The sequence below is a fragment of the Brevundimonas lutea genome (genome assembly GCF_003704105.1).
GTDB classification, from domain to species: Bacteria; Pseudomonadota; Alphaproteobacteria; order Caulobacterales; family Caulobacteraceae; genus Brevundimonas; species Brevundimonas lutea.
In genome coordinates this window covers 111608-222437 of record NZ_QUOQ01000004.1, presented here as the reverse complement: position 1 = coordinate 222437, position 110830 = coordinate 111608, and the positions used below count along the sequence as shown (strand labels likewise).

At 68.2% G+C, this 110830-nt stretch carries 106 protein-coding genes and 2 tRNA genes (2 of these 108 cut by a window edge); 52 read left to right on the top strand and 56 right to left on the bottom strand.

What is annotated here, in order from left to right; all coding sequences use genetic code 11:
- From EES48_RS08350 to EES48_RS08330, 5 genes are all read left to right on the top strand, one after another.
- On the top strand, positions 1-729 hold the 3' portion of the coding sequence (locus EES48_RS08350; protein ID WP_122465935.1) for a polysaccharide deacetylase family protein. 261 nt of this gene lie to the left of the window's left edge; only the last 729 of its 990 coding nucleotides appear in the window; its start codon lies off the left edge, out of view; the stop codon is at positions 727-729.
- 83 nt (positions 730-812) lie between these two features.
- Entirely contained in the window at positions 813-1016 is a 204-nt protein-coding gene (locus tag EES48_RS08345; RefSeq protein WP_162998089.1) for a hypothetical protein, read from the top strand.
- A 145-nt stretch (positions 1017-1161) separates the two neighbouring features.
- Complete coding sequence (locus EES48_RS08340) at positions 1162-2691, top strand: amidohydrolase (protein ID WP_122465933.1); 1530 nt, start codon at positions 1162-1164, stop codon at positions 2689-2691.
- Positions 2691-4028, top strand: coding sequence for an amidohydrolase family protein (locus EES48_RS08335; RefSeq protein WP_122465932.1), 1338 nt, complete (start codon positions 2691-2693; stop codon positions 4026-4028). Before EES48_RS08340 ends, EES48_RS08335 begins: the two co-directional genes overlap by 1 nt.
- A gap of 218 nt (positions 4029-4246) precedes the next feature.
- Complete coding sequence (locus tag EES48_RS08330) at positions 4247-5479, top strand: CaiB/BaiF CoA transferase family protein (protein WP_122465931.1); 1233 nt, start codon at positions 4247-4249, stop codon at positions 5477-5479.
- 61 nt (positions 5480-5540) lie between these two features.
- On the opposite strand, the gene EES48_RS08325 is transcribed toward EES48_RS08330, so the two are convergent.
- The 3 genes from EES48_RS08325 to EES48_RS08315 form a co-directional block, all read right to left on the bottom strand.
- On the bottom strand, positions 5541-7115 hold the full coding sequence (locus EES48_RS08325) for a sodium/sugar symporter (protein ID WP_122465930.1): 1575 nt from the start codon (positions 7113-7115) through the stop codon (positions 5541-5543).
- Positions 7116-7242: 127 nt separating this feature from the next.
- Entirely contained in the window at positions 7243-7779 is a 537-nt protein-coding gene (locus tag EES48_RS08320) for a hypothetical protein (protein ID WP_162998088.1), read from the bottom strand.
- 5 nt (positions 7780-7784) lie between these two features.
- Positions 7785-8480 (bottom strand): hypothetical protein, encoded by a 696-nt coding sequence (locus EES48_RS08315; protein WP_122465928.1) that lies wholly within the window; start codon positions 8478-8480, stop codon positions 7785-7787.
- A 216-nt stretch (positions 8481-8696) separates the two neighbouring features.
- On the opposite strand from EES48_RS08315, the gene EES48_RS08310 reads away from it, so the two are divergent.
- On the top strand, positions 8697-9155 hold the full coding sequence (locus EES48_RS08310) for an HNH endonuclease (protein WP_122465927.1): 459 nt from the start codon (positions 8697-8699) through the stop codon (positions 9153-9155).
- A 23-nt stretch (positions 9156-9178) separates the two neighbouring features.
- On the opposite strand, the gene EES48_RS08305 is transcribed toward EES48_RS08310, so the two are convergent.
- The gene (locus EES48_RS08305) at positions 9179-9982 is read right to left on the bottom strand and encodes a DpnI domain-containing protein (RefSeq protein WP_122465926.1); all 804 of its coding nucleotides are present in this window, start codon (positions 9980-9982) and stop codon (positions 9179-9181) included.
- A gap of 27 nt (positions 9983-10009) precedes the next feature.
- Positions 10010-10228 carry a hypothetical protein gene (locus EES48_RS08300; protein ID WP_122465925.1) on the bottom strand — a complete coding sequence of 73 codons (219 nt, stop codon included), beginning with the start codon at positions 10226-10228 and terminating at the stop codon, positions 10010-10012.
- A gap of 60 nt (positions 10229-10288) precedes the next feature.
- Here EES48_RS08300 and EES48_RS08295 point away from each other — a divergent pair, with 60 nt between their 5' ends.
- Positions 10289-11206 carry a HipA domain-containing protein gene (locus EES48_RS08295; RefSeq protein WP_162998087.1) on the top strand — a complete coding sequence of 306 codons (918 nt, stop codon included), beginning with the start codon at positions 10289-10291 and terminating at the stop codon, positions 11204-11206.
- A gap of 2 nt (positions 11207-11208) precedes the next feature.
- Positions 11209-11898, top strand: coding sequence for an HIRAN domain-containing protein (locus tag EES48_RS08290; RefSeq protein ID WP_162998086.1), 690 nt, complete (start codon positions 11209-11211; stop codon positions 11896-11898).
- Here the strand turns inward: EES48_RS08290 and uvrB are convergent.
- Both uvrB and EES48_RS08280 read right to left on the bottom strand, forming a co-directional pair.
- On the bottom strand, positions 11895-14222 hold the full coding sequence (uvrB, locus tag EES48_RS08285) for an excinuclease ABC subunit UvrB (RefSeq protein ID WP_122465922.1): 2328 nt from the start codon (positions 14220-14222) through the stop codon (positions 11895-11897). The two genes, EES48_RS08290 and uvrB, sit on opposite strands and share 4 nt — an antisense overlap.
- 38 nt (positions 14223-14260) lie before the next feature.
- Entirely contained in the window at positions 14261-15418 is a 1158-nt protein-coding gene (locus EES48_RS08280; protein ID WP_122465921.1) for a glycoside hydrolase family 53 protein, read from the bottom strand.
- A 153-nt stretch (positions 15419-15571) separates the two neighbouring features.
- On the opposite strand from EES48_RS08280, the gene EES48_RS08275 reads away from it, so the two are divergent.
- Entirely contained in the window at positions 15572-16324 is a 753-nt protein-coding gene (locus EES48_RS08275) for an extensin-like domain-containing protein (protein ID WP_122465920.1), read from the top strand.
- Between the two features lies 1 nt (position 16325).
- Here the strand turns inward: EES48_RS08275 and EES48_RS08270 are convergent, their stop codons facing one another.
- Positions 16326-17642, bottom strand: coding sequence for a cation:proton antiporter (locus EES48_RS08270; protein ID WP_122465919.1), 1317 nt, complete (start codon positions 17640-17642; stop codon positions 16326-16328).
- Positions 17639-18700, bottom strand: a complete 1062-nt coding sequence (locus tag EES48_RS08265; RefSeq protein WP_122465918.1) for a mechanosensitive ion channel family protein — start codon at positions 18698-18700, stop codon at positions 17639-17641. Before EES48_RS08265 ends, EES48_RS08270 begins: the two co-directional genes overlap by 4 nt.
- A gap of 98 nt (positions 18701-18798) precedes the next feature.
- On the opposite strand from EES48_RS08265, the gene EES48_RS08260 reads away from it, so the two are divergent.
- Both EES48_RS08260 and rpmG read left to right on the top strand, forming a co-directional pair.
- Positions 18799-21165, top strand: a complete 2367-nt coding sequence (locus EES48_RS08260) for a calcium-binding protein (protein ID WP_122465917.1) — start codon at positions 18799-18801, stop codon at positions 21163-21165.
- Between the two features lie 102 nt (positions 21166-21267).
- Entirely contained in the window at positions 21268-21435 is a 168-nt protein-coding gene (rpmG, locus tag EES48_RS08255; protein WP_029417689.1) for a 50S ribosomal protein L33, read from the top strand.
- Between the two features lie 61 nt (positions 21436-21496).
- Here rpmG and EES48_RS08250 read toward each other — a convergent pair whose 3' ends face one another.
- The gene (locus tag EES48_RS08250; RefSeq protein WP_122465916.1) at positions 21497-22735 is read right to left on the bottom strand and encodes an NAD(P)/FAD-dependent oxidoreductase; all 1239 of its coding nucleotides are present in this window, start codon (positions 22733-22735) and stop codon (positions 21497-21499) included.
- A gap of 158 nt (positions 22736-22893) precedes the next feature.
- On the opposite strand from EES48_RS08250, the gene EES48_RS08245 reads away from it, so the two are divergent.
- Positions 22894-23109 carry a hypothetical protein gene (locus EES48_RS08245; RefSeq protein ID WP_122465915.1) on the top strand — a complete coding sequence of 72 codons (216 nt, stop codon included), beginning with the start codon at positions 22894-22896 and terminating at the stop codon, positions 23107-23109.
- A 65-nt stretch (positions 23110-23174) separates the two neighbouring features.
- Positions 23175-23251, top strand: a tRNA-Lys gene (locus tag EES48_RS08240).
- 7 nt (positions 23252-23258) lie between these two features.
- On the opposite strand, the gene EES48_RS08235 is transcribed toward EES48_RS08240, so the two are convergent.
- From EES48_RS08235 to tgt, 3 genes are all read right to left on the bottom strand, one after another.
- Positions 23259-23480: a hypothetical protein gene (locus EES48_RS08235; protein ID WP_240623283.1), complete on the bottom strand. Its 222-nt coding sequence runs from the start codon at positions 23478-23480 to the stop codon at positions 23259-23261.
- Between the two features lie 110 nt (positions 23481-23590).
- Complete coding sequence (locus tag EES48_RS08230) at positions 23591-24037, bottom strand: DUF4126 domain-containing protein (RefSeq protein WP_122465914.1); 447 nt, start codon at positions 24035-24037, stop codon at positions 23591-23593.
- Between the two features lie 59 nt (positions 24038-24096).
- Complete coding sequence (tgt, locus tag EES48_RS08225) at positions 24097-25206, bottom strand: tRNA guanosine(34) transglycosylase Tgt (protein WP_122465913.1); 1110 nt, start codon at positions 25204-25206, stop codon at positions 24097-24099.
- Positions 25207-25501: 295 nt separating this feature from the next.
- On the opposite strand from tgt, the gene EES48_RS08220 reads away from it, so the two are divergent.
- Positions 25502-25921, top strand: coding sequence for a helix-turn-helix domain-containing protein (locus tag EES48_RS08220; RefSeq protein ID WP_162998085.1), 420 nt, complete (start codon positions 25502-25504; stop codon positions 25919-25921).
- A gap of 16 nt (positions 25922-25937) precedes the next feature.
- Here the strand turns inward: EES48_RS08220 and queA are convergent, their stop codons facing one another.
- From queA to EES48_RS08175, 9 genes are all read right to left on the bottom strand, one after another.
- Positions 25938-27026 carry a tRNA preQ1(34) S-adenosylmethionine ribosyltransferase-isomerase QueA gene (gene queA / locus EES48_RS08215; protein ID WP_122465911.1) on the bottom strand — a complete coding sequence of 363 codons (1089 nt, stop codon included), beginning with the start codon at positions 27024-27026 and terminating at the stop codon, positions 25938-25940.
- Between the two features lie 55 nt (positions 27027-27081).
- The gene (locus tag EES48_RS08210; protein WP_122465910.1) at positions 27082-29145 is read right to left on the bottom strand and encodes a S46 family peptidase; all 2064 of its coding nucleotides are present in this window, start codon (positions 29143-29145) and stop codon (positions 27082-27084) included.
- A gap of 165 nt (positions 29146-29310) precedes the next feature.
- Complete coding sequence (locus EES48_RS08205) at positions 29311-31401, bottom strand: S46 family peptidase (protein WP_122465909.1); 2091 nt, start codon at positions 31399-31401, stop codon at positions 29311-29313.
- A gap of 107 nt (positions 31402-31508) precedes the next feature.
- Positions 31509-32120: a CDP-diacylglycerol--glycerol-3-phosphate 3-phosphatidyltransferase gene (gene pgsA, locus EES48_RS08200; RefSeq protein WP_276309603.1), complete on the bottom strand. Its 612-nt coding sequence runs from the start codon at positions 32118-32120 to the stop codon at positions 31509-31511.
- A gap of 63 nt (positions 32121-32183) precedes the next feature.
- Positions 32184-32813, bottom strand: coding sequence for a carbonic anhydrase (locus tag EES48_RS08195; protein ID WP_122465908.1), 630 nt, complete (start codon positions 32811-32813; stop codon positions 32184-32186).
- Positions 32814-32855: 42 nt separating this feature from the next.
- Entirely contained in the window at positions 32856-33287 is a 432-nt protein-coding gene (locus tag EES48_RS08190; protein WP_122465907.1) for a DUF1178 family protein, read from the bottom strand.
- Positions 33284-34132, bottom strand: coding sequence for a carbon-nitrogen hydrolase family protein (locus EES48_RS08185; RefSeq protein ID WP_122465906.1), 849 nt, complete (start codon positions 34130-34132; stop codon positions 33284-33286). The genes EES48_RS08190 and EES48_RS08185 overlap by 4 nt, the downstream gene beginning before the upstream one ends.
- Before the next feature lie 6 nt (positions 34133-34138).
- Positions 34139-34396, bottom strand: coding sequence for a glutaredoxin 3 (grxC, locus tag EES48_RS08180; RefSeq protein ID WP_122465905.1), 258 nt, complete (start codon positions 34394-34396; stop codon positions 34139-34141).
- 57 nt (positions 34397-34453) lie between these two features.
- Complete coding sequence (locus tag EES48_RS08175) at positions 34454-35281, bottom strand: ComF family protein (RefSeq protein ID WP_122465904.1); 828 nt, start codon at positions 35279-35281, stop codon at positions 34454-34456.
- Between EES48_RS08175 and EES48_RS08170 the strand changes: the two genes are divergently transcribed.
- Positions 35280-36158 (top strand): methyltransferase domain-containing protein, encoded by an 879-nt coding sequence (locus tag EES48_RS08170; RefSeq protein ID WP_122465903.1) that lies wholly within the window; start codon positions 35280-35282, stop codon positions 36156-36158. The genes EES48_RS08175 and EES48_RS08170 overlap by 2 nt on opposite strands.
- Here the strand turns inward: EES48_RS08170 and EES48_RS08165 are convergent.
- The 4 genes from EES48_RS08165 to EES48_RS08150 are packed head-to-tail and all read right to left on the bottom strand — an operon-like array spanning position 36155 to position 39030.
- The gene (locus tag EES48_RS08165) at positions 36155-36316 is read right to left on the bottom strand and encodes a Flp family type IVb pilin (protein WP_374275360.1); all 162 of its coding nucleotides are present in this window, start codon (positions 36314-36316) and stop codon (positions 36155-36157) included. The two genes, EES48_RS08170 and EES48_RS08165, sit on opposite strands and share 4 nt — an antisense overlap.
- A 49-nt stretch (positions 36317-36365) precedes the next feature.
- Positions 36366-36770 carry a (deoxy)nucleoside triphosphate pyrophosphohydrolase gene (locus tag EES48_RS08160; RefSeq protein WP_122465901.1) on the bottom strand — a complete coding sequence of 135 codons (405 nt, stop codon included), beginning with the start codon at positions 36768-36770 and terminating at the stop codon, positions 36366-36368.
- A complete protein-coding gene (gene argJ / locus EES48_RS08155) occupies positions 36770-38128 on the bottom strand; it encodes a bifunctional glutamate N-acetyltransferase/amino-acid acetyltransferase ArgJ (RefSeq protein WP_122465900.1) in 1359 nt (452 codons plus the stop codon). Before argJ ends, EES48_RS08160 begins: the two co-directional genes overlap by 1 nt.
- Positions 38125-39030 carry a peptidylprolyl isomerase gene (locus tag EES48_RS08150; protein WP_122465899.1) on the bottom strand — a complete coding sequence of 302 codons (906 nt, stop codon included), beginning with the start codon at positions 39028-39030 and terminating at the stop codon, positions 38125-38127. Before EES48_RS08150 ends, argJ begins: the two co-directional genes overlap by 4 nt.
- Positions 39031-39310: 280 nt before the next feature.
- Here EES48_RS08150 and secA point away from each other — a divergent pair, with 280 nt between their 5' ends.
- Entirely contained in the window at positions 39311-42226 is a 2916-nt protein-coding gene (secA, locus tag EES48_RS08145) for a preprotein translocase subunit SecA (protein WP_122465898.1), read from the top strand.
- Positions 42227-42288: 62 nt separating this feature from the next.
- The gene (locus tag EES48_RS08140; protein WP_122465897.1) at positions 42289-43455 is read left to right on the top strand and encodes an aminotransferase class V-fold PLP-dependent enzyme; all 1167 of its coding nucleotides are present in this window, start codon (positions 42289-42291) and stop codon (positions 43453-43455) included.
- Between the two features lie 4 nt (positions 43456-43459).
- Here the strand turns inward: EES48_RS08140 and EES48_RS08135 are convergent, their stop codons facing one another.
- Positions 43460-44386, bottom strand: coding sequence for a hypothetical protein (locus EES48_RS08135; RefSeq protein WP_122465896.1), 927 nt, complete (start codon positions 44384-44386; stop codon positions 43460-43462).
- A 131-nt stretch (positions 44387-44517) separates the two neighbouring features.
- On the opposite strand from EES48_RS08135, the gene cuyA reads away from it, so the two are divergent.
- Genes cuyA through cuyB form a run of 3 tightly spaced genes read left to right on the top strand, consistent with a single transcriptional unit; the run spans position 44518 to position 46757 of the window.
- Positions 44518-45519: a D-cysteate sulfo-lyase gene (gene cuyA, locus EES48_RS08130; RefSeq protein ID WP_122465895.1), complete on the top strand. Its 1002-nt coding sequence runs from the start codon at positions 44518-44520 to the stop codon at positions 45517-45519.
- A gap of 60 nt (positions 45520-45579) precedes the next feature.
- On the top strand, positions 45580-46080 hold the full coding sequence (locus EES48_RS15145) for a hypothetical protein (protein ID WP_240623282.1): 501 nt from the start codon (positions 45580-45582) through the stop codon (positions 46078-46080).
- On the top strand, positions 46077-46757 hold the full coding sequence (cuyB, locus tag EES48_RS15140; protein WP_240623281.1) for a cysteate racemase: 681 nt from the start codon (positions 46077-46079) through the stop codon (positions 46755-46757). The genes EES48_RS15145 and cuyB overlap by 4 nt, the downstream gene beginning before the upstream one ends.
- Here cuyB and EES48_RS08120 read toward each other — a convergent pair.
- A complete protein-coding gene (locus EES48_RS08120) occupies positions 46754-48169 on the bottom strand; it encodes a protein adenylyltransferase SelO (protein ID WP_122465893.1) in 1416 nt (471 codons plus the stop codon). The two genes, cuyB and EES48_RS08120, sit on opposite strands and share 4 nt — an antisense overlap.
- 288 nt (positions 48170-48457) lie before the next feature.
- Between EES48_RS08120 and EES48_RS08115 the strand changes: the two genes are divergently transcribed.
- Positions 48458-51115: a TonB-dependent receptor gene (locus EES48_RS08115; protein WP_122465892.1), complete on the top strand. Its 2658-nt coding sequence runs from the start codon at positions 48458-48460 to the stop codon at positions 51113-51115.
- Positions 51116-51251: 136 nt separating this feature from the next.
- Here the strand turns inward: EES48_RS08115 and katG are convergent, their stop codons facing one another.
- Complete coding sequence (gene katG / locus EES48_RS08110) at positions 51252-53495, bottom strand: catalase/peroxidase HPI (protein ID WP_122465891.1); 2244 nt, start codon at positions 53493-53495, stop codon at positions 51252-51254.
- Positions 53496-53647: 152 nt separating this feature from the next.
- On the opposite strand from katG, the gene EES48_RS08105 reads away from it, so the two are divergent.
- The 9 genes from EES48_RS08105 to mnmH all read left to right on the top strand — a co-directional run bounded on the left by EES48_RS08105 (position 53648) and on the right by mnmH (position 61329).
- Positions 53648-55486, top strand: coding sequence for a family 43 glycosylhydrolase (locus EES48_RS08105; RefSeq protein WP_122465890.1), 1839 nt, complete (start codon positions 53648-53650; stop codon positions 55484-55486).
- A gap of 44 nt (positions 55487-55530) precedes the next feature.
- Positions 55531-55677 carry a hypothetical protein gene (locus tag EES48_RS14840; RefSeq protein WP_162998084.1) on the top strand — a complete coding sequence of 49 codons (147 nt, stop codon included), beginning with the start codon at positions 55531-55533 and terminating at the stop codon, positions 55675-55677.
- A 40-nt stretch (positions 55678-55717) separates the two neighbouring features.
- Positions 55718-56380, top strand: a complete 663-nt coding sequence (locus tag EES48_RS08100; RefSeq protein WP_122465889.1) for a glutathione S-transferase — start codon at positions 55718-55720, stop codon at positions 56378-56380.
- Between the two features lie 114 nt (positions 56381-56494).
- Complete coding sequence (locus EES48_RS08095; RefSeq protein ID WP_122465888.1) at positions 56495-57322, top strand: methyltransferase type 11; 828 nt, start codon at positions 56495-56497, stop codon at positions 57320-57322.
- Between the two features lie 155 nt (positions 57323-57477).
- Entirely contained in the window at positions 57478-58071 is a 594-nt protein-coding gene (locus EES48_RS08090) for a YfbR-like 5'-deoxynucleotidase (RefSeq protein ID WP_122465887.1), read from the top strand.
- Positions 58068-59018: an NUDIX hydrolase gene (locus EES48_RS08085; protein ID WP_122465886.1), complete on the top strand. Its 951-nt coding sequence runs from the start codon at positions 58068-58070 to the stop codon at positions 59016-59018. The genes EES48_RS08090 and EES48_RS08085 overlap by 4 nt, the downstream gene beginning before the upstream one ends.
- 67 nt (positions 59019-59085) lie before the next feature.
- Positions 59086-59175, top strand: a tRNA-Ser gene (locus EES48_RS08080).
- A 58-nt stretch (positions 59176-59233) separates the two neighbouring features.
- On the top strand, positions 59234-60274 hold the full coding sequence (gene selD, locus EES48_RS08075) for a selenide, water dikinase SelD (RefSeq protein ID WP_122466211.1): 1041 nt from the start codon (positions 59234-59236) through the stop codon (positions 60272-60274).
- Positions 60271-61329: a tRNA 2-selenouridine(34) synthase MnmH gene (gene mnmH / locus EES48_RS08070; protein WP_122465885.1), complete on the top strand. Its 1059-nt coding sequence runs from the start codon at positions 60271-60273 to the stop codon at positions 61327-61329. The genes selD and mnmH overlap by 4 nt, the downstream gene beginning before the upstream one ends.
- Here the strand turns inward: mnmH and carB are convergent.
- Together carB and EES48_RS08060 are read right to left on the bottom strand one after the other, a co-directional pair.
- Positions 61283-64597: a carbamoyl-phosphate synthase large subunit gene (carB, locus tag EES48_RS08065; RefSeq protein ID WP_122465884.1), complete on the bottom strand. Its 3315-nt coding sequence runs from the start codon at positions 64595-64597 to the stop codon at positions 61283-61285. The genes mnmH and carB overlap by 47 nt on opposite strands.
- A 10-nt stretch (positions 64598-64607) precedes the next feature.
- A complete protein-coding gene (locus EES48_RS08060) occupies positions 64608-64919 on the bottom strand; it encodes a hypothetical protein (RefSeq protein WP_240623280.1) in 312 nt (103 codons plus the stop codon).
- A 231-nt stretch (positions 64920-65150) separates the two neighbouring features.
- Here EES48_RS08060 and EES48_RS08055 point away from each other — a divergent pair, with 231 nt between their 5' ends.
- Positions 65151-65339: a hypothetical protein gene (locus tag EES48_RS08055; protein ID WP_162998082.1), complete on the top strand. Its 189-nt coding sequence runs from the start codon at positions 65151-65153 to the stop codon at positions 65337-65339.
- Between the two features lie 4 nt (positions 65340-65343).
- On the opposite strand, the gene dprA is transcribed toward EES48_RS08055, so the two are convergent.
- Positions 65344-66423, bottom strand: a complete 1080-nt coding sequence (gene dprA / locus EES48_RS08050; RefSeq protein WP_122465882.1) for a DNA-processing protein DprA — start codon at positions 66421-66423, stop codon at positions 65344-65346.
- Positions 66423-67061 (bottom strand): glycerol-3-phosphate 1-O-acyltransferase PlsY, encoded by a 639-nt coding sequence (plsY, locus tag EES48_RS08045; RefSeq protein WP_240623279.1) that lies wholly within the window; start codon positions 67059-67061, stop codon positions 66423-66425. The genes dprA and plsY overlap by 1 nt, the downstream gene beginning before the upstream one ends.
- A gap of 131 nt (positions 67062-67192) precedes the next feature.
- Here plsY and EES48_RS08040 point away from each other — a divergent pair, with 131 nt between their 5' ends.
- Positions 67193-68824: a M28 family peptidase gene (locus tag EES48_RS08040; RefSeq protein WP_240623278.1), complete on the top strand. Its 1632-nt coding sequence runs from the start codon at positions 67193-67195 to the stop codon at positions 68822-68824.
- A 13-nt stretch (positions 68825-68837) separates the two neighbouring features.
- Here EES48_RS08040 and EES48_RS08035 read toward each other — a convergent pair whose 3' ends face one another.
- The gene (locus tag EES48_RS08035; RefSeq protein ID WP_240623277.1) at positions 68838-69587 is read right to left on the bottom strand and encodes a polysaccharide biosynthesis/export family protein; all 750 of its coding nucleotides are present in this window, start codon (positions 69585-69587) and stop codon (positions 68838-68840) included.
- 131 nt (positions 69588-69718) lie between these two features.
- Between EES48_RS08035 and EES48_RS08030 the strand changes: the two genes are divergently transcribed.
- On the top strand, positions 69719-71161 hold the full coding sequence (locus EES48_RS08030) for a GumC family protein (RefSeq protein WP_122465880.1): 1443 nt from the start codon (positions 69719-69721) through the stop codon (positions 71159-71161).
- Positions 71162-71216: 55 nt separating this feature from the next.
- Positions 71217-71918 carry a P-loop NTPase family protein gene (locus EES48_RS08025; protein WP_122465879.1) on the top strand — a complete coding sequence of 234 codons (702 nt, stop codon included), beginning with the start codon at positions 71217-71219 and terminating at the stop codon, positions 71916-71918.
- Here EES48_RS08025 and EES48_RS08020 read toward each other — a convergent pair.
- The 8 genes from EES48_RS08020 to EES48_RS07985 form a co-directional block, all read right to left on the bottom strand.
- Positions 71915-72874 carry a glycosyltransferase family 2 protein gene (locus tag EES48_RS08020; protein ID WP_122465878.1) on the bottom strand — a complete coding sequence of 320 codons (960 nt, stop codon included), beginning with the start codon at positions 72872-72874 and terminating at the stop codon, positions 71915-71917. The two genes, EES48_RS08025 and EES48_RS08020, sit on opposite strands and share 4 nt — an antisense overlap.
- On the bottom strand, positions 72871-73797 hold the full coding sequence (locus EES48_RS08015) for a glycosyltransferase family 2 protein (RefSeq protein ID WP_122465877.1): 927 nt from the start codon (positions 73795-73797) through the stop codon (positions 72871-72873). The genes EES48_RS08020 and EES48_RS08015 overlap by 4 nt, the downstream gene beginning before the upstream one ends.
- Positions 73797-75245 carry an oligosaccharide flippase family protein gene (locus tag EES48_RS08010; RefSeq protein ID WP_122465876.1) on the bottom strand — a complete coding sequence of 483 codons (1449 nt, stop codon included), beginning with the start codon at positions 75243-75245 and terminating at the stop codon, positions 73797-73799. Before EES48_RS08010 ends, EES48_RS08015 begins: the two co-directional genes overlap by 1 nt.
- A complete protein-coding gene (locus tag EES48_RS08005; RefSeq protein ID WP_240623276.1) occupies positions 75245-76825 on the bottom strand; it encodes an exopolysaccharide biosynthesis polyprenyl glycosylphosphotransferase in 1581 nt (526 codons plus the stop codon). The genes EES48_RS08010 and EES48_RS08005 overlap by 1 nt, the downstream gene beginning before the upstream one ends.
- A gap of 91 nt (positions 76826-76916) precedes the next feature.
- The gene (gene pth / locus EES48_RS08000; protein WP_122465875.1) at positions 76917-77534 is read right to left on the bottom strand and encodes an aminoacyl-tRNA hydrolase; all 618 of its coding nucleotides are present in this window, start codon (positions 77532-77534) and stop codon (positions 76917-76919) included.
- A 119-nt stretch (positions 77535-77653) separates the two neighbouring features.
- Positions 77654-78364: a 50S ribosomal protein L25/general stress protein Ctc gene (locus EES48_RS07995; RefSeq protein ID WP_122465874.1), complete on the bottom strand. Its 711-nt coding sequence runs from the start codon at positions 78362-78364 to the stop codon at positions 77654-77656.
- 136 nt (positions 78365-78500) lie between these two features.
- Complete coding sequence (locus tag EES48_RS07990; protein WP_205679404.1) at positions 78501-79658, bottom strand: hypothetical protein; 1158 nt, start codon at positions 79656-79658, stop codon at positions 78501-78503.
- A 97-nt stretch (positions 79659-79755) separates the two neighbouring features.
- On the bottom strand, positions 79756-80691 hold the full coding sequence (locus EES48_RS07985; protein WP_122465873.1) for a ribose-phosphate pyrophosphokinase: 936 nt from the start codon (positions 80689-80691) through the stop codon (positions 79756-79758).
- A 212-nt stretch (positions 80692-80903) separates the two neighbouring features.
- On the opposite strand from EES48_RS07985, the gene EES48_RS07980 reads away from it, so the two are divergent.
- Positions 80904-81743 (top strand): outer membrane protein assembly factor BamD, encoded by an 840-nt coding sequence (locus EES48_RS07980; RefSeq protein WP_122466206.1) that lies wholly within the window; start codon positions 80904-80906, stop codon positions 81741-81743.
- Between the two features lie 109 nt (positions 81744-81852).
- Positions 81853-83547, top strand: a complete 1695-nt coding sequence (gene recN, locus EES48_RS07975) for a DNA repair protein RecN (protein ID WP_122465872.1) — start codon at positions 81853-81855, stop codon at positions 83545-83547.
- 3 nt (positions 83548-83550) lie between these two features.
- On the opposite strand, the gene EES48_RS07970 is transcribed toward recN, so the two are convergent.
- A complete protein-coding gene (locus EES48_RS07970; RefSeq protein ID WP_122465871.1) occupies positions 83551-83748 on the bottom strand; it encodes a DUF2093 domain-containing protein in 198 nt (65 codons plus the stop codon).
- A 26-nt stretch (positions 83749-83774) separates the two neighbouring features.
- A complete protein-coding gene (xseA, locus tag EES48_RS07965) occupies positions 83775-85385 on the bottom strand; it encodes an exodeoxyribonuclease VII large subunit (protein WP_122465870.1) in 1611 nt (536 codons plus the stop codon).
- Between the two features lie 34 nt (positions 85386-85419).
- On the opposite strand from xseA, the gene EES48_RS14835 reads away from it, so the two are divergent.
- Genes EES48_RS14835 through purD form a run of 3 tightly spaced genes read left to right on the top strand, consistent with a single transcriptional unit; the run spans position 85420 to position 87487 of the window.
- Positions 85420-85626 carry a hypothetical protein gene (locus tag EES48_RS14835; protein WP_162998077.1) on the top strand — a complete coding sequence of 69 codons (207 nt, stop codon included), beginning with the start codon at positions 85420-85422 and terminating at the stop codon, positions 85624-85626.
- A gap of 16 nt (positions 85627-85642) precedes the next feature.
- Positions 85643-86167 (top strand): hypothetical protein, encoded by a 525-nt coding sequence (locus EES48_RS07960; RefSeq protein WP_122465869.1) that lies wholly within the window; start codon positions 85643-85645, stop codon positions 86165-86167.
- 48 nt (positions 86168-86215) lie between these two features.
- Positions 86216-87487 carry a phosphoribosylamine--glycine ligase gene (gene purD / locus EES48_RS07955; RefSeq protein WP_122465868.1) on the top strand — a complete coding sequence of 424 codons (1272 nt, stop codon included), beginning with the start codon at positions 86216-86218 and terminating at the stop codon, positions 87485-87487.
- 13 nt (positions 87488-87500) lie between these two features.
- On the opposite strand, the gene EES48_RS07950 is transcribed toward purD, so the two are convergent.
- Complete coding sequence (locus tag EES48_RS07950; protein WP_122465867.1) at positions 87501-88358, bottom strand: glycosyltransferase; 858 nt, start codon at positions 88356-88358, stop codon at positions 87501-87503.
- A 136-nt stretch (positions 88359-88494) separates the two neighbouring features.
- Entirely contained in the window at positions 88495-89184 is a 690-nt protein-coding gene (locus EES48_RS07945) for a murein L,D-transpeptidase catalytic domain-containing protein (RefSeq protein ID WP_122465866.1), read from the bottom strand.
- 126 nt (positions 89185-89310) lie between these two features.
- Here EES48_RS07945 and EES48_RS07940 point away from each other — a divergent pair, with 126 nt between their 5' ends.
- Positions 89311-90627, top strand: coding sequence for a metal-dependent hydrolase family protein (locus EES48_RS07940; RefSeq protein ID WP_122465865.1), 1317 nt, complete (start codon positions 89311-89313; stop codon positions 90625-90627).
- Between the two features lie 9 nt (positions 90628-90636).
- Here EES48_RS07940 and EES48_RS07935 read toward each other — a convergent pair whose 3' ends face one another.
- Together EES48_RS07935 and EES48_RS07930 are read right to left on the bottom strand one after the other, a co-directional pair.
- Complete coding sequence (locus EES48_RS07935) at positions 90637-91557, bottom strand: L-threonylcarbamoyladenylate synthase (RefSeq protein ID WP_122465864.1); 921 nt, start codon at positions 91555-91557, stop codon at positions 90637-90639.
- Entirely contained in the window at positions 91554-92108 is a 555-nt protein-coding gene (locus tag EES48_RS07930) for a cytochrome b (RefSeq protein ID WP_122465863.1), read from the bottom strand. Before EES48_RS07930 ends, EES48_RS07935 begins: the two co-directional genes overlap by 4 nt.
- Before the next feature lie 139 nt (positions 92109-92247).
- Between EES48_RS07930 and EES48_RS07925 the strand changes: the two genes are divergently transcribed.
- Positions 92248-94026, top strand: a complete 1779-nt coding sequence (locus EES48_RS07925) for an acyl-CoA dehydrogenase family protein (RefSeq protein ID WP_122466205.1) — start codon at positions 92248-92250, stop codon at positions 94024-94026.
- Here the strand turns inward: EES48_RS07925 and EES48_RS07920 are convergent.
- A complete protein-coding gene (locus EES48_RS07920; RefSeq protein ID WP_122465862.1) occupies positions 94023-94484 on the bottom strand; it encodes a tRNA (cytidine(34)-2'-O)-methyltransferase in 462 nt (153 codons plus the stop codon). The two genes, EES48_RS07925 and EES48_RS07920, sit on opposite strands and share 4 nt — an antisense overlap.
- A 197-nt stretch (positions 94485-94681) precedes the next feature.
- On the opposite strand from EES48_RS07920, the gene petA reads away from it, so the two are divergent.
- The 5 genes from petA (at position 94682) to EES48_RS07895 (ending at position 100971) form a co-directional block, all read left to right on the top strand.
- Positions 94682-95227, top strand: a complete 546-nt coding sequence (gene petA / locus EES48_RS07915; protein WP_122465861.1) for a ubiquinol-cytochrome c reductase iron-sulfur subunit — start codon at positions 94682-94684, stop codon at positions 95225-95227.
- 17 nt (positions 95228-95244) lie between these two features.
- Positions 95245-96561, top strand: a complete 1317-nt coding sequence (locus EES48_RS07910) for a cytochrome b (RefSeq protein WP_122465860.1) — start codon at positions 95245-95247, stop codon at positions 96559-96561.
- Entirely contained in the window at positions 96561-97439 is an 879-nt protein-coding gene (locus EES48_RS07905; protein ID WP_240623274.1) for a cytochrome c1, read from the top strand. The genes EES48_RS07910 and EES48_RS07905 overlap by 1 nt, the downstream gene beginning before the upstream one ends.
- Before the next feature lie 129 nt (positions 97440-97568).
- Entirely contained in the window at positions 97569-99224 is a 1656-nt protein-coding gene (locus EES48_RS07900; protein WP_122465859.1) for a M28 family metallopeptidase, read from the top strand.
- A 58-nt stretch (positions 99225-99282) separates the two neighbouring features.
- Positions 99283-100971: a lysine--tRNA ligase gene (locus tag EES48_RS07895; RefSeq protein WP_122465858.1), complete on the top strand. Its 1689-nt coding sequence runs from the start codon at positions 99283-99285 to the stop codon at positions 100969-100971.
- Here the strand turns inward: EES48_RS07895 and EES48_RS07890 are convergent.
- A complete protein-coding gene (locus EES48_RS07890; RefSeq protein WP_122465857.1) occupies positions 100968-101600 on the bottom strand; it encodes a uracil-DNA glycosylase in 633 nt (210 codons plus the stop codon). The two genes, EES48_RS07895 and EES48_RS07890, sit on opposite strands and share 4 nt — an antisense overlap.
- Entirely contained in the window at positions 101600-102154 is a 555-nt protein-coding gene (locus EES48_RS07885) for a LabA-like NYN domain-containing protein (protein WP_122465856.1), read from the bottom strand. The genes EES48_RS07890 and EES48_RS07885 overlap by 1 nt, the downstream gene beginning before the upstream one ends.
- A gap of 43 nt (positions 102155-102197) precedes the next feature.
- On the opposite strand from EES48_RS07885, the gene folK reads away from it, so the two are divergent.
- The 4 genes from folK to EES48_RS07865 all read left to right on the top strand — a co-directional run bounded on the left by folK (position 102198) and on the right by EES48_RS07865 (position 104773).
- Positions 102198-102728 carry a 2-amino-4-hydroxy-6-hydroxymethyldihydropteridine diphosphokinase gene (gene folK / locus EES48_RS07880; protein WP_240623273.1) on the top strand — a complete coding sequence of 177 codons (531 nt, stop codon included), beginning with the start codon at positions 102198-102200 and terminating at the stop codon, positions 102726-102728.
- 47 nt (positions 102729-102775) lie between these two features.
- Positions 102776-103408: an SPOR domain-containing protein gene (locus EES48_RS07875; RefSeq protein ID WP_122465854.1), complete on the top strand. Its 633-nt coding sequence runs from the start codon at positions 102776-102778 to the stop codon at positions 103406-103408.
- Between the two features lie 86 nt (positions 103409-103494).
- Positions 103495-104325 carry a division plane positioning ATPase MipZ gene (locus EES48_RS07870; protein WP_122466203.1) on the top strand — a complete coding sequence of 277 codons (831 nt, stop codon included), beginning with the start codon at positions 103495-103497 and terminating at the stop codon, positions 104323-104325.
- Between the two features lie 19 nt (positions 104326-104344).
- Complete coding sequence (locus EES48_RS07865) at positions 104345-104773, top strand: J domain-containing protein (RefSeq protein WP_122465853.1); 429 nt, start codon at positions 104345-104347, stop codon at positions 104771-104773.
- Positions 104774-104824: 51 nt separating this feature from the next.
- Here the strand turns inward: EES48_RS07865 and EES48_RS15310 are convergent, their stop codons facing one another.
- Positions 104825-104890: a hypothetical protein gene (locus tag EES48_RS15310; RefSeq protein WP_374275492.1), complete on the bottom strand. Its 66-nt coding sequence runs from the start codon at positions 104888-104890 to the stop codon at positions 104825-104827.
- Between EES48_RS15310 and clpS the strand changes: the two genes are divergently transcribed.
- A complete protein-coding gene (clpS, locus tag EES48_RS07855) occupies positions 104871-105197 on the top strand; it encodes an ATP-dependent Clp protease adapter ClpS (protein WP_122465852.1) in 327 nt (108 codons plus the stop codon). The two genes, EES48_RS15310 and clpS, sit on opposite strands and share 20 nt — an antisense overlap.
- 5 nt (positions 105198-105202) lie before the next feature.
- On the top strand, positions 105203-107527 hold the full coding sequence (clpA, locus tag EES48_RS07850; protein WP_122466201.1) for an ATP-dependent Clp protease ATP-binding subunit ClpA: 2325 nt from the start codon (positions 105203-105205) through the stop codon (positions 107525-107527).
- Positions 107528-107606: 79 nt separating this feature from the next.
- Here clpA and EES48_RS07845 read toward each other — a convergent pair whose 3' ends face one another.
- The 4 genes from EES48_RS07845 to EES48_RS07830 all read right to left on the bottom strand — a co-directional run.
- Positions 107607-107915, bottom strand: coding sequence for a CsbD family protein (locus tag EES48_RS07845; RefSeq protein WP_122465851.1), 309 nt, complete (start codon positions 107913-107915; stop codon positions 107607-107609).
- 103 nt (positions 107916-108018) lie between these two features.
- The gene (gene rsmA, locus EES48_RS07840) at positions 108019-108825 is read right to left on the bottom strand and encodes a 16S rRNA (adenine(1518)-N(6)/adenine(1519)-N(6))-dimethyltransferase RsmA (RefSeq protein WP_122465850.1); all 807 of its coding nucleotides are present in this window, start codon (positions 108823-108825) and stop codon (positions 108019-108021) included.
- On the bottom strand, positions 108818-109858 hold the full coding sequence (gene pdxA / locus EES48_RS07835) for a 4-hydroxythreonine-4-phosphate dehydrogenase PdxA (RefSeq protein WP_122465849.1): 1041 nt from the start codon (positions 109856-109858) through the stop codon (positions 108818-108820). The genes rsmA and pdxA overlap by 8 nt, the downstream gene beginning before the upstream one ends.
- A protein-coding gene (locus EES48_RS07830; RefSeq protein ID WP_240623271.1) for a peptidylprolyl isomerase crosses the window boundary here: on the bottom strand, positions 109821-110830 show its 3' portion. Its footprint extends 358 nt past the window's final position; 1010 of the gene's 1368 nt are visible here — the last part of the coding sequence; its start codon lies off the right edge, out of view; it ends in the stop codon at positions 109821-109823. Before EES48_RS07830 ends, pdxA begins: the two co-directional genes overlap by 38 nt.

The following is a 110830-nucleotide window of genomic DNA, read 5'->3' as shown; positions in this document are numbered from 1 at the left end:
GAGGGACGGGTCTGCGACGCGGCCCGGCCCGCGCTGGTGGCCCAGGTCGTCACCCTGTGGCTCGACGCCGGCCTGCCGCTGGGCAACCACAGCTTCAGCCACCCCGATCTCGGCGCGATGACCGCCGACCAGTATCTCGCCGACGTCGATCGCGGCGCCGAGATCACCCGCCCCTTGGTCGAGGCGCGCGGCGACCGCCTGGTCTGGTTCCGCCACCCCTTCCTCAAGGCCGGCGAGACGCCCGAGAAGAAGGCGGCGGTCGAAGCGGGTCTGGCCGAGCGCGGCTATCGGGTCGCCACTGTCACCCTCGACAACAATGACTGGATGTACGCCGACCTCTACCGGCGGGCCGAGGCGGCGGGCGATGACGCCCTGATGCGCCGGCTGGGCGAGGCCTATGTCGCCCACATGGCCGAGGCGCTGGATCACTACGAACCCTACAGCGCCGAAATGAACGGCGGGGTCGAGCCGCCCCAGGTGCTGCTGCTGCACGCCAACGCTCTGAACCGCGACTGGTACCCGCGCATCCACGACCTGTTCCTCCGCCGCGGCTACGCCTTCGTCAGCCTGGACGAGGCCCAGGCCGACCCGCTCTACGACCGTCCCGACACCTACGCCGGACCCAACGGCATCTCCTGGCTGCACCGCTGGCGGCTGACGGCGGACGAGCGCCCGCGCTACGAGCCCCGGCCTCCTGCTTGGGTGGTGGAGATGTACGAAGCCCGCTGAATCGTCACCCGCGCTGGTTGGTCGCATTGTGCGAACGACTGATGGTTGAGCGTGATGGGCGCCTTCACAGAGGGAGGACCATCATGACCATCATCCGTCGCCACCGCGCAATCTTGGCCGCCGTGCTGCTCGCCGCCGGAGTCGGCGCCGGCTCCAGCGCCGCCCAGACCGGCCCGCGGGACTGCGCTCGTGAGTGCTTTGAGCTTTGCCAGCTCATCTACGCCCCCGACCGCGAGGCTGTTTTCGCCTGCGCCAACGCTTGTTTCGAAGAGAACTGCTCGGCGTGATGCTGCGCTACCCGCCCCGGCCATTCGGATCGCGGGCGGGTAGCGACGTTCTCGGATTTCGCCCTTTACCCGCGCGCCAAGCTCGGCTTGTCTGCGTCGCCCGTGTCCTCGGATGGAGCGGGTGACTAAGGGACAGGGGACGATCATGAGAACATCGAGGGGGCTGAAGCGCGCCCTGGCGTGCGGTCTGGCGATGGGCGCTCTGCTCAGCGGCTGCGCCACCACCGGCGAAACGGGCGGCGACAACGGCGCCTCGGCCGAGGGCGAAAAGGAACGGGTTCAGCTGACCCGCGGCCTCAACGCCTATGAGAACCCCGATCCCTTCCCCTCGACCTACCAGCCGCTGCCCTCGGCCAACACGGCCTTCGTCGGCGCGACCATTCTGACCGCGACGGGCCAGCGCATCGACAACGGCGTGGTGCTGGTCTCGAACGGCCGCATCCAGTCCGTCGGCCCGGCCGGTACCGCCGTCCCCGGCGGCTATCAGAGCGTCGACGCCTCGGGTCGCTACATCACCCCCGGCATCATCGACGTCCACTCGCACCTGGGCGTCTATCCCTCGCCCGGCGTCCAGGGCATGAGCGACGGCAACGAGGCCACCAGCCCCAACACCGCCCAGGTCTGGGCCGAGCACTCGGTCTGGCCCCAGGATCCCGGCTTCAACGCCGCGCGCGCCGGCGGCATCACCAGCCTGCTGATCCTGCCCGGCTCGGCCAATCTGTTCGGTGGCCGCGGCGTGACCCTGCGCAACGTGCCCTCGGTGACCATGCAGGGCATGAAGTTCCCCGAGGCCCCCCACGTCATCAAGATGGCCTGCGGCGAGAACCCCAGCCGCGTCTATGGCGGCCGCAATCAGAGCCCGGCCACCGGCATGGGCAATGTCGCCGGCTATCGCTCCGCCTTCATCGCCGCGCGTGACTACGCCCGCAAGTGGGACAAATGGCGCGAGGACGGCGAGGGCGAGCCGCCGACCCGCAACCTCCAGAACGAGACCCTGGCCGGCGTGCTCGACGGCGAGATCCTGGTCCACAACCACTGCTACCGCGCTGACGAAATGGCGGTGATGATCGATATCGCCAAGGAGTTCGGCTACGAGATCAGCACCTTCCATCACGCCATCGAGAGCTACAAGGTCGCGCCGCTGCTGCGCGAGGAGGACATTTGCTCGGCCATGTGGACCGGCTGGTGGGGCTTCAAGATGGAGGCCCTGGACGGCATCGAGGAGAACCCGGCCATCGTCCACGCCTCGGGCGCCTGCGCCATCGTCCACTCCGACGACGCCACCCTGATCCAGCGCCTGAACCAGGAGGCGGCCGCCGCGCTCTCGGCCGGACGTCGCGCCGGCCTGACCATCTCGGAAGAAGAAGCCATCGCCTGGATCACGGCCAACCCCGCCCGGGCCATGGGCATCGCCGATCAGACCGGCACTTTGGAGGCCGGCAAGCGCGCCGATCTGGTGATCTGGAGCGCCAATCCGTTCAGCGTCTACGCCCGCGCCGACCAGGTCTATGTCGACGGCGCCCTGACCTACGACCGCTTCGACCCCAGCCGCCAGCCCGCCTCGGACTTCGAACTGGGCCAGCCCGGCTACGGCATGCGGCCCGCCAGTGTTCAGGAGCAGCGCCGCTACGGCCCGATGGCCGCTAATTCCAGCACCAATGGGGGAGCTCGCTGATGCGCGCGATCATGATGGGCGCCTTGGCGGCGCTGGCCCTCGCTGTTCCGGCCCAGGCCCAAGAGACGGTGGCCATCACCGGCGGCCGAATCCTGACGGGGGAGGGGATCATCGAGAACGGCACGGTGGTCATCACCAACGGCCGCATCGCCTCGGTCGGCTCGGGCGCGGCGCCCGCCGGCGCGCGGGTCATCGACGCCTCGGGCAAGGTGGTGACGCCGGGAATCGTCGCGGTCGATTCCGGCCTGGCGGGGACCGAGGTCGGCTCGGTCAGCTCGACCAACGACCTGCGCAATCAGTCCAACACCCTGTCGGCGGCCTTCGACGTCTCCTATGGCCTCGACCCCTGGTCCTTCACCCTGCCGGTCGCCCGGCTGGGCGGTGTCACGCGGGCGGTGGTGGTGCCCAATCATCCCGGCGGCTCCGGCGGCCATGTGCATGAGCACGACGCGGCCGGGGCGGGCGAGGGCGGCTATCATGACCCCGGCCTGTTCGCGGGCCAGGCGGCGGTGATCCACCTGGGTCAGGGCATGGACATCCTGGTCCAGCCGCGCGTGGCCATGGTCGCCCCCTTCGGCGCGGCCGGGGCGGGCGTCGCCGGCGGCGCGCGCGGGGCCGAATACACCCTGTTCAAGGAGACGCTGGACGAGGTTCGCCTCTATCAGCAGAACCGCGCCGCCTATCAGCGCGCCGGCCTGCGTGACCTGATGCTGTCGCGCGCCGACCTCGAGGCCCTGATTCCGGTGGTCGAGGGCGACATGCCCCTGATCGTCACCGTCCACCGCGCAGCCGACATCCGTCAGGTGCTGCGTCTGGCGCGGGAAGAGAACATCCGCCTTATCCTGGACGGCGCTGAGGAGGGCTGGCTGGTCGCCGACGAGATCGCGGCGGCCAATGTGCCGGTGCTGCTCGACGCCCTGGCCAACCTGCCCGGAAACTTCGAGCGCCGGGCCTCGCGCATGGAGAACGCCGCGGCCCTCGACGCCGCCGGGGTGGTCATCGCCATCAAGGGCACCGAGGGCTCGACACACCGCGCCCGCGAGACGCGCTACAACGCCGGCAACGCCGTGGCCCACGGCCTGCCCTATGAGCGGGCGATCGCGGCCATCACCACCAACCCGGCGCGCATCTTCGGCATGCAGGACCGCTTCGGCGCCCTTCGCGCCGGCGCCGAGGGCGACGTGGTGGTGTGGTCCGGCGACCCGCTGGAGCCGCTCAGCCAGGCCGAGGCCGTCTTCGTGCGCGGCGTCGAACAACCCCTCGAGAGCCGCCCCCTCCAACTCCGCGACCGCTACATGCCGCAGCAGCGGACGATGCCGCCGGCCTATTCGCGCTAGGCGCAAACCTCACCTCCCCATGCGCGAAGGCGCGTGGGGAGGACAGGCCGACGCTTCCACTGTTCCGCCTCCCCGGCGAAGGCCGGGGCCCAGGAGGGCTTGCGTGAGCTGCTGATGATAGGCCTGCGTTCGCGGCTTTGGACCCCGGCCTGCGCTGGGGAGGCGGCCTGATCCTGACGACTGGCCCTTCGCTCGTTCAACGGGCTAAGACCATACCGATGACCAACATCCCACCGCCCGGCCCCCTCCACGGCGTCCGCGTCCTCGACCTCTCGCGCGTCCTCGCCGGACCGTGGGCGACGCAGCTGCTGGCCGACCTGGGCGCCGAGGTGATCAAGATCGAGCGGCCGGGCGTCGGCGACGACACCCGCCACTGGGGGCCGCCCTTCACCATCCGCGCAGACGGGACGCCCGGCGACGCCGCCTATTTCCTGTGCGCCAACCGCAACAAGAAGTCCGTCACCCTGGACATCGCGACGCCTGAGGGCGCCGCCATCGCGCGCGATCTGGCCGCGAAATCCGACGTTGTCGTCGAGAACTTCAAGACCGGCGGCCTGAAGAAGTACGGCCTCGATCACCCCAGCCTGTCGGCCATCAATCCGCGCCTGGTCTATTGCTCGATCACCGGCTTCGGCCACACCGGACCCCGCGCCGGTCAGGCGGGCTACGACTATATGATCCAGGCCATGGGCGGCCTGATGTCGATCACCGGCCAGCCCGACGGCGCCGAGGGGGCCGAGCCGATGAAGGTGGGCGTCGCCGTCGCCGACCTGTTCACCGGCCTCTACGCCTCCAACGCCATCCTGGCCGCCCTGCTGCATGCGCGCGCGACCGGCCAGGGGCAGCACATCGACATGGCCCTGTTCGACGTCCAGGCCGCCATGCTGGCCAATCAGGCGACCAATCTGTTCGTCTCGGGCGTGGCCCCGACCCGCATGGGCAACGCCCACCCCAACCTCGCCCCCTATCAGCCCTATCCCTGTTCCGACGGCATGGTGGTGATCGCCGTCGGCAACGACAGCCAGTTCCGGGCGCTGGCCCGCGCTCTCGACGCCGAGAGCCTCGGCGCCGACCCCCGCTTCCTGACCAACGCTATGCGGGTCCAGCATCGTGCCGAGCTGGCCGAGGCCCTGTCGTCCCGGACCCAGGCTCTGACCATCGATCAGCTGCTGGCGCGGCTGGAGGCGGCCGGCGTGCCCTGCGGCCCGGTCAACACCGTCGACCGCGTCTTCGAGGAACCCCAGGCCCGGGCGCGGGGCCTGGTCGTCGAGCAGGGCAGGGCGGACCTCGGCCATCCGGTCCGCACCGTCGCCTCGCCCATCCGCATGTCCGAGACGCCGGCCGCCTATCGCTCAGCCCCGCCCGCGCTCGGCCAGGACACCGACGCCGTGCTGGGCGACCTGTTGCCCGACCTCGACCTCGCCGACCTGCGCGCGCGCGGCGTCGTCTGAACGGAAAAAGGGCGGCGGATCGATCGACCCGCCGCCCTCGTTCAGGCCGCCAGGGCGCCGATCACCACCAGAGCGAATAGACCGCGACCAGGAAGGCGATCACGCCCACCGCCGCGATGTTGAACGCCAGCGAGGTCTTGTAGCTGATGCCGTCGAAGCGGATCGGCAGGGTCGTCTCCTTCTGCGGCGCGATGAAGGAGACGATCACCGCCGCCGCCAGGGCCGCCAGGAAGACCACGCCGACGCGGTTCATGAAGGGCATGACGAACAGCCCCTCGTTGTTCACCCACCACATCACGCCCGACAGAACCACGCCGCCGATGGCCGCGGCCAGGGCCCCGGCCTCCGACGCCCGCTTCCAGAACATGCCCAGCACGAAGATCACCACGATGGCCGGCGTGAAGAAGCCGGTGAAGTCCTGGATGAATTGGAAGGCCTGATCGAAATTGCCCAGCAGCGGCTGGGCCACCAGGGCGCCGACAGCCATGGCCACGACGGCGACGATGCGGCCGACGGTGACCAGATGGTGCTGGCTGACCTCGGGCCGAGCCTTGGCGTAGAGGTCCAGGGTGGCGATGGTCGAGATCGAGTTCACCAGCGATCCAAGCGTGGCGACGATGGCCGCCACCAGGGCCGCGAACACCAGCCCCAGCAGACCCGTCGGCAGCAGGGCCATCATGGTCGGATAGGCCTGATCGCCGCGCTCAAGCTCCGGCGCCAGCACCAGAGCCGCCAGACCCGGCAGCACCACGATCAGCGGCATCAGCAGCTTCAGATAGGCGGCGAAGGCGATGCCCTTCTGGGCCTCGTTGACGCTGGAGGCGGCCAGCGCCCGCTGGATGATGTACTGGTTGAAGCCCCAGTAGCTCAGATTCATGATCCACATCCCGCCGATCAGCACGGCGATGCCGGGCAGCGCCTGATAGTGCGGGCTGTCGGGCGACAGGATCATGTCGAACTTCTCGGGGAATTCGGTGGTCAGGCGGGTGAAGCCGCCGAGGATGCCGGCGTCGCCCCCGATCTGGCTCAGGGTGATGAAGGCGATCACCAGCCCGCCGAACACCAGCAGCGCCACCTGCACCGCGTCGGTCAGGGCCACGGCCTTCAGCCCGCCCCACAGCTGATAGACCAGGCCGAACACCGCCAGGCCGATCAGGGCCAGGGTCTGGTCCACCCCCGTCACCGTGGTGATGGCCAGCGCCCCCAGCCACAGGATCGAGGTGATGTTCACGAAGACGTAGAGCACCAGCCAGAACACGGCCATGACGGTGCGGATCCTGGCCCCGTACCGCTGCTCCAGAAACTGCGGCATGGTGACGATGTTGTTGCGCAGGAAGATCGGCAGAAAGAACTTGCCGACGATCAGCAGGGTCAGCGCCGCCATCCACTCATACGACGCGATGGCCAGGCCGATCACATAGCCCGAGCCGCTCATGCCGATGATCTGCTCGGCCGAGATGTTGGCGGCGATCAGCGAGGCGCCGATGGCCCACCACGGCAGGCTCTTGGACGCCAGGAAATAGTCGGTGGTGTTCTTGGTCTCGCCCGGCTTGTCGCGCGACACCCACTGGGCCAGGGCGAAGATGCCCACGGCATAGATCGCAAGGATCGCGAGATCGAGTGGCGCGAGCGACATGGACTTCCCCCAGCATCGGCCTCTTTGCGGGCCGGCCCGCGACGCTAGGACGCGGCCGGGGGCGGAGCAACGCCGAATGCGGCTGGATTGCGGCCCCTGTCACACGATGTGACCGGCCCCCCACCCCTCACGGCACATCGACCGCCGCCCCCTCCGGCAACCCCATGTCGGCGCGCCAGTCGTCCCGCCGCGCCGTCAGCACCACCCGGTCCAGCACCGACACGCGCCGCAACCGCCCGTCCTCGCCCCAGAAGGCGTCCATCCACGGATATTTCCGCGCCCACTCCCGGTCCGCCGCCGCCGTCTCGGGCCCCAGCCGCCCGGCCCGCCAGTCCAGGACGTAGCCGACGTCCCACAGCGGAACCCCGTCCATCGGCCCGCCCGCCATCGCCGCCATCAGCGTCTCGGCCAGCCGCCGCGCCTCCGCCCGCTCCTGTTCGAACGCCGCCAGCCGCGCCCGCGCCCAGCGTCCCCACCCCTCGGCGGGCTCGGGCACGGGGTCCGGCGCCCGCCCCCGGCCCCAGCCCTCGGCCGCCCGCCGCCGCCACAGGTTGGCCATGCCCACATCGAACCGCCGCGCGCACGACGCCGCCGTCTCCCCGCCCTCCCAGGCCCGCCGCACCGCCTCCCACGTCTCCGCGTCCCGCCGCTTGATCTCCCGCACCGCCGTCACCCCTCGAACCCGCCCGGCCGCAGATCCAGCTCATCCGCCGCCCGCCGCGCCTTCCACTTCACCAGGTCCACCGGACGCGGCCGCGATTCCAGCGCGATGATCTCCCGCGCCGCCCGCGCCAGCCTCAGCGCCTCCAGCCCGTCCCCGGCCCGCACCGCCAGGGTCGCCCCGTTCAGCGCCTGCAGGATCAGCCGCTGCGCCGCCAGATAACCGGGCGTCTCGGCCAGGGGATGCGGCGCCCCGTCCAGGCCCCCATCCGGCATTATGCGTTCGTCCTGCACCGTCACCTCCGGCTGGGCCGCCACCCGCTCCAGGTCCGGCCACCCCAGCGGCGCCTCCACGATCGCCCGCGCATCGTCCAGAGAGCCCGCGTCGAACCGCGGCCACGCCATCCCCCCGGCCTGCGCCTCGGCGAAGCTGAACAGAGCCTTCTCATACTGGTCGAACCAGCTCAGCGGCGCCCCGTCGATCGTCTCCTCCCCGGGCGCGCCCGCCCCCGGCGCCGCCGCCGCGACCGCCCCCGATGGGCGTGAGGCCTGCGCCTTCCTCGACCACCCCTCGCGCCGCGCCCGCGCATGCAGCGTCCCGGCCCGAACCCCGATCAGCCCCGCCGCCGTCTCCCCCGTCGCCCCGTTGAGGTAAGCCGTCCTGGCCAGCGCCCACTGCGCCGCCGTCGCCGCCGATGGCCGCATGATGTCTCTCCCTGATGTGCCGGCGCGCCAACCGCGCCCCCACGCATCATGCCGGACCCCAGCCCCCCGTCGGACATCCGGACGCTGCCCCGCCGCAAAGGCAGGCGGGGCGGGGGTTCAGGCTCGGAGGAAGGGGGAATAGCGGAGCTGGTCGTCGGTGACTGCGTCCGTTTCTGACGTACCGCCTCACCATTCTGAGCGTCGGGAGGTGGGTCGATGGTGTGTCGGTGGAGACTGGCGGAGGCGCAGAACTGGCGCTGCGCCTACTGCAGTGCCGTCATGACGTCGGAGCCCGGGGGCCCGACCGAGGCGACACGTGATCACGTCGTGCCGAGAAGCGTGGGCGGCGACGATAGCAGTCAGAACCTCGTGGCCGCCTGTTTCAGCTGCAATGTCGTCAAAGCCGACCTCGATGCTTGGGGCTTCGCCCGTGCCCGCATGCGAGCCGTGCGCGCTCGGCGCTGGCTCCCGGGACAGTGGCCGAGTTTGGAGACGTGTGTCCGCATCCGCAGTGACGTGCAGGAAGACGAGCTCGATTACCTGCTGAACGCCTGGCGCGCTCGCCGTGGTGTTCCTTCACCCACGAAGGGCGATCGCCGCGCCATGCGCGAACAGGCCGAACGCCTCGGGATCGTCTTCCATGAGCCGGCCGCGAGCGAAGGGGCGGAATGTTAGGCCCGCGGCGATAGGCGCAAGCCTCACGCCCGCCGATACACCCCACGCCGCGCGGTGAAGTCCAACCACCCGCGATCCCGCAGCACCTGCAGCTGCTGCCTGATCTTCTCCCGCACATGTCGGTTCCCCGGATACTGCGCCGCCAGCGCCGCCTCGTGGGCATAGACCTCGGCCAGAGTGAACTCGGCCCGCCCATTCCCCGCCGTCACCGCCTCCACCACCCGCATCACCGCGAGCAGCCAGCCCCGCGCCTCCAGCCCGGCCTCGGCCAGGAACAGGGTCGAGCGCCACCGATCCAGCACCTCGTCCTTGGGCACATGCGCGCCGCCCGCGATCAGCGGGATGCGCCCCGACAGCGGCACCTGACCGATCAGGATGTTGCACCCCTGCCAGCCCGCGCGCCGGGCCGTGGCCGACAACGGCTTGCGCGGTTCGATGATGTCCTGGGTGAAGAAATGCCGGGGCACCACGATCAGATCGGTGACCGCATGGGCCTCGCGATCATAGCTCATGGCGAACAGGCTGGGATTGTTGCGCTCGGCCAGCCGCCGCATCATCGCGCCATAGGCGCCGTTGACGATCTTGGGCTTCAGCGGCCCCTTGCCCGCCTTGACCTCGAACTCCTCGCCACAGCCGTCGCAGACGAAATCGGCCACTGGCGCATTGTTCAACAGTTGGCGCAGCCGCTCCGCGCCACAGGCCGGACAGAACATCCACGCCGCCACCCAGCCCTCGCTCAGCACCCGCGCCGTCTGGGTCGGCCCCTTAAACACCGCCGCATCCTCGGCGAACCCGAGCGGACTCCAGGACTGATCGCGTTCGGCCATCCCGCCAGAATGGCGACGCCGAGTTAGTTAGCCCTTACCGCGCGTATAGCCGTCGATATCCTCGCCTCGCTCGTCGATGGCCGACATCCGCACCGCGTCGAACTCGACAACGCCTTGCTTATCCCACGTGACCGGAACGTCGCCGCTGTAGGCGAGATCGACCGCCTCTTCGGCGGAGTCGGCTTCGACCTCGCAGGTGTAGTCGACGTAGGCGTCAACACGCGATAGCACTTGAAACTTGGGCATGGTGCTCGGAGATCGACCTCAGTGTTTGCACGAGTTTATCCCCGACAAGCGAGAGAGCAAGTGGTTTCGCTCGCCGACTGGCGTCAGCATGATGATTTCTATCCCTTCGCTCCGGGCACAAAGCCGAAGGGTTTGTTGTGGTGTCCGGAGCATATGAACGTAGAGTTTTTGCTTCCTGGCCACATCTACATGTTCAAAACCGGCGATGATTGGAGAGCGAGGCAGTTTTGGTCGGAAGTTATTGCGTACGAATTGTCCAAAGTTTGCGGAGTTTATGTCCCGCCCGCATTCGTAGCTACTGGTCCTGACGGGGCCACTACAGGGTGCATCCATGAACTGTTTCATGGATATCGAGATCAGGCAGGCGAAGCGCGGCTGATCCACGGTGCCGATTTGCTCCGGCGCATCACGCCCAACTTCGATGACAAAACTGGCCGGCCCCATACTTACACAGCGAACGTCCGAATCTGTCGTGCCTACGGCGTAGCGTACGTGATCGAAAATTGGGCGGCGCTTTTTGCGTTCGACGCCCTCATTGGGAACACCGATCGGCACCCCGAAAATTGGGGGCTACTTCGACAGTTGGAGGATGACACATCACGGCTAGTTTTCGCGCCGCTTTATGATAACGGCACCAGCTTGGGCTACAGCGTTCGTGAGGAGCATCTTGAGCGCGAATTGGCTCAAGATCGGATAGAGCGGTTCATAAATCGCGGCACCCACCATGCTCAGTTCGCCGCGGATGACGTCCGAGGAGCGCGGCACGTGGACCTTTGTCGTCAATTTTCGGCTGAGTATCCCGCCGCTCGCGACGTCATGGCTCGCGTCACTAATTTCGACCCGAAAGAGGTCGCTGACATTCTGGGCTGGTGCACGACCTTCGAGGTGGAGCCCCGGTTCACGAGACAACGGGCCGCCTACGTGGCCCAATTGATAGAATCACGGCGTCAGGCAATAATTGCGGCGCTCGAAGGATGAATATGAACGCCATCGAACATGTCTGCGAACCGTCACGGCTCGTGCTGACTTGGCAATCGCCCGACCTTAGTGGTCGAGATCGGAAGCGCTTCGGTGTTGCTGATCTGCTGAGGGAGGGTAACGATGCGATCCTGGTGTATCGAGCAGACGACGAGGTGTCTGCGGCCAAGGCTCTGGGCTATGTAGGCTATCCGGCGTTCCGACCAGATTCCCGAAGCCACGAGAACGCCTTGTCAGTGTTCAAGAGGCGGCTACCCCCACGGGAGCGGTCAGATTTCGCTCACTATCTACGGAATTTTCGTTTGCAGACTTGCGAGATCAGCGATTTTGCATTGCTAGGATACACGGAAGCCAAGCTTCCGAGCGACGGATTTGCTCTAGTTGACAGGCTGGAGGAAGCTTGTGTTCCTTGCGAGCGCATGCTGGAAATTGCTGGATTTCGGCACTATTCGGCACACACGGCCGGTTTGCTTGAAGGCGAAGAAATTCAGCTCATGCTTGAGCCGGATAATCCATACGATTCGTCCGCAATTGCGTTTTTGTGGCGCGGCAACAAGATCGGTAACGTAAATCGTTTCCAGATTTCAACGGTAACGCATTGGATGCTGGGACGCAGCGTCCGAGCGGTCTTCGAGCGACGAAATGGCGGTCCAGAGCGACCGCGCGGATACGCATTCGTTACGGTTCGTTAGCGCCCCCGCCTAATCCTCTCCACCTTCTCCGCATTCGCCTCCGCCCGCCACCGCTTGGGCGCGGCCTTGTCCACCTCTTCACCGGCGCCGGTCAGGGCCTCGTTGGCGAATTCCAGGTCCAGCAGCTTCATGCGCTTGATCTCGTCGCGCAGTTTGGCGGCCTGTTCGAACTCCAGGTTGGCGGCGGCGTCGCGCATGCGGCTTTCCAGGTCCTTCAGCGCCGCCTGGAAGTTGGAGCCGACGAAGGGTTTGGCGTCCTCGGCGACGCCGGGGCGGGTCAGCTGGTCCAGGGCGCGGCTCTCATAGGGGCTGGCCAGGATCTCCTTGATGTCGCGGCGCACGCTCTCGGGCGTGATGCCGTGTTCGGCGTTATAGGCCTCCTGGCGCTCGCGCCGCCGGTCGGTCTCGGCCATGGCCCGCTCCATCGAGCCGGTGATGCGGTCGGCGTACAGGATCACCCGGCCGTCGACGTTGCGCGCCGCCCGGCCGATGGTCTGGATCAGACTGGTCTCCGAGCGCAGGAAGCCCTCCTTGTCGGCGTCCAGGATGGCGACCAGGCCGCATTCGGGGATGTCCAGCCCCTCCCGCAGCAGGTTGATGCCGATCAGCACGTCGAACGACCCCAGCCGCAGGTCGCGCAGGATCTCGATCCGCTCCAGGGTGTCGACGTCGGAGTGCATGTAGCGGACCCGCACCCCCTGCTCGTGCATATATTCGGTCAGGTCCTCGGCCATGCGTTTGGTCAGGACGGTGACCAGGCTGCGATAGCCCTTGGCCGCCGTCTCCTTGACCTCGGCGATGACGTCGTCGACCTGGTTGGCCGTGGCGCTGGTCACCGGGCGGACCTCGACCGGCGGGTCGATCAGGCCGGTGGGGCGGATCACCTGCTCGACGAACACGCCGCCGGCGCGCTCCATCTCCCACGGGCCGGGGGTGGCGCTGACGTGCACCGTCTGGGGCCGCATGGCGTCCCACTCGTCGAACTTGAGGGGTCTGTTGTCGATACAGCTGGGCAGGCGGAATCCGTATTCGGCCAGGGTCGATTTGCGCCGATAGTCGCCCCGGAACATGCCGTTGATCTGGCCGATGGTGACGTGGCTCTCGTCCACGAACAGCAGGGCGTTGTCGGGGATGTATTCGAAGAAGGTCGGCGGCGGCTCGCCCGGCGCCCGGCCGGTCAGCCAGCGGGAATAGTTCTCGATGCCGGCGCACGATCCCGTCGCCTCCATCATCTCCAGGTCGAACCGGGTGCGCTGCTCCAGCCGCTGGGCCTCCAGCAGCTTGCCGTTCTCGACCATCCAGTCCAGCGTCTCCTTCATCTCGGCCTTGATGCCGGTGATGGCCTGGTTCAGCGTCGGGCGCGGCGTCACATAGTGGCTGGCGGCATAGACCGTGACCTCGGTCAGGTCGGCCGTCTTCTTGCCGGTCAGGGGGTCGAACTCCTGGATCGCCTCGACCTCGTCGCCGAACAGGCTGACCCGCCACGCCCGGTCCTCCAGGTGGACGGGGAAGATCTCCAGGGTGTCGCCGCGCTTGCGGAACATGCCCCGCTCGAACGCGGCGTCGTTGCGCTTGTACTGCAGCGCGATCAGATCGGCCCTCAGCTTCGCCTCGTCGATCGTCGCGCCCACCTTCAGGTCGAACGTCATCGCCGTATAGGTCTCGACCGAGCCGATCCCGTAAATACAGCTCACCGACGCCACAACAATGACATCATCCCGTTCTAGTATAGCCCGAGTCGCCGAGTGCCGCATCCGGTCGATCTGCTCATTGATCGACGAGTCCTTCTCAATGTAAGTATCAGATTTTGGTACATACGCTTCGGGCTGATAGTAGTCGTAATAGCTGACGAAGTACTCGACCGCGTTATCCGGGAAAAAGCCCTTGAATTCGCTATAAAGCTGCGCCGCCAGCGTCTTGTTGGGGGCCAGGATCAGCGCCGGCCGCTGGGTCGCCTCGATGACCTTGGCCATGGTGAAGGTCTTCCCCGACCCCGTGACCCCCAAGAGAACCTGATCGCGGTCTCCGGCTTCCGCCTGGGCGACCAGCTCCGCGATCGCCGCCGGCTGGTCCCCCGCCGGGACGTAGGACGTCTCAAGCCGGAACGGCGTGTGCTTCCTGCCCTTCGGCCGGTCCGGCCGGTGCGGCGTCCACGCCTCCGGCGCCCCCGGCGCCTCCTCCGGCGTCAGCCGAGGGCCCGCCACCGGCGCGAACATCGGCATCCCGTCCCGAACGAACGGCGCCTGGGCCTCGGCCACGCCAGGCGTGTGCTTCGGCTTCTGAAGGCGGGGCTTGGCGGGCGCCGGGGTCGAGGAACGGTTCATGAACGCCAAGATAGGCGCCCGTGCCCCACCCGGCTAGGTCACTCCGGCCAGCGATAGTCGTGCTGGGCCCAGCGGCCGCTGGGGATCAACTCATTGCCGCGGGTCCAGTCGAAATGGGTGGCGTTCTCCCAGTTCGAGCCCGTCGCCCACCGCGTCTTGCAGCCGGTCGAGACCCAGGCCGGCTCCCAGGTCACCACCCCCACGCCGCCGGCGTCGATGGTCATCTGGGTCAGGTCGGTCAGGAACTTCATCTGGCCGTCCGGTGTCGCCGGATAGCCGGGCAACAGCGGCTCGCCCAGCAGATTGCCCGCCTCGTCCGCGCCCTCCAGGGTGAAGGGATAGGCCGTTTCGACCACGATCACGTCCCGATCCGGATAGGCCCGGACCACCCGTCCCACCACGCCCTGCAGCCCGTCCAGGTCCATCGTGGACCATTTGTGATAGAAGCTGATCCCGATCAGGTCATAGCCGGTGACGCCGTATTCCTCGGCCTTCTCGAACCAGGGCTCGACGTTCTCGGGCTGGGCGACGTGGAGCATGATGCGCGGCTTGATGGCGCTCTCGGCGCCGGCGTCGCGGACGGCGCGGATCCCGGCGTTGAGCAGGGCGGCGTTGCGGGTCCAGTTGAACGGCGGCATCGGGCTTTCGCGCGTGTCCTGGGCCATCAGCTCGACATTGGTCTCGTTGCCGACCTGAACCATCTCCGGCATCAGCCCCTCGGCGTCGAGCTCGCGCAGCGTCGCCAGGGTGTAGTCGTAGAGCGCCTGACTCAACGCCGGCACGTCGTTCTTGATGGCCAGCCACTCGGCCGGCACCGACTGGTGGTCGCCGTCGGCCCAGTCGTCCGAATAGTGGAAGTTCAGCAGCACCTGCATGCCCGCCGCACGCGACCGGCGAATGGTCTCCTTGACGTCGGCCAGGTAGGAGTAGGGCGTCCACTCGGCGTCGTTCCACAGGCGGACCCGCACCAGATTCGTGCCGATGTCGCTGAACAGTTCGAAGGCGTCGGTCGGCTGGCCCTCGACCCGATAGACCGCGCCGCAATCCTCCATCTCGTTCACATAGGAGAGGTCGGCGCCGAAATAGAAGCGGGGGATCTCGCCCGAGGGTGATGCTGTCGAGGCATCGGGCGTTTGGGCGCATGCGGTCAGGGCCGTTGCGGCCAGCAGCACGGCGGCGAGAGCGGGGCGGATCATGGGCGCGGCGTCTCCTTCATGGGTCGCGGAGCCGACGCCCCGTCAGTCGCTTTAATGAAACAAGTTTTACCAGTGATTGTCCGCGTGTCGAGAGTGGTCGTGCTGGCGCTCTCTTGAGTTGACGAATCGACGCAGGCGCCGCCGCTTCGGATCATGCGTCTGAGGCTCCTTTTCCTGACCAGCGTCTCCCTGCTGCTCACCTTGGCCGGTTGCGGGCGGCTGCTGCCGGATTTCCGGGATCCGCCGCGTCCGGCCGGATCGGCTCCGGCTCCGATCCAGCCGCAGGGAACCGGGCGCGCCGACTTCGGCCTGATCGACGCCCCCATCGACGGCGGGACGGCGGGACGCATCCGGCAGGCGGCGGCCGACTTCGGCTCGTGCCACGCCACCCTGCTGGCGGCCCAGGTCCAGCTGACGCCCGTGCCGGACCGGGTCGATACGGCGACCTGCGGCGTCGTGGGGGCGGGCACGCTGGACGTCGACCGGGGCACGGTCGCGCGCCTGTCGCCCGCCGCGCCGGTGATGACCTGCGAGACGGCTCTGGCCTTTAGCATCTGGCGGCGGCAGTCGGTGGAGCCGGCGGCCCGCGAAATCCTCGGTTCGGAGGTCGTCCAGATAGACCATTTCGGCACCTATGCCTGTCGGGGCGTCAACGGTCAGGCGGGCGCGCGGCCCAGCGCCCACTCCCAAGCGGCGGCGCTGGATTTCGCCGGGGTCAGGTTGCGCGACGGGCGGCGCATCACCGTGGCCGCCGACTGGGACGACGGGACCGAAGAGGGGCGGTTCCTGAGGCGTATCCGTGACGAGGCCTGTCACCTGTTCGGCACGGTGCTGTCGCCCGAGTACAACAGCTTCCACGACGATCATTTGCACCTGGAGCCCGGGACGCGGCCGTTCTGTCGGTGACCTAATGCGCCGGCCCTTTGAGGCCCGGCGGCGGGATGGATGCGCGACCTGGATCGTCGGGGTCGCGACCCGAGCTCTGGTCCAGACGACGCATCACCGGAGTCACCGTCAGGCCGTGCAGCAGGACCGACAACAGCACGATCAGCCCGACGATGCCCCACAGCCGCTCGGCGCCCTCGAACGCGCCGTGGTTCAGGCCGTAGGTCAGGTAGTAGATCGAGCCAACGCCGCGGATGCCGAAAAAGGCGAGGGTGAACTTCTCGCGGAACGGCGAAGGGTGGCCGATCAGTCCGACCAGCCCCGCCACGGGCCGGACGATCAGCAGCACAGCGACGGCGAGGGCGATGTCGGTCAGGCTGAGCGCGCCCAGCATGCCGGTGACCACCGCGCCGCCGAACAGGATCAGCAGCAGCATCATGGCCAGCCGCTCCACCTGCTCGACCAGGTCGTGCATCTCGCGGTGGAAGTCGTGATCGCGGTGAGCGTGGCGGAGGGTCAGGGCGGTGACGAAGACGGCGAGGAAGCCGTAGCAGTGAACGATCTCTGTCAGGCCATAGCTGACGAAGGTGGCGGCGATGGCGATCAGGCCGTCGCCGGTCTTTGCCAGCTTGCCGTCGCCCGGGACGTGAAAGGTCAGCCAGCCGAACACCTTGCCGATCAGCCAGCCCCCAACGACGCCGGCGCCGATCTCCCACAGCACATTGTAGCTGAGCCAGTTGAGCAGCCACGGCTCGCCGGTCGGCATGGCCAGGCTGAGCACGATCGCCAGATGTACGAAGGGAAAGGCCAGGCCGTCATTGAGCCCGGCCTCCGACGTCAGGCCGAACCGCACCTCATCCTCGCCGCCGCCTTTGGGTGGACCGACCTGAACGTCGGAGGCCAGCACGGGATCGGTCGGCGCCAGAGCCGCGCCAAGCAGCAGGGCGCCGACCAGCGGCAGGCCGGCCCACATGCCAAGGCCGGTGATGGCCAGGATGCTGAGCGGCATGGTGATGGCCAGCAGCCGCCAGGTGACGCCCCAACGTCGCCAGTCGAACGGCCGGTCGATCTTAAGTCCGGCCCCCATAAGGGCGATGATAACGACGAACTCGGTGAACCGCTCGGCGATCTCGGGATAGGCGAGGGGGCGGGGCTGGAGCGTGGCCTGGGGCAGGGCGAAGATGGCCGCGCCGATGATCACGCACACGATCGGCAGGCTGAGCGGCAGCCGCTTCAAGGCCAGCGGCAGCCAGGCCACCAGGGCGATCAGCAGACCGACTCCGGTCAGGATCAGGATGTACGGGTCGGGCGCGAGGTCGCCGAGCGGCGGCAGGGTCATGGCCGCCGATCGGAGGCGCGATCGGCCTCACGCTGGCGGTCGGGTTCGGGGTCGGGCGAGGGCGGTGGGGCCAGCAGGTCGTCGGCCGCATCGTTGGCGCCCGAGGGCTGGGGTGGGGTCTGGGGCGCGGCCGGCGCCGGGGTCAGCCGCTCGCCGTGGCCCAGCACCTTCAGCGCGTCGTCGCCCTCCCGCCCGAACAGGCTGCGGACATGCAGATCGGTCTGGGGGAAGGGCACCTCGACACCGGCGGCGTCCAGGGCGTCGGCGATCAGCCAGGTATAGGCGGCGTGCATGGCGCCGGGGCGCTTGACGGCTTCCTTGGTCGGCCAGACCAGCAGCTCGAACTCCAGGGCGCTGTCGCCGAACTTGACCAGCCAGACCTGACACTTGCGCGCGTCGGTCTCGGGCAGGGTGAAGGGGCTGGCGCGGGCGGCGGCGAGCACCGCGTCGCGCACCTTGCCACGGTCGGCGCCATAGGCGACGCCGAAGGGAATGTGGATGCGCCGGGTGTCGCCCTTCAGCGTCCAGTTGGTGACCGGCCCCTCGATCAGATGGCTGTTGGGGACCAGGACGTTGACGTTGTCGTTGGTGCGGATGCGGGTGGCGCGCGGGCCGATCTCCATGATCGCGCCCTTCACCCCGGCGTCCTCCAGCTCGACATAGTCGCCGACCGACACCATGCGGTCGAAGATCAGGAAGATGCCCGAGACGAACTCCTTGACCACACCCTGCAGACCCAGGCCGATGCCGATGCCGATGGCGCCGGCGAAGATCGCCAGGGACGACAGGTTCAGCCCGGTCGCCGACAGGGCCATCATCACGCCGGCGATGACGATGCCGTAGCCGGCCAGCTTCTCGAGCAGATACAGAGCCCCCGCCGATCGGTTCGATCGGTCGCGAGCCCGCCGCAGACCCCGCGTCACCGCCCAGGACAGCACAATGGCGATGCCCAGGATCACCGCCGCCGAGACCAACCCACCGACGGTGATGGTGGCGCCCGCTACACGCAGCAGCGCGGTGTCGTCGATCTGATCGAGGGCGGTGAGGTCGGGAGACATGCGGCTACAGCGCCGCCCGGGGCCGCCGGGTTCCGGCCAAGGTTGCCCGCTGCGGTTCCGCGTGGTCAGGTACGCGAAACAGTTGTGGGAGTGCGACAATGGCCCGTTTTCTGACCAATGATGTGAAGCTGGGAAGAGGCGAGGGCTATGCCGTCGTCGCCCGCGGGGCTGACGGCCGCTACGCCGTCGTGACTGCGGCGAACCAACTGCAGTTTTTCGACCCCGACGGCCAACCGATCGGCGAACCCATGCCGCTCCCCGGGGGATATGACGATCCTCAGATCGTGGCCTCGGGCGATGGCTATCTGGTGTTCAACATCGCCGGCTCGTTCGAGGACGGTCAGATCTACGGCCAGAGGCTCGACGCGGACGGCCAATCGGTGGGCGAACCGTTCATCATCCATGAACGGAGCGAGCTGGAGTCGCTGGCGGCGATCGGCCTGCCCAACGGCGACGTCGCCTTGCTGTTCCGGAGCGACGACAGCCTCCTGGGCTATGTCGTCAGCGCGGATGGCCAGGAAACCAACTTCTTTATCGTTGGCGACCCGGGCTCACCCACCACGCTCGAGAACCTCGAAGTATCGGCCAACGGTGGCTTCATAGTCACGTATTCCAGCATCGGTGGCGCGGGGCGCGCGGCGTTCACCGACGCGGGCCAGCCGGACACCAGTCCCGGCGGCTTGGACCCGGCGCCGATGACAGCCGAATTGCCCGATGGCGGCTATGTGCTGATCGAAATTCGCTCCGGCATCCTCGTCGCCCAGGAGTTCAACGGCGACGGCTCGCCCCGCACCGACGAGTTCCTGATTGACGATCGCGCCGGAAACCACCTGGGGGCGACGCTCGCGGTCAACGCCGATGGAACCTGGAGCGTCGCTTGGACCGAGCAGGTCGGCGGGGAGACGGAGGTCTATCTGCGCCGCTTCGACGCCTTTTCCGCCGATGCGGCCGCCACGGGGGGCGATGATGACCTGATCGGAACGGATCAGGACGACACCTTGTCTGGCCTCGATGGACGGGACGTGCTGTTCGGTCTGGAGGGCAATGACACCATGGACGGCGGCGCGGGCGCCGATCAGATGTACGGTGGCCTGGGCGACGACATCTACTACGTTGATCATGTTGGCGATGTGGTCGAGGAGTTTGTCAACGCCGGTTTCGACCAGGTGTTCGCCTCGGTCAGCTATGCCCTCGACAATGATCAGATCGAGCGGCTGGTGCTGACCGGATCGGCCGATATCGACGCGACCGGAGATGGCCGCGAGAACCGTCTGGTCGGCAACTCGGGGAACAACAAGCTGGATGGCCGCGAGGGCGCCGACCAGATGGCGGGCGGCTTGGGCGACGACATCTATTGGGTCGACAATGTCGACGACCGGGTCTGGGAGTTCGCCGGCGAAGGCTTTGACCAGATCTGGTCGTCGGTCAGCTATTCGCTGGAGGGCGGTCGAGCCGAAAGGCTGGTGCTGACCGGGACGGCGAATCTGAACGCTGACGGAAACGCCCAGGCCAACCGACTGGTCGGAAATTCCGGTAACAATGTGCTGAATGGACTGGGCGGCGCCGACCAGATGGCGGGTCACGGCGGCGACGACATCTATTACGTCGACAACGTCCGCGACCGGGTTTGGGAGCTCGCCGGCGAGGGGTTCGACCAAATATGGTCGACCGTCAGCTATTCTCTCGCGGACACCTATGTCGAGCGCCTGGTTCTCGATGGAGCCGGGGATATCGACGCCACCGGCAACACCCAGGCTAACCGTCTCGTCGGCAACAGCGGCGACAACGTTCTCGACGGGCGCCAAGGCGCGGACCAGATGGCGGGCCGTTTTGGCGATGACACCTACTATGTCGATAACCTTGGCGACGTGGTTTGGGAGTTCTCGGGACAAGGCCACGACACGGTCGTCAGCAGCGTCGATTTCGACCTGACCGGCGTCTATGCGGAGGACGTGATCCTGACCGGTTCGGCGGACCTGGACGTGCGCGGCAACAGCCTGGCGAACGTCCTGACTGGGAATGACGGGGACAACGTTCTGGATGGCGAGGAAAGCCACGACATCCTGTTCGGCGGCCTGGGGGACGACACCCTGATCGGCGGATCGGGCGACGACGTGCTGAACGGGGGGCTTGGCGCCGATCGACTGGACGGCGGCGCCGGCGCCGATCGCTTCGTCTTCTCCAAGGCGGAGGATTCGGCCTTGGCGAGCTCTGATGTCATCACCGGCCTGGATTCGGCGGATCGGATCGATCTGTCGGCCATTGACGCCAATGGGCTCGATGACGGCGACGACGCCTTCACCCTGGTCGACGCCTTCTCAAACGAGCGGGGTCAAGCGACGCTGGAATACGACGCCGACGCCGGACGCACGGCCCTGCTGATGGATATCGACGGCGACGGTCAGGCGGACATGCGGATCTGGATCGAGGGCGAGGTCACGACCCTGGACACCAGCCTGTTCTGACCGATGACGGGGGCCGCCGGGGGCCCGTTGACTTTGGGGCGCGCCTGAGTATGTTCCGCGCCTCATTTTTCAGCGGCTTTCGCCGTCGCAGAGGTACGTCCGATGGCCAAACCGGCTTCCATCAAAATCCGCCTGAACTCGACGGCGGACACCGGCTTCTTCTATGTCACCAAGAAGAACGCCCGCACCATGACCGAAAAAATGGTCGTCAAGAAGTACGATCCGGTTGTGAAGAAGCACGTCGAATTCAAGGAAGGCAAGATCAAGTAAGAGAGCCCGGCTCTCTGACTTGAAGACGCCCGGCCCCGGCCGGGCGTTTTGCTTTTCGGCCCTACAGCGCGACCTGTTTGATCGACACGTCCGGGTCGGCCAGCTTGGCCGCATCGACGAGCGTGCCTTTCAGGATCAGCATCTTGCCGCCCATGAACTCGGCCGGGGCGTTGACCGCCTCGACCGCGCGCAGCCGATCGCCCCTGAGATGGAAGACGGCCAGGCCGCCCGCGGGCAGGCGGCGGATCACCTGGCGATCCGCTTCGAACGGCAGGCCGGCGATCTGCAGCTTCAGATCATACTGGTCCGACCAGAACCACGGAACCTCGGCCGGAGGGCGGGGCCGTCCGGTCAGGGCCGCCGCCGCCTGACGCGCCTGCTCCAGGGCGTTGGGCACGCTCTCCAGCCGGAATAGCCGGTCTTCATACAGGGGCAGGGGACGCCGCGACACATCGCCGATGGCGAAGACGCGTGGGTCCGAGGCGCGGGCGTCGTGATCCACTACTACCCCGTCGGCGCACGCCAGCCCCGCCGCCCGCGCCAGACCGTCTTCCGCCACCCCGCCCACCCCGACCACGGCGAGGTCGCAGGCGATGCGACGGCCGTCGGCTAGCGTCATCGCCTCGACACGCTCGCCGCCCTCGAAGGCGACGACCGAGGCGGCGGTGAGAACTTCGACGCCCTCGGCCCGGTGCCGCGCCTGGTAAACGTCCGACAGGGTCTCCGACGCCACCCGCGCCAGGCAGCGCGGCTCGCGCTCGATGATCACCGCCTCACACCCCAGCGACCGCGCCGAAGCCGCGACCTCCAATCCGACATAGCCGCCGCCGATCACCGCCACCCGGGCGCCGGGTTTCAGATGCGCCTTGATGGCCTCGGCATCCGCCTGCGTCCGCAGGCTCAGCACGCCCGGCAGGTCGGCGCCCGGCGCCTCGAGCCGCCGCGCTCGCGACCCGGTGGCGATGATCAAGGCGTGGAAGTCCAGCCGCTCCCCGCCCTCCAACGCCACCGCCCCCGCCGCCAGATCGATCAACGCCGCTCGTCGGTTGAGCCTAAGCTCGACCCCGCTCTCGGCATACCAGTCGACGGGCCGCAGGATCAGCGCCTCCTCGTCGGCCTCGCCTTTCAGCCAGGCCTTGGACAGCGGCGGACGCTGATAGGGGACGACCGGCTCCTCGCCCACGATCGCGATCGGCCCCTGATGGCCGAATTGTCGAAGAAGGGCCGCCGCCGAGCCGCCCGCGTGGCCGCCGCCCAGTATGACGATGCGGGCATGGGGATCGGGGGCGACGTCGCTCATGCGCCCGAGATAGGACGACTGGCCGCCAGAGGCGAGGGCCGGTTCTCCCCAGACGGTCCCCAGGATCGCACCGTGCGTCCGCAGATCGACACTAGGCGAATCGCGCGATCTGAGGCCTCCTCAGTTTTGAGCAGGGTCTTTTGCGTTCGGGGGAACGAATGGGTCGGCGAGGCATCACGGGGGGCGACGAGCCCTTCATCGATCTGGACGAGACCGAACAGGGCCTGTTCTGGGGCGAGCGCTGGGATCAAGATCCCGACGGCGTCGAGGACGAGACCGATCCCGCCTGGTTGGGCTGGCGTCCGGTGGTCGATCCAAAGCCATCGTGGATCGACCGCCTTCTGATATGGGTCTCTCGTCCCGTCCACGGCTGAATTTCGCGGTTGCGAAGGCTTGCCCCCCGGGAACCTCGCCCTTATGGTCCGCGCCGCCGTGAGATGCGTCCTTAGCTCAGTTGGTTAGAGCATCTGACTTTTAATCAGAGGGTCCTCGGTTCGAGCCCGAGAGGACGTACCACGGCGGTTCATCCCTTCGCCCAATCTCGACGCGCCGCCCAGTCCGCATAGGGCGTGTTTCGCGCCATGTGGCGGTTCAGGTCCAGCGCGCCGTCGGTCCACCAGACCGGCCCGCGCTCGCCCAGCGCGACCTTGGCGGCGTCCACCTCGGCCCGCGCTTTCGTTAAGGCCGGCCCACCCTCCGGCCGCGCCGCGTTCACCGCCGCACGCGCGCGGCCCAGATCGCTCATCAGCGCGGCGCGCCGATCCTCGCTCAAGGCCGGATTGGTCGTCCGCCACAGCCGCCCGCGCACAAGAAAGTAGCGACCATCCGGCGTGACCGGATACGGCGGCCCCGCGCTCAGCGCCGCTCGCCCATCAGCAGGGTGGATGCCAGAAGGGTGATGCCGTCCTCGACCACCCCGCTGCGGGTCTGGCCATAGCGAGCCATGGCCCGCTTTCTCAGCGCCAGTCCGACATAGCCGGCCAGCATCGCCCCTGCCGCGCCCACAACGGCCGCCGGTACGCGGTCGCGTCGCGGCGCCAGGGCGGCCCCCGCGATCCCGCCGGTGATCAGCCGCGCGACCAGTCCCGGTGGCGTGGTCCGGTCCGGCGCCTTCTTCCACTTGTCGCCCAGCAGTTCGCCCGCCGCCATGGCCAGAGCTCCGGCGCGCGCCAAGGGTTTGCCGATCAGCCTTGGCGCCCCGGTGTCCCGTTCGGGATGGGCGGCGACCACCATCGACGCGGCGGCCAGCGGCGTCATCGAGCGCAGGCCGGCGACCAGGCCAATGAGCAGCGAACGGATCATGGGAAACTCCGGCGACTATTCGCTGCCTCAAGTTCCGGCTGGCCGCCTCGGTTCCCGCCCTAGCGCTCCAACCCTGCGTGGAAATCCCGCCGGAACTGCTCGAACCGCCCCTCGGTGATGGCCGCGCGCATGGCGGCGGTGAGGGCCTGGAAGAAAGCGATGTTGTGCCAGCTGAGCAGCACCTTGCCCAGAATCTCATCGGCCCGGATCAGGTGGTGCAGATAGGCCCGCGAATAGTCGGTCGAGGCCGGGCAGGGGACGGCGGGGTCGAGCGGACTGTCATCCTCGGCGAACCGCGCGTTCTTGAGGTTGATCGGCCCTGACCACGTCCAGGCCTGTCCGTGACGCCCGGCCCGGGTTGGCAGGACGCAGTCGAACATGTCGACACCCCGCCATACCGCCTCGACCAGATCGACGGGCTTGCCGACCCCCATCAGATAGCGTGGCCGCTCGGCCGGCAGCATGGCGGGCGCATAGTCCAGCACTTCGCACATCGCCTGATGGCCTTCGCCCACGGCCAGCCCGCCGATGGCGTAGCCGTCGAAGCCGATCTCGCGCAGCCGGTCGGAGCTTTCGCGCCGCAGGTTCTCGAAGGTCGAGCCCTGCTGGATGCCAAACAGGGCCTGGGCGTCACGCGTCCCGAAGGCGGTCCTGGACCGCAGCGCCCAGCGCGCCGACAGCTCCATCCCCTCGCGCGCCCGCGCCTCCTCGGCCGGCCAGGCGACGCATTCGTCCAGCTGCATGACGATGTCCGACCCTAGCCGGTCGGCCTGGATCTCGATCGACCGCTCGGGCGTCAGGACGTGTTTCGATCCGTCGATGTGGCTGGAGAAGGTTACCGCCTCCTCGGTCAATTTCGAGATGCCCGACAGGCTCATCACCTGGAACCCGCCCGAGTCTGTCAGGATCGGGCGGTCCCAGCGCATGAACTTGTGCAGGCCCCCCAACCGCTGCATCCGCTCCGGCCCGGGCCTCAGCATCAGGTGATAGGTATTGCCCAGCAGAATGTCGGCGCCCGTCTGGGCCACCTGATCGACCGTCAGGGCCTTGACCGTGGCCGCCGTTCCCACGGGCATGAAGGCGGGCGTCCGGATGTCGCCTCGCGCGGTCTTCAAGACGCCGGTGCGGGCGCGGCCGTCGGTGGCGGAAATGGAAAATTCGAAAGGCATGGGCGGCGCGCTCTACACCATGTCGACCGCGCCCGCGAGGCCGGCGGGGTTGATCCAGACGGTCCGCATCCCCATTATGGAGATACCCGAGACACTTTTCGCCGCCCGACCTGTCGCGTGACTGCGCGAGGGACCGGATGGCTTTTCGGCGCGAGCGATCGCGCGCGTCCCGGCATCGACAACCCGAGAAGGAGACGTCTTGTACGCACAACGCAAATCTTCCAGCGCCCCCCGCAGCAACGGCCGCCACGGCGGTTTCCAGCGCGCCCCCATCCGCGCACGCATGGGCCTCTTGATGCGCCGCTCCCAGGATTTCGGCCCGCTGGGTGACGCCGAGCCGTCGCTCCGCAACGTCGGCCTGTCCCTGGCCCCCATGTCGATCGACGACACCTCGATGAGCCTGGGCGGCATCACCATCCTGCCGACCGCGAAGACGTCGGACATCGACAGCGGCGCCCTGAAGGGCCTGGTCGTGCCGGGCGGCTCGGCCGAGACGGACGCGGGCAGCGAGGCCCTGAAGGATGCGGTGACCCGCACCCTGGCCAAGGGCGCCCCGGTGCTGGCGTTCGGCGAAGGCGTGGCTGCGGCCCTGCGCGCGGCGGGCCGCGATCCGGCCGAGTTCGCCGACTATCCGGCCGTGCTGATCCAGTCTGACGGCGTGCGTCCGCTGGTCGACATGGACGCCGTCACCGAAGAGGCCAAGAGCATCGGCTGACGCCCGCGCCGGGTCTTCAGGCCCGGAAAAGCAGGCTCGCGTCGCCGTAGGAATAGAACCGATAGCCGTCTGCGACCGCGTGGTCGTAGGCGGCTTTCATCGTTTCGAGCCCCGTGAACGCCGAGACCAGCATGAACAGGGTCGAGCGCGGCAGGTGGAAGTTGGTCATCAGCACGTCTGCCGCCCGGAAACGATAGCCCGGCGTGATGAAGATGGCCGTATCGCCGTGAAAGGCCCGGATCACCCCGTCCTCGCCCGCCGCGCTCTCCAGCAGCCGCAGCGAGGTCGTCCCGACGCACACCACCCGGCCGCCCGCCGTGCGCACGGCGTTCAGCGCCTTGGCGGTCTCCTCCGACACCTCGCCCCACTCCGAATGCATCCGATGCTCGGCCGTGTCCTCGGCCTTGACCGGCAGGAAGGTCCCGGCCCCGACGTGCAGGGTCACCGCATGGGTCGAGACGCCCCGCGCCTCCAGCGCCGCCAGCAGGTCGGGGGTGAAATGCAGCCCCGCCGTCGGGGCCGCCACCGAGCCGTCGTGCTCTGCGAAAACGGTCTGATAGTCGGACCGGTCGCGATCATCCTCGGGCCGCTTGGCGGCGATATAGGGCGGCAGGGGCATGACCCCGACCTCGCGGATGGCGTCGTCAAGCGCCGGCCCGGCCAGATCGAACCGCAGCGTCACCAGCCCGTCCTCGCCCTTGCCCTCGACCACCGCGTCCAGCCGTCCGGCCAGACAGCCGCCGTCGCTCTCGGCCCCGAAGACGATCCGATCTCCCACCTTGATCCGCTTGCCCGGCTTCATGAAGGCCGACCAGGCATCCGGCGCGTCGCGGTGGTGCAGGGTGGCCTCGACCGCCACGGTCAGATCCTCGCCCTCGGGCCCGGGCCGGTGGCGGGCTCCCGACAGCCGCGCCGGGATCACACGGGTGTCGTTGAACACCAGAGCATCGCCGGACCTCAGCCAGTCGGGCAGGTCGCGCACGCCGGCGTCGGTGAGCCCTCTGCCGGGCTCGACCACCAGCATCCGGGCCGAGTCGCGCGGCGACACCGGCCGCAGGGCGATGCGCTCCTCGGGGAGGTCGAAATCGAAATCGGCGGTCAGCATGGCCGGCGGAGTGACGCGCGAGGCGCTGGCGGTCAACCAGCTGCGAGCGGGATATTCATTCCACGCCCAGCTCGGCCAGCAGATGGTCCATGCCGTAGACGTCGCGCAGCACGGTGGTGATCGCCTCGGTGGAGACCAGGACCGAGCGGTTGACGTCGCGGTCGTAGCCGTAGGCGTTGCGCTGGGTCAGGACGGTGGAGTCGAAATTGGCCCCGATGATCTCGCCGGCGGCGTTGATGGCGGGCGAACCGGACGAGCCGCCGATGGTGTCGGTCGAGGCGGTCATGTCGATGACCGTGCCCGGGTCGATCTGGTCGCCGGCGGCCAGGATTTTGGGAGCCACGTCGAAGGGCGGGGCGCCGGTGGCGCGGTCCCACAGGCCGGCGAAGGTAGTGAAGGGCTCGAAGGTCTGGCCCGGAACGTCGGAGCCCTCGATCTGGCCGTAGGTCAGGCGCAGCGAGAAGGTGGCGTCGGGATAGACGCTGTCGCCATAGGCGCCGAACCGGGCGGCGGCCAGAGCCTCGGACGCGCGGGCGGTCGGGGCCTCGACTTCAGCCTCCCAGCGGTCGCGGATGGCGCGGGTCGGCTCCTGGATCGACAGCAGGTACTGGATCATCGGATCGTCCGACGCCTGGACGGCGGCCAGGCCGCCCTCCCACAGCGCGCGGCGCACCGCGACATCGGCCAGGGTCGAGCCCTCGACCAGCCGGGCCGACAGGGCCTCGGGGCTGTCGCGACCTAGCAGGGCCTGGGAGTTGGGATTGTCGATGGTCAGCCACTCACGGGTCTTGGACAGCCACCATTCCAGCCGCTCCTGTTCCATCGACGGATAGACCGGACGCTCGGCGAACAGGCTGTTGCGCAGCGAGGAAAGGCGGCTGTCGGAATATTCGGCCAGGCGCTGCTCGGACGGCTTGGCCCGCTCCTGGGCGGCGCGCACCAGGGTGCGGGCGTAGGAGAACAGCAGCGAGCCGCCGCCGGCCCGGGCCTCGAGCATCGAATAGGTGGGATAGAGCTGGCGCTGGATCGGCTGGACGGCGGCCAGCTGGCCCCAGGGGTCGCCGGTGGCCTGGGCCAGTTCGGGATTGGCGGCGACGCGGGCCTTGAAGTCGGCCTCGGCCTCGGCGCGGCGGGCCATGAAGGCGGGGTCGATCAGCGCGGCCATGCGTCCGCGGCCGCGCTTGTAGGTGTTCTCCAGACCATACAGGGCGTCCGAGGCGATGAAGGCGTTCTCCTCGCTCTCGTCGCCGAAGCGGATCAGCCGGCCGCGCAGCTCGGAGGTGATCAGCTGGTCCAGCGGCAGCACCACGTCGCGGACGGTATAGAGCTGGTCCTGGGTCAGCAGCCGCTCGGTCGAGCCGGGGTTGCCTGAGAGGAAGACCGGCGAGCCGGCCTCGGGCGCCTCGGCGTTCCAAGCGAAGAAGGTTGGGGTCTGCGCCGGCTGGCCGTTCTCGTAGGCGCGCAGCAGGGCGCCGTCGATGGCGAAGCGCGGGAAGGAGAAGTTGTCCAGATCGCCGCCGAAGGTCGAGGCGCGATCCTCGGGCGCCCAGGCCAGACGCACGTCGTCATAGCGGCGGAAGTCGTAGAGCTTGAACTGGCCGCCCCGATACAGGCTGATGACCTGGCAGCGGCGTGTGGCGTCGTCGGCGCAGGCCTCCTGTTCAATGCGGGCGGCTTCGGCGTCGCGCGCCTGGGTGAAAGCCTGGCCTTCCAGACCGGCGCCGGCGGCCTGCATCCGCTCGGTAACATCGGTGATCTCCGTCAGCACCTCGGCGACCTGGCCGGGGCATTTCTTCTCCTCGGCGCGGGCGGCAGGGAGAAACCCGGTGTCGCCATAGTTCATCTCGGGCGTCGACAGGGCGGCGACGCAGGAGGCGACGCAGTGCTGGTTAGTCAGGATCAGCCCTTCGCCCGAGACGAAACCGGCCGAACAGCCCGACAGTCTGACCGAGGCCAGGCGCACCCGGTCCAGCCACGCCTGGTCGATCGAGGTGCCCAGCGTCTGGTTCGCGCGGGCGATCGGGAAGTTGTCGAAGGTCCACATGCCTTCCTCGGCCGAAGCCGCGGACGCGGCGAAGGCCAGGGCAGACAGGGAGGCGGCGAAGAGAAGGGGACGCATGGGGCAATCTCACGAAATCTCCCTCCCCTTCGGGGGGGGAGTGGTCGCGAAGCGACCGGGTGGGGGCGCTCCGCCATTCAGAGAGGGCCTTGATGAGATCGGCCCTCCCCACCCGGCCGCCGCTTCGCGCCGGCCACCCTCCCCTGAAGGGGAGGGAGAGGTTCCTTACTCCACCCCCAGCTCTTCGAGCAGGCGGGGCTGGTTGTAGACGTTGCGGAGCGCCTCGGTGATGGCGGCGGTTGAGACCACCACGGTCCGGTTCAGCGTACCGTCATAGCCGAATGCGCCGCCCAGGGAGTGAATGTTGCCGTCGAAGGCCGCGCCGATCACCTCGCCCGCGGCGTTGATCACCGGAGAGCCGGAATTGCCGCCGATGATGTCGTTGGTGGTTACATAGTCGAAGACCACGTCCTTGTTCACCCGGTCCTCGGCCGCCGCCCACATGGGCGCCAGGTTGAAGGGCTCCGAGCCGGTCGCCCGCTCGTAAAGGCCGCCGATCTGGGTCGAGTGCGGCACGGTGACGCCGCGGTATTCCCAGCCCTGAACCGCGCCATAGGACAGACGCAGCGAGAAGGTGGCGTCGGGATAGAGCTGGTCGCCATAGGCGGCGAAGCGGGCCTGTGCGACGCGTTCCGCGGCGCGGGCGGTGGGGGCCGAGACCCGCTCGTCCCACTGACCTCCAACCTCGCGGGCGGCATCATCGTTGGCCAGTACGAACTGAAGCAGCGGATCGCCAGAGGCTTGAAGCTGCTCGGGCGTCATGTCGAGCGCTTGGGCGCGGAAAACGGGGTCGGCTAGACGCGTGCCGGTCGCGAGGCGCTCGGCCAGGGCTTCGGGGCTTTCGGCGCCGAGCATGGCTTTCACCTGCGGATTGTCGACGGTCAACCATTCGCGGGTCTTGGACAGCCAGAACGCCAGATAGAGCTCCTCCAAATCGGCCGAGATCGGAACCTCGGTCTGAAGGCGCGAGCCCAGTGCGGCGATGGCGGCGTCGCTGTAGCCGGGGCGACGTTCGCCCTCGGGCTTGGCGCGTTCCTTCGAGGCGCGAACGATGGCCTTGGCGTAGGCGTAGAGGGTCGAGCCACCGCCCGCGGCGCTCTCCAGCTGGCGGTAGGGGAGGTAGAGTTCCTCGCTGGCCTGCTGGACCTGCTCCAGCTCGCTCCAGGGATCGCCGATGCGCTGCTGTAGGGCGGGGTCGGCGGCGACGCGGGCGCGCAAATCGGCCTCCTGTTCGCGCTTCGTGGCCATGAAGGCCTCGTCGGTCAGCGCTGCCTGTTGGCCGACGAAGACCTTGTAGCTGTTCTCGATGCCGAACAGCGGATCCAGAGCCACGCGCTTGGCTTCCTCGCTGGTGTTCGAATAGGCGATCAACCGGCCGCGCAGCTCCGAGCGCTGCAGTTGAGAGATGGGAATCTGCTGGTCGCGAAGGGTCTCGAGCTGGGAGATGGTCAGGAGGCGGGAGGTCGAGCCGGGATTGCCCGCCACCAGGGTCAGGTCGCCTTCGGCCGGAGCCTCGGCATTCCACGTCAGGTGGGTCGGCGTGGCGACCGGTTGGCCGTCCTCGTACAGCCGCAGGAAGGCGCCATCGAGCGCGTAGCGGGGGAAGTTGAAATTGTCAGGATCGCCTCCGAAAAAGGCCGCCTGGAACTCCGGCGCGAAGGCCAGGCGTACGTCTTCGTACTTGCGGAACTTGTAGAGGGCGTAGCGCCCGCCGCGATAGAAGCTGATGACCTGGCAGGTCAGCTTGGGATCGTCGCCGCAGTTTTCCTGCTGAATCGCCTGCTGCTCGGTGGCGCGCGCCTGGGTGAAGGCCTGGCCCTCAAGCCCTTCGCCGGCGCCGAGGATGCGATCGGTGACGTCGGTGATCTCGGTCAGGATTTCGGCCGTCTGGCCGGGGCATTGGCGCTCTTCCTCGCGCGAGGCCGGCATCCAGCCCGCCTGGACGTAATCGTTCTCAGGCGTTGACAGGTCCTGGACGCAGGAGATGACGCAGTGGTGGTTGGTCAGGACCAGCCCCTCGGGAGACACCAGCGAGGCCGAGCAGCCCTGCAGCCGCACGGCCGTCTCGCGCAGGCGATCAAGGAAGGCCTGGTCGATGCTGGAGCCGTACTTCTCGTTCACCGCCGCGATCGGGAAATTGTCGAAGGTCCACATGCCTTCGTCGGCGCGAGCCGGACCGTTGACGACCGGCGAGGCCATCAGGCCGAAGGCGAGGGCGGAAAGCGAGGCCGACAGGCCGAGGCGACGCAGCGTCATGGAAGCTCCAGAGAGGCGGTGGGTGCGCCGGGCGGCGCTGTGGTGTTATCAACTAACGCCCATTTCCGGGACGAGTCATCCCGGAAATTCGCCCGCGCTGGTCCAACTCACGCCATCTGACGCCGCGCCTCGGAGAAATATTGCCAGCCGGTAATCAGCGTCACGATGGCGGCGGCCCAGATCAGCATATAGGCGAAGGTCTCGAAGCTGGCCTGATGCTCGGCCGGCAGTCCGAAGCCCTGCCAAAGCTGGGCGAACAGCAGGGCGCCGAGCGACACCAGCTGGAGCGTGGTCTTCCACTTGGCCAACAGCGTCACCTTGAGGTCGACCCGCCCGGCGGTGGTTTCACGCAGGGCCGAGACGGCGAATTCGCGGAACAGGATCAGGCCCGACGGGATGGCGATCTGGGGCAGGGAGCCCGTGGCCAGCAGGCCCAGAATGGCGCCGGTGACCAGCACCTTGTCGGCGATGGGGTCCAGGATGGCGCCCCAGCGGGTCATGGCGTTCCAACGCCGCGCCAGAAAGCCGTCGATCCAGTCGGTCGAGGCGGCCACCACGAAGATGATGAAGGCGACGCGATTGAGGGCGAAGGCGTCGTTGGGATCCAGCACGAAAGGGATGCCGCCCGGCGCCGCGCCCGCCAGGATCAGGAACATGATGACGCCGGCGAAGAGGCGCAGGCCCGTCAGGATGTTGGGGATCGGATTGGCGGCGGTCACGGCATCGTCCTGGCTAAGCTTGGCTGAACATTATAGCGACGCAGCGGCGCCGACGTTCCGTCCTCAGGGCACGCGTTCGAAATCGGCGCCGTCGCCAAGCAGCCGAAGCTCGCCATCGGCGATGCCGAAATGCAGACCCGTCAGGCTCAACTGACCTGCCGCTTCCCGTTCCGCGATCCAGGGGAAGGTGCGTAGATTGTGGATGGACAGGCGCACGACCGCCTCTTCAGCGGCCCGTTCGCGTTCGGCCTCGGGGCGGCTGCGGACGAGGCGGTTCACGACCGGCGCGCCCTGCTCGACCCACGGCGCCACGAAATCCCGGCAGCTGTCCGGCGCGCCGTTCAGCATGGCGTTCACGCCGCCGCAGTGAGCGTGTCCCATGACGACGATGCGCGACACCCCCAACACCTTGACCCCGAACTCCAGAGCGGCGGAGACCCCGTGCAGGCGGCCGTCGGGTTGATACGGGGGCACCAGGTTGGCGACGTTTCTGACCACGAACAACTGACCCGGCGCCGCGTCGAAGATCAGAGCCGGATCGGCGCGGCTATCGGAACAGGCCACCACCAGGGTGTGCGGCTTCTGGCCCTTGCTGGCCAGGGCCTCGTATTCAGCGCGCTCTTCCGGCCATCGGTTTTCGCGGAATCGCCGATAGCCGGAGACAAGGGCGTCGCGAGAGGGGTCATCGGTCATGATGCGCGGTCCTAGCGTCGTGCGGTCGGGTCGCCAACCGCATCAGTTTACCGTTTCGGGTTCCGGGGGAGCGGGCGGCAGGGGGGCGCAAGGCACGCCGTCGTCCTTGAGCTTCTTCACTTCGGCGGGCGTGGCTTCGCCGTAGATTTCGCGCTTTTCTGAGCGGCCTTCGTGGATGTCGCGCGCCTCACGGGCAAAGCTGTCGCCGACATAGTCGAAATTCTGCTCGACATGGCTGCGCACGGCTCGGGCGGCTTGCATCATCATCGACTGCACTTTCGCGGGGTCGGGCGCTCGCTCAGTCCGTTTCGTGCCGGAGACGGCGGGAGCCATGATCTGCTTCGACACCTCGCGGCTGGCGCAGATCGGGCATTCGACCAGGCCGCGCGCCCGCTGCTCGTCATAGTCGGCCGAGGCGCTGAACCAGGCCTCGAACGGGTGGTCGTGCTCACAGAGCAGGGCGTACTTGATCATTTGACGGGTGCGGGCGGGGCGAAGTCGCGATCGTGGCTGAGGGCGGGCACGGCCTGACGCGCCCGATCGACGGCGCTCATGTCCAGATCGGCGAAAAGAACGCAAGGCTCGTCGTGATCGACCCGGGCAATCACCGCGCCCCACGGGTCGACGACCAAGGAGCGGCCCCAGGTCTTGCGTCCGTCCTCGTGGGTTCCGCCCTGGGCGGGGGCCAGGATGAAGCAGCCGGTCTCGATGGCTCGGGCGCGCAGCAGCACCTCCCAGTGCGCCTCGCCGGTGGGCCGGGTGAAGGCGGCGGGCACGGCGATCATGCGGGCTCCGGCGCGGGCCAGGGCCCGGAACAGTTGGGGAAAGCGCAGGTCGTAGCAGACGGTCAGTCCCAACGGCCCCGAGGGCGTGGCCGCCACCACCGCACCCTCGCCGGGGCGGACCGTCGCGCTCTCGCGATAGGTTTCGCCGTTCGGCAGATCGACGTCGAAGACGTGGAGCTTGTCATAGCGGGCGACAGTTCGGCCCCGGTCGTCGATCAGCAGCGAACGATTGGCCGCGCGGGCCTCGCCCTCGACCTCGCTCCGGACGATGGCTGAGCCGATCAGAAGCCAGACCCCGAGTTCGCTGGCGAGGTGGCGCAGGCCGCGCACGGCGGGGTCATCGGCTTCCGGCCACAGGGCGTCCGCGCGCCGATCGCGTCGCTGTTCCAGCAGGTTACTGCCTTCGGGGGTCAGGATCATCCTGGCGCCGCCCTCGGCCGCCTGACGGATCAGGGGCGCGATATGCTCAAGCCCGGTCTCGGCCGTGGCCGGGGTACGGGTCTGGACTAGGGCGACTCGGAGCAGCTCCGCCATGGCGGCTCAGGCAGCGAGGAGGGGATCAAGCTTACCCTGCCGATCCAGCGCCTGGAGATCGTCCGAGCCGCCGATGTGCCGACCATCGATAAAAATCTGCGGGAAAGTAGCGCGGCCGTTGGCGCGCTGGACCATCTCGGCCTTTTTCTCGGGATCGTTGGACGCGACGATGTTTTCGTACTCGACGCCCTTAGAATCGAGAAGCGCCATGGCGCGGATGCAGTAGGGGCAGCCGGGTTTTGTGTAGAGGACGACTTCAGCCAAGGGACGCTCCGGGTTCGACGATATCTGTCACATCGTCTGTTCAAATAGGAAGTTCCGTCAGCCGGTAAACTCCCGGGCGGCGCGAACGCGCGCCACGACGGCCAGATCGACGGCCCGGGCGCCGGCGTCGAGCAGGGCCTTGGCGCAGGCCTCGGCCGTGGCCCCGGTGGTCAGGACGTCGTCGATCAGCAGGATGCGGCGACCCTTTATCCGACGGCGGCCTGTGTCGGACACGGCGAAGGCTGTGCGGACATTCTCGCGGCGGCCACGCAGGCTCTTGCCGCCCTGGCTGTCGGTGGCGCGGGGGCGGATCAGGACGTCGGGCAAATACTCGAGACCCCCGGAACGAGCCAGTGGCCGGGCGATCTCGGCCGCCTGATTGAACCGCCGGCCCAGCAGGCGGAGGCGATGCAGAGGGACGGGCGCGACGGCGTCGTCCTCCGCCAGCAGGTCGGCGGCGGACCGTCTCAGCCAGTGGGCGAACTGCAGGGCGAAGACCTGATCGTCACCATGCTTGAACTTCAGGATCAGATCGCGGGAGTGCTCGTCATAGACGCAGGCCGCCCGGCAACGGGCGAAGCGGTAGGGCTTGCCCTGGCACGCGAGGCAGCGGTCCGAGGCGAAGGCGCCGCCGTCATGTTCGAAGCCCGCGCCGCAGCCATCGCACACCGGGTCCTCAAGGAAGGTGACCCGGCTCCAGCTGTCGACGGTCAGGCCCGCGCCGGCGCTGGGTGAGGCGTCATCCCAGGAAACCGGCGGGAAGACGGCGTCGGCCAGTCCCCGACCCGCGCCGCGCGCCAGACGGCCGGCCAGGGCGGCCGAGGACGCGGCCAGCGCCGCCGCGCCTTCCATGCGAGCCGTCCAGGCCCCATTCTGTCGGCGCATGACCGCCTCCCCTCCGCCCCGGCTGTTCGACGGCGCGCGCCGCGCCCTGCGTCTGGACCGCAGCGCCGGGACATTCGGCGACGCGGATTTCCTGCATCGACGCGCGGCGGCCGACATGGCCGACACCCTTTCCGCGACCTTGCGAAATTTTTCCCGCGTCGTCGACCTCTCCCCGCGGCCGGGAATATTCACACAAGCGCTGGCGGATCGTGGCGGCGGCGGGCGGCTGGGCGATGCTGAGGCGCTAGACGATGCGGCCTGGCGGGCCGATCCGGGGTCGACACCCCTTCCGCACGCACCGCAAAGCGTCGATCTGTTTGCCTCGGTGCTGGGCCTTCACTGGGCCAACGATCTGCCCGGGGCTATGGCCCAGGTTCGGAGGGCGCTGAGGCCCGATGGGCTGTTTCTCGCCACGATGTTCGGCGGGGCGACGTTGACCGAACTTCGCCAGGTCCTCACCGAGGCCGAACTGGAGGAGACGGGAGGAGCCGCGCCGCGCGTGTCGCCCTTCGCCGACGGCTTCGACGGGGCGGGCCTGCTGCAACGTGCGGGGTTCGCCCTCCCGGCCGTCGAGGTTGATCGGGTGACGGTGCGCTATGACGATATTCTGGCCCTGACCCGCGATCTCCGGGCGATGGGAGAGACGAATGTGCTGGCGGGCCTCACGCGCCCGCTCCGGCGAGGGGTGCTGGCGCGCGCCCAGGCGATCTACACCGAGCGGTGGGGCGAGGGTGGGCGGATCCCCGCGACTTTCGAGATCATCAGCCTGGCCGGCTGGGCGCCGCATGAGAGCCAGCAAAAGCCTGCGGCGCGCGGCTCGGCGACGACGCGGCTGGCGGATGTTCTGGGAACGGTCGAGCAGACCGGCGAGGACTAGCCGCCGCCGCCGATGGCGCCGGACACCGCGTCGGCGGCCTTGATGAAGATGTCGGTCGCGACTTCGCCGAACGTGGTCACCGACCCGATGATGACCAGGAAGATCAGGGCGCAGATCAGGCCGTATTCGATGGCCGTGGCGCCGCTCTCGTCGCGCATCAGCCGGGTCAGGAACGTCTTCAGGCGGGCCTCCCCGGGTAGGGTCCGATCACAACAGGTCGCACAGCCAGGCGACCAACGGTTCGTCGGCGGGCGGCATGGGATAGTCCCGCAAGCGATTGGGACGGACCCAGGCCAGGGCGGCGTGCTCGCGAGCGGCGACCACGCCCGACCACCGACGACACAGGTACAGTGGCATCAACAGGTGAAAAGACTCGTAACCGTGGCTGGCGAAGACGAAGGGCGCCAGGCAGGCCTCGGTCACGTCGATGTCGAGCTCTTCCTTGAGCTCGCGGATCAGGGCCTGTTCCGGCCGTTCGCCGGGTTCGATCTTGCCGCCTGGAAATTCCCACAGTCCGGCTAGTTGCTTGCCCTCGGGCCGTTGGGCGATCAGCACCCGCCCGTCGGCGTCGACCAGGGCGCAGGCGGCGACGAGAACGGTTTTGAGGGTCATCAGCTGCGATAGTCGCCGTTGATCTCGACGTAGCCCTTGGTCAGGTCGCAGGTCCACACGGTGGCGGAGGCGCGGCCGGAGCCCACCTCGACGGAGATGTCGATCTCGGCGCGCTTCATATAGGCGCTCATTTTCGCCTCGTCGTAGTCGGGGGCCGGGGCGCCGTCGGCGGCGGCCTGATGCGGGCCGAAGCGGATGGCCAGGCGGTCGCGGTCGACCGGCTCCTCGGTCTTGCCCACGGCCATGACGACGCGGCCCCAATTGGCGTCCTCACCGGCGATGGCGGTCTTGACCAGGGGGCTGTCGGCGATCGACTTGGCCAGCTTGCGGGCCGAGGCGGGACTGGCTGCGCCGGTGACCTCGATCTTGACGAACTTGCGGGCACCCTCGCCGTCTCGGACCAGCTGGTGCGCGAGGTCGAGCATCACCCGGTCCAGCGCCTCGGAAAAGGCCTTGAGCCGCCGGTCGCCGACACGGCCGATGCGCGGCGCGCCCGACTGGCCGGTGGCGAAGATCAGGCAGGTGTCGTTGGTCGAGGTGTCGCCGTCCACCGTGACCGAGTTGAAGGTGGTGCGGACGTGCAGGCCCAACATCGCGCGCAGCACATTGGGGTGGATGTCGGCGTCGGTGACGATGAAGGCCAGCATGGTGGCCATGTCCGGCGCGATCATGCCCGAGCCCTTGGCGATGCCGGCGATGCGGACAGGATAACCCTCGATCTCGCAGGTCGCCTCGGCGCCCTTGGGGAAGGTGTCGGTGGTCATGATGGCCCGGCCGGCTGAGGCCCAGCCATCGGGGGTCAGGGCGGCGGTTATATCGGGCAGGCGTGCGGCGATCTTCCGGTCGTCCAGCAAAACGCCGATGACGCCGGTGGAGGCCAGCATGACGTCGCGCTGGCGGCAGCCGAAGCGTTTGGCGACCTCGGAGGCCGTGCGGCGGGCGGCGTCGGCGCCAGGCTTGCCGGTGAAGGCGTTGGCGCAGCCGGCGTTGACCACCAGGGCCCGGACTTCCATCCCGCCCTCGTCGGCGTCGAGGTGGCGTTTGCACCAGTCGACGGGGGCCGAGCCGATCTTGTGGCGGGTGAAGACGCCGGCGCAGCTGGCGCCCTCTGGGAAGTGGAAGATCAGCAGGTCGTCGCGCTCATGCTTGTAGAAGCCAGCGCGGGCGGTGGCCATCTCGCACCCGGCGATGGGCGCGATGGCGGGGAAGGGGACGGCCAGGGGCGAGACGGCCAGCCCGGGCTTGCCGGGCGTGGCCGGGCGTTTCAGGACCTGGGCGAAGGGGTCGAGCGCCTTGCCGACGGCGCGCTCCAGCCTCTGGGCCGAGAGCGGTGACCGGTCCTTGGGCGGGCGGCTCATGCGGCGTCCTTCGCCGCGGGCGCCTTCGCGGCCGGGGCGGCGGGTGCGGCGTCGCCAGTCAGGGGTTCGATCTCGGCGCGGCCGCGCAGCTGCTCCAGAAGCTGGCGGACGCGTTCATAGGTCAGGTAGCGCACGATCTGCGGCCGGGCCTGCTCCAGGGTCGGGGGCGCCTCGGCGCGACGGTCCTCAATGGTCAGCACGGCCCAGCCGTCCTCGGTTTCGATCGGTGGGGTGACGGCGCCCGGGCCGGTCCCGGCCAGCGCCGTGGTCAGGGCGGCGGCGTAGGGTTCCGGCAGCACATCCAAAGTGGTCCAGCCCAGATCGCCGCCCGAGGCGCGGGTGGCCGGGTCGATCGAGCGCTCGGCGGCCACGGCGGCGAAGCCGGCGCCGGCCGCGACCAGGCCACGCACGGCCTCGGCCTCGGCCTGGGTGGCGGTCAGAATCAGCCGGACCTTCAGCTCCTCGCTGGTCTGCAGCTGTCGGAGCTGTTCGCGGTGCAGCGCCTCAATCGCCTCGTCGGTGACCGCCCCGTCGATGACGTCCTCGACCAGCAGATCGGCGAGAATGCGCTCGCGTGTCGCCTCCAGCCTGCGCTGGGTGGCCGGATCGTCGTCGAGATTGCGGCGCACGGCCTCGCGGGCCAGCAGCTTCTGATCGACGACCTCGTCCAGCACGCGAGAGAACAGGGCCGAGGAGGGCTCCAGCGCGTCGCCCTGGCCGATCAGGCCCTGGGCGACAGCTTCGCGGCGGACATCGGAGGTCCAGATGGGGCGACCGTCGACACGCGCGACGGCGCGATCGCCGGGCTCGGGCGGTCGGCCGGCGTCGCCATCGACGCGCTGGCAGGCGGCCAGGGTCAGGGCCGCGAGGACGGCGGCGGTCAGGACGGCACAGCGGCGCATGACGGTCTCCCAGGCTTCCGAGGCCCGCCGCGCGGGCGTTTAAAGGCCCTCGCGTTGACACGGATAAGGCCGGTGCTTAAGTCTCGCCCGCGCTCAAGTCGAGGGGTTTTCGACCGCCCGCGCGCCCGTTTTCCGGCCCTTTTCGCGGGCTCGCCCGGTGAGCGGCCGCAAGGGTTTCGATCCCCATCGCCCGGCGCGCGCCGGGCCCGGCCGGACCCGCCGCCGTCTTCGCCAATCCCCGTTCGAGTCGCTCGTCGACCCGCCGCTTTCCGGATACCCCATGCTCGGTTTCGCCAAGAAGTTCTTCGGCTCCTCCAACGACCGCAAGGTCAAGGACTTCCTGGGGCAGGTGCAGAAGATCAACGCCCTTGAGCCCAAGTTCGAGGCGCTGTCCGACGACGAACTGCGCATGATGACCGACACCCTGCGGGATCGGCACGCGGGCGGCGAGGGCTTGGACAAGCTGTTGAACGAGGCGTTCGCGCTTGTCCGCGAGGCGTCCAAGCGGGTGCTGGGCCAACGACAGTATGACGTCCAGCTGGTCGGCGGCATGATCCTGCATGAGGGCGGGATCGCCGAGATGCGGACCGGCGAGGGCAAGACCCTGGTCGCCGTGGCGCCCGTCTATCTGAACGCCCTGACCGGCAAGGGCGTGCACGTCATCACCGTCAACGACTACCTCGCCCGCCGTGACGCCGAATGGATGGGCCGGGTCTATCGCTTCCTGGGCATGGAGGTGGGAGTCATCGTCAATGGCCTGTCTCAGGGCCAGCGCCAGCAATCCTACGCCGCCGACATCACCTACGGCACCAACAACGAGTTCGGCTTCGACTATCTGCGCGACAACCTGGTCTATGACCGGCGCGAAATGGTGCAGCGGCCGCATCACTTCGCCATCGTCGATGAGGTCGACTCCATCCTGATCGACGAGGCGCGCACGCCTTTGATCATCTCGGGCCCGACCGAGGACCGCTCGGACCTCTACAAGATCGTCGACGGGCTGGTGAAGGAGCTGATCAAGGACAAGGACACCTACGACCTCGACGAAAAGCGCAAGCAGGCGCTGCTGACCGAGCTGGGCTCGGAAAAGATCGAGGACATGCTCAAGGCCGGGAATTACCTGACCGAAGGCACGCTGGACCTCTACGACGCCGCGAACGTGACGCTGGTCCACCACGTCAACCAGGCTGTGCGGGCCAACACCCTCTACACCCGCGACAAGGACTACATCATCAAGGGTGGCGAGATCATCCTGATCGACGAGTTCACCGGCCGGATGATGCAGGGCCGCCGCCTGTCGGAAGGGCTGCATCAGGCGATCGAGGCCAAGGAGGACGTCAAGATCCAGCCCGAGAACCAGACCCTGGCCTCGGTGACGATCCAGAACTACTTCCGCCTCTACGAAAAGCTGTCCGGCATGACCGGGACCGCCGCGACCGAGGCCCAGGAATTCCACGACATCTACAAGATGGACGTGCTGGAAGTGCCGACCAACCGCCCGGTGCAGCGGGTCGATCACGACGACGAAATCTATCGGACCTACGAAGAGAAGAACGGCGCCATCGTCCAGCTGCTGGCCGACCGTCACGTGGCGGGGCAGCCGATCCTGGTCGGCACGGTGTCGATTGAGAAGTCCGAACAGCTGTCGACCCTGCTACAGAACTACGCCTGGGAGGTCGAGGTCATGCGACTGGGCGCCGCGCACGAGCAGCAGGCCCGCGACATCACCGGCGCCCGGTTCAAGACGATCTGGACCCGCTACGAACTGACCAACGACGCCTTGGGCGTGAAGCTGCTTGAGAAGCTGGGCGAGGGCGCCTTCACCTCCGAGACCCGCAAGGGCAAAGGCGTTCCGCACAACGTCCTGAACGCCCGCCAGCACGAGCAGGAAGCCTTCATCGTCGCCGAGGCGGGGCTGCCCGGCGCGGTGACCATCGCCACCAACATGGCCGGCCGCGGCACCGACATCCAACTGGGCGGCAACCTGGAAATGCGCATGCAGCGCTGGCGCCAGGAACAGCGCGGGATGGGCGTCGAGGTCACGCCCGAACTGGAGCTGGCGGAAGAACAGACGATCAAGGCCGAGATCGCCGAGAAGAAGGCCGAGGCCCTGGCCGCCGGCGGCCTGTATGTCCTTGGCACGGAGCGCCATGAAAGCCGCCGCATCGACAACCAGCTGCGAGGCCGGACCGGCCGTCAGGGCGATCCGGGCGTCTCGAAATTCTTCCTGTCCTGCCAGGACGACCTGCTGCGCATCTTCGCCGGCGACCGGCTGGACTCGATCATGCGCACCTTCAAGGTCGCCGAGGGCGAGGCGATCAGCCACCCGTGGCTGAACGGCGCGGTCAAGAAGGCCCAGGAGCGGGTCGAGCAGCAGCACTATGAGGTGCGCAAGAACCTGCTGAAATACGACGACGTCGTGAACGACCAGCGCAAGGCGGTGTTCGAGCAGCGCCAGGAATTCCTCGATGCCGAGGACATGTCTGAGCTGACCACCGAGTTCCGCCACGACACCATTTCGGACCTGGTCGACAAGCACATGCCGCCTCAGGCCTACGCCGAGCAGTGGGACATCGAGGGCCTGGACGAACGAGTGAAATCGGTGCTCGGTCTCGATGTGCCGGTGCGCGAGTGGGCCGCCGAGGAAGGCGTGTCGAACGAGGAGATCGAAGAACGACTGGTCGCGGCGTCCGACGCCCGCGCCGTGGAGCGCGAAAGCCAGATCGGGGCCGGCCAGATGCGCAGCCTGGAGCGCCAGTTCCTGCTGCAGATGATCGACATGCAGTGGCGCGAACACCTGGTGCATCTGGACCACCTGCGCGGCGTCATCGGCCTGCGCGGCTACGCCCAGCGTGACCCGCTGAACGAGTACAAGACCGAGGCCTTCAGCCTGTTCGAGACCCTGCTGACCAACCTGCGCCAGAACGTGACCCGCTGGATTTCGACGGTGGAGTTCCGCTTCGAGCCGCCGCCGCAGATGCCGGAGTTCCAGGAAATCCACCTGAACCCCGAGACAGGCGAGAACGAGATGGCTCATCCTGCCGCTCAGCTGCCCGAAGGCGCGCTTCAGGGCGACGATCGCGCCCGGCTTCCAGCTTCGCTGTTGCCGCCGGGCTGGGAGCGGACGGGGCGCAATTCAGACTGCCCCTGTGGCTCGGGCCGCAAGTTCAAACACTGCCACGGGGCTCTTGTTTAGGGCGCTAGCGCTCGCCGCGCGGCGGCTCTCTGCTTGAGCGCTGGCTTGTCTTCGGAGACGTCATGACCGCCGCCCGCAAGGACCTGTTCACCCGCGCCCTGTCGCTTGATGCCGACCGGCTGCATTTCGCGGCGCACAGTCACCATCTGTGGCCCGACGTCAGCGAGGCGGCCCAGGCGCGGGCGTGGGAGGAGGCCAACCGCTTCGCCGACCGCAAGTGGGACATGTTGTTCGAGACCGTCGTGCCCGTGGCCCAGGCCCATGTGGCGGCGGAGCTCAACCTGCCGTCCAGCGACACGGTGGTGTTCTCGCCCAACACCCACGACTTCCTGCTGCGTCTGTTTTCCGGGATCGAGCGGCGGCCGGTGCGGATCCTGACCAGCGACGGCGAATTCCACAGCTTCCGCCGCCAGGCCGAGCGCTGGGTGGAGGCGGGGCTGGCGACAGTCGATCGGGTCCCGCTGGAGCCGTTCGGCAGCTTCGCCGATCGGTTCCTGGAGGCGGCGCGAGCGGGCGGGCACGACTGGATCGTGGTCAGCCAGGTGTTCTTCAAGACCGGTCAGGTGTTCGATCGGCTCGAAGACCTTGCGGCCCTGGCGGCCCCGGCAGGACCGTGGGTGCTGCTCGACGGCTATCACGGCTTCATGGCCACACCGACCGATCTGTCGGCCCTGTCGGACCGGCTGTTCTATGTCGCCGGGGGCTACAAATACGCCATGTCGGGCGAGGGAATCGGCTTGCTGCACGCCCCGCCGGGCTTCTGCGAACGGCCTGTGGTGACGGGCTGGTACGCCGAGTTCGGGGACCTGACGGGCCCGCCGGGGGGTGTAAAATATGTGCGCGACGCCGGTCGGTTATGGGGCGCGACCTTCGATCCGACGTCGCTGTACCGGTTCAACGCGGTGCGCTCGATGCTGGACGAGGCAGGCCTGACCACGGCCGATGTCGCGGCCCATGCGCGTGCGCTGGCGACACGGCTTCAGAAGGCGCTGACAAATGGACAGGTCGGAGCGCTGAGCGAGGCGACGATCCTTAATCCCGTCGAGGGCGAGGCGGCGCGGGCGCGCTTCCTGGCGCTCAAACACCCGCAAGCGGCAGACTGGCGGGCGGGGCTGTTGGCGCGAAATGTCATCACCGACGTGCGCGACGACGTCATCCGCTTCGGCTTCGGCCTGTATCAGGACGAAGGTGACGTCGAGCGGGTGATCGCCATCTGCCGCGACCTCTAGGCGCTCAGAAGAAGGTGGCGTCGTCCTGGGTCTGGGCCTTGGGCGCGGGGCGCGGGCCGGTGGGCGCGGGCTCTGCGGCGGCCGGGCTTTGGGGACGGGGCTGCGAGGATCGACTCGAGGCCTTGGGCGCCGGCGTCGCGCTCGGAGCGGGCGGCTGGACTTGCGGAATGCCCGCCGGCTGGTCGGGCGCGAGGGGCGACACCTCCGGATAGGGCAGGGGCGATGATGGATCGACGGGCGGCGCCACATCGGTCGGAAGCGGAGCGGGCGTCGGCGCAGCGGCCTGATCGGGCGCGCCGACATCATCGCGGACGAAGGGCCAGGACCGGCGGCTGGCGCAGGCGCAGGCCTTCATGAAGCCCTGCTCGTCGCGCCAGATCACCAGCGGCCAGCCCTCCGGCAAGTCCGACGGCTCCAGCAAGGCTCTCAGCTCCTCGGCGAAGTCGCGTGAGGCCTCGACCACGGCGTCGCGGGCCAGGTCGCCGTCGGCCGGCGGAACCCCCTGGGCCGTCCAGTTGGCGACCGGGGTCTCCATCCAGCGGCGATACAGGCCCTGATCGCGGGTCAACCACAGGGCGGCTATGGTGGACCGCTCGGCGGCCGTGGACTGCGTCTGGCCCTCGGCGTCCGGTCGGGCGAACAGGATCACCCGGGGCTCCAGGCCCGCCGCCTTCAGCTTGGGCAGCTCCTCGGTCTGATAGCGATCGGCCATGCCGCCGTCGCGGTAGCCCACGAACCACACCGGCCGGTCGCCGCCGACGTCGGAAAGCCAGACTGCGCGGTTCAGCAGCGCCTCGATCTCGGCGGCGTTCTCGGCCACGGTCACCGGCTGAAACCGCGCATAGGCGTTCCAGTAGGCCCAGTAGCCGGCCCCGGCCAGAATGGCCCCGAGCGTCAGCAGAAGGATGGTCCAGAGAGTGAAGCGACGCATGGCGTCCCCGTTTACGGTCAAGCTGTCGGACGAGCATAACGCCCGGCTCCGAATTCGGTTACTCCGTTCGCCGCTGGGGAGAGCACGCGGGCCGTGGTAGGGCGCGGCGACCCCGCCACCGGAGCCCGACCATGCACCTCGCCCGCTTTCCCCGTGTCCGCCTGGCGCACCTGCCGACGCCGCTGCACCCCCTGCCGCGGCTCAGCGACGAACTGGGCATCGACCTGTGGGTCAAGCGCGACGACTGCACCGGCCTAGCGGGCGGCGGCAACAAGACGCGAAAGCTGGAATTTTTGCTGGGCGAGGCCTTCGAGCAGGACGCCGACACCCTGGTGACCCAGGGCGCAGTCCAGTCCAATCACGTGCGCCAGACGGCGGCGGCGGCGGCCCAGCATGGCCTGAAGTGCACGGTGATCCTGGAGGAGCGGACGGGGTCCAAGGCGGTCGACTATGTCGGCAACGGCAATGTGCTGCTGGACCGGCTGATGGGGGCGGACATCAGATTCGTGCCAGGCGGCTCGGATATGGCGGCCGAGCTGGAACGGGCGGCTGTTGACGTCCGGGCCGCGGGCGGGAGGCCCTATGTGATTCCCGGCGGCGGCTCGAACGCGGTCGGGGCTCTGGGCTATGTCGACGCGGCGCGCGAACTCGTGGTCCAGGCCGACGAGCTGGATTTGCAGATCGACCGGATCGTCACCGGCACCGGCAGTGCGGGCACCCATGCGGGACTCGTGGCGGGGCTGGCGGTGATGGGCGCGGACATTCCCGTGCTGGGCATCGGGGTGCGGGCGCCGAAGGCCAAGCAGGAGGAAAACGTCCTGAAGCTGGCCCGCGAGACAGCGACGAAGCTGGGTCGGCCGGACGCGGTTACGGCGGAGATGGTGGTCGCCGATTGCGACTATGTCGGCGAGGGCTATGGCCTCATCGACCAGGGGGTGATCGACGCCCTGACCCTGGCCGCGCGGACCGAGGGGCTGCTGCTGGATCCCGTCTATACCGGCAAGGCGATGAAGGGGCTGATCGCCCTCGCCCGGGCGGGAAAGTTCGAGGGCGAGCGTGTCGTGTTCCTGCACACCGGGGGCGCCCAGGGTCTGGCCGGTTACCATGGCGAGCTGGAGCCTGCGCTGCTGTGAGGCCGGTTCCGGTGGCGGCGTCGGGACGTTAGGCTGAGATCCGCACACAGGAGACGCCCGATGAAATGGATCGCCTTCGCCGCCGCTCTGAGCCTGGTCGCCTGCGCCCAGGCCGAACCGCCCGCCGAAGGGGTCGAAACCCCGCAAGAGCCCGCGACCGAGGACGTTGGCGCCGCGCCGGCCCCTCCCGTCCTCCAGCCAATGGTGTTCGACGAGTTCTCGACCGTGGTCGAGCCGGGCCTCGGCTGCGGATTCAGCGCCGCCGACCAGACGCTGTTCATCGCCACGGCCGAGCCTCGCGACGACGTGCGGGCCAAGGGCGTGGTGAAGCTCGATGGGCGGCTGATCCCGGTCACCCGGACCGAGGCCGGCGGCTACAACGCTTTGGCCGAGGGCGGCTCGTTTCGCGGGGACGCCGTCCTGATGATCGAGCTCGTTCGCGCCCCGGGCGAAGGGACACCGTCGGGAACCGAGACGCGCGCCTGGGACGCCAGCCTCACCGTCACCAAGGACGGTGGCGGCGTCGCCGAGCTGAGCGGAACCTGGGACTGCGGCGCGTGACGCGACGGGTTCTCGGGGTGCTCGGGGGCATGGGCCCGGCGGCGACGGTGGATTTTCTGGCCAAGCTGCAGGCTGCGACCCCGGCCGGGTCGGACGCCGATCACATCCGGGTGGTCATGGACCTCAATCCACGCGTGCCCGACCGGCATGCGGACCCCGAAGGCGCCGGCGCCGAGCTGGGGCGTATGGCGGCGCGGTTGCGCGACCTGGGGGCCGAGGTGCTGGCCATGCCCTGCAACACCGCTCACCAGCACCGAGCCGAGATTGAGGCGGCGTCCGATCTGACGCTGATCGATATGGTGGCGGAAACGGCGCGGGCGGCGGTCGAGAGCGGTGCGCGGACGGTTGGGGTGCTGGCCACGCCGGGCGGAGAGCGCCTTTATGCGGCGGCGCTTGAGACCGCTGGCGCGGCCATGGTGATCCCCACGGATGCCGACCGAGCCAGGCTGATGGGCCTGATCAAGGGGGTCAAGGCTGGCGATCTTGGAACCGAAGCGCGCGCCGGGATGGCGGCGCTGGCGGGCCTCCTTGTCCAGCGCGGCGCGCAAACTCTGATCGCCGGTTGCACCGAGGTTCCGCTGCTGCTGGATCGCGGCAATGCGCCGGCGCCCCTGTGGGATTCGACCGAGGTCCTGGCACGGCGGTGCGTGGCGGTCTGCGGCGCGGGCGCGGCTTAGCGACCGTCCAATTTATAGGCCACGCGCGCCGTTTCGATCCGCGCCAGCTTCTCCTGGAACGGCGCCCAGTCGTCTCGGTCGGCGATGGCCTCCCAGATCGACTCGACCTCGCCGATCAGCATCTCCTCGGGCTCGGCACGGGCGAAGGCCGGATACTCCAGTCGCTCGGGTCGGTCGGGTTCGTGCTCGAACAGGGCGAAGCGGAAGGCGTCAAAGGCTTCCCCCTGCCAGACCGCGCGGCGCGGACCCCGTAGGGCGCGCTCGGAAGACGAGAAGCCCGTGAACCAGTCAAAGAACAGCGGCTCCCAGCGCAGGTCGTCGCCCTTCTCACGCAGCAACGCCAGGCTGGCGTCGAGCAGACGCTGGTCGGCCGCCTCGCCGAGCGACGTCACCCCAAGGCGCATCAGAAAAGCCGCGCGCAGTTCACGAATATAACTCTGACCGAAGCCGTTCAGAGCTTCGACCAACAATTCGGTGTCGGCTACGAGCTTCAGGCAGCCGGCTAGTTGAGTGAGGTTCCAGAACACCGCCTCGGGTTGGCGCGCGAAGGCGTAGAGGCCGGTCTGGTCGAAATAGGCGGCGGTGAAGCCGGGCTCGTAGTGCGGCAGGAACCGCCAGGGACCGTAGTCGAAGCTCTCGCCGGTGACGTTGAGATTGTCCGTGTTGAGCACGCCGTGGACGAAGCCGGCCGCCACCCAGCGCGCGACCAGGCGGGCCGAGGCGGCGACAATCTCCCGCAAAAGCCCAGCCGCGTCGCCCTCGGCGACGCCTGGGTGGTAGAGGGCGCGGACATGCTCGACCAGGGTCCCGATCTGGTCGGCGCGACCCAGATATGCGGCGCGCTGAAACGTGCCAAAGCGGACGTGGCTGTGCGAAAGTCGGACCAGGACCGCCGAGCGGGTGGGGGAGGGCTCGTCATGCCGTTCCAGGGCCTCGCCGGTCTCCATCAGGCTGAGCGCGCGGTTGGTGGGCACGCCAAGCGCCTCCAGCATGGAGGCGGCCAGCACCTCGCGCACGCCGCCCTTCAGTGTCAGTCTTCCGTCGGCCCCGCGCGACCACGGCGTTTGGCCGGAACCCTTAGTCCCGAGATCCATGAGGCGACCGGTTTGGTCGCGTAGCTGGGCCGCCAGAAAGCCGCGCCCATCGCCCAGGTCTGGATTGTAGGTACGGAACTGATGGCCGTGATACCGCATGGCGATCGGACCGGGCTGGCCGGGCAGGGGCGTGAACCGACCGAAGTGGTCGACCCATTCCGCCTCGGTCAGCGACCCGAGACCGACTTCGGCCGCCGCTCGGTCGTGGCGCCAGCGCAGGGTCGGCTCGGGAAAGTCGGCAGGCCGGACAGCGTCTGCGTAGTCGTCGCCCAGCGCGAAGAAGGCGGGCTCGGGATCGTAGTCGGGAGCGACGGGCATCGGGGCGGTGTGGCGCGCTCGGACGGCTTCCGCAACGTCGAACCGCTCAAAGCCCCGTGGAGCTTGACCTAAGGTCATTCAATTCTGTCGCTTTAGGGTCACACAGACGGCCAACTGAGGGCGCCCACGCAAGCGTGACCATGGCGAGTCATTGTCGGACTCAGGGGGCTGCGATACGCCTGATGGTAACGACTCCGCCGTTCCACGAAGGACGCGGGGCAGGGACAGGAAACGCCGCGGACTTCTCCGTATCCGGAGCGGCCCGGCCTTTGGGAGGCAGGCCCCACCATGCGCACCATCAAGACGCTTCGCTACTCCGCCTCGGCCGCCGCCGTGGCCGCTGTCGCCTTCGCCGGCGCCGCCCAGGCCCAGGTTCAGGACGACGACCTTCCGGTCACCACCGTCGACGAGATCGTGGTCACGGCCCAGCTGCGCGAACAGAGCCTGCAGGAGGTGCCGATCGTGGTCACCACCCTGTCGCAGGAAGTGCTGGAAGGCGCCGGCGTCGCCGACATCAAGGATCTCCAGATCCTGACGCCGGGCATGACCGTGACCTCCACCCAGTCGGAGGCCTCCACCACCGCCCGTATCCGCGGCGTCGGCACGGTCGGAGACAACCCCGGCCTGGAGAGCTCGGTCGGTGTGGTGATCGATGGCGTCTATCGCTCGCGCAACGGCGTCGGTTTCGGGGATCTGGGCGAACTGCAGCGCATCGAGGTGCTGAAAGGCCCGCAAGGCACTCTGTTCGGGAAGAACACCTCAGCCGGCGTGATCAACATCATCACGGCCGCTCCGTCGTTTGATCCCGGCTTCCAGGGCGAGATCAGCGGCGGCAACTACGGCGCGCTTGCCGCGTCGGCGTCGGTGACGGGTCCGCTGACCGATCAGATCGCCGGCCGCTTCTATGTCGGCATGCGCGAACGCGACGGATACTATGACGTCGACACCGGCGACGGCCCCCGCACCCTTGAGGAAGATCAGACCCAGGATTTCTGGACTGCCCGTGGCCAACTGTTGATCCTGCCGTCCGACACGGCCTCGATCCGGCTGATCGCCGACTACTCCAAGCGCGACGAGTTCTGCTGCGTCGGCGTAGTAACGCGGTCCAGCCCGACGGCCGCCATTATCAATCTGCTGACCGCGCCCAATGGCCCGGGCACCGCGCCGCAGGGCGGCGGTGACGGCACCCTGCCGTTCTCGCGCCAGGCCTACGCCAACCGCGACACCGATCAGCGCATTGAGGACATGGGCCTGTCGGCCGAGGTCAACCTGGACCTTTGGGACGGTTCGGCCACATTCACCTCGGTCACCTCGTTCCGTGACTGGTCGACCGTCAATGGCATGGACATCGACTATACCGGGGCGGACATCCTCTATCGCGAGGATGATGGAGACTTCGGTTATTCGCTCGATAACCTGACCCAGGAGTTCCGCCTGGCCGGTACGACGGACCGCTTCGACTGGCTGGTCGGCGGCTTCGCGACGCTGGAAAACATCAGCCGTCAGGACAGCTACTATTTCGGAGCCGACTACAATCCCTTCATTTCGCTTCTGCTGACGTCCAGCCTGGCCCAAGCGACCGGCGGCGCGATCGCACCGAGTCCTGCGCGGTTGGGCTGCTTCTCGGCCAATCTCAACGCCCTCGGCATCCCGCCGGCGGCTCAAGGCCAATTCCTTCTCGGCTGTTTGGCCGGCAATCCGGCCGCGCCCGCCCTTGGACCCGTGAATATCCTCGGCCAAGGCGTCCAGGACACCTACAGCCAGCGCTCGGAATCTCTGGCCGTGTTCACCAACAACACCTGGCGCGTGACCGACCAGTTCGAGATCACCCTGGGTCTGCGCTACACCATGGATAACAAGCGTCTGCTCGGGGTGCAGGACAACATCAACGGCAATGGCGCGGCCTGCGCCGGGGTGCTGGGCAATGCTGGGCTCATCACCGCCACGGCCCAGGGCGTGCTCGGCGCCGCGGCGGGAGGCGCGGCGGCTCAGTCCCTCATCGGCGCCCAGTGCCTGCCCTGGACCAACCCGCTTTTCGACAGCCGCGAGATCAGCGAAAACTTCGACGACGGTGAGCTCTCCGGCACGATCAAGGCGGCCTACAAGGTGACCGACGACCTGATGGTCTATGGCTCCTTCGCCCGGGGCTACAAGGGCTTCGGCTACAACATGGACCGGGTCCAGACCGGCGTGACGCCGGACGCCTCGCTGTTTTTCCCGGCCGAGACGGTCGACAGCTATGAGCTGGGCGTGAAGTCGACCTTGTTCGACGGCTCTGTGCTGCTGAACGCCACCTACTTCGACCAGACGTTCGAGAACTTCCAGCTGAACACCTTCCTCGGCACGGCCTTCGTGGTGGAGTCGATCCCCGAGCTGACCTCGCGCGGGGTGGACGCCGATGTGGTGTGGTTCACGCCGGTCGAGGGTCTGTCATTCCAAGGTGGCGTGACCTACACCGACGCGGCCTATGGCGAATTCACCGCCGCCGACCTGACCAGTCCGGCGCGCTTCCCGCAACTGTCCCTCCTGCCGGGCGCCCGGCCGTCGTTCGCGCCGGAGTGGTCGGCCTCGGGCTCGATCAACTTCGACCGTTCGATCGGCATGGGTCTGCGCGCCGGCTTCAATCTCGCCGCCAAGTATCAGACCGAGTACAACACCGGCTCTGACCTGATCCCCTTCAAGATGCAGGACGACTTCACGGTCGTGAACGGCCGCATCTCGATCGGCTCGGAAAGCGAGCTGTGGACCCTGGACGTGTGGGGTCAGAACCTGACGGACGAGGAGTATACCCAGGTCGCCTACAACTCACCGCTTCAGGGGACGGCCTTCCAGACCACGGCTCAGCCGGACGGCACCTTCTATAATCAGGGCCTGGACACCCAGGGCATCAGCGCCTTCCTGGGCGCCCCGCGCACCTATGGCGTGACCCTTCGGGTCCGTTACTGAGTTTCGCGACAGGCGCGGCCCGGGGGCCGTGCCGAGGGGGCGAACGAAACCGGCGGAGGGCATCCCCCTCCGCCGGTTTTTTTTGCGTTAGTTTCCGGGCAGCCCCATTTTCACGGGGCTGCGGGGCCTCAAGCGATCAGCCCTCGGAGCGCTGAGCCCTGAGCGCGGGCTTGGGCAGATCGTAGCGGTCGTTCTCCATGACCTGGACCCAGGCCTTGACGAAGTCGCGCACGAACCGCTCGCCAGCGTCGGCGGAGGCATAGACTTCGGCGAGCGCCCGCAATTGCGAGTTGGAGCCGAACACCAGGTCGGTGCGCGTCGCCGTCCAGCGCTTCTCGAGGGTCTCGCGGTCCGAGCCGACGAAGGTTTCGTCGGAGTGGTCATCGACCTGCTTCCACGCCGTCTTCATGTCCAGAAGATTGACGAAGAAGTCGTTGGTCAGCTGGCCCGGACGGTCGGTCAGGACGCCGTTCTCGGAGGCGCCGTGGTTGACGCCCAGCACGCGCAGTCCGCCGACCAGCACCGTCATCTGAGGAGCGGTCAGGCCCAGCAACTGCGACCGATCGACCAGCAATTCCTCGGTCGGCACGTTGAACCGGACCTGAAGATAGTTGCGGAAACCATCGGCCTTGGGCTCCAGCACCGCGAAGCCTTCAACGTCGGTCTGTTCCTGCGTTGCGTCGGTACGGCCGGGGGTGAAGGGCACGGTGATCTCGTGACCCGCCGCCTTTGCCGCCTGTTCGATCCCGACCGAGCCGCCGAGCACGATCAGATCCGCGATCGAGACGTTCAGACCCGAGGACGACTTGATGCCCTCATAGACGGCCAAAACCCTCGACAGCTTGGCTGGCTCATTGACGTCCCAGTCCTTCTGAGGAGCCAGGCGGATGCGCGCGCCGTTGGCGCCACCGCGGTGATCCGAGCCGCGATAGGTCGCCGCGGAGGCCCAGGCGGTGCGGACCAGGTCGGCCACCGACAGCCCGGAGCCCGCGATCGCAGCCTTCAGCGTCTTCACGTCGACGTCGGACAGTTTGGGACCGGTATGGGCCGGGATCGGGTCCTGCCAGATCAGGTCTTCCTTAGGCACTTCCGGGCCGAGGTAGCGGATCTTCGGTCCCATGTCGCGGTGGCACAGCTTGAACCAGGCGCGGGCGAAGGCGTCGCCGAAATAGGCCGGGTCGGCCCGGAATTTCTCCATGATTTCCCGATACTTGGGATCGACCTTCATCGCCATGTCGGCGGTGGTCATCATGGTGGGAACGCGCTTGCCGGGTGTATGCGCGGCCGGCGCCAGCGTCTCCGGCGGATTGCCGACCGGCTGCCATTGCTTCGCCCCGGCGGGCGAGCGGACCAGCTCGTACTCGTGGTCCAGCAGCATGTCGAAATAGGTCATGTCCCAGGTGATGGGCGTGGGAGTCCATGCGCCCTCGATCCCCGAGGTGATCGTATGGTCGCCCATGCCGCTTTCGTGGCCCGAGACCCAGCCCAGGCCCTGCTGGGCGATGTCGCCACCCTCGGGGCTGATGCCGACCTTGGAGGCGTCGCCGGCGCCGTGGGCCTTGCCGAAGGTGTGGCCGCCCACGGTCAGGGCCGCCGTCTCCTCGTCATTCATGCCCATCCGGGCGAAGGTCTCACGGATATCGCGGGCCGATTCCAGCGCCTCGGGCCGCCCGCCGGGGCCTTCCGGATTGACGTAGATCAGGCCCATCTGGATGGCCGCGAGCGGCTCCTCCAGCGCCATCTCCTTGTCGGGCTGGATACGGGTTTCGTTGCCCTCGTCGCCGACCCAGTTTTCTTCGGTGCCCCAATAGACGTCCTTCTCGGGCTCCCAGACGTCGGCGCGACCGCCGCCGAAGCCGAACACCGGGCCGCCCATGGATTCGATCGCCACATTGCCGGCCAGGATGAACAGGTCGGCCCACGAGAGGTTGGCACCGTACTTCTGCTTGATCGGCCACAGCAGGCGGCGCGCCTTGTCCAGATTGCCGTTGTCCGGCCAGGAGTTCAGCGGCGCGAACCGCTGCTGGCCTGCGCCCGCGCCGCCGCGACCATCGCCGGTCCGGTAGGTGCCGGCCGAGTGCCAGGCCATGCGGATGAAGAAGGGGCCGTAGTGGCCATAGTCAGCCGGCCACCACGACTGGCTGTCGGTCATCAGGGCGTGCAGGTCACGCTTGACCGCCTCGTAGTCGAGCTTCTTGAAGGCCTCGGCATAGTCGAAGTCGTCGCCCATTGGATCGCCGGTCCGGCCCTGCTGATGCAGGATGTCGACCGCCAGATGGTTGGGCCACCAGTCGCGGTTTGTGCGTCCCAGGAGCGAGCGCAGCGCGCTCTTTTCCTTCTTGGGGTCCGAAAGAGGGCTGCCGCCAGCGTTTCCGTCCATGACCTCTGTCCTTCTCGAGGGGATGAGTGATGGGCGCAACCTAGGCCGACCTGTTCGACAAGAACAATCGATAAGTCTTCTTACCGACCACAATGAAATTTATAACCGGCCTGGTCGCGGTGGGGATCGGCATCCTGTGCTAGGACCACGCCATGCGCGCTTCCCTGGTCCTCGCCGTTCTCGCCCTGACCTCACCGACAATGGCTCAGGAAATCCGCCCGAGAACCTGGGCCAATCCGGTCGACGTCGACTACAAATACAATTTCGAACAGACCCATCGAGGCATCAGCTATCGCACCGGGGCCGACCCTGTGATCGTGCTGCACCGCGACCGCTATTTCCTGTTCCAGACCCTGGCCGACGGCTACTGGACCAGCGAGGACCTGCTGGACTGGTCCTATGTCAGCCCGAACAAATGGCCGTTCGAGTCCAATGTCGCGCCGGCCGCGCGCTCGGACGGGGAGCGGCTTTATCTGATGCAGTCGGCCTTCGAGCCTCGGCCGGTGCTGGTGTCGGAGCACCCCGAGACGGGCCATTGGGACTGGCACACCCGCATCCTGCCGCCGGTCCCCGGCGCGGTCAGCCGCAACGAGGAGGGCTCCTACGGCGAGGGCGGCCTGCCCGAGGGCAAGCTGCCGCCCGGCCCCTGGGATCCCGATCTGTTCATCGACGATGACGGCCGCTGGTACCTCTACTGGGGCTCGTCGAACCACTATCCGCTGTACGCCGCAGAGGTCGATCCGGACCCGCCGATGCGGTTCCTCAGCGAGCCGATCGCCCTGCACGTGCTGCACCCCGACCGCCACGGCTGGGAGCGGTTCGGCGAGGATCACTCAGGCGGCCTGCCCGACGGCACGCCCATCCGGCCCTATATGGAGGGGGCCTGGATGACCAAGCACGGGGGGCGGTACTACCTGCAGTACGGCGCACCCGGCACCGAGTACAACGCCTACGCCAACGGGGCCTATGTCGGCGACAGTCCGCTGGGGCCATTCGAGTACGCGCCGTGGAATCCGATCAGCTACAAGCCCGGCGGCTTCGTCGAGGGCGCCGGGCACGGCTCGACCTTCCAGGACAAGCACGGCAACTGGTGGAACACCGGCACGCCCTGGCTGGGCCACAACTGGACGTTCGAGAGGCGCATCGCGATGTTCCCGGGGCGCTTCGAGGCCGACGGCCAGATGTGGTTCACCAGCCGCTTCGGCGACTATCCGCAGGTGATGCCGGATGGGCCGGTCGAGGATCCCGAGCGCCTGTTCACCGGCTGGTTTCCGCTGTCCTATCGGGCTCCGGCCGAGGCCTCATCGGCTCAGCCTGAGCATGGCCCAGAACACGCGGTGGACGAAAATCCCCGCACCTACTGGTTGGCGGCTGAGAACGCGGAGGGTCAGACCCTAACCATCGACCTAGGCTCCGCAAAGACTGTCCACGCCGTCCAGGTCAACTATGCGGACCACGAGAGCGGGGTCTATCGTGAGAGCCCGGACATCCGCACCCGTTTCCGCCTGTCCTGGTCCGAGGACGGGGAGAGCTGGACCGCCTTCGCCGACCTGTCCGACAGCGATCGCGACCGGCCCAACGCCTATGTCGAGGGCGCGACGCCGGTTCCGGCCCGTTTCCTCCGCTACGAACACATCGAGAGCCCCGGCGCCAACCTGGCCATCGCGGACCTGCGGGTGTTCGGAACCGCCGAGGGACCGGCGCCGGCTGCTCCCGCTCTGCTCGGCGTCGAGCGCAGCGCTGACCAGTTAAACGCCACGGTTCGCTTCCGGCCGGTTGGGGGCGCGTTGGGCTATAATGTCCGCTGGGGCCTGACCCCCGACCGCCTGACCCACACCTATCAGCTCTATGCCGACGAACCGCGCGCCGTCGCGGCCGAACTGGAGATTCGGGCCCTGAATGCGGGCGTCGACTATGTCTTCGCGGTGGAGGCGTTCTCGCCCAGCGGGGTCTCGGAGCTCAGCGAGACCCGCGCCGCTCCGGCGACCTGAAGTCGCGGCCGGGAACCGTGGCCTTCGGTGCGGATTTCTCCCGCATGAACAAGCTCCTGATGATGCTCGCCCCCATGCTGCTCAGCCGCGGCGGCCGCCGGATCGCCGGCCGCAATGCCGGCAAGCTGGCCCTCGCCGGTATGGTCTTCAACCTGCTCAAGAAACGACGCAGCCATCCGCGTCGTCGCTGATCGAGGCTTTGAGACCGCCCGTTTCGTGCGATGAAGACGCATGATCCACGTCCACCATCTCGCCGACTCCCGCTCCCAGCGCGTCCTGTGGCTGCTGGAGGAACTCGGCCTCGACTATGAGGTCGTGCGCTATGAGCGCGATCCTCAGACCTATCTCGCCCCGCCCGCGCTGAAGGCCATCCATCCTCTGGGGAAGTCGCCCGTTGTCGAGGTGGGCGACATCCGCGTCGCGGAAACGGGCGCCATCGTTGAATGGCTGTTGGAGACCTACGACAAGGGTCAGCTTCGGCCACCGGCGGGCACTGAGGCGGCTCGGCGCTTCACCTACTGGCTCCATTACTCTGAAGGCTCGGCCATGACCCCGTTGTTGCTCAAGCTTGTGTTCAGCCGTCTGCCCAGCGGCGCGCCCGGCCTGGTCAGACCGCTGGTGAAGACGATCGCCGCCAAGGCGCAGTCCGGCTTCGTCGATCCGCAGCTCGAGACCCACATCGCCTATTGGGAGGCCGAACTCGGCAAGTCGGACTGGTTCGCGGGTGAGGCCTTCTCGGCCGCCGACATCATGATGAGCTTCCCGCTGGAGGCGGCCACCGCCCGCGCCGGCGCGGGCGAGCGCCCCAGGATCCGCGCCTTCCTCGACCGCATCCATGCGCGGCCGGCCTATCGGGCGGCTCTCGCCCGGGGCGGCCCCTACGCCTATGCCTGACTGCCGGTGAACATCGGTTCATGACGGCGCCGGCAATTGGGCTTACCGCGATTTCACTAGGCTGATCCGCCTCGAACCCCGACAATGGGACCGGTTTCAACAGGAGCCGCGAGAATGCGTCTCTTCCTGCTCATGGCCTCGGCCACCGCTCTGATGACCGCCGCCTGCGACGGCGAGGGCTCGCGCGTGAGCACCGTCAGCATCACCGATGACGGCGGGCCGCTGAAGGTCGTGACCACTCTGCAATGCCCGCAGACCCAGGGCCCGCTGACCCGCAAGGGCGGACCGGCTGCCGACGGCCTCAGCTGCGACTACGCCGGTCCGCGAGGGTCCGAAGTCACCCTGCATCTGGTGGCCCTCGACGGCGCCGACGCCACCGAGGCTCTCAAGGCCTTCGAAACGCGCCTGTCGTCCGAGCTTCCCGCTGCCGAGGCGCGACTGGCCTCCGCCCCCATGGAACAGGCGGCCGACGCCACGGTCGATGTCCGTAGCGAGACCGTGGACGGGGTCGAGCACGCCGAGGTCCGCATGCCGGGCGTGGATATCCAGGCCAAGGGCGACGACGCGGTGGTGCGTCTGCCGGGCATGTCGATCGACGCGTCGGGAAACAAGGCCATCGTCCGCATCGGCGGGCTGCAGATCAACGCCGATGACGCCTCGGAGCAGGTTTCGATCACCACGGAGGACGAGGCGCTCGACATTCGGGCCCACGGAGACGCCACGGTGGTTCGCACCCGTGCGCCCGGCAAGAGCGTCCGCGCCAACTTCATCCTGACCGATGGTTCGGGCGAGGCGCGCGGCCTTTGGCGTGTGGTCGGATACGAGGCGCGCGGTCCCTCTGGCGGCCCGATCGTGGTGGCCACGGTCAAGTCCAAGGGACGCAACGAGGACGGCCTGTTCGACGCCGCCCGCGACCTGGTCCGGCTGAATGTCGGGGATTGATCCGGAAGCAGGCCTCCGCTTCGCTTGATCCGATGAGCCGGATGCGTCACCACCGGCCGCCCGATCGCGATCCCGGACCTCCACCCTTGCCCGACGGCGCCCGCCCCGCTCGTATCCGCACTACCGCCGCCGACAAGCCGCGCGCCTGGCAGCGCATGCTGTCCGGCCGCCGTCTCGACCTGCTCGACCCATCACCCTTCGATGTCGAGATCGAGGACATCGCCCACGGGCTGGCCCGCGTGGCCCGCTGGAACGGCCAGACAGTCGGCGATCACGCCTTTTCCGTCGCCCAGCACAGTGTGGTGGTTGAGGAGATCGCGGCCCACATGAAGCCCGGGCTGGAGCCAAGGTGGCGGCTGGCTGCCCTGCTGCACGACGCCTCGGAGTATGTGATCGGCGACATGATCTCCCCGTTCAAATCGGCGCTCGGGGTCAACTACAAGAGCTTCGAAAGCCGGCTGGAGGACGCCATTCACGTCCGCTTCGGCCTGCCGCCCAAGACGCCGAGCGCCATCAAGGCCCTGATCAAGAAGGCCGACCGCGCCTGCGCCTATTTCGAGGCGACCCAGCTGGCGGGGTTTGGCCGAACGGAGTCTCTCAAGCTGTTCGGTCGGCCGCCCGCCGATTATGACCTGGTGATCGAGCCCCAGTCGCCCTCGGCGGCCCAGAAGGCCTATCTCGACCGCTTCCGCGTGCTCAGCGAGGCCACCGGCCTCAGTCCCGCCGCCGACGCCTGGCACACTGAATGACCACCGCGCCGCACCTCGCTCAGGACGGCGTGCTGATCGGCCTGTCGGCCGTGGTCATGGCGCTGAAGGAGGGCGAGGCGGCGGCCCTGCTCATTCACGGCGAGGGCGGCGAGGCGCCGGCCCTGCCGTTCGGACCGTTCGATCCGTCCGCGCATCGAACCTTCGAGCTGGCGCTACGCGATTTCGTAGAGGCCCAGACCGGCTTGCCGCTAGGGTATGTCGAACAGCTCTACACCTTCGGAGATGCGGGTCGCGATCTTCCGCGGGCCGAAATGGGGGCCGGCGCGCGCCGGGTGGTTTCGATCGGCTACCTGGCCCTGGCGCGGCGGGCGGAGGCGCCGGAACGCCCGGATGCCCGCTGGACCCGGTTGATCGACTGTTTTCCGTGGGAGGATTGGCGCAAGGGCCGTCCCTCTCTGATCGACGATCGCATCGCGCCGGCTCTGCGCGCCTGGGCCGGGGGGAATACGACGGCCCGAGCCCGGGTTGACGCCCTGTTCGCCCTGTCCGGCCTGCGCTGGAACGAGGAGCGGGTGCTGGATCGCTATGAGCTGCTTTACGAGGCCGGCCTCGTTCCCGAGGCGGCGCGCGACCACGGTCGCTCCGCGGCCGAGCCTCTGCCGGGGCTGGCGCTGGCCTCGGATCACCGTCGCATTCTGGCCACCGGCCTGGGCCGGCTGCGGGCCAAGCTCAAGTATCGGCCGGTGCTGTTCGACCTGATGGGTGATCGCTTCACCCTGTCGGAGCTGCAGCGCGCCGCCGAGGCCGTCGCGGGGCTCAAGCTGCACAAACAGAATTTCCGTCGCGGGGTGGAGCGCGCGGGCATGGTCGAGCCCACCGGGACCCTGTCGAACGCCACCCGGGGCCGCCCGGCGGAGCTGTTCCGGCAGACCGGCGCGGACGCCGTGGGGCACGCGCCGGGTCTGTCCCTTCCGGCCGCGCGATAGGGCTTGCGGGGAGCGGTCGGCATCGCTAGTTAGGCGCCTCGCTCGACCCTGAGATGTTCGGCGCCGCGGAGAGGTGGCTGAGTGGTCGAAAGTACCGCACTCGAAATGCGGCGTAGGTGGAAGCCTACCGTGGGTTCGAATCCCACCCTCTCCGCCACCGGCCGTTCGCCGATCGACCTCCGACATCACGCGATCCGCTGGACGAGGACATCCTGATGACCGAACCCCGTTTGACGTCGCTGGCCCACGGCGGCGGTTGCGGGTGCAAGATCGCTCCGGGGGCGCTCAGCGATATCCTCAGGGCCATGCCCCAGGCCGGGCCCTTCGCCGATCTGCTGGTCGGGACCGAGACGTCCGACGACGCGGCGGTGTGGCGGCTGAACGACCGTCAGGCCTTGGTCGCGACCACGGACTTCTTCATGCCGGTGGTGGACGACCCGCGCGACTTCGGCCGGATCGCGGCGACCAACGCCCTGTCCGACGTCTACGCCATGGGCGGCCGGCCGATCCTGGCCCTGGCCATCGTCGGCATGCCGATCAAGGTGCTGTCGCCCGAAACGATCGGGGCGATCCTGGCGGGCGGGGCCGAGATTTGCGCCGAGGCGGGCGTGCCGGTGGCCGGGGGCCACTCGATCGACAGCGTGGAGCCGATCTATGGACTGGTGGCGTTGGGCCTGGTCGATCCGGCCAAGGTCATGACCAATCGCGGGGCGAGGCCGGGCGACGCGCTCATCCTGACCAAGCCTCTGGGCGTCGGCGTGCTGAGCGCCGCCTTCAAACAGGGGCGGCTGGACGAGGCCGGCTATGCCGCGCTGATCGACACGACCACGCGGCTGAACCGCATCGGCCCGGATCTGGCGCCGCTGGCCGGCGTCCACGCCATCACCGACGTGACCGGGTTCGGCCTGCTTGGCCATGCGCTGGAAATGGCGCGCGGCGCCGGCGCGACGATCGAGATCGACGCCGGCGCGGCCCCGGTCCTGCCGGGCGTCGAGGCCCTGCTGGCCCAGGGCGTGGTCACGGGCGCGTCCGGCCGCAACTGGGCCAGCTATGGCGAGGGTGTCACGGGCTCGGGCGCCCTGCCGTCCGGGCGGCTGGACCTGTTGACCGATCCTCAGACCTCCGGCGGTCTGCTGGTCGCCGTGGCGCCGGACGCCGTGGCCGAGGCCTTGGCCATCGCCCGCTCCGGCGGCTTTGCCCAGGCGGCCGTGGTCGGCCGGGTGGGGGAGGGCGCGCCCGGCGTCAGCCTGGTGTGATCCGCGTCACGGCCGAGGTCTCGCCCCAGGCGCTGGCAGCCCATGACGCCATCATCGACGTCCGCAGCCCGTCGGAATTCGCCGAGGACCACCTGCCCGGCGCGATCAACCTGCCGGTGCTCGACGACGTCGAACGCGCCGAGGTCGGCACGGAGTATGTGCAGGGGTCCAAGTTCCGGGCCCGTCGGCGCGGCGCGGCGCTGGTGGCGGCGAACATTGCCCGGCATCTGGAGGACGCGCTCGCCGACCGGCCGGCGCATTTTCAGCCTTTGATCCACTGCTGGCGCGGCGGCCAGCGTTCGCACGCCATGGCCACGATTCTGGACCAGGTCGGCTGGCCGGTGACGGTGCTGGACGGCGGCTATCGGACCTGGCGCCGGTCGGTGGTGGCGGCGCTGTACGACGTCCCGCTGGGGCATCGGCTGGTGCTGATCGACGGCCGCACGGGCGTCGGCAAGACGGCGCTGCTCGCGCGGCTGGCCGAGCGCGGCGTGCAGACGCTGGATCTGGAGGGTCTCGCCAACCATCGCGGCTCGCTGTTCGGCGCCATGCCGGGCGGCCAGCCGCCGCAGAAGCTATTCGAAAGCCGGCTTCACGCCGTCCTCGCCCGGCTCGACCCCAAGCGCCCCACGGCGGTCGAGGCCGAGTCCAGGAAGGTCGGCGCCCGCGTGCTGCCGCCGCGCCTGTGGGAAGCCATGCAGGCCGCGCCGGTGATCGAGGTCACGGCGCCGCTGGACGCCCGGATCGACCATATCCTGACCGACTACGCCGAGATCGGCGCCGATCCCGATGCGCTCGATCAGGCCCTGACCCGCCTGCCGCGTCACCACGCCAAGGCGACCATCGCCGAATGGCGCGCCCTGGCTGCCGCCGGTGACCTGAGACCTTTGGTGAAGGCGCTGATCGAGCAGCATTACGATCCGGCGCATGCGCGCTCAGGCCGCACTCCGAACGCGCGGCTGTCCGCTCACGACCTTTCAGCCGTCGAAACCGCGGTCGTAAACGACGTCAGACGTACCCCTGCACCGGCCTCACATCCAACTCCCCGGCCTTGATCGCCGCGATGGCCTGGGCGGTGGCCAGGGCGGCGGGGGTGGTGGTGTAGTAGGGGATTTTCATCATCAGGGCGGTGCGGCGGATCGAGAAGCTGTCCGACAGCGACTGTTTGCCCTCGGTGGTGTTGAAGACCAGCTGGACCTCGCCGTTCTTCATGGCGTCGACGATGTGGGGGCGTCCCTCCAGCACCTTCTTGACCAGCCGCGCCTCCAGACCCTGTTCAACCAGGTAGGCGTGGGTGCCGCCGGTGGCGATCAGGCTGAAGCCTTGGTCGACCAGGGCGCGGGCGGCCTCGAGAATGAACGGCTTGTCGTCGTCCTTGACCGAGATGAAGGCGCAGCCTTGGGTCGGCAGGGTGGTGCCGCCGCCGATCTGGCTCTTGGCGAAGGCGCGGGCGAAGGCGGGGGTCAGATCGGCCTCGTCGTCGCGGCGCCAGTCCAGGCCCATGACCTCGCCGGTCGAGCGCATTTCCGGCCCCAGCACCGTGTCCACATTGGCGAAGCGGGCGAAGGGAAAGACGGCTTCCTTGACCGCGACGTGGTCCAGGGCGCGGTCGACCAGGCCGAACGACGCCAGGGGCTCGCCGGCCATCACCTTGGCGGCGATGGCGGCCACGGGCGCGCCGATGGTCTTGGCCACGAAGGGCACGGTGCGGCTGGCGCGTGGATTGACCTCCAGCACGAAGATGCGCGGGCTCTCGCCGTGCGGCTCCTCGATGGCGAACTGGACGTTCATCAGGCCGCGCACCTTCAGCGCCCGGGCCATCTCGGCGGTCTGGCGCTTCAGCTCGGCGATGACCTCGGCCGACAGCGAGTGCGGCGGCATGGAGCAGGCGCTGTCGCCCGAATGCACTCCGGCTTCCTCGATATGCTCCAGCACGCCGGCAACGAAAACGGTGTCGTCGTCGCACAGGGCGTCGACGTCCACCTCGGTGGCGCGGTTCAGATAGTGGTCGATCAGCACGGGGTCGTCGCCCGAGACCCGCATGGCCTCGCCGACATAGCGGTCCAGCTGTTCGCGATCGTGGACGATCATCATGCCGCGGCCGCCCAGGACGTAGGAGGGGCGCAGCACGACCGGATAGCCGACCTCGTCGGCCTTGTCGGCGGCTTCCTGGGCGCTGCGGGCCAGGCCGTTCGGCGGCTGCATCAGGCCGATGTCGTTCAGCATGACCTGGAACCGCTCGCGGTCCTCGGCCAGGTCGATGGAGTCCAGGCTCGTTCCCAGAATCGGCACGCCGTCCTCGTCCAGCGCGTGAGCCAGCTTCAGCGGGGTCTGGCCGCCGAACTGCACGACGCAGCCGATCAGCTCGCCCTTCGACCGCTCGACCTCGATCAGCTCCAGCACGTCCTCGGCCGTCAGCGGCTCGAAATAGAGCCGATCCGACGTGTCGTAGTCGGTGGAGACGGTCTCCGGGTTGCAGTTGACCATGATCGACTCCACCCCGATGTCGGCGAAGGCGAAAGCCGCGTGACAGCAGCAATAGTCGAACTCGATCCCCTGGCCGATGCGGTTCGGGCCGCCGCCCAGGATGATGGCTTTCTTCTTGTCCGTCGGCTGGGATTCGCACTGCGGGACCTGACCCAGGGCGCCGGTCTCATAGGTCGAATACATATAGGCGGTGGCCGAGGCGAACTCGGCGGCGCAGGTGTCGATCCGCTTGAACACCGGGCGGACGTCGAGCGACCGGCGGGCCTTGCGGACCTCGGCCTCGGTCGCGCCGGTCAGCTGCCCCAGCCGGGCGTCCGAAAAGCCCTTGGCCTTCAGGCGGCGGAACTCGGCCGCTTCGGCGGGCAGACCCGCGACACGGATATGGCCTTCGGTGCGCACGATGTCGGCGATCTGGCGCAGGAACCAGGGCTCGTAGGCGCAGGCCGCGGCGACCTCCTCGACCGTCAGCCCATGGCGAAAGGCCTGGGCGATGACGCGGATCCGGTCCGGCGTCGGCAGTCCCAGGGCGCGGATGACGGCGGCGCGGGCCGAGGCGTCGTCCTCGGCGTCGCCGGACCCCTGCTGCACCGTTCCGTCGATCTCGATCTCGTCAAAGCCCGACAGGCCCGTCTCCAGCCCGCGCAGGGCCTTCTGCATGGATTCCTGGAAGGTCCGGCCGATGGCCATCACCTCGCCGACCGACTTCATCGAGGTGGTCAGGTGCGGCTCCGACCCCGGATATTTCTCGAAGGCGAAGCGGGGGATCTTGGTGACCACATAGTCGATCGACGGCTCGAACGAGGCCGGCGTCACCTGGGTGATGTCGTTGGTCAGTTCGTCCAGGGTGTAGCCGACCGCCAGACGCGCCGCGACCTTGGCGATGGGAAAGCCGGTGGCCTTGGAGGCCAGGGCCGAGGACCGCGACACGCGCGGGTTCATCTCGATCACCACCATGCGCCCGTCGGCCGGATTGATGGCCCACTGCACGTTCGATCCGCCGGTCTCGACCCCGATCTCGCGCAGCACATTGATCGAGCCGGTCCGCATCCGCTGATATTCCTTGTCGGTCAGCGTCAGGGCGGGGGCGACGGTGATCGAGTCGCCGGTATGGACCCCCATAGGGTCGATGTTCTCGATCGAGCAGATGATGATGCAGTTGTCCGCCTTGTCGCGGACCACCTCCATCTCGAACTCCTTCCAGCCCAGCACCGATTCCTCGATCAGCACCTCGGTGGTCGGCGACAGGTCCAGGCCGCGCTCGACGATCTCGCGGAACTCCTCGACATTGTAGGCGATGCCGCCGCCGGTGCCGGCCAGGGTGAAGCTGGGGCGGACGATGGCCGGCAGGCCGACGAAGGCCAGGGCGTCGTCGGCCTCGTCGATGTGATGCACCGCCCGGCTGCGGGGCGATTCCAGGCCCAGCTTGTCCATCGCGTCGCGGAATTTCTGGCGGTCCTCGGCCTTGTCGATGACCTCGGCGCGCGCCCCGATCATCTCAACTCCGTGCCGCTTCAACGCCCCCGACGCGTCCAGCGCCAGGGCGGTGTTCAGCGCCGTCTGGCCGCCCATGGTGGGGAGCAGGGCGTCCGGCTTTTCCTTGGCGATGATGCGCTCGACGAACTCGGGCGTGATCGGTTCGATATAGGTGGCGTCGGCCAGTTCCGGATCGGTCATGATCGTGGCCGGATTGGAATTGACCAGGATGACGCGATAGCCCTCGGCCTTCAGCGCCTTGCAAGCCTGGACGCCGGAATAGTCGAACTCGCAGGCCTGGCCTATGACGATCGGCCCGGCGCCGATGATCAGGATCGACTGGATGTCCGTACGTTTGGGCATCTCAGCCTCCTCAGTTGGTCACGACCGCGCATTCCCAGCCGTCGTAGTCCAGCTGGAAGGCCGCGGCCCAGGATTGCATCATCGAAGACACCGGCGCGAAAGAGGCTTCGTCCACCGCCATGGTGGTCTCCAGCACGGTCGAGTCGTCCGATCCGCGCGTGATGTAGCCGGCGCGCCGCGCGACCTCGTTCAGATCGTCGTGGTCGCCGTCGCCCATGAAGTAGAACAGGGTGTGGCGCGGGGTGACGCCCGAATCCCCATGCTCGGCAAGGGCGGCGCGGATCATGGCGTCGCGTTCGTCATGGCTCGGAACGTCGGACATGTCGGAGACTCCTGCTCGCGGACGCGCGCTCATCCGCGCCGGACGGCGGGACGGGGGCGGGTGGGGTTGTCGGCTAAGCGGCCCGTCTAAAGAGCCTGTCGGCCCAGGGCAATGCCGAAGTCGGATAGCGAGCAAGGAGCTGGTCAGCGAGAAGACCGCGAAACAACCATAGCTTGCTATATGAACGGATATACACCTAAGATGATGCAGCGATTCCAGGAGCCCAGAGAGATGCCGACCCTCCAGCCCGCTTCGCCCGAAGCCGCAAAGACCCGCCGTCGCGTTTCGTCCGACTACCCTGTCCGCGAATATATCGCCGCCATGTCCCGAGAGCTGGCGCGCATGGCTGAATGGGATGGGGACGAGGACTTGTCGCGCGCTCTGGATCAGGCGGCGGGACTGGCGGAACGATCGCGCTGAAAGATCAGGCGGAGCAGACCTGATCGCCGGGAAGCAGGTCAGCCCGGCCGGCCAGCGACAGTTCCAGAAGCGCGGCGGCCAACTGACCTGCAGGTACGCCCGCCGCGCGCGCCAGTTCGTCGCGTGACACCGGGGTGGGCGACAGCAGGGCGGCGATCCGCTCAATGACATCCGGGGCGATGTCGCCAGCGTCTATGGGCCAGTCGGCGGTTGGGGGCGGCTCGGACAGAGAGCGCAGGGTCTCGAAGGCGCGAGTCACGTCATCCACCCCCTCACACAGGATGGCGCCGTTGCGGATCAGGTCGTTGCAGCCCCGCGCCCGGGGGTCTAGCGGCGAGCCAGGCACGGCGAAGACGTCGCGACCCTGTTCGGCGGCGAGACGCGCGGTGATTAGGGAGCCGGAGCGCATCTCGGCCTCGACCACAATGACGCCGCGCGACAGGCCGGAGATGATGCGGTTGCGGCGGGGGAAGTCCTTGGCCGTGGCGCGGGCGCCGACCGGGCTTTCGGACACCACCGCCCCCTGTTCGAGGATGCGGGCGTATAGGTCGGCGTGCTCCGGCGGGTAGATGTCGTCAACGCCACCGGCCAGAACCGCCACGGTTCCGGTGGCCAGCGCGCCCTGATGCGCCGCGCCGTCAATGCCTCGGGCTAGACCCGAGACCACCACATGGCCTGCCTGCCCTAGCTGCTGGGCCAGTCCGCGCGCGATCCTCTGGCCGGCGGCCGAGGCGACCCGGGCGCCGACGATGGCGAGGGAGGGCCGCGACAGGATTTCCACCGATCCTCGCACCCACAGCAGGGGCGGGGGCGGATCGACGGCGGCCAGCAGCGGCGGCCAGTCGGACTCGCCATGAAACAGCAGCCGGGCGCCCAGCCGCTCCCCGGCGGCCAGCTCGGCCTCGACCCGGCGTGGGTCGGGCAGGGCGTAGGCCGCGGCTCCGCCCCGCCGGGCCAGTTGGGGCAGGGCGTCCAGCGCCGCGACGCCGCTTCCGAAGCGGCCGATCAGTTGGCGAAAGGCGACGGGGCCGACGCGGTCGGCCCGGGCCAGGGTCAGGCGGGCCAGTCGCTCCCGCCCGTCCATCAGCCGGCCTTCTGACCGAGGCGCGACTCCGTTCCCTTGAGCAGGCGGCCGATGTTTTCTGCGTGCCGGATCCAGATCAGGACGCCGCAAAAGGTCAGCATCCCCACCAGGGCCCAAGGGGCGGGCAGGCCCAGCATTCCCAAAGGCAGCAGAGCGATCACCGGCGTAACGGTCGCGGCGGTCAAGGATGCAAGGGAGGAGAACCGGAACACCGCCGCCATAACCAGCCAGATCACGGCAGCGATCAGGCCCAGCGGCCAAGCCGCCGCCAGCACCAGGCCGAAGAAGGTCGCCACGCCCTTGCCGCCCTTGAACTTCAGCCACACCGGGAACAGGTGCCCCAGGAAGGCCGCGCCGCCCGCCAGAGCCGGGATCAGGTCGCCGCCAAGGATGGCCTTGGCCATCAGGAAGCAGAAGGCCCCCTTGCCGGCGTCCAGCACCAGGGTGGCGATGGCCAGGTCACGCCGCCCAGTCCTCAGCACATTGGTCGCGCCGATATTGCCCGAGCCTATGGCGCGCACGTCTCCGGCGCCCGCCGCCCGTGTGATGACCACACCAAAGGGGATGGAGCCGATCAGATAGCTGACCGTCACCACCCCGATCATGACCATGACGATAATCGCCGCCAGATCCTGCAACGCGAACTCCCCCGCAACTCGGCCGGACGATGCGTCGGCGGCGGCGGCGGGGCAAGGGCGAACCTGACTCAGAATTAATGCACCCGTCGGTTCTTTCCGGGCAAGGAAGACCCCCGAAACGGAGGAATTCCATGCGCCTGATGTCCCGCGTTCTCGCGACCGCCGCTCTGTCGGCCCTGTTGGCCGGGGGCGCCTTTGCTCAGGATTTCTCGGAACAGCGGCTGTCTGACGGCGTCCGCACCATCTCGGCCGACGAGTTCCAGGGCCGCTGGCCGGGATCGGAAGGCGAGGACAAGACCCTGGCCTGGCTGCAGGCCCAGTATGAGGCGATCGGCCTGGAGCCGGGCGGCCCGGACGGCGGCTGGCTGCAGCCCGTCACTCTGTTGCGGTTCACCCCGACCGAGCCAGCGACCGTGTCGTGGACGGGGCCCGGCGGTGCGGGCGGGGCGCTTGAGGCGGGCGTGGACGTCACGGCTCGTACGCGGGGTGACGCAGGGTCCGCTTCGATTGCCGGCGCGCCGCTGGTCTTCGTCGGCTACGGCGTCAACGCGCCGGAGCGAAACTGGGACGACTTCGGCGATGTCGATCTGACCGGCAAGATCGCGGTGGTGCTGGGCGGAGAGCCGGACGACGAACGGTTCCGGGGCGAGTTTCCTACCCTGTACGGACGAGCCGACACCAAGATGGACGAGCTCCGCCGGCGCGGCGCGGTGGCCATGCTGACGGTTTCGGGCTTCGACGCCGTCGACCAGCGCTGGCGGCGCGGAGCCGGCGTCGCTCGTCCGCGCACGACCATCGCCGGCGAAGCCGAAGGCGTCTCCCTGTCGATGAACCGCGACGCCGCCGGTCGCCTGTTCGCCGCCGCCGGTCAGTCGTTGAGCCAGCTGACCGATCGGGCCGAGAGCGAGGCGTTCGTCGCCGTGCCGCTGGAGGGCGTCACCCTGTCGGTGCAGGCCAGTGAGACCGCCGAGCGGGTCGAGACCCACAATTTTATCGCCCGGCTGTCGGGGACCGACCAGGCTGCCGAGACCATCGTGGTCTCGGCCCACTGGGACCACGTGGGGACGCGGGAGCCCGCCGAGGGCCAAGCCGCCGACGCCCACGCCGATCTGATCTTCAATGGCGCCTGGGACAACGCCTCGGGCACGGTCGGCGTGGTCGAACTGGCACGTTCGCTGAAGGCTGCCTGGCCGTTCGAGCGATCCGTTGTTTTCCTGCACGTCACGGCCGAGGAGCAGGGGCTGCTGGGTTCCGAGTTCTACGCGGCCAATCCGGTCTATCCTCTGGAAACCACGGTCGCGAACGTGAATATCGACATGCTGCCGATCGGCGGTACGACCCGCGACCTGCCGATTTTCGGCCTGGGCCAGAATACGCTGGAGGACGAGCTTCAGGTCCTCGCCACCGCCGAGGGTCGCACCGTCACCGACGACGGCCAGCCGCAGCAGGGCTTCTACTTCCGTTCGGACCACTTTCCCTTCGCCAACGCCGGCGTTCCGGCCCTGATGCCCTGGCATGGCGTCGAGCTGGACGAGGTCGGGCGCGAGGTGGGCAAGCCCGCCTATGATGCGCTGTTCCGCACCATCTATCACCAGCCGTCGGATGAATGGTCCCCCGACTGGACCTGGGGCGCGGCGGTCGAAACCCTGACGCTGATGCATCGCCTGGTCGCCGACCTGGCGGATAGTGATCGTTGGCCGGAATGGAAGGCCGATTCGGAATTCGCTAGCCGTCGTGCCGAGAGCGACGCCGCACGTCAGTAACGCGCGGGGACGGTCAGAACTGCTGGTACTGGCCGTTGATTGAGTAGTTGAAGCCGATCGGCAGGGCGTCGCGAATCTGGCTGAAGAAGAGCGACACCTCGGCCAGGGTGGTGCGCGGTACGAACAGGATGTCGGAGCGGCGCAGTGCCAGGATCTCGCCGCGCCGGGGCCTCAGGTCGACGGCGCGCAGCATCCGCGTGCCGCCGGGTCCGCGCCGGATCAGGGCGACCTGATCCTGCCGGGCGCTGGGCAGGAAGCCGCCGGCCAGAACGATGGCCTGATAGGCGTCGATGTCGCCGGGCATGTCATAGACGCCGGGAGTGCGAACCTCGCCGTCGACCCAGACCTTGAGCGGCTGGGCCGTGGTCACCGCAATCTCGACGATGGGCCGGACCAGTTGGCTGGCGTAGCGGCCCTCCAGCTCGGTCTTCAGTTCCGGAATCGACCGATCCGCCGCCATGACCTGACCCACCAGCGGCAGGGTGATTCGCCCGTCCGGCGCGATGGTCGGCGCGCGGTTCAGCTCCGGCGCCGTGGGTGTCTGGATATCGAGCACATCACCCGGATAGAGCAGATAATCAGGCTCTGCGTCCGTCCAGCTGGCGAACTCGACATTCGGGAATTCACCCGGCCCCATGGGCTGCGGGCGCAGGCCCCCATATTCCGTGGCCGAAGGCCCGCTGGAGCAGGCGCCGGCCGCCAGGCCGCCACCGAGGATGGCCAGCAGCGCGCGGCGGTCGAGTTGACGAGGCGTCGAGGCCACGGACGGGTCTCCGAGGGAGCGAAAAAAACTATTCCGATCCGCACCCTGGGCGATCATGGGTAACCGGGGGTTAACGCGGAGGGGCGAAGGCTGGGGTCGCGACGCCTTCGTCGATCGGATTCCGCCCGCGCATGCGAACCACCGCCACCGTCTCGGCCCGGCCCCGCTATGGCCTCGGCGACATCATCGCCCTGCTGTGGCGCGAGCTGTGGGTGATGGTGCTGGTGTTCCTGGCGATCTTCGCGATCGGCGCCGCCTTCGCCTTCACCATGCCGCGCACCTATACGGCGACCGCAAGCCTGCTGGTCTCGATCGGCCAGGACTACGTTTACAACCCTTCGGTTGGGGACGCGGCGCGAGGCACCACGCCTCAGGTCGGCGAGGTGGCCCAGTCCGAGGCCGCCATCCTGAATTCCGAAGAACTGAAGCGCCGTGTGGTGCGGGCGGTTGGCGCCGATACGGTGCTCGGTGACGGATCGGTCACTACCGGCGGTTCCGCCGAGGCCGCTGCAGTGCGGGTTCTGGGCGCGGGCCTGAACGTCGGCCTGACACCCGAAAGCGGGATCGTGCAACTGAGCTATCAAGGTGACAGCCCCGATCACGCCGCGCGCATCCTGAACGCCATGATCGATCAGTACCTTATCTATCGTCGCGAGGTGTTCAGCGACACCATGACCCCGGCGCTGGAGGGTCAGCGCCAGCGCTTCGAGGACCGTCTGGCCGACGCCGACGACGCCTATGAGGCCTTCCTCGAAACCAACGACATCGGTGATTTCGCCGCCGCGCGCGACGCGCTGTCGGACAGCTACCAGACCACTTTCGCCGAGCGCCTGACCAATGATGCGGCGTTGAGTCAGGCCGAGCAGCGGCTGCAGTCCCTGCGCCGCCAACTGGGCGCGGTGCCGGCCGAGATCGCCCTGCAACAGGACCTGAACATCTCGGCCCAGGACCAGATCCTGCAGCTGCGCACCCAGCGGGAGGACCTGCTGTCGCGCTATCGCGAGGACGCCCAGCCGGTGCGCGACATCGACGCCCGCATCGCCCAGCTCCAGGACTTCGTCGGCACCGGCACGGCCGTGGGGCCCAAGGAAATCCGCACCGGCCCCAATCCCATGTGGGTCGAACTGAACACCGAGCGCATCCAGGCCGAGGCCGAGCGCGACTCCCTGATCGGCAAGCGCGCCATGCTGATGTCCCAGCTGAACGATCTGCGCACGCGTCAGCAGCGCCTGATCGAACTGGAGAGTCGCAACGCCACCCTGTCGGGAAATCGCGAGGTGCTGACCACCTCGATCCGCGATTTCACCCTGCGTGAGGCTCAGAGCCGCGCCGCCAACGAGCTGGCGCAGAACGGCGTGGACAACGTGCGGGTCGTCGAGCGCGCCACGCCGCCCGCGCGCGGCGCCAGCCTGAAGGCGCCGATCCTGGTGCTGGCCTTCCTGTTTGCTGGCTTCACCGCCCTGTGCGTCGGCCTGCTGCGCATCTTCCTCAGGCCCGGCCTGTCCACGCCAGGGTCTGCCGCGCGGACGCTGCAGATGCCGGTTCTTGCCGTGGCGCCGATGAAGGCGCGCTGAGGACGCTTCGCGCTGTGGTAGCGTCGGTCAGTTTCGTGAAGGGCTAGGCGATTCGATGGTCGATCTGACCGCGGAAATGGCGGGCCTTTGGACCGCCCTCGGCGCCGCACCGGCGCATCGCGGCCGCGTGCTCCAGTTCGTGGCCGCCGGGGATGGGGAAGGGACCTCCACCGTCGCCCGCGAGTTCGCGCGCCTGGCCGCCGTGCGCGCCCGAAAACCCGTCTGGCTGGTCGATGCCGATCTGTGGAGCCAGGGGCAGCAGGCGGCCGTCGAGGCCGAGCCGGACCGGTTCGGACGCCTGGGTCAGCCAACCGCCGCGTCTCCCGACGGTTCGGCCTTTTTCGGCGTGCATCCGCCCATGGTTGGCAAGGACGGGCGTCCGATCGCCCCACACCGGCTGATGACCGCGCGGTCCTGCCTCGGCGGGCGATTGTGGGTGACGCGCTTCCGCACCGACCTGTTGCGGTCAGGTCAGCGCGTCGAAGCGGTTCCGGAGGCGCGCTACTGGGACGCCCTGCGCCGACACGCCGATACGGTGATCGTCGACTCTCCCGCCGCCGGACGATCCGACCTGGCCCTGACGCTGGCGCCCTATGTCGATGCGTCGATCCTGGTGGTGGCGGCCGAGACCACCGAGGCGGTGGCGCCCGTGGCCCTGCGCGACGAGATCACTTCGGTCGGCGGCCGCATCGCGGGGGCGGTGATGAACCGCACGACCTATCGGCCTCCGGCGTTCCTCAGGCGCGCCGCGGGTTAGCGACCGGCGACGCGCGCCAGCCGGTCGATCTCGGCCTGCCCATAGAAGCGCGGCTCCAGTCCCGGCATCCACAGCACCTTGCCCAACCCCCGCGCGGCCCGGTCCAGCGCCTCGGCGCGGCTGGGTCGGGCGAGCACGGTCAGGGCGGCCGCCTTGAGACCGAACACGGCGGTCTGGACCGCGCCGACGGCCATCCATTTGATCAGCGCCAGCGGCCGCCGCTCGCGCGCAGCCTCCTGGCTGGGCCCCTGGCCATAGGCGAAGGCGCGGCGCAGAGCATAGCCGAGGGTGGCGCGGTGCGGCGGCGCAAATTCGTCCACCCAGGCGTTCGCGGCCCAGCCGAACCGGCCGCCGCGCGCGCGCACGGCCGTGAACAGGGCGTCGTCTTCCCCGCCGGTCTGGTCGGCGCTGACATCAAACGGGGCAGGGCCGGGCAGGGCGGTGGCGCGGGTCATCAGGCTGGCCCCGCAGCCATAGGGCTCATCGATCAGTTGGTCCTCGGCGGGACCCTCGCGGCCGAAGAAGCGATCCAGATAGGGCCGCGCCCAACCGGTCGCCTCGGGCGTCACGCCCCGGATCGGCGAGAAGGTGACATCGGCGCCGAGGGTTTCGTGCGCGCTGATAAGATGGGCCAGCCAGTCGGGTGCGGCCGCCTCGTCATCGTCGAGGAAGGCGATCAGCGGCGCGGTGGTGGCGGCCAAGCCGGTGTTGCGCGCCGTGGCCACGCCCGGGACCGCCGCGTGGCGCCACAGAACCGGGACGGGGCTTTCAGTCGCCAGTCCTTCGACCAGACCTCGCGCCGACCCCTCAGGGTCGTTGTCCGCCACCACGATTTCTCGCAGTCGATCGGCCACGCCTGTCTGCGCCATCAGCGACCGCAGCGCCCGCTCCAGGCTATCGGGCCGGCGCAGGGTCGGGACGATGACGGCGACGTCCGGGTGTGCGGGCGGGATCATACCGCCTCCGCATAGAGGGCGGCGCGGTAGAGGCGCAGCGAAAAGGCCCGGGCTGGATCCGGCAGTACGTCCAGCATGGCGATGGCCTTGAACAGCGGCCGGGCCAGTCGGTGACCGGGCGTGCGCCGGATCAGACGGGCGGCGCGGTAGCTGGGGTAGGTCGCGACCACCTCGGGGTGTTTGGCCGCGACCCGGGCGAAGTTGGCCGCGGACTGCTCATATTTCGCGGCCAGGGTCTCGACGGTGTCGAGGCCCATGTGGGTCGCCGGATTGTCGATGTGGACGATGGGCCAGCGCCGCGCGACGCGCATGCCCCACTCCACATCCTCCCATCCCCAGCCGGCGAAGTCGGCGTCGAAGGCTTCGACCTCGAACACGTCGCGGCGGACCAACAGGTTGGAGGTGAAGACGTGCTTCTCCGGCTGGCGCGCGCGCTCAATACCGGGCGTGCAGTCCGAACGCAGGGCCATGGCGCGGTGGACGGCTGTGCGGGGCTCATGCGGCGCCTGATCCAGGGAGAAGCCGCCAAAGGCCACAGCGGGGTCGTCGATCTTGGCCAGGGCAAGCCACGTCTGGAGGAAGTCGGGGCTGTCCGGGCGCATGTCGCTGTCCAGAAACAGCCAGTGCCGCCCGCGCGCCTCGGCGGTCAGGCGGTTGCGGCCGCGCGACCGACCGAGATTGTCCGGGGAGGAGAGCAGGCGAACGGGCAGGGCCAGATCGGCGACCACGGCTTCCAGGCGCGCCGTGAGGTCGGCGTCGCCGGTGCCGTCATCCAGCAGCACCACTTCGACCGCGTCTTGCAGCTCGGGCGTCTCGCGATCAAGCAGCGCCAGCAGCGCGGTCGGATCGTCGCGCAGAAAGGGAATCAACACCGACAGGCGCGGCTCGGCGGCTCTCCACGCCGGGCTGTCGCCGCGCCGCATCACGCTGCGGCCTCGCGCAGGCCGGCAAGACGACGCGTGACCACGCTCCGAATGCCCGCCGCGTTCATGACATAGGTGGTCAGGCCATAGACCACGGCGCCCACCGAGGCCTTCAGGATCAATTCGATGATTCCGCCCTGGGAGGGCAACAGCGACACTGCGAGCGCCATCAGGCCGCAAGCCACGGCGCACTGGCCCAGGGTCGTCCACGGGATCGGCAGGGGCAGGAAGCGGCGTCCGATCAGGATGGTGGCGGTCATGCCGATGGCCAGGCTGAGTGCGGTCGCCAGGGCCGCGCCCATCACGCCCATGATGGGGATCAGGACCAGATTGAGGATGACGTTGGCCACCGCCGGGACGCCCATGGCCACCAGCAGGAGGCGGGTCTTCTTGGCCAGGGTGAAGGCCTGGCCGAAATAATAGGCGGTCATGCCCGAGAACAGCGCCGCCAGCGCCACCAGAGGCGTCACGCCGGCCGCCGCCACCCGCAGCTCCTCGCCCAGCACCACATCGGCGAGCGGCCTCGCCACCAGCATCACACCCACCGCCGCGGGCAGACCCAGCAACACGAAGAACGCCGCCTGTTCGCGCGCGGCCTCCTTGAGCCTCTCCAGCCCGCCCCGCTCCAGCGCCATGACAAGGGCCGGACCGCCCGCCGCGCCCAGCCAGATGAACAGGATGTCCAGTGTCCGATTGGCGATGGAATAGGCCGCGTGATAGGCGCCGACCGCCGCCTCATCCATGAAGGCCGCCAGGAGGAACCGGTCGGTCGAGGCGAGGACCAGGGTCAGGGCCAGAGACGCCGCGATCGGATAGCCATAGACGGCGTAGCCGCGCAGCCGCTGTGGCTCGACCCTCCCGCCGCGCGCCGTCTTCAGTTCTCCGGGAAGAATGAACGGCAGGGCGGCCAGCGGCGCGATCAGCAGGCCCAGCAACGGCGACGCCGCGCCCGCGCCGACGATGGCGAACCCGACCCCGATGCCGAATCCGCCCAGGGTGGTCGCAATGTCCAGAACCGAGGCCTTGCCGACCTCACCGGCCGCCCGATAGCGCTCCTTGACCAACTGCATGACGCAGCGGATCGGCACGCCCATCACGCCGGCGGCGATGGCCAGCTTCAGCGGCGTCGCCCAGGGCATGGCCCAGATCACCAGCCCGGCCAGGGGGATGAAGGCCGCCATCAGCAGGAACAGGGCGCGGAACAGGCTGGCGAAATGGGCCGCCATGCCCTCGCCGCCCTCGTTCTCCGCCGCCCAGAAGCGGGCCATGGCCGCCTCCAGCCAGGTGAAGACGGCGACGTGCGTCAGGCTGAGGATGGCATAGGCGATGGCGTAACGGCCGAAATCCTCGGCCGACAGCAGGCGGGTGAAGACGATCAGGGTCAGAACCCCGACCACGCCCTGCACCACATTGGCCGGAAGATAGCCCCACACCCCCCGCCAAAACATCAGCGCACCGCCGAGCGGTCGCCGAGCAGCACCGGCACGGTGACCAGCATGATCCACAGGTCCAGCCAGAACGACTGGCGCTCGATATAGTCGATGTCCAGCTGCACCCGGCGGCGCACCATGGCGGCGTCCATCAGCGGCCCGCGTGAGCCCTTGATGGCGGCCCAGCCGGTCATGCCGGGCTTCATCCGGTGGCGGTGAGCGTACTCGGCGACCAGACGCGCGCACTCGACCTCGCCGGTCTTCATGCCGGGCGTGTGGGGGCGGGGTCCGACCAGACTCATCTCGCCCCGCACCACGTTGAGCAGCTGGGGCAACTCATCCAGGCTGGTCGAGCGCAGGAAGCGACCGACGCGGGTCACGCGGTCGTCGCCGGGCCGCGCCTGGAGCACACCCGCGTCGTCGCCCCGGCCGTGATGCATGGTGCGGAACTTCCACACCACGATCTCTTCCTGATTGAAGCCGTGGCGCTTCTGCCGGAACAGCATGGGGCCGGGGCTGTCCAGCCGCACGGCCAGGCCGATCACAAGCAGCAGCGGGGTCAATGCAACCAAGGCCAAAGCGCCGATCACAAGATCCTGCAACCGCTTGTGAAAGGCGCGACGATCGGGATCGACGCCGTCGATGGGCGCCAGCGGCGCCTCGGCCAGCCGCTTCAGCGCGGCGCTGCGCTCGCCCGGCTCTGAGGTCTCGACCAGCAGGGTGACCTCGTTGGGCAGGCTCGCCAGTCTTTCCGTCAGCGCCTTGACGCGCGACCGTGCCGTGGGGTCCACCGCCATGACGATGCGGTCGACGTAGGGCGTGATCTTGTGGCCCAGCAGGGCGTCGACGTCGCCCAGCAGGGGAACGCCTTTCAGCGTCTCGGGAGACCGGGCCAGCCGGTCGTCGAACACGCCCAGGATGTTCAGATCGCGACGGTCCAGCGCTTCCTGGATAAGGGTCTCGGCGTTCTTGGTCGCTCCGACCACCACCACATTGGGCGTCAGGGCGCCGCTCTTGCGCCACCGATCGACCAGGCCGGTCCAGCCGAGATGCAGGCCATAAAGGCAAGCCATCACCACGCCGGTCCAGACCAGGTAACCGTGCCAGGGAGAACCGGCGCCGGTGAGCAGCAGGCCACTAAGTGCCGTTACGGCGCCGCCGCCAAGCGCCGCGCCGGCGAGGATGGCGAAATGCCGCTCGAGCCGGGCCCCGCGCGCGAACCGGTACAGGCCCGCCGATTTTGCCACCGCCAGTGTCAGGATGGCCCCCAGGACAAAGGGGGCGACCTCCGCCACCTGAACCCCGGCCAAGGGTCCGGGCTCGCTGAGACGCGCGCAGACGACGGTGACCAATGCGACCGCGAGAATGTCGATCAGTCGGAAATAGAAGGCCGATAGTCGCGCCGTCGCCTTTTCGCGGGCGTTCAGCCAGACTTCGGGTCGGAACGGGCCGCGGCGGCGCGCATCTCCCTTCGGAAGAGCCACGGCCTCGGCCGCCATCTTTTGCAGGCCGCGTGAATCCAGAGCCGTCTCATCGACGGCCGCTCCCGCGTCGAAGGCGGACGGATCGACGAGCTTGGCGGTAGCGGTTCGGGACATGGTGCGTTCTGCGCGGCAAATTCCACGCCACCATGCCGTGTCGCCGTGGATGGCCGGTTAACGGCGATCGACGGGGCGGTGGAGAAGCGGCCTATTCGCCGCGCGCGGCCTGCCTCGGACTGAACTTCGGCGCCGGAGCCAGTCTCATGACCTCCGCTTGGTAGCGGTCGTCGTCGCCGGCCGCGGCAAAGGGCAGGGCGTCGGCGCACGCCTGGATTAGGGCGTCCAGCCAGGGCTTCTCGGCCTTGTGAAAGTCGCTGAGCACATGGCCGTGGACCAGATGCGCCTCGCCCGGATGGCCGACCCCCATTCGGGCGCGCCGGAAGTCGGCGCCGATCTGGCTGATGGTCGAGCGGATGCCGTTGTGGCCCGCCGCGCCGCCGCCGGTCTTCATGCGGAAGCGGCCGGGGGCCATGTCGATCTCGTCATAGAAGACGATGACGTCGGCGGGCGTCAGCTTGAAGAAGCGCATGGCCTCGCCGATGGCGCGGCCGCTCTCGTTCATGAAGGTCTGGGGCTTGAGCATCAGGGCGCGCACGGGGCCGGACGCGGTCTCAATCTCTCCTTCGCTGGCGATGGACTGAAACTTTGCCCGCTCGGCCCCGAAGCGCCAGCGTCGCGCGATCTCGTCCATGGCCATGAAGCCGATGTTGTGTCGGTTGCCGGCGTATTTCGGCCCGGGATTGCCGAGGCCCGCGAGGATGATCATGGGCGGATGCGCCTTTGTCGGAGTGCGCCGGACCTAGCGCGCGATAGGATTTGGAGCAACGAAAAGCCCGCCGCGGCGAGACCGGGCGGGCTGATCGTTCGGCGGGAAAGAAGAGGGGATCAGCCCTCGGCCTTGTCCTCGGCGGCCGGCTGATCGTCCTCGCTCGTCTGCTCGGTAGCCGGAACCTCGTCGGCGGCGGCGGCCTCGGCGGCGACGGCCTCTTCCTCGGCGATGGCTTCCTCGATCTCGTCGGCGGCCTTAGCGGCCGAGGAGGTCTTGATCGAGGCGATCACGAAGTCGCGGTCGGAGATGGTCGGCTCGATGCCCTTAGGCAGTCCCACCAGGTCTGACCAGCGCATGGTGTCGCCCATCTTGTGCTTGGCCAGGTCGATGGTCAGGGTCTCGGGGATGTGGTCGGCGCGGACCAGAATCTCGACAGTGTGGCGCACGATTTCCAGCGAGCCGCCCTGACGGAAGGCCTCACACTGGTCTTCGTTGATGAAAACGACCGGGATGTCGATCTTGATCGTCTGCTTCTCGTCGACGCGCATCAGGTCGAAGTGCATCGGACGGTCCGACACCGGGTCGAACTGCACGTCCTTGGCGATGACCGGCTGGGTCTCGTCACCGTACTTCAGGGTCACCAGGTGGCCCAGCAGCTTGCCGGTGTAGAGCGACTTCTTGAACGACTTCTCGTCCACGGAGATCGCCACCGGGGCCTTGTCGCCGCCGTACAGGATGCCCGGAACCGCGCCCGAGCGACGGGCCGCGCGGGCGCCGCCGGTGCCGACGCCTTCGCGCACGTCGACGTTCAGAATGATCTCGGCCATCAGCCTCGCCTCAAAACAAAACCGCCGCATCGACAAGCAGTCACGCGGCGGGGGATAAACCCTCGGAAATCAGAGCCGGCGTCCATAGACGATAAGCCCGCCCCGCGCAACTGCGCGCGAGGCGGGCGATCTTCCGTCAGTTCGGCCCGGGCTGGTACGGCACCGCGTTGGACGACGGTACGGCGGGTTCGGCCGGGCGTCCTTCGGGCGGAACCGGCTCCGCTACGGGCGGCGCGGTGTTCAACGATTCGGTCGTCACTGGCGCTCCGGCCGGGCCGGGACTTGGGGCGGTGGTCACGCCGGGGATCGCGATGGGCGTCGGCCCAGGGCCGATCGCCGCGCTCGAACAGACGGCGATGTCCTTCACCACATGGCGCCCGGCGCAGAACATGTCCTCATAGTGCGGACGCGAGGCCGCCAGGCACTGGTAGAGATTCAGCTTCGACATGGTCAGGCAGAACTCGTTGTTCTGCTCAACGGTCAGAGCCAGATGATTGGCGCGCCAATCCTCGCCGGCCGCTCCCAGCGCCGACAGCGCCGCGATGGCCAGCGAACGCACCACGGCAGGTGTGTAGGGAGGACCCTTGCGCGCCGTCCCGAGCCCCAGGCCCGTCCCGTCGTTACCCGCAGCCAGAAGTCGCGCCGATTCGGTCGCCGAAGGCAGAATGGGACGTCCGCTCACCGACCTAACGGCTTCGAGGCGGCCTTCCCGGTCCGCGATGTGCTGGACCGCCCACGACCGCCGGGGATCGTCGCGCTCCTGAATGGTGTAGGCGTCTTCCTCCATCGCCTCGCCGATGGCGGCGATGGCGACGTAATCCTGATTCAACGTCTGGGTGACCAGACCGGCCGCCTCGGCGGCGCCCGGCAGTTGAGCCGCATAGGCTGGGTCGCGCACGATCTGGTCGATGACGTTGCGGCGTGTCGTTTCGTCTGCGGCATAGGTGCGCACGCCCGAGACGAAGTCCTGGGACTGCAGCGCGATCACGGCGCCATAGGCGATCATGCCCCGCGACAGTTGCTCCGGCGACCAGGCCGATCCGCGGCGCATGGCCTCCTGGATCGCCATCTCGCTCTGGAAGCCGGGCTGAAGGGTGCGGACATCGCGGATGAAGGTGACGTAGGTCGCGGCCGCATCGGCGATGCCGGAGTTCAGCATCACCGCCGGCACAGGCGGTGGAGGCGGAGGCGGCGCGGGCGGCTCGGGCTCGGGCGGAGTTTCGCAGCTGGCCAGCAGCATGGCCGACAGCAGAACCGCGAGCGATGCGCCGCGACGCAGGGAGAAGGATGGCATCAGGGCGCTTTCCTCAGAACATCAGGGTTCGCGCGCCGCCCCGCCCAGACGCGCGCAATTGGGTTACCATAGCGCGCGGAAACTGGTTATCCGACCGTTAATCAAACAGTTTTGATACCGACTCCTCATTGGCGATGCGGCGGATCGCCTCGCCGATGAGTGGCGCCACGCCAACCTGTCGGATCTGCTTGCATTCATTGACTTCGTGCGGCTGCTCGATCGAGTCGGTGATGACCAACTGCTTGAGGGGCCCATCGGTGATTCGCTGGACGGCGGGGCCGGACAGCACGCCGTGGCTAATGTAGGCCGACACCTCGGTGGCGCCCTTATCGACCAGCGCCTTGGCGGCGTTCACCAGGGTTCCGCCCGAATCGACGATGTCGTCGAACAGGATGCAGCGACGGCCCTCGACATCGCCGATGATGTTCATCACCTCGCTCTCGCCCGCCTTGGCGCGGCGTTTGTCGACAATGGCCAGATCGGCGTCGAGCCGCTTGGCCAGCGATCGGGCCCGAACGACGCCGCCGACGTCGGGCGACACGATCATCAGGTCCGAGGTGTCGCGATACTCACGCCGGATATCGTCGGCCAGCACCGGGGTCGCCACCAGGTTATCTGTCGGAATGTCAAAGAAGCCTTGGATTTGTCCGGCGTGCAGATCCATGGTCAGCACTCGATCGGCGCCCGCCCGCGTGATCAGATTGGCCACCAGCTTGGCCGAGATGGGCGTCCGCCCCCCGGTCTTCCGGTCCTGTCGCGCATAGCCGAAATAGGGCATCACCGCCGTGATCCGCTTGGCCGACGCCCGCACCAGGGCGTCGGTGATGATCAGCAGCTCCATCAGGTTGTCGTTGGCGGGATAGCTGGTCGACTGGATGACGAAGACGTCCTCGCCGCGGACGTTCTCCTCGATGACCGCGAACACTTCATTGTCGGCGAAGCGCTTCACCTGGGCGCGGGTCAGCGGCATGTCGAGGTGATCGGCGATGCCCTGGGCCAGGGTCCGGTTCGCGTTGCCCGAAAGCAGCTTCATCGCCGGGTCATCCTTTTGCCGTCATCGACCTGTGTCTGGGCGCGCTTCTAACAGCGCAGGCGCGTGGGGCAAGCGCGGGTCGGGCGGTTAATCACGCCAGGACGCGGATTGTGACCGCCGCGGTTCGCGGTGTAGAAGCCCTCCACGGCCTCGCCGCGTTCCGCGCGCGCCACGAGGAGGTCACGCGAGTCTTGGGGTTAGAGCCTTTGTTCCTGAAGTCGTCCCGCACCGGCGCCGCCACGCTTGTCGTCGCCCTTGCAGCGTCCGTTGCCCTCTCCGCGTGCGCCGGGCGCGATCGCCCGCGCCTCGCCTACGAGGAACGGCCCGTCGAGCTGCTGTACAACACGGGGTATCAACGTCTTGAGCGCGGTCGCTGGGACGACGCGGTCCAGTATTTCCAGGAAGTCGAGCGGCAGCACCCGTTCTCCGAATGGTCGCGTCGCGCGATCCTGATGCAAATCTACGCCTTCTATCAGGGCGGGGACTATCAGGACGCCATCGCCGCCGCCGATCGCTTCATCCAGCTTTATCCCGGCAGCCCGTCGGCCAGCTACGCCTACTACATGCGGGCGACCTGCTACTTCGAGCAGATCGTCGACGTCGGGCGCGATCAGGCCGCCTCCGGGCAGGCGCTGCTGGCGCTTCGCGACGTGGCGCGGCGCTATCCGGGCACGGCCTACGCCTCGGACGCCATGGTCAAGATCGACATGGTCAACGACCAGCTGGCCGGCAAGGAGATGACCGTGGGCCGCTGGTATCAGCGCCAGAACCAGCCGTTGGCCGCCATTGGGCGCTACCGGACTGTTATCGAGAATCCCGAATTCCAGCGCACCTCGCACGCGGCTGAAGCCCTGTATCGTCTGGTCGAGGTCTATCTGACCCTGGGCCTTAAGGACGAGGCCACCCGCAATGGCGCGGTCCTGGGTCACAACTATCCGGGCAGCCCCTGGTACCGCGACGCCTATGTTCTGCTGACCAACGAAGGCGCGCGCCCAGGTCAGGAACCCGAGGGCCCGCGGGAAAATTGGCTGCAGCGCATCCTGCCGGGCTGAGCGGCCGTTTCGGACTTCTCACTCTTGTCCCACGCGGCGTCTGGCCGCAATCACAGGACATGAGGCGCGCGGCCGCGAATCAACTGACCGGACCTGAGGCGAGGCGGCCATGCTGACCGCCCTGTCGATCCGCGACGTAGTGCTGGTCGAGGCGCTCGATCTCGACCTCGATCCCGGTCTGACGGTGCTGACCGGCGAGACTGGGGCGGGGAAGTCGATCATCCTGGATGCGCTGGGCATGGCGCTGGGCGCGCGCGGTGACGCCGGACTGGTGCGTTCGGGCGCGAAACAGGCTCAAGCCACTGCCGAATTCGCCGGCCCTTTTCCCCCCGACCTGATCGAGGCGCTCGATGAGGGTGGTTTCACTGTTGAGCCGGGCGAACCCCTGATTCTGCGCCGCGCCATCTCAGCGGACGGGCGCAGCCGCGCCTGGGTCAACGACCAGCCGGCCGGCGTCACCGCCCTGCGCGATCTCGGCCGCCGTCTGGTCGAGGTGCATGGCCAGCATGAGACCATCGGCCTGCTCGACCCCCGCACCCATCGCGGCATGCTCGACGCCTATGGCGGTCTGGCGGCCGAGGTCTCGGCCGTGCGCTCGGGTCATGAGCGGCTCCGCGTCGCCGAAGGTGAGCTTCAGGCCCTGACCGCGCGCGCCGCCGAGGCCGCCTTGCGTCGTGACGAGTTGAGCGCTGATCTGGAGGAACTGGACCGCCTCGACCCGCGCGAGGGCGAGGAGGAGGCCCTGGCCGGCGAGCGGGCCATTCTCGGCGCGGCGGAAAAGGCCCTGGCCGACCTGTCCCAGGCGCGTGACCTGCTGGGCGGAGATGCGCTGTCGCAGAAACTGGCGGCCGCCTTCCGCGCCGTCGATCATGCCCGTCAGAAGGCGGTGCAGTCTGGGGCCGAACCCGATCATCCGGTGATCCAGCGTCTCACCACGGCCGCCGAAGCCGTGGACCGCGCCCTGGTCGAGGCCACTGAGGCCGTCGCCGCGGTCGATCAGGCCGCCGACGCCTTCGACTTTGATCCCGGCCGTCTGGACAAGGCCGAGGAGCGGCTGTTCGCCCTGCGCGCTGCCGCCCGCCGCCTGAACGTCGCTGTGGAGACCCTGCCGGCCGCGCGCCGCCGCATCGCCGACCAGCTGCGCCTGATCGAGGACGGCGAGCAGGCGCTGAAGGACGCTCGCGCCGATGTCGAGGCCGCCCGCGCCCACTACGACGAGGCCGCCGCCCTACTGAGCCGCGCCCGCGCCGGTGGCGCGGCCCGTCTGGCCATCGCCGTCGAGGGCGAGCTGGCGCCGCTCAAGCTGGAGCGCGCCCGATTCAGGGTCGCGCTGGAGCCGATCGAGGGGCGGCGCGGCCCGGACGGCGCGGAAACCGTCCGCTTCCAGGTCGCCACCAACCCAGGGGCGCCCTTCGGTCCGATAGACGCGATCGCCTCAGGCGGCGAACTGGCCCGCTTCGCCCTGGCGCTAAAGGCGGCCCTGGCGGGGCGCGAGGGCTCGAGCCCGGTGATGATCTTCGACGAGGTGGATCAGGGCGTCGGGGGCGCTGTGGCCGAGGCGGTGGGACTGCGCCTGGCGCGGCTGGCCGATACCGCCCAGGTGCTGGTCGTCACCCACAGCCCCCAGGTCGCCGCCAAAGGCCGCAGCCACTGGAAGGTGCTCAAGGCCGAGGACGCCGGCGCCATGCGGACCGCCGTCGCCGTCCTCGACGACACGCCGCGTCTGGAGGAAATCGCCCGTATGCTGGCCGGCGCCGAAGTCACCGATGCGGCGCGGGCCGCCGCCAAGGCTCTGATTGGCTAGGCTTCAGGCGCCGTTCGCCTTCCTGAACTCCTCCGGGCCTGCATAGGCTTCCTGGCGCTCTATGCTCCAGTAGCGCAGGGCGTCCAGCGGCACCTGACGGCCGGTCACGGCGCACAGCACATACCGGCCGGGCTTGAGCACGACGAAATCGCCGTCGCCATAATGAAGCTGGGCCATCGAGGCGGGATCGTGGGCGTTCATGGGCCGGATATAGCGCGGATGGCGGCCTAGAACAGCTTGCCATGCTCCGGCGGCGGCGCCTTTTCGATCTTCGGACGGGTCCGGGGCGTGGCGGGAGCGCCGTCTGCGCCGTCGATCACCGCGCCGCGTCGGCCGTCATCGAAGACCAGGCTGACAGCCTGACCGGGGGCCAGGGCGCCCGCTGATGCGACCATACGCCCCTCGGAGTCCTCGACCCGAGCGAAGCCGTGGCGGGGCCTTTTCGGGTCCAGTGACGCCAGCGCCCGCGCCAGCCCCATCAGCCGATCCTCCGCTTTTTCAAAACGGCGGGGCAGGGCCGCGTCCAATCTGAGCGCGACCGCCTCCAGCCGCGCCGCCCGCTGATCCAGCCGTCGCCGCAACGGTTCGGGCGACAGTTTGGCCGTCACGGTCAGCAGCCGTCTCTCATCGCGCGCCGCCCGCGCGGTCAGGGCGGGACGCAGGCGCGCCGCGACCGCCTCCAGTCGCTCGCCCTTGCGTTCCAGAGTCCGGTCCAGCAGCGCCCGGTTCAGGCGCGGCCCGGCGCCCGCAAAGCGTCGTTCATGCGCCGCCACATTGGCGTTCAGCGCCGCGCCCAGACGGCTGGCGGCGTGATCCAGCCGCTGGCTGGGCAGGGCCAGCAAATCCTGCGCCCGGGGCGGCAGACCGCGCGCAACCGATCTCAGCCGCGTCCGCCGGTCCTCGACCAGCCGGCCGCCGGCTCCGATCAGGCGACGGTCGAGTTCGGCCAGACCGGCGGCCAATTCCGCCAGCACGGGCGTGGCCATTTCGGCCGCGCCCGTCGGCGTCGGCGCTCGCCGGTCGGACACGAAGTCGATCAGGGTGGTGTCGGTCTCATGTCCCACGGCCGAGATGATCGGGATGGACGCCGCCGCCACCGTCCGCGCCAGGGTCTCGTCGTTGAACGGCCACAGATCCTCGACCGAGCCGCCGCCGCGCGCCACGATCACCACGTCCGGCCGGGGGATGGGACCGCCTGTCGCCGGCAGGGCGTCGAAGCCGCGCACCGCCGCCGCCACCTGGCCAGCCGCCGGCTCGCCCTGAACCACGACCGGCCAGATCACGACCCGGCACGGCCAGCGTTCGGACAGCCGGTGCAGGATGTCGCGGATCACCGCGCCCGTGGGACTGGTGATCACCCCGACGACGGCCGGAAAGCGAGGGATTGGTCGTTTTCTCGCCGGCTCGAACAGACCTTCGCCCGCCAGCCGCGCCTTCAACCGCTCCAGCTGGGCCAACAGCGCGCCGGCGCCCGCGACCTCCATCGTCTCGATGACGATCTGGTAGGACGACCGCGCCGGATAGCTGGTGATCTTGCCAGTGACGATGACCTCCAGCCCCATTTCCGGCTGGGCGGCCAGGCCGCGCACCTGACCCTTCCAGATCACGCCGTCGATACAGGCCTTGTCGTCCTTCAGGGTCAGATAGACGTGGCCTGAGCCGTGGCGATTGACCTTGGACACTTCGCCACGCAATCGAACGTGACCGAACCGGTCTTCCAGCGTCCGCTTCAGGGCGAAGGACAGCTCCGAAATCGACAGCGGCTGGTCGTTGCGGCGGGCCGGCTCCGGCGCGGCAGCCGCAGAGCCACCGAAGGCATAGTCGTCGGAAGGAGGCATGACGCCATGCTAATCGGTCGCAGGCGCCCAGGGAATGCCTATCGGAACCGGCTTCAAGCGCCGCCGTTGCCCCTTCATGCCGCCCGCCGATCCGCCAGGGACCGATCCGGAAGACCGCGACCGCCGCGAGAACGATCTCGCCCGTCGCGGCCGTCAGCCCACGGCCAGCCCCTGGACCATCATCCTGGTCATCGCCCTGATTGCCGCCATCGTCTTCGCCGCCTCCGCCCTTTTGGGCTGATCTCACTGGAGTAGCCATGAACACCCGACTTCTGACCGCCGCCGCCCTGTCCGCCCTGATGCTGGGCGCCGCCGCCTGCTCCGACACCGACGACGACGTGGTCCAGGCCCCGGCGCCGGGCGCCGAAACCCAGCCCGTCGATGAGACCGCGGCCGATATCGCCACCACCCAGGCCGCCGTCGCCCTGGGCATGACCCGCGAACAGCTGGAGGACGCCGACCTGCTCTCCGCTGAGACGACAGATTTGGGCGATGTCGAGACCTTGATCGTCGACGCGAACAATCAGGTCACTCATCTGGTCATTGAGCTTGAAGGGCCCGGTGATCCTGAAGTGGTCGTTCCTATCGGCCAGGTCCGTTCGCACCGCGACGCCGCCGGTGAAATTGATCTGCAGACCAATTTGACGGCCGAACAGCTTCAGGCCCTGCCGGCCTGGACCGGCGCCGCGCCGACGGGGACGACCGTCATGGCGCCAACCTCGCCCAACGCCGCGCTTGGCGCGAATCCCGGCGCCAATGAGACGACGCCCCCCGCCGTCTGAGGACGCCTGCGGCTTGACCGGTCCATTCGGGCCGGTCATTGCCGCCTCATGAAGATCCTGCTCGTCGGATCGGGCGGCCGCGAACACGCCCTGGCCTGGAAGATCAGCCAATCGCCCCTGGTGACTGATCTGGTGTGCGCGCCGGGCAATCCCGGCATCGGCAAGGTGGCGCAACTCCGCGCCGTCAAGGCCGACGACGTTGACGGCCTTGTGGCATTGGCGCGAGAGATGGCGGCCGATTTGGTGGTTGTCGGGCCGGAAGCCGCGCTCGAGAAAGGCCTGGCCGACAAGCTGGCGCGAGCAAATATTCCCTGCTTCGGGCCGACCCAGGCGGCTGCGCGGCTGGAGACATCTAAGGCCTTCGCAAAAGCCTTCATGGAGCGCCACGACATCCCCTCGGCCGGCTATGGCGTCTACGAGACGCTGGGCGAGGCGCGGCAGGCGCTGGACGTCTTCAGGCCGCCCTATGTGATCAAGGCCGACGGCTTGGCCGCCGGCAAGGGCGTGGCCATCAGTCCTGACCGCGCCGACGCCGAGGCCGAGGTCGAACGCATGCTGGGTGGCCGATTCGGCCAGGCCGGGGCGCGGGTGGTGATCGAGGAATTCATGGACGGCGAAGAGGGCTCTCTGTTCGCCTTGACCGACGGGCATCGCGCGCTGCTGTTCGGCGGAGCGCAGGACCACAAACGCGCCTATGACGGCGACATGGGACCCAACACCGGCGGCATGGGGGCCTATACCCCGGCGCCCGTGTTCGATCACGGTCTGGTCGAGACGGCGCGTGAACGGATCGTGGAGCCGACGCTGAAGGGCATGGCGAAAGAGGGTTCGCCCTATCGTGGGGTGCTGTACGCCGGGCTGATGGCCACGGCGGACGGGCCGAAGGTGGTGGAGTTCAACGCCCGCTTCGGCGATCCGGAATGCCAGGTGCTGATGATGCGTCTGGCGTCGGACATCGTGCCTTATCTCAAAGCCTGCGCCGAGGGTGATCTGGGTCGCCTGCCGGAACCGAAGTTCCTCAACCAAACGGCCATCTGCGTGGTCATGGCGGCCAAGGGCTATCCGGACAGTCCGCTGGAAGGCTCGATCATCCGGGGGGCCGACCAAGACTTCGGGCCGCATGTGCAGGTCTTCCACGCCGGAACGACGAGAAAGCCGGACGGATCGCTGGCGGCGGCCGGGGGGCGGGTGCTGAACGTCTGCGCTCTGGGCGACGATATCGGGCAGGCCCGTGAGCGCGCCTACGCTGCTGTGCGGGCCATAGACTGGCCCGGCGGCTTCAATCGGACTGACATCGGCTGGCGGGCGCTGGAGCGCTGATCGTAGGCCAGTTTCACGCAGGTGAAGCCGAGGACTGGTCTCGCTCCGGTAATCGTGCGGGCGGCAAGGTCAGCGCCAATGCGACCTGAGTGGGGTCAAGTTCCTGCCCGCGATGATAGATCGACCGCCCCTGATTGCCGCTCGACTGATCGGCATGAAGGGTTCGCAAATAGGCGGGGCCACGCTCATCAACCAAGGTGGGATGGCGCTGGTCCACCTTCTGATGAGCGCCGCCTTCGTACACCTGCGCAAGCGTGCTGGAGGGTTCACCAGTTATCGTCTGCGCCACTCCGATGTGGGCAAGTCCGGCGGAGACGCAGCGGTAACGCAAACGGTTGAAGCGGCTGAACCGGTTGGAATCCTCCAGATGACCGGCGATCCCATTTGGAAAGGTGACGAAGTGATCTCGATGCTCGACGCGGATATGCGGATCGAGCCACTCGAGAAATGGCCGAGCCAGCGCGTCGTCGTCGTCCAGCCGCACAGTGGCGTATGGGGTTTCATCATCCGGCGCGCCATCGGGTCGCTGGATCAACTCGCGGATCGCTCTCAGTGCGTGCGGTCGCATCGGGGCCTCCGGCGCGAGGCGGAACAGCCGCGCCCAGGGAAGGGGATCCAAGGCCCGGCGCATGGCCAGAAGGGCGTCGTCAGGCAGAGCGTCAGACGTCATCACCAGCAGGCGAAACCATGAAGGATCGAGCGACTGACTTTGACCCAGAAGGCTGGACAGCGTCACGTCCTCAAACAGCGCCTGACGACGTTCCAGCCGCTGCGGGTTATAGAGCCGTTCGCGGTAACCGGGCTGGCGGCCTATCCTGAACCAGCTGGCGCGCTCCAGGTTGAATCGGACGATGACGAGAACCGGGTTCATGCCAACCCATTGCCGGTCGCAACGCAAGGGGCAAGTCCCGCGGCTGTCGAAGACTTCCGCCTGATCTGGTGACGATGGTCCCGGCTAGAGTAAAGTCGGCCGATTTCGCCATGCGGGGCTCGATACAACTCGAGCGCTACGCCCAGGCGAACAGGAGGCGGCCCTCGCCCATGCGGTCGCGCAGGGTCTGGAGGTCGGCGTGGGCCGTGGAGAAGCAGCCGTATGAGCGGCCCAGCTTGCCCTGCTGTTCGACGACGGAGGGCTCGGCGTAGTCCGCTCCGTGGACGATGATGGCGCGCTCGCGGGCGGCGTTGTTGGTGTGCTCCAATCCGTCCAGCAGCACGTTCGGCCCCTGCTCGGGACCCCAGCCCGCGCCGGCCGAAACGAACGAGCCCACCGACGACATGTGCGAGTCCATCGTGTTGGAGAAATCGCGCGCATAGCCGGTATGGGCCGGATCCGATCCCTTGCCGTGCGAGGTACGGAAGGCGTGGACCAGCCCGCCGACCAGATCGACCTCGTACAGCCGCTCCTCGGCGGAGTGCCGGCTGAAATCGACCAGATACATGCGGTCGCGGTTGGGGATCCGACTGGAGTGGATGTCCAGGGCGGCCATGGCGCGGCTCATCAATTCAGGCCGCACCTTGCGCGCGACATCCAGCGGCGGCGTCATCAAGGGTTGGGTGGCGAGCGCGAGACGTCTGGGCGAAACCGAGGCGGCGTTGGGCGTGGCGGCCAGCGAGACGGGCTCGGACATCTTGGCCACCGGCGCACAGGCGCCGAGGGAGAGGGCGCCCAGAACGGCGCCGCGTCGCGACAGCTTCATGCAGTAATCCCCGGCAAGCTACTCAACTGTGTCCATTTGTTTCCGACACAGGATTGGAATTCAACCTGAGCCTTGGCGATGGCGCGGGCTGGGCTAAGGTGCGGCGACATTGGGGAGGCACCACAGATGATGCGTATCGCGCTGGCTTTCGCGGCCGTACTGGCGATGACCACGGCGGCCGAGGCCCGTCAAACCCCCGCGCCGCAAGGTGCTCCGTCGTCGATCGGCGATCTCTACGTTCAGGTTGGTCGTGTCCTGCTGGACCCCGCCGGGGGGACCGTCGAACGTGATAAAACTCTCGTGATCAGGGGGAACCAGATCGCCGAAGTGCGCGACGGCTTCGTCGGTGAGGGCCGGATCGTCGACCTGCGCGACTCGTTTGTCATGCCGGGACTGATCGACAGCCACGTCCATCTGACCGGCCAGCAGAACCCCAATGCGCGCCTCCAGGAAGTGACCTGGTCGAACGCCGATCAGGCCATGATCGGCGCTGGATACGCGAGGAAAACGCTTGAGGCCGGTTTCACCACCGTGGTTGATCTGGGCGCAGCCAATGAGGCCATCTTCGCGCTCAGGGATGCAGTCCGGCGCGGCGACGTGGCGGGGCCGAACATCATCGCCTCGGGCTCGTCGGTGTCGGTCCACGGCGGACATGGCGACATCAACGGTTATCGCGACGACATCATGCACCTGCTGTCGCCCGAGAGCGTCTGTTCGGGACCGGAGGACTGCCGCCGCGCCGTTCGGCTCCAGGTCCGGGCCGGGGCCGACATCATCAAGATCACCGCCACCGGCGGTGTCCTGTCCAATACCGCCGCGGGTCTTGCCCAGCAGTTCACCCAGGACGAACTAAGTTCGATCGTCGAGGTGGCGCACCGCATGGGCCGCCAGGTCACCGCCCACGCCCACGGAGCCGACGGCATCAACGCCTTCCTCGCCGCCGGCGGCGATTCGATCGAGCACGGCACCTATCTGGACGACGACTCGATTGGCCTGTTCCGCCAGCATGACGCCTGGCTGGTGCCGACGCTGCTGGCCGGGGACTTCGTGGCGCGCATCGCCTCGGGTCCGGACAACTTCTTCACCCCCAACCAGACCGCCAAGGCGCTGGAGGCGGGGCCGAAAATGCTCGACATGGCCCGGCGCGCGCATGAGGGTGGCGTGCGGATCGCTTTCGGCACCGACACGGGCGTCTCGGCCCACGGCGACAACGCCCAGGAGTTCGCTCTGCTGGTCCGGGCCGGCCTGACGCCACTGGAGGCCATCCAGGCCGCCACGATCGGGGCCGCAGAGCACCTGCAGATCCAGGACCGCGCGGGTCGCCTAGCGCCCGGCATGCCCGCCGACCTCATCGCCGTCGCGGGTGATCCGCTCAGCGACGTCACCGAGCTGGAGCGCGTGACCTTCGTGATGAAGGGCGGCGAGGTGTATCGCGACGAGTGACGTCGACGGTCAGCCCACGAAGCCGGCGGCGCGCTTCAGCCGATCGTTGATGGCCTCGCCCAGGCCGTCGCCGGGGATGGGCGCCACGACGATGGCGCGAGGCGTCTCGCGATCCGCCGCGCGCAGCAGGCAAAACAGATTGGAGGCGGCCTCGCGTGGGTCGCCGGCCTCGCTGAGGCTCCAGCGTCCCGGTCCGACCGGTCCGAAGCCAAGCAGGATTTCTCCCTCGCCCGCCTCGGTCGCGTTCAGCCGCACCGGCGCCTCCGGAGCGTAGTGCAGCGCCAGTCGCCCAGGCGAGCGGCGGCCCTCTTCGGGGCGATCGGCCAGCGGTCCGATCACGGCTTCCAGATCGGCGCGAGTCACCGACCCGGGACGGAGGAGCGCCGGCGATCCGTCCAGCAGCGACACCACAGTGCTCTCCAGCCCCACCTCGCAAGGCCCGCCGTCAAGCGCGGCGCGCGCGGAGACGCCGGTCTCCGCCAGGGCGTCGGCGAAGGTGGTCGGGCTAGGACGCCCCGAGCGATTGGCCGAGGGGGCCACCACGGGCCGATCAACCATTGACAGAAGCTTTCGCGCCAGGGGGTGCCCGGGGACACGCACCGCCACGCTGTCCAATCCCGCGCGGGCGAGGTCGCTGACGGGGCTGTCCGGTCGCGACGGCAACACCAACGTCAGAGGACCCGGCCAGAACGCCTTGGCCAGGGTGCGAGCGCGGTCGTCGAACACGGCGATTTGCTCGCCCCGCTCCAGATCCGCGACGTGCGAGATCAGCGGATTGAAGCGCGGGCGCCCTTTGGCTTCGAAGATCGCGGCCACGGCATCAGCATTTGTGGCGTCCGCGCCCAGACCATACACCGTTTCGGTCGGCAGGATGACCAGATGGCCGGCCCTCAGGGCCGCGGCGGCCATGGCCAGAGGCGATGGCGTCATCGGCGGGCGGGCAGGAAGGGGATCATGCGCGCCAGCACCCCGTCGCGATTGACGAACTGGTGCTTCAGCGCGCCCAGCACATGCAGGGCGATCAGCACATACAGGCCCTTCACCACCGCGCCGTGGATGTCCATCATAAGCCCCGCCGTCTCGCGTCCGCCGCCGATGGGCAGCAGCGGGAAGTCGAACAGCCCATAGTACTCAAACCCTCGCCCGGCCGCCGATCCGGCGATCCAGCCGGTCAGCGGCATGATCAGCAGGACGGCGTAGAACAGCACATGGGTCGTCCGCGCCGCGAGCCTTTGCCAGCGCGGCGTGGTGGCGGGCAGGGGGATGGCCGGGTGCTTCAGCCGCCAGCCGATACGGACCAGCGTCAGGATCAGGATCGTCACGCCGCCCGACTTGTGCAGCATCATCCACAGACCCTGATTGGGCCCCTCCTGATCGGAGGCCGAGATCAGCAGGATCTGGGCGACGGCCAGCACGGCGATGACCCAGTGCAGGATCAGGCTGACGGTCGAGTAGCGCGGTCCTCGTTCGGCGACGGCCATGATCTTCCTTTCCGTGACGTCAGAGGCCCAACTTGGCCCGGAGCGGACGGCGCGCCAAGCCTTGCCAGCGAGCCAAAGCCGCGACATCACCGCGCGAACCGCCGCCAAGAGCGCCCGAAACGACCAGGACACCGACCCGATGACCTACCGCGCCCCGATCCGCGATCTCGCCTTCGCTCTGGAGACTACGCCCGGCATGGAGGCGCTGACGGCGGCGTTTCCGGATTATGACGCCGATACCGCCCGCGCGGTGCTGGAGGCGGCGGGGCAGATGTCGGCGGCGCTGCTGGCGCCGCTGAACACAGTCGGGGATCGCCGGCATCCGGTGTTGCAGGACGATCAGGTCACGGCCTCTCCGGGCTTCGCCGAGGCCTACCGCGAGTTCGCCGCGGGCGGCTGGACCGGCCTGACGGCCCAGGAGGCCTGGGGCGGACAGGCCCTGCCCAAGGCGCTGGAACTGGCGGCCTATGAGACAGTCCACTCTGCCAACATGGCCTTTGGCCTGTGCCCCATGCTTTCGCTGGCGGCGATCGAGGCGCTGCAGGAACACGGGACCGAGGATCAGAAGGGCACCTATCTGCCCAGGCTGGTGTCCGGCGAGTGGACCGGGGCCATGGTGCTGACCGAACCGGGCGCGGGCACCGACCTCGGCGCCCTGACGACCACGGCCACGCCGAACGGCGACGGGACCTACGCCCTGAACGGCCAGAAGATTTACATCACCTGGGGCGATCACGACGCCACGAACAACATCGTTCACATGGTGCTGGCGCGTCTGCCGGACTCTCCCCCAGGACCGAAAGGAATCAGCCTGTTCCTGGCGTCGAAGTACGCCGTGAACGCGGATGGGTCGCTGGGCGCGCGCAACGCTTTTCGGCCCGTGGGGCTGGAGCACAAGCTGGGCATCCACGGCTCGCCCACCTGCGTCATGGCCTATGAGGGCGCGACCGCCGAGCTGGTCGGTCAGCCGAATCAGGGCCTGTCGCACATGTTCGTCATGATGAACGCGGCGCGCCTCGCCGTGGGTGTCGAGGGCGTCGGCATCGCCGAGCGCGCCTTCCAGCGAGCCCTGGCCTATGCGCTGGAACGACGCCAGAGCCGCTCGGCCTGGACCGGCGAGGCCAACGCGCCGATCGCCGATCACCCGGACGTGCGGCGCATGCTGGTGGTGATGAAGGCCAAGGTCGCCGCCGCGCGCGCGATCTGCCTGGCCACCGGCGTCGCCGCCGACCTGGCTGACCGGGCGACGACCGAGGAGGAGCGCCAGCGCTGGCAGGCACGAGAGGACCTGTTCACCCCGATCGCCAAGGCGTGGTCCACCGACGTCGGGGTCGAGGTCGCGTCTGTGGGCGTCCAGGTCCACGGCGGCATGGGCTTCATCGAAGAGACCGGCGCGGCCCAGCACTATCGCGACGCCCGCATCGCGCCGATCTACGAAGGGACCAACGGCATCCAGGCTCTGGACCTCGTCGGCCGCAAGCTGGGCCAGGATGGCGGCCAGTCGGCGCTTCGGCTGATCGAGGAGATGAAGACGGTGATGCCGGGCCTGTCGAGGCTGCTCCCCGGAAAGCCGGTGGAGCGCATGGCCGCCGCCATCGAGGCGGCCCAGGACGCGACGATGTGGCTGTTGGACCGCAAGACGGCACAGGACGGTCAGGCCGATGTCCTGGCGGGCGCCGACGCCTATCTGAGGCTGATGGGCGATGTCGCCGGCGGCTGGCTGCTGGCCAATCAGGCCTTGGCCGCCCAGGGCCGGATCGAGGCCGGGGAGGGCGACTCGGCGTGGCTCCAGTCCCGCATCGACCTCTACGAAGCCTATGCCGCCAATATCCTGGGCCATTGCTCCAGCCGCCTCGCCGCCATCGGCCAGGGCGGCGACCTGCTCAAGCGCCTGACGCCGGACTTGCTGGGAGCCTAGCGCTGCTCGGCGGGGCGGGGGGAGGTCTGCCGCAGGGCCTCCCACAGCGCGATGCCGGCGCTGACCGTCAGATTGAGGCTGCGGGTTTCCGGGCGGATGGGGATCGCCACCCGAGCGTCCGCGGCCTCGTGCACGAAATCCGGCGCCCCGACGGTTTCGCGACCGAACAGCAGGGTGTCTTCCGAGGCGAATCGAAAATCGTCCAGCCGGGTGGCGGCTCGCGTCGTGAATAGCACCAGGCGTCCCGGGCCTCGCGAGGCCTGGAAGGCGTCCCAGTCGTCGTGCGCCGTCATGTGCGCAAGCGGACCGTAATCCAGCGCGGCCCTCTTCAGGGCGCGGTCGTCCATGGAAAAGCCGGTCGGTCGAATGACCTCCAGGCCCACGCCAAAACAGGCCGTGAGACGTATGGCCGCGCCGACGTTCTGCGGAATGTCCGGTTGAAAAAGGGCGAGACGCATTCTAGAGCCCTCATACGCGCGGGCCGGGGCCCTGTCGCGGCCTGTTTTGCGACTTAATCGCAAGATTAGACGGGGGTTCGGCGATCCATCGCCAGACCCGGGCCGCGCCTTTGACCCCGGGCGACCGCGCATCGGATTTTCGCCGCGTCCGGCCGCCCGCTTCCAGGGCGACCTCGCGGAGGTACAGAGGTGGTATCTTGGCCGAACAGGTCGTGACCCATGACGGTGAGGGCGGCGACGACGCCACCCGTCGTGACTTCATCCACATCGCCGCCGGCGCCGCGGCCGCCGGCGCGGGCGTGATGGCGGCTTGGCCGCTGATCAACTCGATGAACCCGGCCGCCGACACCCTGGCCCTGTCGACCGTCGAGTTCGACATGTCCAAGGTCCAGGAAGGCCAGCAGGTCGTCATCCAGTGGCAAGGTAAGCCCGTCTTCGTGCGTTACCGCACCGAGCGCGAAGTTCAGGAGGCGGCCGATACGCCGCTTTCGGACCTGAAGGATCCCCAGACGGACGCCGAGCGCGTCAAGGAGGGGCATCAGCAGTATCTGGTCGTGGTCGGATCCTGCACGCACCTGGGTTGCGTGCCGACCTTTGGCACCGGCGACTTTGGTGGCTGGTTCTGCCCTTGCCACGGATCCCACTACGACACCTCGGGCCGCATCCGTAAAGGACCCGCGCCCCTCAACCTGGCGGTTCCGGAGTACGAATATCTCTCCGACACCAGCATCCGGATCGGCTGAGGACGGACCGAGACATCATGAGCGATCACGAATCCACCTACGTCCCCAAGACCGGCGTCGAGAAATGGCTCGACACCCGTCTGCCGATCGTCCGCTTCGGCGCCGACTACATGTCGCTGCCGACGCCGAAGAACCTGAACTACTGGTACACCTTCGGCGGCATCCTCGCCCTGTGCCTGATGATCCAGATCGTCACGGGCATCGTCCTGGCCATGCACTATGTGCCCAACACGGCCATGGCCTTTGAGTCGGTCGAGCGCATCATGCGCGACGTCAACGGCGGCTGGCTGGTTCGCTACGTTCACGCCAATGGCGCCTCGATGTTCTTCATCGCCGTCTATCTGCACATGCTGCGGGGGCTCTATTACGGGAGCTATAAGGCGCCGCGCGAGATGATCTGGATTGTGGGCTGCGTGATCTTCTTCCTGATGATCGCCACCGCCTTCCTGGGCTACGTGCTGCCGTGGGGCCAGATGTCCTTCTGGGGCGCCGAGGTGATCACCAACCTGATCGGCGCCGTGCCGGTGGTCGGCGAGCCGATCCTGATCTGGCTGCGCGGCGGCCCGTCGATCGACAACGCGACGCTCAATCGCTTCTTCTCGCTGCACTACCTGCTGCCGTTCGTGATCGCCGGCTGCGTGGTGCTGCACCTGTGGGCCCTGCACCACGCCGGTCAGAACAACCCGGTCGGAATCCTGATCCCCAAGGACCGCCAGGCCAAGGATACGGTGCCGTTCCACCCGTATTACACGGTCAAGGACGGCTTCGCGATCATCCTGTTCCTGATCATGTTCGCCTATTTCGTGTTCTTCAATCCGAATGCGCTGGGCCACGCCGACAACTACATCCCGGCCAACCCGCTGGTGACGCCGGCGCACATCGTGCCCGAGTGGTACATGCTGCCGTTCTACGCCATCCTGCGCGCCATTCCGGACAAGTTCGGCGGCGTGGTGGCCATGTTCGGCGCCATCGCGGTGCTGTTCGTGATCCCCTGGCTGGACACATCCAAGGTGCGCTCGATGCGCTACCGGCCCCAGATGCGGACCTTCTTCCTGATCTTCCTGGTGGTCTGTTTCGGCCTCGGCTGGTGCGGTGGTCAGTTGCCCGACGCCCATGTCATCGGTGACTTTGACACCTTCATTCTGATCGACGGCGACCTGAACAGCTATCTGTGGCTGACGCGCCTGCTGACCGCCTACTACTTCATCTTCTTCCTGGTGCTGATGCCGTTGGTGGGGCTTCGCGAGAAGCCGCTGCCGATCCCGGCCTCGATCTCGGAGCCGGTGCTGTCGCCGCGCATTCCCGACGCCGCCGAAACCCCGAAGGCCGTCTGATGAGCCCGCGTTCCATGACCCGCACCCGTCTTCGTTCCGCCGGTCTGGCCGTGCTCGCCGCGGTCGGTCTGGGCCTGGCCGCCACGCCTGCTCTGGCCGCCGGCGAGGCCAAGCATCCGCGCCACGCCGGCTTCTCGTTCGAGGGGCCGTTCGGAACCTTCGATCAGGCCCAGCTGCAGCGTGGCTACAAGGTCTATCGCGAGGTCTGCTCGGCCTGCCACAGCATGAACCTGGTCTATTTCCGCACCCTGGGCGAGAAGGGCGGGCCCTTCTATGACGCCCACGCCGAGAACGCGGCCCAGAACCGCTATGTCCGCGCCATCGCCGCCGAGTTCGAGGTTCCGGGGATCGACACCGAGACCGGCGAGGCCATCCTGCGCCCGGCTACGGCCGCCGACGCCTTCCCCAACCCCTATCCGAACGCCACGGCCGCCGCGGCCGCCAACGGCGGCGCCGCCCCGCCCGACCTGTCGGTGATGGCCAAGGCCCGCCACGACGGGGCCAACTACATCTACTCGCTGCTGAGCGGCTATCAGGAGGCCCCGGCCGGTCTCGCGATCAATCAGGGCCAGTACTACAACCCGTACATGGCCGGCGACATGACGCCCTTCTGGTCGGGTGACCCCGAGCACGTGCCCTATGGCGGTTTCATCGCCATGGCCCCGCCGCTGCGTGACGGTCAGGTGACCTTTGACGACGGCACCGAAGCCTCGGTCGATCAGATGGCCAAGGACGTCGCCGCCTTCATCGCCTGGGCGTCCGAGCCCAAGGCGGTCGAGCGCAAACAGACCGGCTTCGCCGTCCTGGCCTATCTGCTGCTGTTCGCGGGTCTGACGTACGCCAGCTATCGCCGCATCTGGAAGGGCGTGGCGCACTAACAACCGGGAGCAATCTCCGGACAAGGGCCGCATCCGCCGGATGCGGCCCTTTTTCGTTACGGGGCTCGCTTGGCCGGCCGCGCACTGCCCTCTAGGGTGCCAATCCTCAGCTTCGCCGGAGTCGCCCCCATGCGTTTCGCCTCGTTCGCCGCCGCCCTGATGGCCACCGCCGCCCTGTCCGCCTGCGCCACCGCCGGGGGAGGGGGGATGCCGGCCGAGATCAGCGCCGCGAACCTGAACGAGCATATCCGCACCCTGTCCGATGACAGCTTCCTGGGCCGGGGCATCGCCACCGAGGGCGAGACCAAGACCGTCGCCTATCTGTCGGAGCAGTTCGCCGAGGCCGGCTTCGAGCCGGGTGGCGTCAACGGCGGCTGGACCCAGCCGGTGACGCTGAACCGTTTCGCCGCCTCCAACGTCACCGGCCAGTTCCAGGCCGGCGACTGGTCCCAGCCGGTGACGCAAGGACAGGAAGTGGCCTTCTCGACCCGTCTGCCGGGCCAGTCAGTCAATCTGCAGGATGTCCCGCTGGTCTTCGTCGGCTACGGCATCGACGCGCCGGAGCGCCAGTGGAACGACTTCAAGGACGTCGATGTGCGCGGCAAGGTGATCGTCGTGCTGATCAACGACGCCGACTTCGAGGACCCGTCGATGGACGTCTTCGGCGGCAAGGCCATGACCTACTATGGCCGCTGGACCTACAAATACGACGAGGCGGCGCGCAAGGGCGCGGCGGGCGTGCTGGTGGTTCACGAGACCGAGCCGGCCTCCTATGGCTGGAGCACGGTGGCCAATTCCTGGGGCGTGCCCCAGTTCGACATCGAGCGCGCTAACGCGGCCGCCGAGCGCGTGCCGCTGGAAGGCTGGATGCAGCGTGATCTGGCCGTGGACCTGTTCCAGCGCGGCGGCCAGGACTTCGAGGCGCTGAAGGCCCAGGCGCGCAGCCGGGACTTCCGTCCGGTCGAACTGACGGGCGTGACCCTCGACGCCAGCTTCGATGTGGCCACCTCGTCGATCCAGACGGACAACGTCATCGCCCGCCTGCCGGGATCGACCCACCCAGACGAGACCATCCTCTACACCGCCCACTGGGACCACATCGGCGTCGGCGAGCCGGACGCCGAGGGCGACCGCATCTTCAACGGCGCCGTCGACAACGCCACCGGAACCTCGGCCCTGATCGAACTGGCCCGGGTCTATGCCGCCGGACCCCGCCCGGAGCGGTCGATCGTGCTGATCGGCTTCACCGCCGAGGAGAGCGGGCTGCTGGGCTCGGAATACTACGCCGCCAACCCGGTCTATCCGCTGGAGACGACGGTGGCGGGCTTCAACCTGGACGGCATGGGCGTCTATGGCGGCTTCAACGAACTGTCGGTGGTCGGCTTCGGCCAGTCGGAACTGGACGAGCGGCTGCAGCGGGCGGCGGCGACCCAAGGCCGCTCCATCGCTCCGGACTCGCGGCCAGAGGCTGGCAGCTACTACCGGTCGGACCACTTCCCGCTGGTCAAGCGCGGCGTGCCGATGGCCTATGCCGAGGGCGGGGTGACCTTCCGCGACGACGCCGACGGCGCTCGTCAGGCCCGCGCCGATGAATACGGACGCATCCGCTATCACCAGGCCGCCGACGAATGGTCGCCCGACTGGGATCTGACCGGGATGGTCGAGGACATCGAGATCGCCTGGCGCGTTGGAAACGAACTGGCCAACAGCCGCGACTGGCCGGGCTGGAAGCCGGGCTCGGAGTTCCGCGACGTGCGGCTACGCAGTGACGCCCAACGGCGCTGATACCGTGGAGGAAAGGCGGGCATTGACCGGCGCCGCTTGCGCCGCCTAAGCCCGCCTGATGTCCTCCTCCCCCCTGTCCGGCCTCGAAGAACGCGCGCGGGCGGCCCGATCCTGGCCGTTCGAACAGGCGCGCAACCTGCTGACCCACCTTGCGAAGTCGCGGGTCCCCGATCCGCGCGAGGCGCACGAGGCGATCGCCCTGCTGAACGCGGGCGACATCGACGGCGCCTGGAACAGGTTTCCGGCCCTGAACCGGCCGGTGGTGTTCGAGACCGGCTATGGGCCGTCGGGCCTGCCGCACATGGGCACCTTCGGCGAGGTGGCGCGCACGACCATGGTCAGGAATGCCTTCCGCGCCCTGACCGGCGATCGCTGGGCGACGCGGCTGATCACCGTCTCGGACGACATGGATGGTCTCAGGAAGGTGCCGGACGGCGTGCCCAATCCCGAGATGCTGGCCGAGGATCTGGGCAAGCCCCTGACCGTGGTGCGCGACCCGTTCGGCACGCATGACAGCTTTGGGGCGCACAACAACGCCCGCCTACGCGCCTTCCTCGACAGCTTCGGCTTCGACTACGAGTTCCTGAGCGCGACCGAGGCCTATCGCTCTGGCCGGTTCGACGCGACGCTGCTGACCCTGCTGGAGCGGTTCGACCAGATCCAGGACATCATGCTGCCGACCCTGGGGCCGGACCGTCGCGCCACCTATTCGCCCTTCCTGCCGATCAGTCCGTCAACCGGCCGGGTGCTGCAGGTCCCGACCCTGGAGCGCAATGTGTCGAAGGGCACGATCGTGTTCGAGGACGAGGACGGAACGAGGGTCGAAACCCCCGTCACCGGCGGCCGCGTCAAGCTGCAGTGGAAGCCCGACTGGGCCATGCGCTGGACGGCGCTGGGCGTGGATTACGAGATGAGCGGCAAGGACCTGATCGATTCCGTGAAGGTGTCCTCGCGGGTCTGCCGGGCGTTGGGCGGGACGCCGCCGGAAGGCTTCAATTTCGAGATGTTCCTGGACGAAGCCGGGCAGAAGATCTCCAAGTCAAAGGGCAACGGCCTGACCATGGAGGAGTGGCTGCGCTACGGCGCGCCGGAGAGCCTCAGCTGGTACATGTTCCAGTCGCCCAAGTCGGCCAAGAAGCTGCATTTCGACGTCATTCCCCGCGCGACGGACGACTACCTCCAGTTCCTGGCGGCCTATCCGACCCAGGAACCGGACAAGCAGATCGACAACGCCGTGTGGCACATCCACGGCGGGGCGCCGCCGGAGACGACCTCGCCCGCCACCTTCGGCCTGCTGCTGAACCTGGTGGGCGTGGCCAATGCAGCGGACAAGGCGGCGCTGTGGGCCTATTTCGGCAAGTATCTGCCGGGCGCGACGGCCGAGACCGAGCCGCTGCTGGATCGGCTGATGGGCTATGCCCTGAATTATTACGAAGACTTCGTCCGGCCGACCAAGGTGTTCCGCACGCCGACCGACAAGGAGAAGGTGGCTCTGCTGGATCTGGCCGAGCGGCTGCGCGCCCTGCCGGCCGATACCACGGACGGCGAGCTGATCCAGACCGAGGTCTATGCCGTCGGCAAGGCGCATGAGTTCGAGCCGCTCAGGGCCTGGTTCGGCGCGCTGTACGAAGTCCTGCTGGGTCAGAGCCAGGGGCCGCGCTTCGGCTCCTTCGCCGCCATCTACGGCCTGGAGCCGACGATCCGCCTGATCGAGGACGGGGCGGCGGGACGGCTGGTCGGAACCTAGGTCAGCATCGCCTTCGCTCGCCGGAAGATGTCCTCGAACATCTCCGCCGTCAGCCGTCCCGTGTTCGTGTTGAGGCGAGAGCAGTGATAGCTGTTAATCAGGCGATAGGGCCCGGCCTGGCCCTCGACGCTGTGGCCTGGCGGGATGGCCGTGCCGGGCAGGCCCAAGGTCTTCAACACATTGCGGCGTGAGACGTCGCCCAGGGTGACGATGACCTGTAGGCGGGGCAGGGCGGCCAGGCGATCGACCAAGAAAGGTCGGCAGGTCGCCTCCTCGGCCGGAGTCGGCTTGTTGCCGGGCGGCGCGCAGCGCACGGCGTTGGTGATCATGCAGTCCACCAGCTCCAGCCCGTCGTCCGGCCGGGCGTCGTAATCTCCGCGCGCGAAGCCGGTTTTCTTCAGCGTGTCGTACAGCAGCCAGCCGGCGTGATCGCCGGTGAAGGGCCGGCCGGTGCGGTTGGCGCCCATGCGACCGGGGGCGAGGCCCGCGACAAGCAGCCGCGCGTTCGGATCGCCGAAGCTGGGGGCAGGGTCGTTCCACCAATCGGGATGGGCGGCGCGGTTCTCCATCCGATAGGCCACCAGCCGGGGGCACAGCGGACAGCCGCGTGGGGCCTCGGGCGTCAGCATCAGGCGGTCACAGCCCCGGAGGCCGCCCGAGGCCGCCCGAACTCGGCCAGCAGATCGTTCAGGTCCACGAACTCGTCCGCCGCCCGGCGCAGGTCGTCGGCGATCATGGGCGGCTGTGTCTTCAGGCTGGAGATCACCGTCACCCGCACCCCCTTGGCCTGGACCGCCTGGACCAGCCGCCGGAAGTCTCCGTCGCCCGAAAACAGCACCACCTGATCGACGTGCGCCGCCAGCTCCAGCATGTCGACGGCGATCTCGACATCCATATTGCCCTTGATCCGGCTATGGCCCTGGAGGTCGGTGAACCGCTTGGCTGCCTTGGTCACCAGGGTGAAGCCATTGTAGTCGAGCCAGTCGACCAGGGGCTTGATCGGCGAGAACTCTTCGCCCTCGACGATGGCCGTGTAATAATAGGCCCGAACCAGGACGGCCCGCTCGCGGAACCAGTCAATCATCTTCTTGAAGTCGAGATCCGCGCTCAGTCCTTTGGCCGTCGAATAGAGATTGGCCCCGTCGATGAACAGGGCCGTGCGGCCGGCCGGATTGAGGATCATGGATGAAATCTCCGAGACAATAGGAACCGCGGCCTCCGCCAGAATGGGCGACGCCGATCCGATGGGCGATCAGTCGGTCATCGTCGCCCTCGGCTGCAATGACAAGGGCGCCTGGCCCGATTGCCGGACCGCGTTGGAGGCGGCGGTGGCCCGCTTTCCTGACGAAGGGATCACCGTCATCGCACGCTCCGGATGGTGGGCGTCGAAGGCATGGCCGGACCCGGAAGACCCGCCGTTCTTGAACGGTGTCGCCGTGGTCTCGACCGAACTCGATCCTCACGCCTTGCTGTCGGCTCTGTCCCGGATCGAGGAGGCCTTTTGCCGCCAGCGTGGCGCGCTGAACGCCCCGCGCACGCTCGACCTCGATTTGATCGCATACGGCCGCGAGACCGGCGACTGCGATGGCTTGATCCTGCCGCATCCTCGCGCAGAGGACCGGGCCTTCGTCATGCGGCCGTTGACGGAGATCGCGCCAGCCTGGCGTCATCCCGTCTCGGGCGAGACGGCGAGGAGCCTTGGGGAGCGTGCCACGGTCGGCGCCGACGCTAGCCTGATCTTCCCGGCCGGGCGTTAACCGCGTCTGTCAACCCTGTCTTGAGTGGGATGCGCTAGAGAGGTCGGATGGCGTCCCGGCCTTTCCATCCCTCGGCCCTGATGATCGCGCTTTGCGGCGCGGTCCTCGCCGGCTGTGGCGGATCGGGCGAGGGCGTTTCCTTCGAAGCCGTGGCTGAACAGGTCGCGGCGATCCCGGTCGAGGGCGCCGCCCGCGCCGTCGGTACCCAGCGGCCTCGTACCGTGACCGAGGCGGGCCTGCGCCCGGCGCTTAATGTCGAGGTGCTGGACGTCCACGACTTCTGGGACGCCCGCGACGGTATTGCCGTGGCGGCCCCAATCTTGCGCCAGGTCACTGAGGCCGTCCCCGCCGACACCGCCCGCGCCGTGACCGCCGAGGCCGTCAACGGCCTGCGCGGTGCCCAGGCGGTCAACGACGCGACCGACAGCGCGCCCGTCACCACCCGGTTGATCCAGCTTGGCGCCTATTCCAGCGAGACCGCCGCCCGGGCCGCCTGGAGCGCCGCCGCCGCCCGCGCCGGCGGGGCGCTTGACGGCCTCCATCCCCGTCTGGAGACCGTTCAGGTCGGCGGTCGCACCCTGACCCGGCTGCGCGTCGCCGCGCCCGAGACCGATGCACCTGCGCTGTGCCGCGCCGCGCAAGTCACCGATCCCTTCTGCTCGTCCACAGGCGCCGCCTGACGTCGCGTTGACGATCCCGACCGCCGGCCCGACGTTGTCGGACAGGAGCGCCCCGAACGATTCGGGGCCGGAACATGGATCTGGGCATGGCCGGACCACACATCATCGTTGTCGGCAACGAAAAGGGCGGGGCGGGCAAGTCCACCCTGGCGATCCATATTGCCGTTGGCCTGTTGCACGCGGGCAAGTCGGTCGGGATCATTGACCTGGACCTGCGCCAGCGGACGCTCGCCACCTTCTTCGCCAACCGCGAGCGCTGGCTGGAAGCGAACCGCGCCGAGGCGCCGATGGCCAAGGTGGCCGAGATGGGCGACGGTAAGATCATGGCTCGCGCCGACGCCGACACCCAGATGGCGGCCTTTCAGGCGGCGCTCGCGTCTCTGGCCGATTGCGACGCCATCCTGATCGACACCCCCGGGGGCGACACCACGCTCAGCCGCGCGGCCCACGACCGCGCCGCCCAGATCGTCACCCCCATGAACGACAGCTTCGTGGACTTCGACCTGCTGGGCCACGTCGATCCCGTGACGCTGGAGCTGCTGAAGCCCTCCATCTATTCCGAGACCGTTTGGGAGGCGCGCAAGAACCGCGCCCTGGCCGAGGGCCGGGCCGGAGCGACCATCGACTGGATCGTCCTGACCAACCGCCTGGCCGTGGCGGAGGCCCGCAATCGCCGGCGCGTCGACGAGAAGATGACCAAACTCGCCAAGCGGGTCGGCTTCCGCGTCGGGCCCGGCCTGCGCGACCGGGTCATCTATCGCGAGCTCTTCCCCTTCGGGCTGACGGTCGCGGACATCTCCGCCGAGATCCGGCCCGTATCGGTCTCCATCGCTCACGTCGCCGCCCGTCAGGAGATGCGCAGCCTGATGCAGGCTCTGGGTCTGGAAGGCGCCGACCGTCTGGACGAGGCGGCGTGAGGACGACGCGGGAGCGTCGATGACCCTCCTCTATTTCGGCGTCGGCGCGGTCATCCTGTGGATGTTGGTCCGCCTAGGCCGACAGACTGAGCGCGCCGGTCGCGGCCATTGGCGCATCGCCTCGACCATGATGGCGGCGGCGCTGTTCGTCGGCGCCGTCATCGCGGCGGCGCGCGGGGTCTGGATCGGCGCCGGAGCCATGGCGGCTGCCGGGCTATGGCTGACCGTCGCGTCGCGCGTCAGGTCGACGAGGAGCCGCCCCATCGACCCCTCCCGAATGACCGACGCCGAGGCTCGCCGCCTGCTGGGCGTCTCAGCCGCAGCCAACCGCGGCGAAATCCAAGCCGCCTGGCGTCGGCTGATGGCCCGCGCTCATCCCGATCAAGGCGGCACACAAGGGCTCGCCGAACAGCTGAACCAGGCGCGGGACAGGCTGTTGAAGGGGTGAGGCGACGCGCCTCACGTCGAGTGTGACTGGACGCCGCTTAAAATCGCGCCATCATTCCCTATCTAGACGCCTGACTCTCCCGCAGACCGGATCGCGAATGCCCACCAAGAGGCCCAGCGAAGTCGGTGGTTCCGGAACCACCGTCATCGCAGAGACAAAGCCGAAGCTTCAGAAGCCCTCGCTGTATCGAGTGCTGATCCTGAACGACGACTACACGCCCATGGAGTTTGTGATCTATGTCCTCGAGCGCTTCTTCCAGAAGTCGCGCGAGGACGCGACGCGGATCATGCTGCACGTGCACCAGCACGGTGTCGGGGTGTGCGGCGTCTTCACCTACGAGGTGGCCGAAACCAAGGTCGCCCAGGTTATCGAGACTGCCCGCCGCCACCAGCACCCGCTTCAGTGCACGATGGAAAAGGATTGACCGCCGTGCCTTCTTTCTCACGCCACCTTGAAGAAACCCTGCACCGGGCCGTTCACTACGCGAACGAGCGCCGGCACGAATACGCCACGCTGGAGCACCTGCTGCTCGCCCTGGTCGATGACCCGGACGCGGCCGGGGTGATGACGGCCTGCAATGTCGACCTGACGGCGCTGAAGACGGCGCTGACCCTGTATGTCGACACCGATCTGGCGGCTCTGGCCACTTCGGACGGCGACGACGCCAAGCCGACCGCCGGCTTCCAGCGGGTGATCCAGCGCGCCGTGATCCACGTTCAGAGCTCGGGCCGCGACGACGTCTCGGGCGCCAATGTCCTGGTGGCCATCTTCTCCGAGCGCGAAAGCCACGCCGCCTATTTCCTGCAGGAGCAGGACATGACCCGCTACGACGCGGTCAACTACATCGCGCACGGCATCGCCAAGAAGGCGGGCGGCGCGGAGACGCGACCGGCGCGCGGGACCAGCCCGGAGGAGGCGGAGGAGGCCGCAACCGTCAAACAGGGCGGAGAGGCGCTGGAAGCTTATTGCGTCGACCTCAACGAGAAGTCGCGCGAGGGCAAGGTCGACCCGCTCATCGGCCGTCAGGCCGAGGTCGAACGCTCGATCCAGATCCTGTGCCGCCGCACCAAGAACAATCCGCTGCTGGTCGGCGACCCCGGCGTCGGCAAGACTGCCATCGCGGAAGGCCTGGCGCGTAAGATCGTCAATGGCGAGGTACCGGACGTCCTCAAGGACTCAACCATCTTCTCGCTAGACATGGGAGCCCTGCTGGCCGGGACCCGCTACCGCGGCGACTTCGAGGAGCGGCTGAAACAGGTGGTCAAGGAGCTGGAGCAGCACCCCGACGCCATCCTGTTCATTGACGAGATCCATACCGTGATTGGCGCCGGCGCCACTTCGGGCGGGGCCATGGATGCATCCAACCTGCTGAAGCCGGCCCTGGCGTCGGGCAGCCTGCGCTGTATGGGCTCGACCACCTACAAGGAGTATCGCCAGCATTTCGAGAAGGACCGCGCCCTGGTCCGCCGCTTCCAGAAGATCGACGTCAACGAGCCGACGGTCGAGGACACGGTCAAGATCCTGAAGGGTCTCAAGAGCTACTATGAGACCTTCCACAAGCTGCGTTACACCGACGCCGCCATTCGCTCGGCCGTGGAGCTGTCGGCGCGCTACATGTCCGACCGCAAGCTGCCGGACAAGGCGATCGACGTGATCGACGAGGCTGGGGCCTCGCAGATGCTGCTGCCCGAAAGCCGGCGGCGCAAGGTGATCAACCAGAAGGAGATCGAGGGCGTCATCGCCAAGATGGCGCGGATTCCGGCCAAGTCGGTGTCCAAGTCCGATACCGAGTCGCTGAAGAACCTGCAGGACGACCTGCAACGCGCCGTCTTCGGTCAGGACCAGGCTATCGAGCAACTGGCCACGGCCATGAAACTGGCGCGCGCCGGTCTGCGCGATCCGAACAAGCCGATCGGCAGCTTCCTGTTCTCCGGCCCCACCGGCGTCGGCAAGACAGAGGCGGCCAAGCAACTCGCGTCCACCCTGGGCATCGAGATGCAGCGGTTCGACATGTCGGAGTATATGGAGCGCCACACGGTCAGCCGGCTGATCGGTGCGCCTCCAGGTTATGTCGGTCACGACCAGGGCGGCCTGCTGACCGACGCCGTCGACCAGCATCCGCATTCCGTCGTGCTGCTGGACGAGATCGAGAAGGCTCACCCGGACGTCTACAACATCCTGCTGCAGGTCATGGACCACGGCCTCTTGACCGACGCGGTCGGCAAGAAGGTTGATTTCCGGAACGTCGTTCTGATCATGACCACCAACGCCGGGGCGGCCGACAATGCGCGTGCGGCCATCGGCTTTGGCCGCGGCAAGGTCGAGGGTGAGGACGAAAAGGCCATCCAGCGCCTGTTCACGCCCGAGTTCAGGAACCGCCTGGACGCCATCGTGGCCTTCAAGCCGCTGGACCAGGACACCATCCGTCAGGTGGTGACCAAGTTCGCCCTGCAGCTGGAAACCCAGTTGTCGGACCGAAACATCACTATCGAACTGTCCGACGAAGCCACCGACTGGCTGGCCAAGAACGGCTTCGACGAACTGTACGGTGCGCGGCCTCTGGCGCGTGTCATCCAGGACTCGATCAAGAAGCCCTTGGCCGACGACATCCTGTTCGGCCGGCTGGTGCGCGGCGGCCATGTGAAGGTGGTGCTGACCGACGGCAAGATCGCCTTCGACATCACCCCCGCGGGCGAGGCCGAACAGAAGGCCAAGGCCAAGTCGGACGAAGTGGCCGAGGAGAGCGCCGACTAGCCGGGCGTTCTTCTATCGAACAACAAAAAAGGCCGCCCGGAGAACCGGGCGGCCTTTCTCTTCTGCGGGGTTGCTCCGCCTAGCGGCGGCGACCCAGCAGGCCGCTGAGCAGGATCGCCGCGCCAGCCACAATGCCGGTGGTCAGCAGCGGCTTGTTGCGGGCGAAGTCCAGCCCTTGGCGGGCCTTGTCCTGATAGCGGGCCGGAACGCGGTGCAGGTTACGATCCAGGCCGTCCACGACGCGGCCATAGGCGTCCAGCGCCTGGCCCTTGATCTCGTTGATCTTGCCTTCGACCTGCAGCTTGCTGTCGCCGGTCAGCTTGCCGGCGGCGCCTTGAACACGGCCGTTGAAGCCGGTCGCCGCGCCTTCGATGCGGTTGGTGTCCATGTTTCGTCTCTCAGAATGGAATGACGGGCCGGGGGAGGGCCCGCAGGCTTAGCCCCTGAACGCGCGGGTGGTTCCCGACTGCGACGGCATGTCGGGTGGCGCGTCAGCCTGCCCGCGCCAGCCGCAGGAATCCTGCCACATCCACCGTCTCGGCTCGGGCGTCCGGATCGACCCCCGCCGCCTCACACAGAACCGCGCCCCCCAGGGGCTTGAGGCTGGATCGCAGCATCTTGCGGCGCTGACCGAAGGCGGCGGCCGTCATCTGCTCCAGCCGCTTCAGCGTCGCGGTGTCCGGCCGGTCCACACGGGGGACCAGATGGACGACGGCCGAGGCCACCTTGGGCGGCGGCGTAAAGGCTCTCGCGGGCAGATCCATCACCACTCGCGCCTCGCATACGGCCTGGGTGATGACCGACAGGCGGCCATAGGCGTCCGACCCGACCGGAGCGGCCACCCGCTCGGCGACCTCCTTCTGAAACATCAGGGTCAGGGCGTGAGGCGTCCACGGACCGGTCAGCCACTTGATCAGCAAGGGCGTGCCGACGTTGTAGGGCAGGTTGGACACCAGATGCGCGGGCCCCTCGACCAGCTCGGCCTCCCGCACCTTGAGGGCGTCGCCCTCGACGATCGTCAGCCGCCCCGAACCGTCGTCCAACTCCGACAGCAGGGGCACAAAGCGCGCGTCCTTCTCGACCAGCACGACCGCGCCGGCATCCGATTCCAGCAGGGCCCGCGTCAGGCCTCCGGGACCGGGGCCGACCTCAATCACCGCGCGCCCCTCGAACGGCCCCGCCAGCCGCACGATCTTGCGGGTGACGTTCAGGTCCAGCAGGAAGTGCTGTCCGAACGACTTCTTGGCCAGCAGGCCATGGGCGTCCAGGGTTTCTCGGAGGCTGGGAAGATCAGCCATGAGCCGCTTCCCGCCGTTCCGCCATCTTTGACGCCAGCCGGATGGCGGCGATCAGGCTGTCCGGGCGGGCGATCCCCTTGCCGGCGATGTCGAAGCCCGTGCCATGGTCCGGCGAGGTACGGATGATGGGCAGGCCCAGGGTGGCGTTGACCCCTCCCCAGAAATCCAGCGTCTTCACCGGGATCAGGGCCTGGTCATGATACAGGCAGATAGCGGCGTCATAGCCGCGCCTCGCCTCGTCATGAAACATCGTGTCGGCAGGCCTCGGGTCAGAAATGTCGATGCCCATGCCCCGCAGTCGCTCCACCGCCGGCGCCAGCACCCTCACTTCTTCTAGCCCGATGGACCCACTCTCGCCCGCGTGCGGGTTCAACCCGGCCAGCGCCAGTCGCGGCCGATCGATCCCAAAGTCGCGCGCCAGAGCCTCGTGGACAACCTGTGCGGTGCGCACGACGCGCTCTTCGGTCACCAGTTCCGGCACTTCGGCCAGCGGTGAATGGATGGTCACCAGACAGGCGCGCAGGTCGCGCGCGGTCAGCATCATCACCGGTCCCCGCGTCTCCGGCCACGGCACATCGGCGGTGAGGTCCGCGATAAATTCCGTGTGTCCCGGAAACGGAAAGCCGGCGGCGTAGAGCGGCGCCTTGGCGATGGGCGCGGTCACGACGCCGGCAACCTCACCGTTCAGGGCCAGATTGACCGCGAACTCGATCCAGTCGGCCACGGCGGCGGCGTTGGCTGGATCGGGACGGCAGACCTCGACCGGCGCGCGCAACGGGCGGTGGATGAGCGGGATCGCCTGATCGAAGGCGCGCACGCTATCAGCCGGGTCATCGATCACGGCCAGTGGCCGACCCTGGCGCTCCATCAGACCTGCGTCGCCGATCACAACGAACGGCGCGTCCTGGTGGCGCAAAGCCGCCCAGGCGAGGGCGACGATCTCCGGACCGATGCCCGCAGGCTCGCCGAGCGTCAGGGCGAGCGGGCGAATCACGTTAGCCCTTGACGTCGATGGTCGCCTCTTCGCGCACATCGCGGATGTAGCGGCGGGCCAGCATGCTGATATGCTGGTTCTCAAGCCTGGCCTGAACATCATCAAAGCTGGGCGCGTCGGCCCCGCCGACCCGACGATTGCACACCGAGACCAGATGAACGCCGAGAGGTGTGCGGATCGGGCTGGACACCGAGCCGATCTCTCCGGTCCGCGCGAACTGCTGAAACTGCGGCGCCAGGTCCGCGACATCGGCCTCGCCCAGATCTGCGGCGGTGACGCCTTCGGTGGCGCGCCCGCGCTCCAGGATATTGTCGCACGTCAGACCGGCGCGAAGGGCTTCCAGACTCGAGGTCGCGGCCGCCACTTCCGCATCCGACGCCGTTTGCGGCGCCGGGATCATGATCTGTCGCAAAGTCGCCAGCTGGGCGGACGAACCGTCCCGCCGGTCGCGCATATAGACCAGCCAAACCCCACCGGTCGCGGGGATGGGCCTCGACACCTGGCCCGGCTGCATATTCTGCAGCGCGGGCTGGATCGCCGGGGGCGCCTCCTCCAGCAGTAGCCAGCCGGCGTCGCCGCCGCTGGACGCCGTGGGCAGAGAGGAGAACTGCTGGGCGACCGCCTGGAACGGCGCACCGCCGACGATCTGGTCGAACAGCTGCTGGGCGCCGCCCAGAGCCGCCTGCTGACCGCCGACGCGAGACGCGTCGATGAAGATTTCACCGATCAGATATTGAGGCTTGGCCTGGTTCTCGTTCAGCCGGGCTAAAGTCTGCTGGACCTGCCCGCGACTGACCGTGGCACGCTGGTTGAAGCGAGCGCCGACCAGACGTCGCCAGCTGCCCTCGACCCGCAACTGTTCGCGAACCGTTTCCGGTCGAATGCCGGCCTGTTGGAAATACGCCAGATAATTCTGCGGTGTGGTTCCCGCTTGCTGTGCGATGGAGGCGACTTGGGCTTCCACCTCCTCGTCGGTCAGCGCGGGCACTTGGTCGATGTAGCGCTGGACCT

What these genes read in the sequence shown, in the direction of transcription:
- EES48_RS08345 (WP_162998089.1), top strand. Translation starts at nt 813, where the DNA reads ATGACCATCATCCGTCGCCACCGCGCAATCTTGGCCGCCGTGCTGCTC.
- EES48_RS08340 (WP_122465933.1), top strand. Translation starts at nt 1,162, where the DNA reads ATGAGAACATCGAGGGGGCTGAAGCGCGCCCTGGCGTGCGGTCTGGCG.
- EES48_RS08335 (WP_122465932.1), top strand. Translation starts at nt 2,691, where the DNA reads ATGCGCGCGATCATGATGGGCGCCTTGGCGGCGCTGGCCCTCGCTGTT.
- EES48_RS08330 (WP_122465931.1), top strand. Translation starts at nt 4,247, where the DNA reads ATGACCAACATCCCACCGCCCGGCCCCCTCCACGGCGTCCGCGTCCTC.
- EES48_RS08325 (WP_122465930.1), bottom strand. Translation starts at nt 7,115, where the DNA reads ATGTCGCTCGCGCCACTCGATCTCGCGATCCTTGCGATCTATGCCGTG.
- EES48_RS08315 (WP_122465928.1), bottom strand. Translation starts at nt 8,480, where the DNA reads ATGCGGCCATCGGCGGCGACGGCGGCGCAGTGGGCGCTGGCCAGGACG.
- EES48_RS08310 (WP_122465927.1), top strand. Translation starts at nt 8,697, where the DNA reads ATGGTGTGTCGGTGGAGACTGGCGGAGGCGCAGAACTGGCGCTGCGCC.
- EES48_RS08305 (WP_122465926.1), bottom strand. Translation starts at nt 9,982, where the DNA reads ATGGCCGAACGCGATCAGTCCTGGAGTCCGCTCGGGTTCGCCGAGGAT.
- EES48_RS08300 (WP_122465925.1), bottom strand. Translation starts at nt 10,228, where the DNA reads ATGCCCAAGTTTCAAGTGCTATCGCGTGTTGACGCCTACGTCGACTAC.
- EES48_RS08290 (WP_162998086.1), top strand. Translation starts at nt 11,209, where the DNA reads ATGAACGCCATCGAACATGTCTGCGAACCGTCACGGCTCGTGCTGACT.
- uvrB (WP_122465922.1), bottom strand. Translation starts at nt 14,222, where the DNA reads ATGAACCGTTCCTCGACCCCGGCGCCCGCCAAGCCCCGCCTTCAGAAG.
- EES48_RS08280 (WP_122465921.1), bottom strand. Translation starts at nt 15,418, where the DNA reads ATGATCCGCCCCGCTCTCGCCGCCGTGCTGCTGGCCGCAACGGCCCTG.
- EES48_RS08275 (WP_122465920.1), top strand. Translation starts at nt 15,572, where the DNA reads ATGCGTCTGAGGCTCCTTTTCCTGACCAGCGTCTCCCTGCTGCTCACC.
- EES48_RS08270 (WP_122465919.1), bottom strand. Translation starts at nt 17,642, where the DNA reads ATGACCCTGCCGCCGCTCGGCGACCTCGCGCCCGACCCGTACATCCTG.
- EES48_RS08265 (WP_122465918.1), bottom strand. Translation starts at nt 18,700, where the DNA reads ATGTCTCCCGACCTCACCGCCCTCGATCAGATCGACGACACCGCGCTG.
- EES48_RS08260 (WP_122465917.1), top strand. Translation starts at nt 18,799, where the DNA reads ATGGCCCGTTTTCTGACCAATGATGTGAAGCTGGGAAGAGGCGAGGGC.
- rpmG (WP_029417689.1), top strand. Translation starts at nt 21,268, where the DNA reads ATGGCCAAACCGGCTTCCATCAAAATCCGCCTGAACTCGACGGCGGAC.
- EES48_RS08250 (WP_122465916.1), bottom strand. Translation starts at nt 22,735, where the DNA reads ATGAGCGACGTCGCCCCCGATCCCCATGCCCGCATCGTCATACTGGGC.
- EES48_RS08245 (WP_122465915.1), top strand. Translation starts at nt 22,894, where the DNA reads ATGGGTCGGCGAGGCATCACGGGGGGCGACGAGCCCTTCATCGATCTG.
- EES48_RS08235 (WP_240623283.1), bottom strand. Translation starts at nt 23,480, where the DNA reads ATGAGCGATCTGGGCCGCGCGCGTGCGGCGGTGAACGCGGCGCGGCCG.
- EES48_RS08230 (WP_122465914.1), bottom strand. Translation starts at nt 24,037, where the DNA reads ATGATCCGTTCGCTGCTCATTGGCCTGGTCGCCGGCCTGCGCTCGATG.
- tgt (WP_122465913.1), bottom strand. Translation starts at nt 25,206, where the DNA reads ATGCCTTTCGAATTTTCCATTTCCGCCACCGACGGCCGCGCCCGCACC.
- EES48_RS08220 (WP_162998085.1), top strand. Translation starts at nt 25,502, where the DNA reads ATGCGCCGCTCCCAGGATTTCGGCCCGCTGGGTGACGCCGAGCCGTCG.
- queA (WP_122465911.1), bottom strand. Translation starts at nt 27,026, where the DNA reads ATGCTGACCGCCGATTTCGATTTCGACCTCCCCGAGGAGCGCATCGCC.
- EES48_RS08210 (WP_122465910.1), bottom strand. Translation starts at nt 29,145, where the DNA reads ATGCGTCCCCTTCTCTTCGCCGCCTCCCTGTCTGCCCTGGCCTTCGCC.
- EES48_RS08205 (WP_122465909.1), bottom strand. Translation starts at nt 31,401, where the DNA reads ATGACGCTGCGTCGCCTCGGCCTGTCGGCCTCGCTTTCCGCCCTCGCC.
- EES48_RS08195 (WP_122465908.1), bottom strand. Translation starts at nt 32,813, where the DNA reads ATGACCGATGACCCCTCTCGCGACGCCCTTGTCTCCGGCTATCGGCGA.
- EES48_RS08190 (WP_122465907.1), bottom strand. Translation starts at nt 33,287, where the DNA reads ATGATCAAGTACGCCCTGCTCTGTGAGCACGACCACCCGTTCGAGGCC.
- EES48_RS08185 (WP_122465906.1), bottom strand. Translation starts at nt 34,132, where the DNA reads ATGGCGGAGCTGCTCCGAGTCGCCCTAGTCCAGACCCGTACCCCGGCC.
- EES48_RS08170 (WP_122465903.1), top strand. Translation starts at nt 35,280, where the DNA reads ATGACCGCCTCCCCTCCGCCCCGGCTGTTCGACGGCGCGCGCCGCGCC.
- EES48_RS08175 (WP_122465904.1), bottom strand. Translation starts at nt 35,281, where the DNA reads ATGCGCCGACAGAATGGGGCCTGGACGGCTCGCATGGAAGGCGCGGCG.
- EES48_RS08165 (WP_374275360.1), bottom strand. Translation starts at nt 36,316, where the DNA reads ATGCGCGACGAGAGCGGCGCCACGGCCATCGAATACGGCCTGATCTGC.
- EES48_RS08160 (WP_122465901.1), bottom strand. Translation starts at nt 36,770, where the DNA reads ATGACCCTCAAAACCGTTCTCGTCGCCGCCTGCGCCCTGGTCGACGCC.
- argJ (WP_122465900.1), bottom strand. Translation starts at nt 38,128, where the DNA reads ATGAGCCGCCCGCCCAAGGACCGGTCACCGCTCTCGGCCCAGAGGCTG.
- EES48_RS08150 (WP_122465899.1), bottom strand. Translation starts at nt 39,030, where the DNA reads ATGCGCCGCTGTGCCGTCCTGACCGCCGCCGTCCTCGCGGCCCTGACC.
- secA (WP_122465898.1), top strand. Translation starts at nt 39,311, where the DNA reads ATGCTCGGTTTCGCCAAGAAGTTCTTCGGCTCCTCCAACGACCGCAAG.
- EES48_RS08140 (WP_122465897.1), top strand. Translation starts at nt 42,289, where the DNA reads ATGACCGCCGCCCGCAAGGACCTGTTCACCCGCGCCCTGTCGCTTGAT.
- EES48_RS08135 (WP_122465896.1), bottom strand. Translation starts at nt 44,386, where the DNA reads ATGCGTCGCTTCACTCTCTGGACCATCCTTCTGCTGACGCTCGGGGCC.
- cuyA (WP_122465895.1), top strand. Translation starts at nt 44,518, where the DNA reads ATGCACCTCGCCCGCTTTCCCCGTGTCCGCCTGGCGCACCTGCCGACG.
- EES48_RS15145 (WP_240623282.1), top strand. Translation starts at nt 45,580, where the DNA reads ATGAAATGGATCGCCTTCGCCGCCGCTCTGAGCCTGGTCGCCTGCGCC.
- EES48_RS08120 (WP_122465893.1), bottom strand. Translation starts at nt 48,169, where the DNA reads ATGCCCGTCGCTCCCGACTACGATCCCGAGCCCGCCTTCTTCGCGCTG.
- EES48_RS08115 (WP_122465892.1), top strand. Translation starts at nt 48,458, where the DNA reads ATGCGCACCATCAAGACGCTTCGCTACTCCGCCTCGGCCGCCGCCGTG.
- katG (WP_122465891.1), bottom strand. Translation starts at nt 53,495, where the DNA reads ATGGACGGAAACGCTGGCGGCAGCCCTCTTTCGGACCCCAAGAAGGAA.
- EES48_RS08105 (WP_122465890.1), top strand. Translation starts at nt 53,648, where the DNA reads ATGCGCGCTTCCCTGGTCCTCGCCGTTCTCGCCCTGACCTCACCGACA.
- EES48_RS14840 (WP_162998084.1), top strand. Translation starts at nt 55,531, where the DNA reads ATGAACAAGCTCCTGATGATGCTCGCCCCCATGCTGCTCAGCCGCGGC.
- EES48_RS08100 (WP_122465889.1), top strand. Translation starts at nt 55,718, where the DNA reads ATGATCCACGTCCACCATCTCGCCGACTCCCGCTCCCAGCGCGTCCTG.
- EES48_RS08095 (WP_122465888.1), top strand. Translation starts at nt 56,495, where the DNA reads ATGCGTCTCTTCCTGCTCATGGCCTCGGCCACCGCTCTGATGACCGCC.
- EES48_RS08090 (WP_122465887.1), top strand. Translation starts at nt 57,478, where the DNA reads ATGCTGTCCGGCCGCCGTCTCGACCTGCTCGACCCATCACCCTTCGAT.
- EES48_RS08085 (WP_122465886.1), top strand. Translation starts at nt 58,068, where the DNA reads ATGACCACCGCGCCGCACCTCGCTCAGGACGGCGTGCTGATCGGCCTG.
- selD (WP_122466211.1), top strand. Translation starts at nt 59,234, where the DNA reads ATGACCGAACCCCGTTTGACGTCGCTGGCCCACGGCGGCGGTTGCGGG.
- carB (WP_122465884.1), bottom strand. Translation starts at nt 64,597, where the DNA reads ATGCCCAAACGTACGGACATCCAGTCGATCCTGATCATCGGCGCCGGG.
- EES48_RS08060 (WP_240623280.1), bottom strand. Translation starts at nt 64,919, where the DNA reads ATGTCCGACGTTCCGAGCCATGACGAACGCGACGCCATGATCCGCGCC.
- EES48_RS08055 (WP_162998082.1), top strand. Translation starts at nt 65,151, where the DNA reads ATGCCGACCCTCCAGCCCGCTTCGCCCGAAGCCGCAAAGACCCGCCGT.
- dprA (WP_122465882.1), bottom strand. Translation starts at nt 66,423, where the DNA reads ATGGACGGGCGGGAGCGACTGGCCCGCCTGACCCTGGCCCGGGCCGAC.
- EES48_RS08040 (WP_240623278.1), top strand. Translation starts at nt 67,193, where the DNA reads ATGCGCCTGATGTCCCGCGTTCTCGCGACCGCCGCTCTGTCGGCCCTG.
- EES48_RS08030 (WP_122465880.1), top strand. Translation starts at nt 69,719, where the DNA reads ATGCGAACCACCGCCACCGTCTCGGCCCGGCCCCGCTATGGCCTCGGC.
- EES48_RS08025 (WP_122465879.1), top strand. Translation starts at nt 71,217, where the DNA reads ATGGTCGATCTGACCGCGGAAATGGCGGGCCTTTGGACCGCCCTCGGC.
- EES48_RS08020 (WP_122465878.1), bottom strand. Translation starts at nt 72,874, where the DNA reads ATGATCCCGCCCGCACACCCGGACGTCGCCGTCATCGTCCCGACCCTG.
- EES48_RS08015 (WP_122465877.1), bottom strand. Translation starts at nt 73,797, where the DNA reads ATGCGGCGCGGCGACAGCCCGGCGTGGAGAGCCGCCGAGCCGCGCCTG.
- EES48_RS08010 (WP_122465876.1), bottom strand. Translation starts at nt 75,245, where the DNA reads ATGTTTTGGCGGGGGGTGTGGGGCTATCTTCCGGCCAATGTGGTGCAG.
- EES48_RS08005 (WP_240623276.1), bottom strand. Translation starts at nt 76,825, where the DNA reads ATGTCCCGAACCGCTACCGCCAAGCTCGTCGATCCGTCCGCCTTCGAC.
- pth (WP_122465875.1), bottom strand. Translation starts at nt 77,534, where the DNA reads ATGATCATCCTCGCGGGCCTCGGCAATCCCGGGCCGAAATACGCCGGC.
- EES48_RS07995 (WP_122465874.1), bottom strand. Translation starts at nt 78,364, where the DNA reads ATGGCCGAGATCATTCTGAACGTCGACGTGCGCGAAGGCGTCGGCACC.
- EES48_RS07990 (WP_205679404.1), bottom strand. Translation starts at nt 79,658, where the DNA reads ATGCCATCCTTCTCCCTGCGTCGCGGCGCATCGCTCGCGGTTCTGCTG.
- EES48_RS07985 (WP_122465873.1), bottom strand. Translation starts at nt 80,691, where the DNA reads ATGAAGCTGCTTTCGGGCAACGCGAACCGGACCCTGGCCCAGGGCATC.
- recN (WP_122465872.1), top strand. Translation starts at nt 81,853, where the DNA reads ATGCTGACCGCCCTGTCGATCCGCGACGTAGTGCTGGTCGAGGCGCTC.
- EES48_RS07970 (WP_122465871.1), bottom strand. Translation starts at nt 83,748, where the DNA reads ATGAACGCCCACGATCCCGCCTCGATGGCCCAGCTTCATTATGGCGAC.
- xseA (WP_122465870.1), bottom strand. Translation starts at nt 85,385, where the DNA reads ATGCCTCCTTCCGACGACTATGCCTTCGGTGGCTCTGCGGCTGCCGCG.
- EES48_RS14835 (WP_162998077.1), top strand. Translation starts at nt 85,420, where the DNA reads ATGCCTATCGGAACCGGCTTCAAGCGCCGCCGTTGCCCCTTCATGCCG.
- EES48_RS07960 (WP_122465869.1), top strand. Translation starts at nt 85,643, where the DNA reads ATGAACACCCGACTTCTGACCGCCGCCGCCCTGTCCGCCCTGATGCTG.
- purD (WP_122465868.1), top strand. Translation starts at nt 86,216, where the DNA reads ATGAAGATCCTGCTCGTCGGATCGGGCGGCCGCGAACACGCCCTGGCC.
- EES48_RS07950 (WP_122465867.1), bottom strand. Translation starts at nt 88,358, where the DNA reads ATGAACCCGGTTCTCGTCATCGTCCGATTCAACCTGGAGCGCGCCAGC.
- EES48_RS07945 (WP_122465866.1), bottom strand. Translation starts at nt 89,184, where the DNA reads ATGAAGCTGTCGCGACGCGGCGCCGTTCTGGGCGCCCTCTCCCTCGGC.
- EES48_RS07940 (WP_122465865.1), top strand. Translation starts at nt 89,311, where the DNA reads ATGATGCGTATCGCGCTGGCTTTCGCGGCCGTACTGGCGATGACCACG.
- EES48_RS07935 (WP_122465864.1), bottom strand. Translation starts at nt 91,557, where the DNA reads ATGACGCCATCGCCTCTGGCCATGGCCGCCGCGGCCCTGAGGGCCGGC.
- EES48_RS07930 (WP_122465863.1), bottom strand. Translation starts at nt 92,108, where the DNA reads ATGGCCGTCGCCGAACGAGGACCGCGCTACTCGACCGTCAGCCTGATC.
- EES48_RS07925 (WP_122466205.1), top strand. Translation starts at nt 92,248, where the DNA reads ATGACCTACCGCGCCCCGATCCGCGATCTCGCCTTCGCTCTGGAGACT.
- EES48_RS07920 (WP_122465862.1), bottom strand. Translation starts at nt 94,484, where the DNA reads ATGCGTCTCGCCCTTTTTCAACCGGACATTCCGCAGAACGTCGGCGCG.
- EES48_RS07910 (WP_122465860.1), top strand. Translation starts at nt 95,245, where the DNA reads ATGAGCGATCACGAATCCACCTACGTCCCCAAGACCGGCGTCGAGAAA.
- EES48_RS07905 (WP_240623274.1), top strand. Translation starts at nt 96,561, where the DNA reads ATGAGCCCGCGTTCCATGACCCGCACCCGTCTTCGTTCCGCCGGTCTG.
- EES48_RS07900 (WP_122465859.1), top strand. Translation starts at nt 97,569, where the DNA reads ATGCGTTTCGCCTCGTTCGCCGCCGCCCTGATGGCCACCGCCGCCCTG.
- EES48_RS07895 (WP_122465858.1), top strand. Translation starts at nt 99,283, where the DNA reads ATGTCCTCCTCCCCCCTGTCCGGCCTCGAAGAACGCGCGCGGGCGGCC.
- EES48_RS07890 (WP_122465857.1), bottom strand. Translation starts at nt 101,600, where the DNA reads ATGCTGACGCCCGAGGCCCCACGCGGCTGTCCGCTGTGCCCCCGGCTG.
- EES48_RS07885 (WP_122465856.1), bottom strand. Translation starts at nt 102,154, where the DNA reads ATGATCCTCAATCCGGCCGGCCGCACGGCCCTGTTCATCGACGGGGCC.
- folK (WP_240623273.1), top strand. Translation starts at nt 102,198, where the DNA reads ATGGGCGACGCCGATCCGATGGGCGATCAGTCGGTCATCGTCGCCCTC.
- EES48_RS07875 (WP_122465854.1), top strand. Translation starts at nt 102,776, where the DNA reads ATGGCGTCCCGGCCTTTCCATCCCTCGGCCCTGATGATCGCGCTTTGC.
- EES48_RS07870 (WP_122466203.1), top strand. Translation starts at nt 103,495, where the DNA reads ATGGCCGGACCACACATCATCGTTGTCGGCAACGAAAAGGGCGGGGCG.
- EES48_RS07865 (WP_122465853.1), top strand. Translation starts at nt 104,345, where the DNA reads ATGACCCTCCTCTATTTCGGCGTCGGCGCGGTCATCCTGTGGATGTTG.
- clpS (WP_122465852.1), top strand. Translation starts at nt 104,871, where the DNA reads ATGCCCACCAAGAGGCCCAGCGAAGTCGGTGGTTCCGGAACCACCGTC.
- EES48_RS07845 (WP_122465851.1), bottom strand. Translation starts at nt 107,915, where the DNA reads ATGGACACCAACCGCATCGAAGGCGCGGCGACCGGCTTCAACGGCCGT.
- rsmA (WP_122465850.1), bottom strand. Translation starts at nt 108,825, where the DNA reads ATGGCTGATCTTCCCAGCCTCCGAGAAACCCTGGACGCCCATGGCCTG.
- pdxA (WP_122465849.1), bottom strand. Translation starts at nt 109,858, where the DNA reads ATGTGCGCGAAGAGGCGACCATCGACGTCAAGGGCTAACGTGATTCGC.